This window comes from Paenibacillus sp. SZ31, from assembly GCF_012912005.1.
GTDB lineage: Bacteria > Bacillota > Bacilli > Paenibacillales > Paenibacillaceae > Paenibacillus.
In genome coordinates, this window is the sequence record NZ_JABBEA010000006.1 from 57,672 (window position 1) to 173,014 (window position 115,343).

Consider the following 115,343-nt stretch of genomic DNA (forward strand, 5'->3'; position numbering starts at 1 on the left):
CTGCGACAGTATACCTTAATTGGGAGCGAAGCTCCACCGGTAAAGACCTCCTTTAGAAGAGATCCGGATGAACGTATACGCGCTGTACAGCCTGTATGATCGTTTTTTGGACTTTTAGAGCAACATCCCAGTGCTGTACACAATAGAAGTGAAATGGGAATATGCCTTCATATATCCAATATACAAAAAAGTGATTATGCAATAAAAACAAGCAGGGGTGATCTGAGATCTCCCCCGCTCTGATGAGTGCATCATTTGGTTGCCGGACTGTCCGTCTTCTTCTGGACAGCCTGCCACATCCGCGCGGCTACACGCTCGCGGATCAGATCCAGCCCTGCGGTGGCCGGCACGCCCGGCAGCAGCGCCGTCAGCTCCGGCAACGCCGGCGGCTTGCCCGGCTGCGCAAGGCGCACCTCAACGGCGCCGAAACCTGGCCCCGGCTGGTGCATGGCGCCGTCCGCGGCTGCCTCGGCGATCCACTCGCCGACGGCTGCGCCGCCTTCGCCGCCCCGCACCTGCGGGCGGCCAGCTGTTTCCGCTGCGCGGCCGGGGCCGCTGGGATCATGGGCGAGTTCCTCCGCCCATGCCCCCAGCACGCCGGCGAGCAGCGCTTCGCGCGGCAGGCCGGCGTGCGCCAGCTGCAGCAGCGGCTCAGCCGCGAGGCGCGCGGCTACGGCGCGCGAGGCGGCTGCGGCATGCGCGCAGCCTGGGCGGCCGCAGGTGCACGCCACGGCCGCGCTGGCCGTTGCTGCGCCTGGCGAGCCCTCGGGCGCGAGCGTTGCCGGCAGTAGCCCGGCAAGCTCTTCGGGCGCCGGGCCGCCGCGCAGCAGGGCGTACAGCGTCAGCGGACGCTTCCGCAGCTGAGCCAGTACAGCCTCGCGCTGGGCTTCGCTCAGTCGCGCTGGCGTTCCCGTGACCGTGAACATGCCTGCGGCTGATCCGGTCTTGCCCTCAGCAGCGAAAGCCCGAACGGAAATTTCCTGATCCGCATCCGCTGCTGTATTTACTTCTGCTGTCCATCCACTGGGGGACATATGCAGCTCGATCTTCCATTTTTCACTCACAACAATCCCCCTTTCTCAACATCTATATTCTCCTGATCTTTCAAGGTCACAGCCACGTCTCTCCCTGAAGCGAGATCAGGCCACGCAACTCATCATCCGACATCTCGGTCAGCCAGTTCTCACCTGAACCAACAACCTGCTCAGAGAGTGCCTTCTTGCTCTCAATCAGCTCATCAATCCGTTCCTCCAGCGTTCCCTGACAGATTAGCTTGTGCACCTGCACATTGCGATTCTGCCCGATTCGGAATACACGGTCCGTCGCCTGGTTCTCAACCGCGGGATTCCACCACCGATCATAGTGAACTACGTGACTCGCGCGTGTCAGATTCAGACCTACACCACCGGCACGAAGAGATAGAACAAACATGGACGGCCCTTCTCCTTTTTGGAAAGTCTCTACCATATCGTCTCTTTGCGACTTCGATACACCGCCATGCAGGAAATACGGTTCTTCCTCGTATCGCTGTTTCAACCTCGACACCAATAGATCTCCCATGGCAACATACTGCGTGAAGATCAGGGCAGATTCCCCATTATCACGGATGGCGTCCAGCAGTTCAAGCAAACGTTCCATCTTACCAGATGCCTCAGCCTTACCGTGGTCTTTCCGATTGCTGTCCGCCAGCACCGGATGATCGCAGATCTGCTTGAGCTTGGTCAGAGATGACAGAACAATCCCCTTCCGGGCAATACCGTTTCTGCCGTCCAAACCACCCATGAGATCGTCCACCACACGTTGATACAACACCGTCTGCTCCGGCGTCAGAGAACAATAGGATTTCAGTTCAAGCTTCTCTGGCAGATCCTTGCGAATATCCGGATCACTTTTCAACCTGCGCAGCATGAATGGAGATACCAATCGATGAAGCTCACGCAAGGATGCTGCATTTTCTTCGGATGGGCCGAGTCCCGTATACCGCTGACGGAACGATGAAGCTGTGCCCAGATACCCAGGATTGAGGAACTGGAAAATGGACCAAAGTTCGCTCAGTCGGTTCTCTACTGGTGTTCCTGTCATCGCAATACGATGAAGTGTAGACAGACGCATCACACTTTGCGCTTGTTTAGTACGATAGTTCTTAATATATTGAGCCTCATCCAGCACGATGGTGGACCAGTGCAGCGAAGCCAGATCTGGCCCATCTCTGCCTGCCAGATGATAGGTCGTGAGTACAATGTCATGCGTCTGCGCTTCTGCCTGAAATTCGGTCCCGTGCAACCGTTGTCCGCCATGGTGAATGTACAGCGACAGATCCGGGGCAAACCGTTTCAGTTCACGCTGCCAGTTCCCAAGCAACGAGGTTGGACACACAATGAGCGCAGGCAGATGAACGGGTTGCACATTCGTGTGCTCAGCCGCCGTGAATGAATCATCTGCTTCGTTCAGCATGTCATTCTCACGCGCTTCCTCTTCGGCTGCCTGCCGTTCCTCATGTTTTCGGTCCAGCAAACAGGTAATTACCTGAATGGTCTTCCCAAGTCCCATATCGTCCGCGAGACATACGCCAAAGCCCAACTCACGCATAGCGGATAACCATTGGTATCCCCGTTCCTGATAAGGACGCAATTCACCATGCAATTCTGCCGGAACCTGACGAGGTTCAATGCTGCGAAGCACCTGTCCATCGAGCAGGAAAGCCAGCAGCCCATCAGATTCTGCACCAAAGACGGATAGCCCCTTCCATGCGGAATCTTCCCCTTCATCCGCGGCCAAATGCAGCCATTCGGAAAGAGGCATATATTGTTCTTCTTCTTTTTTCATATAACGCAGGACTTGGCGAATTTCTTTCGTATCCACTTCAATCCATTCACCGCGGAACATGACATACGGGACTGAGGAATCAGCCAGTGCTGCAAGTTCCTCGGCCGTGACTGGTTTACCATCCAGCATAGGCTCCGCCTTGAAAGCAACCAATTGTTCCATGCCAAGTGCCGATGTAGCTCCAGGCAACCGCTCATTTCCCCGATTCAACATCTGCAGACGCAGTCCCGCACGACGTTTACCGGCACGACTCCATTTGGAAGGCATGAGAACGGTTATCCCGGCCTTTTGCAGACGCGGAACGGCATGCGTAAGGAATTCAAAGAAACCTTGCTGCTCCAGTTTGATTCCCTCTGGACGAGCGGTGAGTAACGCCGTCTCTAGCTCAGGTGCCAGTTCTGCTGCATGCCCGAGTGCCATCAACAACTGTTCTGCAGCCGAGGTATATAACACTTTCCCCCGGTCTAGATCACGCTCTGGATGTGCCCAGACGGTGCGTACAGGCAACCTCAGGCTCGTTTCCTGCTCACTGTCTACCCAAAAGCTTATTCCCCAGATCGATTCATGTTCGCCCAGTGGCGGCTCCAAGCGGAGTACCAGCTTCAATTGGCCTTCAGCAGGAGCCATTTCTTCGGCTCCCACGATCGGCATCGTCGTTCCACCAGCTTCTTGCAACGTATGAATAAATGCTGTCATGTCGTCCGTCGGCCCTTGCACCGTTACAGGACGGAACATCGAGATCAGACTGTTCCACCAGAGCTCAGCTACTGGCGAAGATCCGCGTCGATAAGGAGTGCGGTAACGGGACAGTTCACTGTCCATACCTTCAAGTTCACTTGTCACTACAGCATGAATCATTCCACTCATGAATGAAAATAATACCGCCGCCCCTGCTTCTTCACGCGTTTCCGGTTCCAATGAAGCATAAGCTCCGGGAGCAGCCAAACCAATGGGAGGCATCGCTTCAGCAAGATCGCGGAATCGTTCGATGTCCTCCTCCTGCTCCAAGCGTGGCCGCCATACTCCCGTCAATGTCTCTTGCCCGGTCCGTCGCCTTGCGCCGGTCTTTGCTGCGAATTCAGCCGATGGAGCAATTGCTCCCCGCAACAGCAGCTCCTGTGTGAACTGCGCCGCCTTGATCCAGTAACGCATTTCTTCTCCAACCTGAATTCCAGCTGCATTTAACAAACGGTCATCCCATTGCAGCAGCAGCCTGAAGGCATCCTTAGGCGAGACTGCCAATCCTTCCAATGTGCGTCCCAGCAGCTGACGCCGCTTCGTGTTCTTGGCTTCAGCCGTGTTCCTCAGCGGATTCGGCCAGCGCAGCTCCGCAAGACGCAGAGCGGCAGGCTGAAACAGACGACCCCCGTCGCCAAAATTCAACCTTCTTACCACGTGGCTCCATGCATCCACACGTGGTTCCGATGTTTCACCGGAAAAACAAAAAAATACGTCACCAAGCCATACTCCATACAGCGATTGCATCATTAAAGTCTCCCGTCATCCCTTCGCATTGTTACTCTCCATCATATACGAAAATGACCGGATTTAAAAACCTTTACCCACAAAAAGTGGATATTTCGATGGTTAGGGCGTGTCTCAAAACTCGCTGAAGTGCATCTTTCGGAGTTTTCAGACACGCCCTAGCGGCACAAAAAAATGTCCCTTCTCCCGAAAAGCGGATGAGGAACATTTGGGTCAAACTAAGGATAATACTGAATATTCAAAGAATTACGGATCGTTATATTACTATGATCTGATCAAGCTGCCCAGCAATACATCCAGGTTCAAAATGCCTGCACGATGATCTTCGCAGAACCCGATTTTGTCAAAAACTCCAAGCATGAAACGGCGATGTTCCTCAGCAGGTTCCTCGAAACGATCGTAACTTACGACAGAATCGACCATATCTACGATCAGCGGTACAAATCCACCTTTGTAAGGCACCACAATAATACGTGTAGAAGTGGTATCCTCCTGGTCCGGCATGCCTAACAATACACGTAGACTCACAACCGAAACGACCTTACCATACAACGAAGCAAAACCTCGGATCTCCGGACTTCCAAATGGGACCGTTGTCACCTGCACCATTCTGATGATCTCATGAACTTCATCAATTCGTAGTGCAAAGATCTGGTCTCCTACCGAAAAATTAATATATTGCATGCCCTCATCCATAATTATCCCCATACCCTCTCATTCCGTATAATCAGATCACTATAAATATTAAAACAAAACCACAAGAAGAGCACTTTTTTTGGGAAAAGTGACCTGCTTGTGGTTCGCATTCACCAAGTCACCACAGGTACTTTCGTCCCATTAGATGTTACTTTGGTGTATCGGTTATTTTCAGTCAAATGTTTAGGCTTCAGATCAATTTTTCCAACTTCAACAAACGTTGCATTACAGTTGCTGTCTCCGCTCTGCTCATTTGCCCTGTCGGATTCAACAAAGTTCCATTTTCTTGGATCACGCCGGGTGAAAGAGCTACTTGTGTAGCTGCTTGTGCCCGTGAAGAAATCTGATCTTGAACCGCTCACCTCCTATTAAATGCCATATAAAATTACTGCATCAACTGCCGATATAAATAGTATATACAGGATTAGAAAAGAGGAAAATCATGACGCTCAAAACCAAAGTCATTGTCATCGTCACCACCATCTGCATTCTGCTCGCTGCGCCACTCAGCTATATCGCGCTGTACGTGATTGAGAAGCAAGCGACAGAATCCGTAGACAATGAGCTGCAAAGCACAGTTCAAAAAGCAGTAACAGAAGTCGATGGATGGGCTTTGACTCAAGCCAAAGTCATCGAAACACTGGGCAAAGTCATTGATGATACGGTACCACTCAATGAGATCAGCATGGAACATTTACAAGCATTCCAACTGGCCTCTAACAAAGAGGATATCGCCACCATTTACTTCGGCCTCGAAGACGGTACATATTTAGACGGAGCAGGCTTCATACCAGATGCCACCTTCGATGCACGCGAGCGTCCATGGTACGTAGCCATCAAAGCTTCGAACGCACTTACGTTCAGTGATGCCTATGTCACCAAAGCCGGTATACAGTCCATTTTCATCGGCGTGCCGTTACATGACGAGAACGGGAATTTCCAAGGGGCCATATCGGAAAATATATCACTCGATTCCATTAAGGATGAGATCAGTTCGATCCACACAGACAACGGATTCACCTTTTTGCTGGACCAGAAGGGTGTTGTGCTCTCACATCCGAATCAAGAGCTATTGAACACACCACTCGCCGAACAGAGTGACTATACAGAGATCGTGGGCACGATGCTTAATCAACCTAGCGGATTGTCCGAATATACGTATAATAACGATCGGCAGTTAATCTATTACGAGAAAATTCCGAATACCAACTGGATTGTAGCAACCTCCATCTCCAAAGCTGCCGCCTTGGCGGAATTCACCAAGACAAGACAGCTGTATCTGGCGTTTATCGTTATTTTCACCGTGGTGCTGGCGGCTCTGGCCTACTTCTTCGCGCTCAGAACGATCAAACCCCTGCTGAATATGAAGAACAGTGCGCAACAATTGGCCGCAGGCGATCTTACGGTGCAAGTTGACGTCAAAGGTAAAGATGAAATTGCCCAATTAGGTACTTCTTTCAATGCCATGTCCACTTCTCTGCGTCAATTGATTCAACAGGTGGATCACTCTGCACAGCAAGTACAAGCCTCTTCTCAAACGATGTACAAGGAAGCTTCCGGCAGCAATGAAATTGCAGGTCAGATCTCCACAGTCATTGAAGAGATTGCCAAGGGTGCAGGTGAACAGGCTGAATCGATCCAATCCGGTGCAGAAATGGTATCTGGCATTAATCAAGTCATTGATCAGATTACAGATGAGGCTCATCAAGCCTCGCAAACGATACTGGATGTTACTCAGGCCATGGAAAGTGGCACAAGTGCTATTAGCCGCCAGATGGATCTTTCTGAAGTTGGGCAACAATCCACGACTCGTGTTGAAACATCCAATGAACTACTACTCAGCAAAATTGGAGCAATCTCCGAAATTACGGGCAGTATTCAGAACATTGCCGCCCAAACCAACTTACTGGCCTTGAATGCATCCATTGAAGCTGCCCGCGCCGGAGAGCATGGCAGAGGATTCGCAGTGGTCGCGGGTGAAGTTCGGAAACTGGCAGAACAGTCCTCACAGTCTGTAGCGGGTATCGATCAGCTGCTGAAAGATCTGAATACTGCAGGTCAGCAAAGTGCAGCAGAGCTGGAGCAATTCAGATTGAATAGTGCAGCCCAATCCGACTCTATGGCAGAGACGTCGGCATCTTTTGAGAATATCCGTCAGTCCATTGAGGAGATTATTCTTCAGATCAATTCCATTACTTCGGGCATGAACAGTATCAAATCAGGTGCTGCTCAGGTCTCTGATGTCATTACCGGGCTCGCAGCAGTTGCCGAGCAAAGTGCAGCTTCGACCGAAGAAGCTGCGTCCTCGACCACGGAGCAATCCGAGTCCATTGGTAATATCGCAGATGCCGCCAAAGCATTATCGGATCATGCGGATCAGTTGCTGTTGGAAGTCAGTCGTTTCAATACGGAGAGTAAGTAACCTGACATCAGTCTCATTATTTTAGTTGCAAAAAAAAGACCAAAGATCGGCTTGATGCTGATCTTTGGTCTTTTTATCCCCATATTTATGGATCTGTTTCTATGTTTTCAAATACTTGGAACAAAAAAACGGAATTTCTGTGGATAACTCGTTTTATTACTCCAAAAGGACTGTTTTATCGAGTGAAAACATGAGTTATACCTGATTTGTGGATAAGTTGTGCACATATTGCACACATGCTGTGGATATGTTTAGCATTTCATGTGGATATTCATTATTTTAATGTGGACATGTTGTGTATTTGTTTGTAAATCTGACGTAAAATCTGAATTTTCGCTCCAGTTATCCATCACTGTGGACACGTTGTGGACATGCCCAATTGCCTTCAATGCAGTTATTCAGTTATTCGACCAATTCACCCTGACGCATGATCAGCTTGTCATCGATGTACACGTCCGGCTTTTGCACAACTGCATCAATATGAACACCCGCGGCAATCGTTCCACCAAATGTGTTATTGCTGCCAAAGGCCACATGAATTGTGCCGTACACCTTCTCATCTTCCAGCACCACACCCGTGATTCGTGCCTTGTTATTGGTACCGATCCCGAATTCGCCGAGAAAACGACCATCGCCCTCACCAAGCGTTTCCAGTAATTGAGCCCCATCTGGTCCCTCAGCTGACACCAACCGTCCTTCACTAACAGCTAATAACATCGGTTCACGGAGTGCCCCAATTCCAGCAACGGAACCATCTACAACAATACTGCCCTCGCCCTTGCCCTCAACGGGAGCAATATAAGCTTCTCCTGACGGCAAGTTGCCCGATTCACCAGGGTTCAAATACATACCTGTGCTTGGTACACCGTTACGATCTTCAATGGAAAAGGAAAGACTATGGCCCTGCTTCTCTATTCGCACATGGCGACCTGCGGTTAATAGAGCCGTTACCTTCTCGGTCAACGCCTTTACTTGCGAATATTCAGCTGTAATGGCTCCGTTCATAAACATATCCTCTGTCATACCAGGCATCGTTGCCACTCGGGTTCCTGATGCAGCCGCTTGTTTGCGTGCCTGGGTATGGGTTAATGAATATCGCGTTATACACACAGCTACGTCCGCCTGAATCATGGCCTTTGCAATGGGCGCAGGCGGCTCTTCTCCAGATCTGCTGCGTTCCTCCATAATTAGCAGGACCGACTCTGCTCCAAGTGCTTTTCCTGCCTCATAGATGGATTCCGCCAAATCCCGTTTCATATCGTCTGCGACAACCACCAGATTCTCTCCGCTACGCAGCCCCAGACACTCAGTTAGCACATTTTTACTGATTTCCACACGTTGCTGATTCATACATGTATCTCTCCTGTCTATGGTGTATCTCTTCACAACCCGACTTGACCCTTTCGACAATTAGCATGGGATTCCTGCATATCCGAATCTGAACTCATCTCACGGTATCGGACCATTCGGTGAGGATTGCAGCTGTTTCCTTATACTGAAACGTCGGAAAGTAATGCCCATAGGGCACATCTATGCGTTTGATCTGTGAGTTCATATCCCGGGGATAATGATATTCTCGATCTTCCTTGCCCCATATGACTAATGCATTGTTGGCGTGGTGCTGGCTTTCTAATTTCGCCCACAACGTTGATCTGGCGCCTTTTCGCTGACCAGAGTGGATCCACCGCAACAAATCCGCATGTGCTCCCGCAATTCGAGGAGATTGGAGGTTGGAGCGTATTCTCTTGGCCATCGTATGATCCCTAACACTGTTGTCTTCTCCATCGCTGTATGCACTGAACATCCGGTTCCAACTTTTTTCCGATCTGCCACGCAGCATGGAGCGCATCACACCTCTTGGCAAACGGGAAATCCATCTCAGTACATTCGGATTCGAATTGTTAGCGACTGGCTGAAGCAAACCCAGCCGAATGTCTGTCCGTCCACTACGAATCTGTGCCGCAGCTGCAATAGCTGCACCTATCGAATGACCCACCAGCTTCACAGGACCTTCGAACTCACCAAGCGCCTTAAGTAGCGCATTCACCTGACCTTCAAATGCCTCATCTCCCTGATGCACAGGGGACCGTCCGAATCCAGCAAGATCGATTAGCCACACCGGGTTCCCGGTCTGTTCCCTAAGCTGTTGTCCCAAAGGTAACATCTCATCGGCAGATTGGAGCAAACCATGTACAATAATCCAAGGCTCTCCCTCACCCTCCCAACCAAGCATAGCCATATTTCCGCTCCGCGATCGAATATAGTCTGTCGGAAAACTCTCAGGTAACGGCGTATAACGAAAACGATAATCCAGATCGGCTGTCACCAGCGGAAGCTGTTCCCGGATGTCCGGCCAGGATTGCCCCATACGTGTGAACAGAGCCTCCGTCTCTTCAACCGGGAATGACCTGTTGGTAATAAAAGCAACCGACTCCGCTGGAACACCACTGATGCGTGAACCACCTGATTTCATGATCCATTGGATCCATGGTAGTGGTACGGCCCCTTTGGGCTTGGGTACGTCCAATTGCTGCGCTAGAAGTTGCAACAGTTCCTTCATATTGGGACTGTCTTCCTTCCGCGCCAACAGTGGATAGGTTCCTCCGATTGGAGCGGTTTCCCTGGATAAGAAAACAAGCGTCCGTGCAACAATGTCATTCTCCACAAGCGGTAACCAATAGGATGAACCTCCCGGCACTACCGGCATAAGTCCTTTCTGAATCGCCTGAATGAGCAGCCCAATCCCACCCATTTGCTCGGTTTCACCGGTGGGACGCGGTCCAACCACTGTACTCGGATTCACAACGGATAAGGGATAGTGATGCTGCTCCGCATGCTCGCGAATATGCAGATCGGCATGAAACTTCATCTCTTCATACGCACTTTCATTGTTATCCACATGCTCAACCTGTAGATAATTCCCCTGTTCATTCCGGTCTCCATAAGGACTCATATAACCAACAACGTGGATAAAGTGTCTTAATCCGTGGTTACGGTGGATCTCCTGTGCAAGCTGTGTCACTTCTCTGGCCCCGTTCATAAATATCTGCTCGGCTACTTTTCGGTTCAAGGTAACGTCCATGGTTCCACCCGCATGAATGATTACATTCGCTTCAAGAGCGCGCTCTCGATCCGATGTAGTCATTCCAAGACTCGAATGAGATAAATCACCCGTAATAAATGTAATTCGGTCGAAATCCTTCACTCCATAAGCCTTCAGCACAGTTCTGGCCCGCTGCTCCGAACGAACCAACAAGAGCAATTGTGCGTCTCCCTGCGTGAGTTGCTTGACCGTTTCTTTGCCGATAAAACCTGTACTACCTGTCATGAAAATAATCGTGGCTGTAATATCGGACTTGCTTACTACCTGATTCATGTTTGTTGAATGTATATTCATTCCGTTACAGCTCCCTTTAGTACTATATAGTACTAGTTATATTCAAAAAAAGAGCTTCGATTAACGAAGCATCTGACAAAATGTACGTGCCGATTGTTCTATAATCCCAACATCACGGGCAGTTCCCGCTAGGATTAATGAACCTTCTAATGCTGCAATAAACAACAACGCAGCCGGTCCCGGTTCGATTTCTTTGCGAAATTCACCGCGATCCAAACCTTGCTGAAACAGCTTCTCCACCATAGGTCTAAGCTCACGAAAGAATCTGGATATGCTTTCCTTCACTTGGGGGGCACTGTCGGGTGTCTGCATATATAGCGTGACAAACGGACAGCTTCCTTCGTAATTCCGGCCCTCAATGCCTGCTGACAGCATAGCCATGAATGAGTAAATACGTTCCTCTACCCCTCGCTCGCGCTGACTGAGCAGCAGGTACAGCTCCGATTCATACTGGGCAATCCAGTATTGCACCACGGCCTGGAGCAGTTCCTCCTTGTTTTTAAAATGATAATAGATATTCGACTTGGATACTCCACTCACCCGCACGACCTCATCCATGCTGACGTAGCTGTACCCCTGACGCAGAAATAATTGTGCCGCCACTTCAACTGCCTTGGTCCGGTTCACCGGATTGGAACTCTTGGATTTGGCAGGTCCTGTGTTCGATTTTTGATTTGTCATATTTAGAACTATATAGTACTAGTTATATAAAAACAAGTTTTTCTGTTAACAAAAGATCCTCTCTGGCTCAAGCTTCTCCTTACTTGTCCACATTTAGGTCATTATACACACAGGATATCCACATATAGTATTAAGACCGTGTAAAATACGTCACGGGATCACTAAACTGCTTTCGGGTTATCCACAAGCCTTCCGTTTTGACACATCAAAAATAGGCCAACCAGAGCGTACCTGGCTGACCCTTCGTATAATTCATTTCCCAACCGTTACGGGTTGTATCCCTGTTTCAAACTGAAGGTTTACTATCCCCAGCAATGATCGATCCGGTACCTTGAAGTGGCAATCTGTTCTCCAATCGGATGGCGAAAAAAAGGATAACCGTCACCGTAACACCAAGTGTTCCTAGCAGCACACCCGTGTTCTCCTGCCCCATCAGCGACAGCGGAAGTGCCAGCACCAATGGGACAACAGATCTTGTAAATTGAGTAGCGAACGTTGATCTCCCTGACCATTTCATGGTCTCTTCACGGCTACGCAAGTTATCAAACATGACCGATCTTTGCATAATACGTGTCCGGTTAAACACAAACCCAAGCATGAATCCACAGATCAACGACACTGTAAACACTTGTACTGTGCCAATGATGATATCGATCACGCCAATTAAGATGAATAAATACATTGGAATTCGATGTTCCCATTTACGAATCAGTGTTGCAAGAAAGGCACCCAGACCCATCGCTGCACCCATGGCCCCATACCGGGATGAATCCCAGTTATAGATATCATGGAACAAAATCGGTACTATAAAATTAATTGCTCCCAATTGAACGGTTAATACAACTACCGCCAGTATGGTCATGTTCAGTACTTTTTTCCGAATGGCGTCGGAGTACGTAATCTGCGGAGCCTCCGCTGTTGCTTTTTGTACGTTCTGCTCCACCTGCCCGGATCGGGACAGAATAGGAATGAGCCATGGAGCCAACATACCCACTGCCAGTGTCACCATCAGTACCGTCGAGATCATTGGTAACCCACCTATACTGAGCAGGATTCCAGTTACCGCACTCCCTCCAAATGCACCAATCTGAATTGCAGTCTGCAAGTCATGCGAGGCCTTGTGTGATTTGATTTTCCCGTCCAATACCATCTGGGACATGTAGATTTCCAGGCTTTGATTGGACAAAAACAGAATCACGGAGAAAATACCACCAATCAGATATAAACCATACACATTGGTATTACCTGAAAATTGAATCAAAAACACAAGCAGAAACACAATGCCCAGAATACGGGCCAAGCCGAAAATCAGCAATGGTCGCTCTTTAAGGGCCGTTTTTAGGAAAAAGCTATATTTTTGCAGTAAAATAGGCACCAAACTCATTATCGTAATAATGATACTTAGATGAGTAATTGACCCGCCCTGTTCCAGTACAGACCAGATCAGGGTAATATTCAAGATGGTATCTCCACATAAGGTAATAGACAGGAAGAGGATGAACAGAATAGTCTGCATCATTGCAGCTGTCTCACCTCAGCAACTTGCAAATCAAGCTTTTGTTCAAGAACCCTTGCAGCCTGTTTAACCAATTCAATATCCTCAGGACCCTCATATTGAGTACGCACAGACAGCAGACCTGTGATGTCGAATCCTTTTGGAGCAGAGTGGACCACTCTTCCTTTGGTAGCCACCGGATAATAAGCCCGGTATCTGACATCTCCTGCTGCCTCACCGCTGGCATTATTCAATACTTTCCCGTCACGGTAGACAAATTTGATACAGGTTGCACACTTCGGAGCCGTTCGTTTCGCAAAATGGGCAGCAAGCGCATCCTGGCCCAGAAGACCGTAAGCATGGGCGGTCACCAGATCGGTCCCGTATACATCGCGGATATTGCGATAGACATGCCCCCCACTGATACGACAGCTGAATTCCACCACTTTGTACTCCCCGTTTGCGTTTTGTCTGGCTTCAACGTTAAACAGTCCATTTTCAAGCTTCAGACCTGTGCATATTTGCCGAGCTATCTCACAAAGATCTTTTTCCACATTGGATTCTCCCTGGAAAGGCAGGGTATATTCATCCTCTTCAAAATAAGGACCTGGCATTCTGAGTTTGTTGTGTATACCCCCCAGATAAAACCTTCCGTGGACGACCACTCCATCCAGTGTGATCTCCTCACCCGGAAGGAACTCTTCAATCAGCGCTATTGCAGGACATTCATCATCAAAATACAGTCCCGATTGCGAAACGGCAAGTTGCGATATGCTATCAAAGGCCTGCTTCAATTCGAGAAGAGAATGAACGAGCGCTACATGGCTGCTGGATGCCGCCAGTGTCGGTTTGATAATAACCGGATAACCTACACTTGCTGCTGCCGAAACGGCCTCATCCATCGTATTTACAGCATGAAATACCGGACAAGCTGTGTTCTGCTGCTGCAAAAACTGACGTTGTCTGGACTTGTCTCTGGCAATTTCAGCTGCCTGAACAGGGATATCTTGTCTTCCCAATCCTTCATTCAATCTGGCATTCAGCACAATATCCGTCTCCTGCCAGGTAACAAAAAACGAGACTCCCTTTTCTCTCGCCTGCTCGATTATTTCTTCCACATTCTCATACTTGGGAAGAAGCTGAACGGACCGAAAGCGCGGATCTTGTTCATACCCAGGAACAGAGGTCCATACATGGACCTCCTCAAAAATTCTCCCCAGAGCTTCAATATGATCCCCATGCAGGAAAAAACCTTTTCTCATGAGCAGACCAACGGAGGACCGACTCATGCCAGAACCTCTTCTTTCGGTTGCTCCACGAACTCCAAAGCAATAATATACAACGTTCCATTCTCCCCAGCCTTGGAAGAGTGCACCGTATTAGCTGGAAGCAGAATGCGATCACCAGGCGTGCAATGCAGCTCGCCTTCTTCTGTATAGAACGTAATATCGCCACTTATGATTAAAAGGGTTTCGTCTGTCGGATGGGTATGAGATTTGTGCTCCCTGAATGGTGTATCTCTTTGCACCTCAACCGAACCGGTTACAGGCAGCAATTGCATTACAGCTTCTTCAAGTGTGACGTCAGATCCTTGGATATATTGCACTGAACTCATACTATTCCTCCTCATATGGTGAAATGGGCATTGCGCTGTAGCAGAAACTTCGTTGGTATCTGGAATAAAATATTGCAACCACTCCCGATTATTCGGACTTCCGTAGATCCCAAGATGCGGGAATGGATCAATTGCATCATATTGCCGAAGCAAGCTTCGCACCAAATCCTTGGATTTATCTCCTTTTGGTGTTCCCAAGCCAATCGAATCAAAGACCCATCGGGGCTGAAAGGTAATCATGTATGTATTCGCACGTCTGCTCCTTCTGATCTCATGTGCTGGTGTGTTACAAACGACAAAAATGGGTTCCCCATGAAAACAAAATTCCCATAAAGGATCATTCTCTTCATTCGGTATGGATTCTGGCCATTCTTTCAAGTCGATGGTGTGCAGCCGGGTCAGGATGGACCAAAATGTATGCTGATATTCATGGATGGATAAATCCTTGTCAATATTAAAGAATGTAACCATGGAGGTATAGTTTCCGAAGCTCCTTGCCTGTTCCACATATTCTCTCAATGCCTTTGCAAGCTCTTCTATGGAATCATCTTCTACATCATTAAAAAAAGAGAACCGTAGCTCATTACGGTTGAGTCCCATCGAGCCGAATATGCAGGGAAACCGTGGACTCTCACTGGTCATGTCCTTTTCAAAATGCTCAAATTCCTGCTTTCTCCAATCATGACTATCCAATCTCTTCACATCAGCGTTATCTAGCAACAACCCAAAGCCCTCCTAGAATGGTTTATTGGTGAACCAGGACAAACTTGTCATGTAGTTCTAGAAGTTGTTTTCTAACGAATTCAATATCTGGGCCTTCCACAATGGCAAATCCGGATCTAGACATCGTATCGCGACCACCTGAAATGGACTGACCCGATGTATAGTTAATTCGGATATCAATAAGTCCTTCCATCGATTTGAAATCATCTGCTGATGAGATACTTTCGATCTTGCCCACAGCAGATGGGAAATTAATCGCACCAGTATACTTGCCTGAATTAACAAGGCTTGGGGCCTCATATATTCCCAGTTCCGTTTGAATGGCTGCATCAAACAGGTTAACCTGATGGGAATTCAACACCATTGGCGGAATGATGACAATGCCTCCAATACGTGCTCCAATCTCTCCAAAACAGATCTCACCATTCGGCAGAAGGAATACCTCTGCATGGAACACACTGTTACGTATTCCAAGCGTCCGTATGATCTCTTCATTGAATGACTGCATCCGTTCCACATATTCGAAGTTGGTGTTAGTGGGATAACAGATCGTGCCGGAAGGGCGATCATTCTGGACGATTTCGAGACAATTGAACAAATATTCAGAGACAGAGGAAAACACAAGCTCACCTTCTGAAACGATGGAGTCTATATGGAACTCCCTACCGGTGATAAATTCCTCAATGAGCACTGATTCCCGATTCCAGGAATGGCTGATATACCGCTCAAGCTCCTCTTGATTGCTAAGCTTGTACGTCATGATCGTCGCCCAGCCACTAATCGGTTTGATAATGATGGGAAAGCCAATACCTGCGACAATCTTTCTGATCTGTACTGCATTGGACGCAATACGTGTCTGTGACGTATGGATTCCCGCCTGCCGCAATGTCTCCTTCATGATCCACTTGTTTCGGACTGTCTCGGCCTGGTTCTTCTGAATGCCAGGGATACCAAAACGTGTTCTGAGATACCCTCCTGTTTCCACTACATTTTCAGTGGGGGCAATCACTCGTTCCACATCATACTCATCCAAAATGCGCTCAAAAACCTCTTCCACTTGATCAATCCGAGTAATATCGTTCACTTCGAACACAGCACTAAACAACCCCTCAGGTAATGAGGCAAATTGTTCATATCCTTGTTCCACCAACAAAATGTTGGTTGTATCCGATATTTTGGACAAGGCTTCGAGAAACCCGGTTTTGGTGTTAATCCGCTTGTCACACAGGAATACGATATCCTTCATAAAGAACTTCACCTCCAATTCAAATTTCTTTACTTTCTGCTATATTTTTCTATAATATGGATATTGAGTAGGGCTGTCAATACAAAAATTCCAAATATTTAAATTTTGGCTATTTGTTGCCATATCGTGTACTAACAACAGGTTTTAGACATTATACAAACACCTCCACCTTCTGTATTAGTCGATCCATTCATTCATATTTGCATTTTCTGACTGGAAATTTTCACATAAAAACAGGTGACTCCGATTAATCCGGAGTCACCTGTTTTTATGTTTTTTCATATTCCCACATTCATTAAATGAATGGGACCCTGTTATTTTTTCAGACTATCCCAGTTCTGTTGCAATGCGTCGAGCAATCCGGTTTTATCCGATTTGCCTGCAACGTAAGCTTGAATTGTGCTGCCATACTCCTGTGGAACCCCTTCAGGGAAACGGTTGAAGTTCCAGCTGAGTGTTTTGTTTTCCTGGCTATACTTCATAATCTCTGTAGCGAGGTCACCCAGATCCTCTTCGGATGCCGTGATGGAACTGAACGCCGGGATGAATTTGAATTCTTTCGTCATATATTGTTTCCCGATATCCGAAGTTACGAGCCACTCCAGAAACTCTTTCGCTTCCGGTTTCACTTGGGAATTCTTATTCACAACCCAGTAGTTCGGCACGCCGACAAACAATTTGTCATTCGGTTCATTGTTAATTGGCATTGGCAGGATACCCAGATTCAGATTTGGATCGATTCCATCAATCTGAACTTGAGTCCAGTTTCCTTGCTGCATCATCGCTGCTTCTCCAGTTGCAAACAGGGTTACCTGTGTATTGTAGTCGGTTGTCAGCGGGTTTTTGTTGCTGTATTTCAACGTTAAGTCGAGCAAGTTAATCCAGTCGGTGAACACCTGATTGCCAGGGATTTTCTCCGTACTTTCGTTGAGCCCCTGGATGAATTTCACCGGATCTGCCTGATTCGCAAATGCCACGTTTACGTTATGGTTACCCAGCACCCACCACTCCTGATATCCGTTCGAGAAAGGCGTAATGCCTGCGGCCTGAAGTTTCTGTGCAGCCTGATCCAATTGTTCCAGTGTCGTTGGAATTTCGGTAATGCCTGCTTTTTGGAAAAGGTCTTTGTTATAAATGAAACCATAACCCTCCAGCGCGAGTGGCTGTCCATAGAGCTTGCCGTCTTTGGTCATTGGCTCTTTGGCTACTTCGAGTGCATCCTTGGCCCATGATTCTCCAGACAGATCTTCCAAATATTCAAGCCATGTATCCAGTTCACGATAACCACCTACGTTGAAAATGTCTGGTTGTTCGCCTGCGGCAAACTTGGCTTTCAATGCAGCACCGTAGTCACTGCCGCCACCCACGGTTTGAATGTCCAGTTTGACCCCTGGATGGGAGGATTCATATTCCGCCTTAAGGCGATTAAGCGCTTCCGCAATTTCGACTTTGAATTGAAAGATTTTAATGGTTTTATCCCCGGCAGCAGCTTCGCCACCACCTTGAGTATCCGTGTTGACCGGACTGCCGCTTTTATCCCCGTTACCACAACCTGCAAGCATTACCGAAAAAGCAATCAGCATAAGCAACGTCAACTTCGTCATTCTTTTCATACACACACTCTCCCTATAGTAGTTTCAGTATAACAGTTCCACTAATGAATATTTACACTGGCACTCCGATGACATAATAACTTTCCCTTGAAGTGTGTTTTCATTCTAACGAACCGAGCGCACGTTATTCGCACCTATTTGCACAGGTTACAATTTTAACGAATCACAGCGACGTTATTTCGTCGATTTGGTCAATTTTTAGGGCTCTGACGCCGTTTTGTACCCGAATAACGTTGCTGAGATTCGTTACAATTTGTATTCCTTGATTATCCGCCTATTAAGATGCGGTGGATTCGTTAGCGCTTTGAAAAAGGAGCTTACCATCACTTCACTCTGCAGAAGAAGTTCCTGGCTATACAAGCTTCTTTCTTGGTCTTTTCTCTTTATTGCTCTCTTCCCTAGGAGTCATGCCCAAGCTATGCGGGCATGACTCCCCTTTGCACACCTCCGTGCGAGGTGGGAGCAAAGGGATCAGGATGCGTTGGAGGAGCGGAGCGTTCGCCTTTGAACCTCGGTGGCTTCCTTTGCCCCAATACATTCAGGCCACCGAGGAGCAACAGCGACCGAAAGCGCAACTTGATACCGGCAGCGACCTTGCCTCGCACTCCACTACAGTGACCCTTCCCTCGCACTCACCCTTTAACTGATCCAGCCGTAATCCCCTGAATGATATACTTCTGCATCAGCAAGAAGAAAATAATGATCGGCATGATACCGAGCACAAGTGCCGGCAAAGCGAGATCCCACTGCTTCGTATATTGACCAAAGAGTGCAAAGGTCGCAATGGGAATCGTACGCAGGTTAGAGCTTTGCAGGATAAGGGATGGAAGCAGATAGTCATTCCAAATCCAGAGTGTGTTCAAAATAATGACGGTTACATACATCGGTTTCATAAGTGGAAATACGATCCGGAAGAACACCCCGTAGGCAGAGCTTCCATCCACACGAGCCGCTTCCTCAATCTCCAGTGGGACGGATTTCACGAATCCGTGGAACAGGAAGACTGACATCGGTGCCCCGAAACCGAGATAACAGATGATGAGTCCGCCAAGGCTATCGATCAGCCCTAGATTACTGGTTACAGTAACGAGGGGAATCATGATAGACTGGAACGGAATCACCATGGCGGCAATGAACATGCCGAACAAAATCCGGTTGAACCGGGTATTGCTGCGGACCATTCGGTACGCGGCCATGGAACTAATCAGCACAAGCAACAGATTGCTGACCACGGTAACGATTAGCGAGTTCATCAGCGCAGACGGGAAGTTAATTTTCTCCCAAGCATTCGCATAATTGCCCCACTGGAATACTTCCGGCCATGCAGCCGAATTGGTGAGCAGATCACCGAAGGTTTTGACCGAATTCACGAACAGGAAGTAGAACGGAACCATGAATAAAAGTCCAATGAGTACCATGACAATCTCGGTTAGAATGGTACTCAAGCGGTAGTTTTTCGTCGTCTCCATTAGGCTTCTACCTCCTTGCTCTTCGTCAGACGTACCTGAATCATGGTGATGATGGCAACGATTACGAAGAACACGAGCGCTTTGGCGGTTCCGATGCCATATCTGTTATTCACAAAGGCTTCATTGTAAATATTGAGTGCAACCGACTCTGTCGATCCGAATGGCCCACCTTTGGTTAGCGACAGATTGAGATCGAACATTTTGAACGACCAGGAGATCGCCAGGAACAGACAGATCGTTACACCCGGCATAATGAGCGGAAGAATGATGCTCCGCAGTACCTGCCAGCGACTTGCGCCATCAATCTCGGCGGCTTCCAGCAGATCAGGGGATACATTCGTCAGGGATGAGATGTAGATCACCATCAGATATCCTGCGGTCTGCCATACAAACACAATCACGATTCCCCAGAAGGCGGTCGGTTCGTCTCCCAGCCAAGGAAGGTTGAAGAAGGACCAGCCTGTTACATCGCCTACTGCTGAAAACCCTTTCACAAATATGAACTGCCAGATAAAGCCGAGCAACAACCCACCGATCACGTTAGGCATAAAAAAGATCGTACGCAGAATGTTTCTCGTCTTAAGCGGTTTGGTCAGGAAATACGCCAGGAAAAATCCAATCACATTGGTCAGTACCACACCAACCACGGTGAAGCGCACCGTAAACCAAAATGCCGTTTGGAACTTGGGATCATTTGCAAAAACATGCACGAAGTTATCAAACCCTACCCAATTAATGTTCTCGGATACCCCGTTCCAATCCGTAAAGGAATACACCATGCCAAGCAGGAAAGGGACCACGATGATGAGAATAAAAAACACGATGGAGGGACCCACGAACACGAGCTGCTGTAACAGCTGTGAAGATTTGCGATGCTTCATATCGTTCTCCCCTTCTATAGATGGATGAAATTGGCCTCTTTTTCTATTAAACCCCAATATCTCCGAGGGGAACACCGACCCTTGTGAACAGTTGGGGGTAAAATATTGTCCTTTCTTAACCTGCAATCAGAAGGGGTGTTCCGATGTCCAAATACTACAGTATACGCACCAAATTGATTGCCTTTATGCTCATTGCTACCACACTTCCGCTACTCGCATCGATCAGCATGACATTTATTCAGACCAAGACGGCCCTGCGGGAACAGGCTGTTGAAGAGAACAAACGCCTGATCTACCAAGCTTCCACGAATCTCAATAACTATGTGGATAACGTGGCTAGGGCGTCGCTTGCTGTGTATAACGACCCGAACTTTCTGCGTAACTTGGCAAAAATTCCTGGTGATTATCGTGCGGTGGCCGAGGTTTACACCACTTTGCAGACGATACGTGCCGCTGTGCCGGATGTATTCCAGCTGTATTTGCACTCTTTTGCCGCTGATCAATCCACTTTAATTACGAACCCCTTCCCGAAGCGGGAGGAACGTAAACAGGCCTATTCCGACTCACTTCATGGAAAAATGGGCGGTGGCAGCTCGGATATCTGGGTGGAATCGGCTCATATGAGTCATACTTACGGATTCAAGGCTGCCTCTCCCGATGATCCTGCCAGAACGGTCATTACCTTGCATCGAGTGATCAAGGATATTCCGTCCACCGAGCGTCTGGGTGTGCTCGCTATTGATCTGAATATGAATACCATTGCAGCGATAACCGGCAGGTTGTATGATCCGGCTAAGGAACAGATCTATGTGGTGGATGGACAGAATCAGATCATTTACCAGGGACGTTCTGAGGTCAATCATACGGATTCATTACGAGATGAAACGGCTAGCGAACTGAATATTGCACGATCTAGCGCTGGTACAGCCCAGAATGTCGCAGGACATTTTGAACAGGATCGTTCCATGTATGTATACCAGCAGCTTGGCAGCACGTACGCCGATTGGACCATCGTCAAACAGATCCCGAATGAGACGTTATATGCCAGAGCGACCACACTCACGTGGAATAACGCGCTGATTGCCATTGCGGCGCTTGTATTGGTCATTGTCGCAACCCTGTTCATCTCCATCCGAATCACCGGTCCGCTCAAGCAACTCATGCGGTATATGAACCAGATTCAAGCCGGGCGTCTGCATGTGGATATCCGTCTATCCAGCCGAGATGAATTCGGGGTGCTCGCTCGTCATTTCCGAGATATGATGGATACGGTCAATAACCTGATTCTACGGGAATATCGATTGGAAATTGCCAATAAGACCAATCAGCTCAAAGCATTGCAAGCGCAGATTCATCCGCATTTTCTGTATAACACACTGCAATCGATCGGTACACTTGCCCTTCAACAGCAAGGACAGCGGGCGTATACCTTACTCTCTTCCCTGTCCAAAATGCTGCGCTACAGCATGCGGGATCAGACCTGCGTGACTTTACGCGAAGAGGCGGAGCATGCCCGATTATATCTGGAACTGCAACAGGAACGGTTCGGTGACCGCCTTGAGGTGGATTTGGATTTTGCCGAAGATACCCTGTCTGTCGAAATGCCCAGAATGACGTTACAACCTTTGATTGAGAACTATTTCAAACATGGGGCAGATATTCAGCCCGGCAAAGGACATATATCCCTATCCAGCCGCCGAATCGACGATCATTGGATTGAAATCGAACTGAATAATAACGGACCCTCCATACCTGAAGATAAATTACTGGAGATCCGGGGATGGCTGCACCAAAATCACACAGCAAACGGGTTAGTCACGCAGGAATCCGACGAGTCCGAGTCCATCGGTCTACGAAATGTGATACGCAGACTTCAATTGAACTCACATCCCGGTCACTCAGCCAGACTTGAGATCAGCAATCGGGAACCAAATGGTGTGAAGATCAAGGTTAAACTATACGCGGGAGAGTGAACAACATGAAGGCACTGCTTGTAGATGATGAAAAACATGTCCGCGATGCCATAAGGTTGCTTGGTCATTGGGAAGACTTTGGCATTAATACGTTACTTGAAGCGGCAGACGGGGATGAAGCCATAGCTTACATCACAGCACATCAGCCTCAAATCATTCTCAGTGACATGCGTATGCCGGGTAAGGACGGTATGGCATTACTTGAATGGATATCCGCTCATGCCCCACACAGCAAGGTGCTGGTTATTAGTGGATATGATGATTTTGAACTCGTGAGGCATGCAATCAGGCATGGTGGTATGGACTACCTCCTGAAACCCGTGGAAGCAGACGAGCTGAATGCCTCTCTATTGAAGGCCGTTACAGCCTGGGAAGAAGAGGACGCCATTCGGATACAATCCACCCGACAATCCATTGTCGTTAATCGAATGCGCCCCCATTATCAGGATCGTCTTCTTACCGAACTTGCAGTCGGAAGAGGCAGCAGTCCATCACACATGCAGCGATTGCAGGATGAGTTGAATCTCCCCTGTCTAATCCCTGTCTGTCATGTCGCTGTCACCAGCCTGTCCCATCTGGATGCAGATTGTCTGGCAAAATACCGCAGTCAACCAGATCTGCTTGTGTTCTCGGTACTCAATATCTGTGCCGAGATGTTATCCACACCAGAGGAAGGCGTAATGTTTCGCCAGTTGGATCAACCGGACGAGATTGTCTTGCTGCATTGGGGTCCATCTACTTCATTGGATCATATTCTGGACAAGGTCAATCATGGATTGGAGCAAACGATTCAGCGTCAACTTCATTTTGGCATCTTCACCTGTGAGTCTTACCCCGGCGGAATAGCAGCAGCCTATCTGGAAGCAAGTTCAAGGTTGTGGCGACGCAATGCTTTGCAGACCAAGCAGCGAATCCATGCTGCAGTGGAATCATCAAACGGGAATAAAATCAGGCGTTTAACCGCCCATGAAGAACCGCTGCGTATGGCAGCCATGAGTTGCCGGGCTTCCAGTGTATCTGCTGCGGTCGCCGAGTGGCTTGACCCGATTACTGACCTTGAGGTTGTCAGTGCCGAGCAGATCCAGCAATGGATCGATGAGCTGGAATGGATGCTGAGCCGCTGGCTTGATGATACGGCAGGTTTACCATCCAAAGAGGAGGAAGTAACGGAGGAGCAGTCTATTCCCTTTGCCGAGTTACCTTTGGACGCTGAAGGACTGTTATCTTTCCCCCTGCTTCGTTCATTGTTGGAACAACGGCTGCTTGCAGCCGGAAAGGCGCTCACTGCCCATCACCCCGCCAATCCTGATCCCATGAGTGAGATTGCACGTTATATGGACGCCCACTATCAGGAAGACCTGTCCTTGCAGCAGATGGCTGCACGTTTCTACCTGAGCCGGGAGTATATTTCACGTAAATTCAAACAACAATTTGGTCTGAATTGGTCAGAATATCTGGGTAAACTGCGAATCAACAACGCCAAGCTGCTACTGCAAAATCCTTCCCTGCGAGTCGCCAAAATTTCGGAGATGGTTGGATTCCAGGATGAAAAGTATTTCAGCAAAGTGTTCAAAAAAATGGAGGGCATCACGCCAGTGGAATATCGTAAAACTGTATTTCAGGCTTGAATGTAATACCTTGAACTAAACTAAAAGGACTCCTCACGGGAGTCCTTATTTCTACTTACTAAACCTGAATAGCAGCATCGCTCAAGATGATTTTTTAGCTCTTTCTTTTCTAAGATAAGATACAATCCGAAAGATTATTCCAAGTAAGAATATAGCCATAATTACGTAAGGGAAGTTGCTCTCCGTCTTCTGAGCTTGTATAGGGAAAATAATGAGGATGAACAGTAATAAAGCAATATCCAAGTAGAACATCACTTTCCTATAAATAGCGATATCCACACCCCCTTTGATTTACCAAAAATGGTTTTATTAATTATATTAGATCATAACATAGACACGTCCTAGTCCGCTCATCAATCGCGCAAAATCACCGCAGGTACAAGTCGAATGTAAATTAGCTCCCCTGCAAGCTCCACCATCGTCTGAGTAACGATAACAGCCGCAGCTATGGTTGCCCATTCTGGCGGGAGTGCCAGCGCCAACGGCAGAACAACCAGCGAATTCCGTGTGGCTGAACTGAAGATCAACGCCCGCCCCGCACCTGTATTCAATCGAAACTGCCTGGCAATGATCCGAGATATCCAAGGCATAATAATCATAAAAGCAACATAGATCGGGATCACGTTCACGATGATCGCTATATCATTGTAGACTTTCCCAATCTGGGAGGCGACAACCACGAGCAGTGCGAGTGCCATCATCGGAACCGGGAGCCATGCCGTTGCGTTCATGACACGCTCCCCGCTCGCTTTACCTTTTGAGAAGACTTGTGTAACGACAGCGAGCAGCAGTGGAATAACGATCAGGAACAGAAAAGCCTCCACGAACGGCCCAACCTGCATGACCTGCGCTACCTCAGCACCCATCAATAGCCATAAATAAACCGGCAACAGAATCATTTGTATAACAAACAGAAGAGGTGTAGCGGCGAGCATCAGTTTCTCATTGCCCCTGCCGAGCTGCGTGAACACAATGACGTAATCAATACAGGGCGTTAGCAGTACCAGATAGACTCCGATCAGAACGCCAGGTGATTGTGGAAAGACCAGTGTAAGCAACCATACGACTACAGGTACAACGACAAAATTAGCTACCAGTAACGCGCCCATAAATCGCAGGTTGGACCAGGATTCTTTTAACTGTAAAAAGGGAATCTGTACGAACATGCTATATAACAAAATGGCAAGTACCAGAGACACGGTGTAGTGCAAAATATTCCCCCATGCCGAACTACTTAGTCCTATCGCTGCTCCTACGAATAGTGCAACTACATAGAACCAAGTCTGCTGTTTCTCCATCGTCTCTCTTGAAAGCATTCTTATCCTCCTCCGTTGGACATTTGGGGCATAATATCATGTGGACATATTCCCACTTCGTTTCGCGTACATTGGGACAGAGTACCATTCCAACGTAGCCGCAGCACACAAGAGTTTGAAAGATCATCTTGTGAATTTTTTGCGGCTGTTATTAGAATGTGCAAGAACTGGGTATATTCATTGTAGACTGACCCGTGGTTCATTCATTTCGTTAAACCAAGGAGGAAACTCAATGTCACGTAACAATCCGTACAAGTGGTTAAACGCCATTGGTTTTATCGCTGTAATTGTCGTGAACTACCTTTCCAACGCTCTGCCAATCGGAGGCAAGACCAACAAAGAAGTATCGGATATGTACCCTGTGCTGCTCACACCTTCAGGCTATGCCTTCTCTATATGGGGTCTGATCTACCTGCTGTTAGCAGGGTTCGTGATCTATCAGTTCGTACCCGCTTCCTGGAAAAGGGATTCGATTACCCGCCTCGGATATTGGTTTCTGGCAAGCTGTGCCTTCAATGTAGCGTGGATTTTTGCTTTTCAAAATCTGCAGACCGGACTCGCTTTACTAATCATTGTACTGCTTCTGTTGTGCCTGATCATGCTGTATGTAAAAACACGTACCATTACTGTTCCGACCACTGCTGAGATCTGGCTTGTGAAGCTGCCATTCAGCATCTATCTCGGATGGATTAGCGTGGCAACGATTGTCAATGCAGCGGTGCTGTTATATAAAATAGGCTGGGATGGTTTTGGTATCAGCGAACCGACCTGGACGATCATCATGCTGATTGTCGGTATGGTGCTGGCTGTTCTCGTTAGCTTCCGTTATCGGGACAGCGTGTACCCACTTGTATTCACATGGGCGTATATCGCCATTGCACTCAAACAAAAGGATGTCACTTCCGTATATTATACGGCAATCATCATTGCGATCGTACTGGCCATCTACGCGGTATGGTTGTTCTTCGCCCGTAATCAGGATCGTGATTGAGTAGTTTCCATCATATATAACGCTTAAATATAACGCAAAAATGCAAAAAGCCGATTCTGGTCATTCGACCTGAAATCGGCTTTTTATGTATACCGGAGCGAATGAAGGTTGTCCTATTTCAGGGCAATAACTTCAATCTCCACCAGTGCATCTTTTGGCAAACGAGCAACTTCCACTGCACTGCGTGCAGGATAAGGCTGTTCGAAGAACGTGCTATACACTTCATTCACAGGAACGAAGTCGTTCATGTCCTTCAGGAACACCGTCGTTTTCACGATTTTATCCATGCTTGTGCCTGCTGCCTCAAGAATAGCCTTCACATTACTCAAGGACAGACGCGTCTGCTCCTGTACATCTGCACCGAATTCTCCCGTTTGGGGATTCAGGCCGAGTTGTCCGGAAGTGTAGATGAAATCGCCTGCATCAACGGCTTGACTGTATGGACCAATGGCGCCTGGCGCCTGATCGGTAGAGATTGGTTTTTTCATGGACGAGTTCTCCTTCATGTTCGTTATCCTGCTACCTTAAGGAGTCAGGGTTCGAACTCATTTTTGTTGCCTATTATACCACGATCTACCTCAAGCGAGAAACGCTCCTCCCTAGCCACATGCAGCAAACAGCTCGTTCAAAGGTTCTTAACCCTCGTCCGCACCAAGAACATGAATGACATCATTCGGGTAAACATGCTTTCCCTTGGCTTGCACCAGCGCAATATTCGTCATAGCTTGTGCAATGGTTGCGGCGTGAACCGCCCGGTATTTGTCCGCTCTGCCTTTCATCCAGCGATCCAGAAACTTCATGGCATGGGCAGCCATCTGCTCACCGAACCGCTTCTCGTTTCGATCTCCCAGGATTAAAGAAGGGCGGAAGATATGCAATGACTGAAAACCGATATTGGACAGCGCATCCTCCATTTCCCCCTTGGTCCGACTGTAAAAGACACGGGAACCTGCGCTCGCTCCCATAGAGGAGATCACAAGCATCTGTGGTACTTCATGCTGCTTCGCAAGTGTAGCTGCACGAACCGGGTAATGGTAATCCACCTGGCGGAAATTTTCCTGACTGCCTGCTTTTTTGATCGTTGTACCCAAACAACAGTACAGGTCATCGATTCCGTCAAATAAATGGTCTTGGCTCTCCAGCTGTTCCCAATCCAACACATGCTGTTCCAGTTTGGGATGTTGCAGCTTAAGCGGACGTCTAACTAGAACGCGAACCAGGCTGTATGCCGAGTGCTCCAGCAGATTATGAACCAGTAATTCGCCTACAAGCCCGGTGGCTCCAATCACCATGGCTTTCCGTTCGAGACGATTCAAGTACATCCCTCCACTTCGCCATCTTTTTATGATCAACCTAATCATTTACACGATAACGGAGAGGACAGAAATAACCTGAAGAAGCGAAGCGTTCGTCTTTATCCCCGGATTTTTCCTTTTCTAAAAGGAATCAAAAAAATCTGGGGATAACAGCGATCGGAAGGTTGTTCTGTCATCGAAGTGCTCGTGTAAATATTCAATATCTATTTTAACAGCACACGACGTCCAAGGGTAAATGTAAGAATCAGCATCACGACACCAACGCCCACCTGAAATCCGTAGGCAGAGATCCAGGCCAGTGCATCGGACCAGGTTTCCATCTTTTCATACAACCAGCCACCCATCAGCGGCCCGGCAAAAGAGGTTACTCCGGTCAGCGCCGAATACACGGCAACAAACATCGGTCTTTCACTTTTGGGTGTATCTCCGATCGTAAAGTTAAATGCCAGCTGATTGAATCCACCTACACCGATCCCAAGGAAGATATGAGATAGAAAGAGCGCGATCAATACGGGCATGAACGACATTAACCCCCACGACAGACAGGATAGTGCAATAACAGGCAATGTCCAAAATAACAAGGTTTTGTTGCTGAATCTGGCATTCAGATTACCCCAGACATAGAAACCGACCATCATAACCAGTGTCTGGACTACCGTGATCAGGGATACGGTCTGATAATTGATGTTCAATAGATCCAACATCACATAGGAATAAAGCGGAACAATCAAGGTCTGGATCAATAACCAGGAAGCCAGGAACAGCGTTGCTTTCAGGAAAGAACGATCCTGGAACGGCTTGATAAACATCCGCCAGAAAACCTTTTCGGTTGAACGTTCAAAGGGTACGTCTGGATAGAAGAAATAGATGACTGTATTGGCAATGGCACAGATCCAAACTGGAATAAACAGAATCAAAAAGCCCATTTCTCCGGGGTAACGGTCCAAAACAATACCGCCTGCGAATAAGCATACGCTTCCAAGTGCATTCAGAATCGTATTTCGAATTCCGAAATAACGCCCTCTCACCTTGGCAGGTACGATATCGCCAATCAGTGAAGTCCAGATCATGCCGCCGATGGTATTCGATATAAAAGCAACCGTATATACGCCAATATATACGCTTACCCACCACTCTTTGGCAAATATAAACGGGATCAGTCCCGTCGCACTCCATAAGATACGATGTGTGCCCACAAACAGCAGCAGCATGCGTTTTCGGCTGCGAATACGCTGCATCCAGTAAGCTGCTCCGATCTGGGCAATATTCACGAACGTGGTAATCGCGAGCACAAAGCCGATATGTTTCGACCCGGCCCCAAGATACAGCAGAAACCCGGTTAAAAACGGGCCTCCCAGCAATGTCTGTAAAATAATTGCCGGTACACCCTCCCATGTTGCAATCGATAAATTCATGCGTTGTGTCGAACCCTTGCGCCGTGGCTTGCTTGCTAACGGGGGAGGGTTAACGTTGACCGTCTTCTGTATGGGGATACACTCCTTAGACCGGGTCTCGAAAGCCGGTCGATGCTAGTTGTCACCCCAAATTCTACTCACGGCGCGAAGGTTGTCAACTCATTTTTTCACGGTTCAACGGAAGATAGAGATGGAAGGTGCTTCCCTTGCCTTCAACGCTCTCAAGTTCAATCGATCCTCCCAGTAATCTGGCCAGATCCCGACTGATCGAAAGACCCAGTCCGGTTCCGCCAAACTTGCGGCTAATCGATCCATCTGCCTGTTGAAATGCTTCAAATATGGAATGATGCTTGTCCTCAGAAATACCAATGCCTGTGTCCTGAACAGAGAAAACGAGCCATCGATTCTGAATACCTGCATTCTTAATCTGCTTGGTGTTTACGGTCAGCGTAACCTTCCCCCGGTGAGTGAACTTGATGGCATTCGACATCAGATTCCGCAAAATCTGTTGAACCCGCTGAGGATCAGACCAGAGTGTCTCGGGCAGTCCCGGTTTCTTATTCATATGCAATTGAATACCTTTTTTCTCGGCAACCAGCTGAAAGTGATTCATTGCATCTTCTGTAAGTTGTGCCACACTGATATCTTCCAGTACAATATCCAGCCGTCCCGCTTCCACTTTGGACAGATCCAGAATATCGTTAATGAGCGTGAGCAGTTCCTGTCCGGAGTGATCAATCATGGTGGAAAAACGTACAATCTCTTCCTGATCCATCGTATCCGCGTTCTCGCTGATCATCTGGGCGAAGTTAATGACACTGTTCAGTGGTGTACGCAGCTCATGTGACATATTCGCCAGAAATTCGGATTTGTACTGTGAGGCAATCATTAATTGCTTCGCTCGATCCTCCAGTACAATCTGGGCTTTCTGCAATTCTTCCTTTTGCACAGACAATAGACGATTCGTACTCTGGATAAGCAAAATTCGATTTTGTTCATTCTGAAAATCACGTAAAATGAAAGCAAACATCAAACTGAGCGCAATACCTGTAGGAAGCGTATACGGCATAATATGCGAGAAAAAATATGTAGCCGGGATTACCCCAAAAATAGCTATCCCTATACTATTAGATACGTTGACGATGAGTATCACTAATATGCCTTTACTGATTAATCTAAAGTTGCTGCGTCTCATCCATATATTCAAACCCGCACATATCAGGCCAAGAAGAGACATATTAATCACCGCTGCTACGGTAGCATCCGTGATGCCAAAAGTCAGCCTCGACAGTCCAATCCCGACACCCACGATGATCACACTATAGGGTTGTCTATACGTTAGAACGGCTACAATTAAAGGGACATAACGAAGATCAAAGACCACTTCATCGGTGAGTTGAAAGCCAAAAACCGTACTGATCCAACCTGCAAATACAAGGACAAATACGGAACTGATCTGCTTCATTCGGGAAGAGATACGTATTACGATATATTTATAGAACACACTAGCAAGATAGGCAATCGTTATAAGCATCCCCATATTCAATACGAACATTTTTGAAAATTGCATTCACTCACTCCTGTTGTCCCGACTTTACTGACCAAATTACCTTCGTCCGTATGTGTTTCTATCATATCATGCCCATTGAAACTTCGGCATTCCTTCTTCGGCAAAAAAATACACAAAAATACACAAATCAGGATTCAATTTGTGCGCTGGACGTAGTAGAATATATTGTTGTTTAAATTTGAATTAGTTATTTGCTGGGGTCATGTTCGTCTGGAGCATGAATGAAAGGAGAAAAGGTGTTGTGCAATTGTTAAAAAGCAAATCCTATTGGCTGTCACTAAGTTTAATGCTGTCTTTGGCCGTCATGGGGCTGTTCTATGATATTCTTAATAGTCCGGAACGTGGGTTCGTAGTGCTTGATTCCTCGCTTGACCGAATCATTCCCTATGTACCTGCCATGTCCATTCCATATTTGGGCTGGTACCCATTTGTATTCGGTGTGCTCGCTTACCTGTGTGCCAAGGATCGCCTGACGTATTACCGCGTCTTGTTATCCATGAATATCTGCGTCTGGATCTGTTATCTGATCTACTTCAACTTTCAGACCATGGTACCGCGCCCGGAACTAACGGGTACAGGCCTTGGAGCATCTGTTCTCGGATGGCTCTATAGCCAGGATCGCCCTTTTAATTGTTTTCCAAGTATTCATTCTCTTCACTCTTATCTCGTTATGCGTGCCGTTCTCTCGGTTCCAAGCATCCGTAAACCCATCAAGATTTTGGTGGTCGCCGGGGCAGCAACCATTATAGTATCCACGCTAATGATCAAACAACATGTGATCTACGATGCTCTGGGCGCAGTCATACTCGGCGAATGCGTTCTCACCATCATAACAGGCCTCGCTCTATACCGTAGACGCAGAAAAGAATCGAAGTGGACAGAGGGGATCAGCTGATCCCTCACTTCGACGGTTTCTGCATATGCTGTTGTCGTCTCCATTCATCAATAAACAAACCTGCAAAATAGGGGTCCCATTGGGTCCCTTTTCCTTCTTCCAAAATCGTTAACGCTTTCTCGTGACTCATCCCATTCCGGTATGGTCGATCAGACGTCATGGCATCAAAAGCATCCGCTACCGCAATGATGCGGCCAAATAGTGGAATTTCATCACCTGCCATTCCATCCGGATACCCTTTGCCATCATATCTTTCATGGTGAGATCGTACACCAGGCAAAAAGTCAGCCATGGCATCAATGGGTTCTATCTGGAGCAGAATGCTCTCTCCCTGCACGGGATGTGTCCGAATAATTGCGAATTCTTCATCGCTTAGTTTTCCATCCTTCAGCAGCACCTCATCAGGTATGCCGATTTTCCCGATATCGTGGAGTAAGGCTGATTTGTACAATAAATCCGCCTGTTCCTCATCCATTCCGCTCAGCTTGCCGATCATCAGCGAATACTCTGCCACACGCATGGAATGCCCTGCCGTATATTTATCTCGGGCGTCCAATGCAGCCGCCAGTGTAGAAAAATAACTTTGCAGTAGCTGCCGATTACGTTCCTGTCTCATCTCAAGCCGATTAATCATCATATTGAAGCCGGAGATCAACGCCGAAAACTCATCCGCATACAGATCCGGAGCTCTTCTGCCAAGGTCACCCTCCTGAATACGGTTCATCTCGTGCGTCAGTTCAGCAACCGGATCACGAACATCCCGGATCAAGAGCCAACTGCCAACCAGTGCAAATCCGGCACCCAGAATGACGATAAGCACTCCCCACAGGATATACTCTTTTGCAAACTCACTATCCATATATTGAAGCCGGATATATGTAGCCAGGAAAAACAAAAACAAAGGAAATAAGCCGATCAGTGCTGTACTTAGCTGAAATTTACGTTGAATGGATACCAGGACACGCCCTCCGAGTGAAGGCTCCATCCCATACTGGACTTTGCCTCGATGACGAATCTCCAGCAGCAAGGGTCTAACTGCCCGTACCGTCAGGTAATACTCAATTAGCGCATGCATGACGGCAATCAGAATTGCACACGCAGCTGCCACCACAACATACCCGTAAGGGAACTCAAGCCAGCCCGTGGATATCATCCATATTGTTAATCCCGCTGCTGGAAGTGAAAAACCAAGCATGTGCGGACCCATAATACGATATATAGTCTGTCCGGGGAATCGATGAACACTCTCATACATGCGATTCAGTTCATCTTTCTCATGATGCTCGGAAGTGAAAAATTGCCTTATGGGTCCAAGCTGCGCCCACAGCGTAATTAATTCTGCAACAAGCATGAACAAGAGTGATATCAACACAATGAAGATGAGTCGAACAAATTGAATATTGGGTATTTGCAAGGTAGATACCATAACCATTGTACCGACAACAAAAACAGCTGCCAGTGAACCGATCAGATAATTGCGTAGCAGACGAAAAATAAATGAACGGTATACTTCCAACTGAACCCCTCGCTCTCTATGTGCAACCAGTTCTCCCTTGATGTCACGGGGAGATTAAGGGTATAGCCTCCTATTTGTTTATCGGTTATTCAAACCAAAAAAATTAATAAAATCTGCTGATTGGAAACCAGGACTTCACATGTCGAATCGTTTCAAAACATTTGACCCTTTCCGCGGTAACTTGGTGGCACTTCGGACAACAAGAAAAGGCCGCTCCACGAAGGAGCAGCCTTTTGTGATATATCCTATATTTATCCTTTGATCTTGGCAGCCAAAATCATCGTACCGCGCGGCTCATCTCCCATGGCATCCGGTTCAAGCGTGATCGCAACCGTATCATAGTCGTTCGCCGAATCCAATGTATAGTAAACCGCTCCCGTACCGTCACGACTAAGGAAAGTACCCGCATTTTGAGGGGTATCTCCCTTGATCAACCAGACCTGAAATGCCTCGTTGCCTTCCAGGTTCGGCAAGTTCTCAGCCTGCACAACCAAGTGAGTGCCCTTGCTGTCAATAACGATGGTTGCGAGACCCTGAGCTACAATATCCTGCGTTGCAGGATTAAGCTTCACTGCCTCGCCAGTCTGCATGCCCTGTGCAGGCTCCAGAGCTGAGGCCAGTTGCTCTTGCAGCTGCGCATTCTGCGCCTGTGCCTGCACCAGTTGCTCTTGCGTAGCCGACGAGCCCGCCGCTTGCTGCGTCAGCGAGTCGATCTGGCTCTGCAGCTGCGCCGTGTACACGCCCAGCACCAGCGCCGCTGCCGCAAGGCCGGCGCTAGCCACGCGCCAGGCGCGGCTGCTGCGCGCACGCGCGCGCCCTTGTGGCTGCCCAGGCTGTGCCTGGGCAGCCTCTTCCACCCGGGCCGCAGGCACCGCCGTTACCGGCGGCAGGCCTGGCCCGGGCTGCGCCGCACGTTCGTGCTGCGGCGCAAGGTCCTCCTGAAGCACCACAGGTGCTTCAGGCTGTGCAGGAGCCGCCGGCTTCGCCTCGGCGCTCTCCTGCACATGTCCGAGCACGTTGCCCAGCACACGTGCTCGCATGCCTGGCGGCGGCGCTACAGGTTCCGCCGCAAGTGGCAGGAAGCCAGTCACTTCCTGCAATTCCCTCACCTCCTGGCGACAAGGTTCACAATTCGCCATATGCGCTTCAAACGCCGCCACTTCCTCTGCTTCCAGTCCGCCCAGCACATACATCGGTGCCAGATCAGACCACTCCTCATGTCGTTCTATCATGGATGTATGCCCTCCCTTCCCGCGTCCGGATGCAATTCAGCATCGGCCAGCAACTTTTGGAGCTGCCGCATGGCAAGCCTGACACGACTCTTTACTGTACCCAGCGGAATCCCGAATCGACTGGATACTTCCTGCTGAGTTAATCCCGCATAATAAATCGATTCGATAACTTGTTGTTGATCACCGTTCAACTGGGACAACGCCTCTTTAATCCGGGTGCCTTCCCATTTACGTTGTACTTCTTCTTCCGTATTCGTATCTTCATCGGCATAGGCCGCCAGTGTCTCGTGTTCAACTGAAGTAGCCGCTGCCCCTTTTGATTTCCGCCTCAGCATGTCCACTGCAATGTTACGCGTAATCGCAAACATCCATGTGGTCAGCTTCCCCTGTGAGGCATCATATCGTTCAGCATTATTCCAGACCCGCAGGAAAAGTTCCTGAACGGTCTCCTCTGCTGTCATGGGATCACCAACGATCCGGTAGGCAAAAGAGTATACCGCTCGCTCATAACGGTCATATAAAAGCTCCAGTGCGGAAGCATCGCGTTCCGCAATCTGCCGCATTAACCTGCTGTCCTCCATCGATTCAGTCATGCGAGGGCCCCTTTCTGTTTCTTCCCTCTTATTATAACCTACGCAGAAACTTTTGAAGAGGATTACCTCTGTGGAGAAATATTTTGAAAAATTTTCTGTATCTTTTCAAACTAACCTTTCAACTTCTAACTAAAAAACAGTCCGAAAACATGTTGCTCTGTTCGCACTTTCCTTTTTATTGCAAAAAATTACAAGCTGTGGTATAGTATAAGAGTTGTATCAAACAACCTCATATGATTTCTGTCTTCTTTAAACCCCGGAATATTTTCTTCATGCTGCGACCGCAGCGAATAAGTACAATCAACCTATGAAGATTGAAGAACCTGCATAACAATAACCCGGTAGTACAGAGTTGCACAAGATGTTCCCATTCACACTGGCGCGGTCATCGGAGCCGCAAGGACAAAAGAGAGGTAGGGCTTTTGTTGTTTTGGATATCACTTATTCTTGAGAAGATTGAAAACATACACAAGCACCCGGAATTGGGTTCCGGGTGTTTATCCATGTCTACATAACCATTTCAGCATCATCTACAGACGATTCGTTGAATTTTCGAAACGACAGAAATTCATGGAATAGAGTCTGTGGAGTTCGTTAATTCGAGCAGACCTCCCCTTTTCCCATTCTAATCCCCACGCTCCTTCACTTAATTCTTATAAAAAAAGGGACACCGCAGGATAATCCTCCGCTGTCCCACTCTGAATCATAGGTACGTTATGGCCTCAACATGGAACTCAAACTCGGAGTTTATTTAGAGCCCCTATTGTAACGCTCCACATTCAGCAAAACCGTCTTGCACTCACAACTACTTAGATGAACATGGTTTTGGAGATAATGACCAGCAGGATGAACAGTACAAGGATCGTACCCATGGAACCCCAGCTTGAGCCACCATGACCATAGGATACTCCACAGCCCTGTTGATAACCATGCATCATTGGAGCCTGGTTAGGCTGGTGTCCGTAACCATAGCCCATTGGCATTGTGCCGCAACCATACCCGTGCATAGTGTGACCTGTGTATTGATATCCATACATGTGTTCATTTCCTCCCATATGTCCGTATACATGCCCCTGTCCGTTCGGTGAGTTTGGTTTTACTTCGCTCATTGTTCATTCCTCCTTAACATTTGCCTACACCCCTAACCTATGTATTTAGCCTACCTCTGGACCGGGCTATTGCCCTCATTTTGACAAAATGGGCGTTTAACCGATGGGTATTCTTCCCATGCTTGTCCGCTACAAAAAAAACCCCACCGGTTGCCCGGCAGAGCTCGCCATATTATACCCAGAAAGATTTAGTGATGATTACGAGAAGAATGAACAGAACCAGGATTGCTCCAGTCGATGTCCAGCCGCCGTATCCTGCGCCTTCAACTACTTTGCTCATGCAGAACCCTCCTTTACCAATATATTAGGGTCCAAATGGTTTATTAGATCAAGAATGCTTTAGAGATGATGACCAACAAGATAAAGAGAACCAAGATCGCGCCAGTCGATGTCCATGCGCCGCCGTATCCACCTACTACTCCACTCATGTAAACCCCTCCTTCGATTTGAGGTACAGTTCACTATATGCACCAATCACACATGGGACCGGGCTCAGGTCGAAAATGGGCAGTTCTTTTCCACAGATCATTCTCTAATTGCACATACATACAAGGTTAGTTCTTTAGTCTGACTGTGATATTCAAATGGGGCTAACGCATAAATAAATCTCACAGTTACATTCGTAAAATTAATGTATTATCATTCAATAAAGATACCAAAACGGTATATTATTAGATTAAAACTTGTTAAATACAGACAAATTACCTTTTTGGTAATTATGAATACTGAAATCTTTATTAATGTTATTATTTTACTAATAAAGTAGAAAGGAGTGTCTATGCCCACTCTTGGTGAACGTATTAAACACTTACGGGAAATAAAGGGGTTATCACAGAAAGAATGTTCATTACAAACCAATCTTACAGTAGTCCAATTGTCCCGGTATGAAACCAACCACAGGAAACCCGATCCTGATGCTTTAGGTCGCCTGGTGAGTGTTTTAGGGACAACCGCTGATTACCTTATTGGACTTACCAAAAAACCTTTTCCGATGTCACCCCAGATCCGGATGAACATTTTTATTCTTACCTGCAACATCCTGTACATGGAGCCTTCTTCCGAGAATATCTTCATGCTCCGGGTCAGCTCAAGGATGAAACCAGGCAGTTCTTTAAGTTTATTAGCGAGCAATCACGGGCAACTAAGCTTGATTATCCCAAACAAAATGATGACCTTAGAAAAAATCCCAACCGATGGGAAGCACATTAGGAGAAATTAGACATAATGAAGAAACTTATTACGATTTTGGCACTAGCCGCATTGCTTAGCGCTTGTGGTAATTCAGAAACAAACACAACAGCCGATACTCAAACTTCAGAAGCAACCACAGCGACTGAAACAGTCTCAGCAGATGCTAAAGCTACGAAATACACTACATATAGTGGAGAAGGATTTTCTTTTGCATATCCTGAATCCTGGAAAAGCGTAGATACAAGTCAAATGAATGTTCCAGCAATTAAGGCTGCTTTTTCGGACCAATCTTCATCAGCCACATTTGCAGATAACGTTAACTTGACGATTGAGGCTAGCCCATCAGGTTCAATTAACCCTGAAGAATACGCCAATAATGTAGTTGATTATTACACACAAAACGGTTCAAGTATCGGCATTTCCGATTATAAAAAAACCAGCTACACGAACAAGCCTTATAAAGAATATAGCGCTGGTGTCTTGGAAGGATCCTATAAGCATTCCTCGGGTACAGATGTTGTCCTTGTTCAGTATCTGATTCCGACCAATACAGAACTCTATAGCATGACGTTAACCTACGCCAAGGATACTTATAATCAGGATGAGATCAAAGATATCCTTGATTCCCTGAGTATTACTGCTCCTCTGGAGCAAACAGCACCAACTGCAACGACTGTTAATTCATCTGTTACGGCATCAGCTGCCGATTTCTTTAATGAGTTAACTCCGTACATTACAGAAGACACGGCCTTTATGGAGCAGGCATCTTACGATTTCTTTGGTAAACATAACGATGTATTCCCGGCCATTACGGCAGAACTAAGCAAAAAGGTACAAGGTCTCGTTGACTCCAATGTAACGACCCGTCATCTGAATAAAAATGTGACCAACTATTACAATACTTTCGTACAAGTTAACGGGGAAGTCATTTCCGTTGAAGAAGATAGCTCTCTCGGAGCAACTTTCTCTGTCGTTCATGTCATGGATGAGAACGGAAACGATATTATAGCGTTGTACCCTGCAACGACTGGAGATCTGCTTGACGGCGATTACGCTACTGTGATCGGTGCGCCAATTACCAACTTCTCTTTTGAAAATGTTGGTGGTGGTTATACCAACGCAACGTTGATTGGTGCCTCATTGGTAATTGCAGATTAAAATGTTATATGCATATACAAAAAGACCAGCTTAATGAACGTTAAGCTGGTCTTTTTTGTCTTTCAGTTTATAGATATGTCAGAAATTCACGTTAACTACACAGACAGACACAATCTAACCTTTAATTAATGACTTATAACATACCGAATAACCGTATATACGGATGTTTATACTAAATCATTAATTCGGACGCGCCTGAAGTGATGTCAATTTGTCCTGAACCGATTGTAACTTCTGTATGCTTGAGGCATCCGGTTTATCACGACGGTCATCGATCTTGACGGATGTGGATACACGCTGAGCTCCTGACAAAAACGGCGCTTCATGCAGAGCCGCAATTGCTGTAAAGACCTCGTTAAGCGGCCCCTCAATAATGGTGCTCATGGAAGTTAACTGATATGTAATGCCCCGTTGATGTTCCAATACCTTCTGCATGTCTGCCACATAACTGCTCAGACTGGTCGTACCCGTTCCAATTGGAATGACAGTCACTTCTGCTATTGCCATTTTGCTCCGCCTCCTCTGGGCCCCGTGAACAACCGCTGCCACTTATTTTTAGTCGGTTTTTGACTGTTTTTATTCTACCAGTTGAATACGTTACAATTCAAACTGACGTGAAGACGTCATTCAAATTGGTCAAAATTTTTTTTTGATAAATCTTCAAATCTTCCAGTCCTTTTCCTTTGCGGATTCCTGGCTTAAATGGTATACTCGGAATTACGTTTTACTGTATCGGCCCACTTTACAAACACAATATGTTGGGTTACAGTATGTTGACAGCTACAAAATGTAGTAACACTAGATTTCTCCGCTTCTATTAGTCACCTTCTGCATTCTCGCGAAAAACAGGATGAAATCACCTCCAAAGGCACGTCCCTGTAGGTGTAAATCGCTTTCTCGAAACAGAGTTGACACGGAGGTTAACGGGGCTGTTTGGACTGCATCCGGTATCCTCAAACTACAGGCACATCTGCAATAGACCAAAGCTTACATAAGCACCCTTTTCTGTCGATATCCTGAACCTCTAAGACAGTAAGGAAGCCAGAGCATCCATGGGCATTTTCAGCCGCTAGGCGGGGAGAATGCTTTTTATATGAGCATGTTCTGCATTGTGCTGTTTTGTGCTCCTCAAGTTGAGCGATTTAAGACATAACCTGTCACCGCCGTTTCAGTCCGCCAAACGCAACCTTTACCTTTTTCTCACCGTAAGAAGACACTCAATTCTTTATATAAAGAATTTCTCCAATTTATCTCTTAAACATGCGAAAGCGAGGAATATTCATGCCACAAGTTGTGACCAAGCCGAACAACCGCCAGCTTGCCTTTGATGATATGCGCATCTCGGTATATGCCGACCGTACTCTGGAAGGACTGGATATGCTGGACAAGGAACGTCTGGTACGTGGGGTAAACAGCAAGCTCCGCCGTGATGAAGTTACCGGAGACGAAATCAGCAACGCTTTTATCATGAGCGCACTGGAACTGGTAACCAAAGAGGAGCCTAACTGGAAATTTGCAGCGGCACGCTCCCTGCTCACTTCCCTGTACAAAAAAGCGGCTACCAACCGCAGATACAAGTCTTACCCGGACGAGCCTTATGGCGCATTCCATCCTCTTCTTGTAGATCTCGTGAAGAAAGGCATCTACCGCGAAGAATTGCTGGAATGTTACACCAAAGAACAGATCGACGAACTTGCTGAGTGCATTGACTACCGCAACGATCTGCTCTTCGATTACATCGGCTTGCTCACACTGGCAGAACGTTACCTCGCTCACGATTTTGATGGAAAAGTAATGGAATTGCCGCAAGAGCGTTATATGGTTATCGCCATGTTCCTAATGCACCAAGAGCCTGCCGAGAGACGTATGGATCTCGTCAAGGAAGCATACTGGGCAATGAGCAACATGTACATGACCGCAGCTACTCCTACGATGTCCAATGCAGGTAAAAAAGTAGCCGGACAACTCTCCAGCTGCTTCATTGATACGGTAGACGACTCACTCGAAGGTATCTTCGATTCCAACACGGATGTAGCTCGTCTGAGCAAAATGGGTGGCGGCATCGGCGTTTACCTCGGCAAAGTCAGAGCTCGTGGTTCGGATATCCGTGGTCACCAAAATACAAGTTCCGGTGTAATCCCTTGGATTCGCCAACTGAACAATACAGCGGTCAGCGTAGACCAGCTCGGTACGCGTAAAGGTGCCATTGCCGTGTACCTGGACGTTTTCCACAAAGACATTCTGGCCTTCCTCGATCTGAAGCTGAACAACGGTGACGAGCGTATGCGTGCGCATGACGTATTCCACGGCATCTGTCTGCCTGACTTGTTCATGGAGCGGGTATCCTCCCGTGGGGAATGGAGCCTGTTCTGTCCGCACGAAACGAAGAAAGTGATGGGTTGGAAGGACGAGAATGGTCGTGCACTTGGACTGGAAGATTTCTATGATGAGTCCTTTGGCGAAGGTGCGTTCCGTGATAAATACGAAGAAGCGGTGAATCACCCATTGCTGTCCCGGATTACAGTACAGGCGATTGACATCATGAAGCGTGTATTGAAATCCCAACTGGAGACAGGTACGCCATACATGTTCTACCGGGATACGGTTAACCGCTCGAATCCTAACCGTGCACATGGTATGGTATACTCCTCCAACCTGTGTACCGAAATTATGCAGAACCAGTCTGCCACTGTAATTGAAAAAGAAGAACTCGTAACCAAGGATGGACAAACTCGCATCGTGATTTCTAAAGTGCCTGGCGACTTTGTTGTCTGCAACCTGAACTCCATCCATCTGGCACGTGCTATACCTCATAATGTATTGGAGCGTCTCGTTCCAATTCAGGTGCGCATGCTGGACAACGTTATCGACATTAACAACATTGAAGTGTTGCAAGCCCAATATACCAACAGCCAGTATCGCGCAGTCGGTCTGGGAACGTTTGGACTTCACCACCTGCTTGCTCTCGAAGGCATTCATTGGGAGTCTGACGAAGCGGTAACATATAACGATAATCTGTATGAAAAAATTAACTACCTGCTCGTGAAATCCAGTATGGAGCTGTCCAAAGAAAAAGGACATTATCCGAAGTTCAAAGGTTCCGATTGGGAAAGTGGTCATTACTTCGACCAACGCGAGTACACATCTGGTGAGCGCGTAGGTGAATTCGTGACAACCGAACAGTGGAAAGAACTGCAAGCCGAAGTACAGAAAAACGGTGTACGTAATGCTTGGTTGTTCGCCATTGCACCTAATGGTTCCACGTCCATCATTGCCGGTTCAACGGCTAGTATTGATCCGCTCTATGAGCTGTTATCTTATGAAGAGAAAACAACTTACAAAATTGCCAACCCGGCTCCGGATCTGTCTGAAAAAACAAGCCCTTATTACCAAACGGCGTTCCAGGTGGATCAACATGCTTCCATTAATATGGCGGCTGCCCGCCAGCGCCACGTCGATCAGGGACAAAGCTTCAACTTCTACGTTCGACCGGATATTAAAGCAACAGAATTCCTGGAATTGCATCTGCACGCCTGGAGAGCCGGCATGAAATCAACTTATTATGTTCGTAGCCGGGCATTAACGATTGAAGAATCTTGATTTTTGCGCAAGATCCGTTTTATCCATGATAGAGAAGATTTACTAGATTCGAGGTGACCACCAGGGCATCCTGTTTTGATTGCAAAATGGCGTTGCCCTGGTTCTTTTTTGCCTAAAACACGATCACAGCATCGCAAGATGTTGATATAGATGATTTCCCAAAGTTCTGTCGGCAGAACATTATGAAATTTCAAGGAGTGAACGGAACAATGCAAGTACAGAAAATTTTCAACACCGAAGCGCCTAACCAATCGACCCGTATTATTGAAGGTGAATGCTCCGGTATCCTGAACTGGAACGACATTCGCATGCCTCATATGTACAAATTGTACAAAGTACTGCTGCTCAACCACTGGATCGCAGACGAGATTCCAATGTCCAAAGATGCTTCACAATTTGCTCAACTGGACGAGGAAGAACAACGTACGTTCAAAATCAACATCTCCCTGCTCGCGGTACTTGATTCCATGCAGACGATGTTTGTTGGTGACGTAAAACGTTACTTTACCGATTCTTCACTCGAAGCAATCTCGGCCATTATTGGACAACAGGAAGTCGTTCATAACCAATCGTACTCCTACGTTCTGTCTTCGATCGTATCTGATCGGGAGCAGAAGGAAATTTTTGAATACTGGAAACATGATCCGGTACTGCTTGACCGTAACCGTTTCATCGCAGACATTTACCAAACGTTCCGGGATGAGCCGTCTCCACAGACGTTCTTCCAGGCTATGGTAGCCGATCTGGTACTCGAAGGTATCTTCTTCTATAGTACGTTTGCCTTCTTCTACAATCTGGCCCGTGACCAGAAAATGATGGCAACCAGCCAGATGATCTCGTATATCCAGCGTGACGAAAACCAACACTGTTACTTCTTCGCTGAAGTGTACAAACAGTTGCTGGTAGACTTCCCTGAACTGAACACACCTGAGAACATGGACTACGTATACAAAACCATCAATCGTGCTGTTGAGCTCGAAACCAACTGGGCACACTACACGCTCAGTAACGTCCGCGGCATCGATCTGAACGAGTTGGAAGACTATATCAAGTACATCGCCAACAAACGTCTGCGTCTGATGGGAATGGAAAAAGCGTATGAAGGTGTGGATGTAAACTGCATGCCTTGGATCAAACCATTCTCTGATGAAGCACTGAATGCAACCAAAACCGACTTCTTCGAAGCCAAATCCCGTAACTACGGTAAAGTTGGCGACGATAACGGATTTGACGATTTGTAATAAAGAATAGACTATAAATAAAAACAACACTCCCTGAATGGTGGCTATAATGCCTAAGTTCAGGGAGTGTTGTTTAATTCGTATGTACAAACATCATATCAGCGTTGAACTATTATAATTTAATAGAGATATTTCTTAATCTAATAAATTCAAGAATCGTATATAATTCTTGAAATTTCTCATTTTTTAATCTTGTTTCATTTGTCGTATGAATATGAAACGGGTCATACATCGTGATATTAGCGGGTGTTTCATCAGGATGATAATGAGCATGGAATTTCATAACCAACTCTTTCTGATCATCGTACCAATCATACCAATATAACTCGATGAATCCCTCGTTTCGATCTATCTCCTCTACACAGTACATCTTCGATAAATCATTAAAGACAATTGTTTTACGAATAGTTCTAGCACTGCTTGGAAGACCCTGAGCCCCATCTCGAATCTCCATAATAATATCTGAAAAATCATTCTCAATAAAACGAAAATTACTTTTCGGTATCTTTAAAGCCAAGATGCTGCCTCCCCAAATGGTGTTTCCAAACTTGTGCATCGGTTTCTTCTTCAGGTGTCAAATTCAATTTAGTTCCGAGTGTACGTTCGAATTCCCCTTTGTATTTATCTTCATATAAGGCAATTTGCCCCGTGTGGTAATCAAGGTCACTGACTCCTAATGTGGATTGGTGTTCTGCCTCTTCCTTTTTCCACATATTCACAATGTCTTTAATCGTTGTTCTCTTACCAGATCCATACACATATGTAGTGTCATCTGGAATGAGATTATGTTTGTTGGACCCGGCTCTTTGAATACCCATGAAACGGCCTTGATCAATCCAATTGAAGATCGTCGTGATACTTACTCCAAAAAATGTAGATAACTCTTTGGGAGTATAAGACTTTATAGCTACAGTAGAAGGAGCATCACTGTTTATATTACCTGTCGGTACATCCACTGCTTGACTTAACGCATGTTTGAGAAGAGTAACATACTTTTCTCTAAAAATATCAGCATCTTCAAAGATAGATTCATCCAGGCTACGAACAAATTCAGCATTATTTTTGACTGCAAGTGCCAGCACTTTGAACAGTAAAATGCTATTATCCGAATTACTCAAGCTCTGAACTAACTCAGAAGCAATCTCATCCGTGTTCTGACTAAATATATTCTTTTCGACTCTCGTGATTCCCATATCCATCTCACCTCACACTCCTAGTATAGGATAGTAAAGTTTAACTTTCAACAAAATACTTAAACAAAGTTAAACTAAATTTAAACTTTACAGACTAAACTTAAAGTATACTTAAACAGTATGCTACGAAGATGTTGATTTATACATTCTCCAACCAACACACACTTATTATATAATGGAAGAGATTCACATCCCTCTTACGGAAATGAGGCCTATTCATGGAAAGAGAACTGCTGGAACAAATCAATTTGTGGCATGAGCAGGACGAATTCAGTCTCATTATCGAACGTATTGAACGTATACCTGAATCTGAGCGAGATTATGATCTGATCGGTCAACTCGCCAGAGCCTATAACAATGACGCACGGTACCGCGAAGCCATTCAACAATTGTTGTCGATCCATGAGCAAGGAGCAAACGATCCCCTCTGGCAGTACCGTTTGGGTTACGCATACTGTTACATCGCGAGCTATGAGCAGGCACTACTCGCTTTTGAGAGAGCTGATGAACTTCTGCCTCATGATGAATCTACGCTTGAATTCCTTCGCCAGATTCGTCCCCAAGCGGAGAAAATGCGGCTTGATCGACAACACCATGAAGAGAATATTGCAGCATTGGAACAGAGCGGTACACAGAACCATCTAAGAGCCGCTTCAGGGACTTATGATCCCGCAACGTTCTGGGTACACAGCGATTATGCGCAGGAAAATCATGTATCGGAACCTTTTGACGAAGAAGAGATTGTGTCTATAGAGAAGGAACTGGGTTACAAGCTGCCCGCTTCCTATATTCATTTAATGAATACCCAGAACGGCGGTATCCCCGCGCTCACTGTATTTCCCACCAAAGAAGCGACTTCCTGGGCTGAGGATCACATTGCTATTTCAAGCATTATGGGGATCGGACACGATAAAATATACGCACTCGGTGGTGAGCTGGGAAGTCGGTTCATGATCGAAGATTGGGGATATCCCGATCTGGGGATTGTGATCTGTGATTGTCCGTCCGCTGGTCATGATGTCGTTATGCTGGATTATCGATTCTGCGGTCCAGAAGGCGAGCCGTGTGTGGTTCACGTGGATCAGGAAAATGATTATGAGATTACATATCTTGCGCCGAATTTTGAAGCTTTCATCCGTGGCTTGCTGGATGAGGATACGTATGACCTGTCTGACGAAGAGGATGAGGACTAAATCCAGGAGGGTCCGGCCATATGACAACCCGTATATATTTTGGTTCCAATCAGCTCGGCGAAGTGGCCGCAGCTTCATTGCAAGAAGCGCTGAATGAATTTGATCTGGGAACCCTTGAAGATTATCAACGAACGGATAAAGGCGTTATGGGCCAGACACTGCTCATCCGCTCTTCCCGTGGAGAGTATATTTTGAAAGGAAATCCGTTATATTCAGGACAGTTACAGGAAGAAAAGTTCTTTGTAGAACAACTGGCAAAGCATACGTCCATTCCTGTTCCTGAACCCTATTTATTACATGAAGATACCAATCATATGGGTTGGAGTTATGCCATCATGCCGCGCATGCCGGGTAATCACCTGTATGATCCAGCATTCCAGGCCTCACTGTCACAGCAAGATCAGGAAGAGATCGCCTGTATGTTTGCCCATACTTTGGCTGAACTGCACCGCTGGAAGGTGCCTGATGCTGGGGAATATGATCCTGTAGCGAAGCAGATTGTTTCCTTTGCAGGCGATTATCTGGACTGGTTGTACGGAACCATCCGCCACTGGTTACATGATGCTGAACAGTACTCGGTGATTACGGATGAAGATGTTCAGTGGGTGGACGAGCAGTTCAAGCATGCTGAACCGGCATTTCGGTCCAAAGCTGTTCCGGGATTTGTCATGGGAGACTTCAAGGTCGAGAATGTGCTAGTTCAAAAAAAGGATGACCGTTCCTCAGAGTGGCAGATTAGCGGTCTGTTCGATTTTACAACCGCCTATTTCGGAGACGGCACAGCCGACTTAACCAAAATGTCCACCAGGTATGTCCGTGAGGGTCAGCCGGAGCTGGCCGCACAGTTCCTTCGCTGCTACCGGGATCTGGTCTGTGCATCAGACGTGGAGAAATGTCAGCACTTCCGTGCACGTCTCAGCGTGCATCTGCTCTATCAACGTATCTTGTGGTGGGGTGAAGCCAAAGCGACAGGACAAGTGACGTGGGCATCCGACCTGCCTTTTGCACAGTGGGCGGAGCAGTACATCGATTCGATTCTCGCACTACTGGATGAGTAGATTTGGACAGGTTACTCAATCGATATCAGCCTTGCAAACTAACATATGTATCGTTCCATATATGTCGCCCAACATCCGGGCGTACGCATAAAACCGCCAAAGATCAATAATGATCTCTGACGGTTTTCGTCATACCACGATATATTTCGACCAGCAATGGAACCTCGCTCAACTTAAGCCTGTGCGACGGGTGACTCCTGATGTTTCTGCAAAAACTCCAGCATCCGGCGATACACGAGAATCTCGTTGGTCTTTCTGGAGAAGCCGTGGCCCTCATCATCCAGAACGATGTACTCCACATCCAGTCCCTTCGACTGAAGCGCAGCCACGATCTGATCGGATTCGGCCTTCACGACTCTTGGATCATTAGCCCCTTGAATAACCAGCATTGGGTTCACCATCTGATCCAGATACGTAATCGGTGAATCTTTCGTTAGGCGTTCGCGATCACGGATCGGATCACCAAGCCAGTTATCCATCATCGGCTTCCAGTCTTCCGGCACGGATTCCAGGAATGTGAACAGATTGCTCGGCCCAAAAATATCAACCGCAGCCCGGAACAGCTCCGGATGACGCCCTGCTAGTAGCAGGGTCATGTATCCACCGTAACTACCACCCACCACAAACAACCGCTCAGGCGAGGTAATTCCCTGATCAAATAGCCAGTTGATCCCGGCAACACAGTCCAGCCTCGGGCCTTCGCCCCAATCCCGCTCAACCAATTTGACGAATTCCGCGCCATATCCGGTACTGCCACGGAAGTTCGGTGCAAAAATATGATAGCCCTGAGCGAGCATCATCTGGAACATCGGCCGGAAAAACTTCGCTTCCGATGCCTGCGGCCCACCATGCGGCCAAAATACCGTGTAGCCATTGGCCTGCTCCGGCTTTGCTTTGAACAAAAGCGCTTCGATCTCCAGTCCGTCGTAGGAGTTATACCGAATGACGTCAGGGTACACGAGATCACTGGGGTCCAGTCCGGTTACCCGATTGGCAGTCAGCGGCTCCCAGGATTCAGCACCTGCCACTTTGCGATAAATGTTATGCGGCTGGATTGCTCCACGCCCCAGAATATAGACATTACCTGCTTTCGTAACAGTGACCTGCTCAATTGTATCCAGCGGCATATCTACACGCCAAGGTTGTTCTGCATTTTTGTCCAATACGTACATGCGATTCTCCGGCCCTATAAGTGTCCATAAATATAAGGTTTCGGAAGCTTGATGCCAGCGGATGAACTCCACATCTTCCCCTTCAATTCTACACAATGGACGGAACTCTCCGGAATCGATACGATACTCAGCCACATACGAGTATGGTGAGTTATCATTCGTGATCAGCAGAAGGCGATTGTCATCTGCGAAAATCACATCCGGGATCTGACTCTGCCGCTCTGAGGCTGGAAGGATCTCCTGTTCTTCACCGTCACGATAAAGATATGCCTTCTGGTAGGTATTCGAATATATTTTCAAGATGACGTAGGCCTGTTCATCCGAGCTTACAGCAACCAGATTGCTTGTGGCCTCTTCCCCTTGATGCAGGAGCTCGTCCTCTCCCGTCTCCAGATGAAGCCGGCGCGAATTGAGGTAATTCGGGTTACCTGCGCTGGTTATATAATACAAACGCTGTCCATCTTCAGATAAGTGGGCGTAATAACAGCGGTCATTCGGCTCTGCCGGAACAACAGGCAGTGGAACACCGCCCTCTGGCTTAAGTGCGTATAGATGATAGTTCTCGTCACCATCCCGATCAAAGGCGGTAAGAAGATGACGTCCTTGCGGGTCTGCTTTGATAAATTGACTGCTCTGATTCAAGTACGTTAAAGGATACGGGTATCCTCCAGGCAAATCCATCGCCCAAATATTCGGCTGACCGTTCAGATTGCTGTCCATGAACAAACGTTTCTCGTCTGCCGATACGGCAAAATGCGAAATACGGTACGTCTGAAAATATTGCTCGACATCCGGTTTAGGGAACTGAATCATGACAAACCTCCTTGGAATTGAACCAACGAATTTAACATTGGTAAATTAAGGTACCATTTGTCCATATTATAGGTAATGCCAATGTTTAGACAATAGATATGTAAGATTTAATTTCCTATCTCCCTTTAGCATTGTATATGATCCGCCACATTCATCCGGCGTACGAGTGATCTCTCCGTCCCCGTCACGCATAATGATGCGGAATAGCCCTTGCCCATATTCAGGGAATGCAATACATAATTCTGACCGGCCCATTCCAGCACATGTTCATGATTACGTATAGCCTGTACTGTATTCAGATTTCTCCACTGCCCACATAAAGATTGACCTGAAGCCTTGATCCAGGCCTCCTTGCCTGTGAGGACTTTCCACAGCAGGGAAGAAGAATCCTCTCCGGAACATATGGCTTCCAGCACATGATCCCGCTCCTCTGACGTCAGGAAACGTTGGATGATGGCTTTCTCTCGAAGTAGTGGACGTACCCATTCCACATCCACGCCAAGCTCGTTGTTAGTGGATGTAACCGCCAGTACACACAGCCCATTCGTATGCGAAAGGCTGAATTGCGGACCTCCCACGAGATAAGGCTTTCCGGAAGTGCCATATTCAAATCGAATATCCCTTGCCTGAAGCTGCATGTACTGTGCCAGTACTCTTCGCAAGAAAACCCTTGAAATCATCCAGCAATGAGCCTTTAGACGTGAGGTTTTGCTGATTCTGACCATACGTTCATGTTCTTCTGAAGTCATTGCATCGGAGTCCATGGCAGCCGCTGTCTGCAGTTGATCCTCCCTTATGGGCAAAGTCTGTGTCCAAATATGGACCTCCGGTTCTCCTGAAAATGGCGTGAACGTATTATTCCCTTGTTCCCTCATTGCCAGAAGGCTGCTGATTGTTCCGGTTCTGGAATCCATAAGGCCCTCCTCCCTATCCGGGGTTACGTACATGCTATCGTATAACAACCATCTTCAGACGAGCAGACGTTGCAATAGTTCTGAGACCACTCCTAACCTCTTCTTCTGTCAATTCAAGTGCATACGTGCCAAGCTGCATATAATCCAGTCCGATCACCTCATATTCGGAGACGTGCATGCATCGCTGTTTTAATGAATCCTTGTCTGCATAATACTTGCTTAACCACTTCATCCGCGCATGGTTCAAGTTGGATAGGGACAGCGTTCCGTTCTGAATATGCTCACACGTCTCCTCAACCCGGTTATATAAAGAAACGGGATCTGCTGAATACCCACAAGCATTCGAAAAGGCAAATTCCTTACGATAATAGTGGTCCCATTCTGCACCCTTATGAAGCAGACCCAACTCCATACATTCCGCGTGGAAATCGGAAGTTTCACCCAGTAAGGCTTCAATGCCGATCATGCAAGCAATTTGCTCTTTTAACTGCATCCCATCTTCGGCACGGAACCCATACCTTACAAGCGGCAAGGACAATCCGCATTCAATCTCCCGATATTGATTATTGGAATCCTCACCTAAATAGTGGAGTGTAACTTCTGGCAGGTAGGAAGCATTCAGTGGTTCCATTACAGGGAATTGTTCCAGCATATCCACAATGAACTCTGCTTCAACCGGACCGGCAACCGCTACCGCCATTCTCCCTGTGGCATAGCGAGTGTTGTAGGCATGATTCAGCTCATCCGTTGTCATTTGGTATATACTGTCCAGTGTGCCTGCAACATCCATCGTGATGGGGTGATTGTTGCCATACATCATCTGAGTTAACTGCTGCAACGCTCGCCAGGAGGGTCGGTCTGCATACATGGAAAGCTCCTGATGAATGGCGGACCGTTCCTGCTCCAGATGCATCGGGGTGAAATATGGAGCAGCTAACATGCCGGTGAACAACTCCAGACTTCGTTTCAAATCGCCTGTGCAGGCCATTTGATAAGTCGTTACATCGTAACGCGTCAATGCAGATGTCGAAGCTCCCAGAGTATGAAATAGCGGCTTGACAGGCCGTTGATCCGGATTGTAGAACATCATATGCTCAAGGAAATGTGCTCTGCCAGGCAGGGCTGCATCATGGATTGAGCCATAGGACACGGACCACGAAACAAAAGTATGATGGAACTGGGGTTCGGGGAAAATGTGGACCGACAGACCATTGGACAAGCGCCTGCGGACAGGTGCGATATTCACAATACTATTCATGAGTCACCTCCTGCACTGGTGCGGAATATTCATTCTCAGGATACAAAATCCAGGTGACAGCCTTTTTCATGCCAGAGGCTACCTCGGCCACTTGTTCCCCAGTAATGCAGGTTATGGCTTCCAGGAATTGCGGAGTTGTCATCTGGACCCGGTTGAGCAATCGATCGATATGAAGGTTGACCACCTGCTCAGGCAGATCGTATCCCACTTGCACATAATGCATCACATTTTGAATAGCTCTATTCAGCTCTACTTCCTGAATGTCTCCGCTGCATATCCTCAGCCATTCAGCATCTATCGCTTCAAGCACCTCTGTCACATATCCACTGCTTGTTCCCGTTGTCACATGAAGCGTCCCCCGATAATCATCCAGTGTGCTGTAGATCTGATACACCCATTGCTTTCGTTCACGAAGCTCGGATTGAAGCCTGGACGCAGGCGTAGCGCCAAAAAGGGAATGAAACAGAAACAGGGCAGCGTAGTCCGACGATCCATACGTCACCCCGGTGGTGAAGGTCACATTAATCTTGCATTGCTGAACATCCATCAGTTCAAGCATCATCTCGCCTTCCTCCCTGCGCTCAGTAGGCTCATCATGCCCAATCACATATGGAGTTTCTCCCCCCTCAGCTGCGACAACCGAAGGCAAAAAGGCCTCCATGACCTGAGCTATCATCACATCCGACTGGAAATCACCGATCACATGAATATGTAGTGGGCTGCAAAGCACCTCCCGGTACCATTGCTGCAATTCACCATCATGCACACAATGTTGCAGTTGCTCCACGTCGGCATCCCTGCTTCGTTCCGTATACCCAAGCCATTCCAGACTGCGCCCCTGTACCACCTTGTCCCAATTGGACACATCATAGCCAGCATGATGTTCTGCCCAAGCAAGTTCCTCCTGGATCTGCGCTTCATCAAAATCAAATTCGCCCTTAAGGCTCGGTTCGAACATCATGTCTGCGAGCAGCTTCAGCGCATCGAGCGTCCGTGCATCGGTCCCGGGCAGCAACCCTGCAGGGATACGCAACCGGATGGATGCGAGCTGAGTCTCCCCCTTCTGCTCCAATTCGCATCTTAGCTCGTCGGCATACATAGACCATAGTTGCTGCTGTAGCTTTCTTTTGCCGAGAGAATCCTGCCTGAAAAGTAACCGCACAATGACTGCAAACACCGCTGATGGAATCCTTCCCTGTTCGTTAACGATACCCAGATGGAGATAACAGTTGGCGTATTGGCTTGTTGGCATCACATGGACCGATAGACGATTGTATTGCTCCGTAATGAAAGACTGCATCCTTGCCTCCCCCTTATCTGACGGTTAACCCAAATTGTAGATCATGCCACTCGCGGTGTTCAGTCCAAGCTGACCGAATCCCTCCAGCGGCTTGGAGAACCAGTCCACCTGACTCTCAGCTTCCGCTGAATGAAGGTTAGTCTCATCCTCTTTCCAGTGAATCACTTGCTGATGGTGACGGTCCCAGAATCTCCATAATGCAGGCTGCTTCAGCAGTTGATTGCGAAACGGCTCATATACACGCCCTGCTGATTCCTGAATATCCCCTTCTAAGATGAAGGGCGGCAAGAAAACAATTTTGGAACGAAAATCTTCAGTCAATGTCATGAAATAGGGGCATACAGGCTTGCGTGTCTTGGCTAAAATACGAAAAATACCACTCCTCGTCCGGATGCGTGAACTCAGGAAAGGAAGCTCCACTGCGCGATTATCCGCGTTGAACCCGGTCTGCCCATCTACGAAAAGGTTGAATGAACCTCCCTTCCGCAAATGAGAATATAATCGTATGCCAATCATCTCATCCTCGGCATTCAGCAGATCAGCACCTGCAAACTGCCGTAGGGTGTTCCAGGACGACAGCTTCTGTTCCTGCTCTACGGTACCTTGTTCAGCGACCAGATAGAAGGGTAATCCGGACTTCATGTGGCCTGCGCGAATCTCCTGTCCGATGGTGATCATGTTATGTCTGACAAATCCATAATGCCAGGTCAACAAGGCGCCACCTTCCTGCAACGTCGCTTGCAGATGCTCAAGCCCCTCGACTTCATCCCAATCCATAAAGGAGTACGGACTTTTTTTGTGTTCGTCAACCGTCCGCAAAAAAGCCAGATAATCCATCCAGATCGATTCCGGTGACGATTCCGGTTGAAGAGGTGCAAGCTCCTTAACAATATTCATTAGCGCATAGAAGAATCCCAGTTGAATTCCGTCTGTCTTTTCCCTATACAACTCCTCCCTGACCTGTTCCTTATGTAACGTATATAATGTATGAAAATCCTCCATCCTTACACCTCCTGTATGCCCTGATTCATGGATACTCCCGCTCCCGACAGCATTCCTTCCCTGGCTGCGCTAGTTCTGGAAGACGATTCAAACCGCCGACGATTCCGGTCGATACCATCCATCATATAGACCAACATCCGAAGCGCCAGCTCATATTGTCCAGGTATTTGCCGATCCGACTGCACACCCTGTCCTTCAACCATATCCATCCCTTCATAAGATAACGGGACTTCCAGCGCTGCAATAACGCAGTCTCGAATATTCTGCCACGTCGGTCCTGCAGCAATCGGAAAATCAACAAATGGGAAGATTCCCGGATCAAGGGAATCCAAGTCAAACGTTAAATAAGCCGAGTCGACATCGTACTTCTGCCTTACCTCGTTCAGAACATGGCTCACCCTCTCGGGTGTCATATGCTCTGCCGATATCTGAATCAAGCCAGGATGGCTATACATCTGATCTGCTGAGCGAAGACCACGCAGGCCGATCTGTACAACAGCAGCAACCGTACCCTGCTCTAGCAAATGTCTCACAAAATTGGAGTGACTGGGATGCTCCTGATGGATGGCATCGATACCGCAATCATGATGAGCATCGAACTGGACCAGCACTCTTCGACTGCCCTGGGCCTTTGCCATCATCTGAAGCACAGCATGCGTAATAGAATGGTCTCCGCCAATGCAGCACAATAGCGCCTGTTGATCCAGCGCATGATCCAGTGCGGCCGCAAGACCTTTTTTATAAGGAACAGCTGTATCCGCCTCCGCTTCATTCATAAGACAAGTACCCCAATCTTGCATCGCTACGCTCTCAAGCAATCGTCTCCCACTTCCAATATCGTACAAGCTCGAATTCCCGGACTCTTGCAACGATGGATAGATGACCTTTTTCCACGATTCTACGCGTAACGCATGCGCAAGTCCGGCAACGGAGGAGTTTAACATGCTTGTCCCACCGGAATGGGGAATACCCAAGATCCCCAGTTGAGGAGCCCGATGACCGATGAGAGGCTCATACAAAAAAAAAGGCGCTTCCGCAGGTTCCACCCCCGGCAAATCCGGGGGGAGTTGTGGTTCCAGCTCTTTCGCAGGTTCCAGCTCATAAAACTGGCTGAACGTTTCATCCGCAGCAATCCACGCATCTGCAATGCGACGTACCAGATAAGCAGGTTCTGATGTTTTCATGCAAAAGCCTCCTGTACGTAGTTAGAGTCAAGTCTGTGTGGAATAGCTTTTATTCGGCAACGTCGCTTCACCTTCTGTACTGATATCCTTATCCGCAGAAGGTTCGACGTATTCCCGCTTCAGCATTCGCATGAAAGGCAGGAAGAACGACGACATGCCGACCACATTCATGCCAGCAATCACCGCATAGAAGTAAGTAACCTCATTGAAAGCCCGAGTTAGTCCCCAGCCAAGTGCGATAATAATCAGAAAATACACCGCATTCAGGAGTATGGCCTGGTATCCGCGCCCACTCTGCTCCATCGTCAGCAAGGTTGTCATCATGGGACCCATGCCAATATAGGAAAGAGCCACGATGGACAGATACCTTGCCGCTTCGGCTCGGGTTGCTGCGTCTTCGATCAGAAATGCGATAAGCGGATCTCGCCAGATCCAGACGGCAACGGCAATGATCACATACAGAACAAAGGATTGCAGCAGACCTTGGCGATAACTTGCATAGGCCCTTGGCCGGTGTGGTGATTGCAAATTATGATTGATGATAATGCCAATGGCCGATCCAATGACGATACCCGGTAGGATCGCCATCGTCTGAATTCGATAACCAACGCCAAAGCCAGCAACCGCCCCTTCTCCAAAGTGACTGACAATTTTATTGAAAAAAAATGTACTCAGAAAAATCATGCAGTACGAGATGAACACAGGAATACCGACATGCCTGAGGGCCTTCAGATGTTTTTGTGCAAAAGCAAAGCGTTCAAAGATCATTTCCCGACGAATGAACAGAATAAGCAGAGAAATAGCCAAGGATAAGACGGAAGTGATCAGGTTAGCATAGATGATGCCCTTCAGATCCAACCCGAAGACCGACACAAATGTATACACGAGAGCAATGTTTAGCATCGCCATCCCAACCGCGTTCCACGACGCTGCCTGTGCCCGGCCCAGTCCTCGTAACGCCGCACTGGTCACTGCAGCCAGGACAGCCGGGATGCTCACTGCCATCATGCCCCCTACGTACAGCGTAAACATGGGCCCAATGTCGGCAGGCACATGGTAAAACCATGAGAGCACAGGGGTCAGTAACATCACAATTCCCCCGGTCAGAATGGCAAGCAGCATTGCACTGCCCATCATGTGCACGAATAGCTGGGTAAATGCACGAGAGCCCCCGGCACGACTGCGCGCCACCGCGACCTGAACAGACAGCTGCATCGCTTCGATGATGGCAATCATGACGAAGGAGACAGGAATATACAATGAGAGCACATATAATACACTTTGACTCGTATGACCCAGGAAAAATACATTGGCCAGTTGTGTAATCACGTTAACCAGAGAAGCGAGCAGCATCGGAACGGCCGTACGGAATAACAAACGATGGATCGAGCCGGCCGTATAATCGATCCCCTGCATGGGGTTCACCTCCACAATTCATGAAGTCATAATTTCTTGATTCATCGCAAGCCTGCTGAGGATCGGCAGACGTATCACATGCACGCAACAAGCGGATATCATCCGATCATCATCCCATGAGACCAGCATGACCCGATCATCTGGCCTGATAATCCCCCGCTCTAGCTTATCTGCCAGCTGTATCCATACATCTCCGCTCTGATAATCGGTTCGTGGTACGCAGATGGTCTTGGAAGGGGAAATATGCAAAACAGCACTGCTATTGAGACGTAATCCCAGTCTCGACTGAAGAATGACGTGCTCGGCTGCATGGCTATCCATCCAATCGCGGATCATGCCGAGTGCCTCGGATGCAAAAGCCATGGCTTCATCCGATCTGATGATCCGTTTTCCCGCATAGTGTACCTGCAACGCTCCTTGACCTAGGCCTGCCTCAAGTGCAACCGCCATGTCGCCCAGATCGCCCTTAGGTTCAGATGGTTGACCATATCCAATCTGTCCGTCATCATGGAGAATCCGCTGCTCCACCAGCACAATCGCAGTCCGTTCGTTAGGAAGCATGCTCCAAAGAGCAACCTGAATGGCCTCGGTGCCTGCGAGCGCACCCATATGGGTAATACCAATGGGATGATCAACTCGCCACGGAGCCGTTTCAAGCATTCGGGCAAGTGGAGCATTCAATGCATGTCGTTCGGGACAGGTCTGGGCAAGGATCAACCAATCCCAATGCGGCTTTGTGGACAACTGCTCCAGCACCATAAGCGCAAGATCACCGGCCGTCACCCGTCTCCCATCTGCCATAAGGGAGCGAGTCAGCGTTCCCACGCGACCATAATAGTGATCCTCCATGTATATGTGCGGCGATACATAAACATAATCATCCGGTGTTGGCCAATCCAGCGTGTACAGATGATCCTCCGCAGTAAGCCAGCAAATATGATCCACATAGATTGGCGCGCCAATATCACCATGAAGTGAATCAGACATGCTGCATCTTCCCGTTGGCATACGCCTGAAAAACGTTAATCTTCTGAATGGACGTTGTGCCTTCCATGAACTCAAAGGCCCTTGCATCGCGATACCATTTGTTCAGCAGAGGATGCTCCAGCATGGAACCTGGCCCCATCATCTCCAGTGCCCATTCCGTCGCTTCCTCGGCAACTGACGCAGCCCGTATTTTACTAAGGGAAGCCAGATATCCCTTATTCGCATCATGGTCAATCTCTGCTGCTGCATTCCGAATCATGCTGCGCAGCGCGTGCAGACGCATCTCCAGTCGCTCCAATTCTGTCTTTTCACGTTCTGTAAAGATCGTTCTGTGCTCCACAACATAATCATAAGCAGCCTGTGCAACACCAAGCGCCAATGCCGCCACACTAGGGCGCATCCGGTGGAATGTACGCAGTGCTCCCCACAGTCCACGCTTGGTTGGGCTTAAATGACGACCCAGAATATCTTTCTCTTCCAGTGGGAAAGCCTCGAATTGCAGATGGCTGAGTTGCAGACCGCGAAGCCCCATCGTGTCCAGCGGGGTTGCTGTGAAACCCGGCAGAGAAGGATCAACTATAGCGACCTGAATGCCCAGAGGCGTACGATTGGTCTGGGCGAATACCAGTCCAATACTCGCCCGGTGTCCGTTCCCAATGTAGAATTTATGTCCGGTTAGTTCCATTCCCCCATCCGGATGTCGCGTAATTCGCGTGCTGATCTCGGTTGCATCTGAACCCTTCTCCGGCTCTGACAAGGCAAAAATAGCCCAAGCCGGACCTTTCAGAAAGTGGCTATAAAATCGCTCCTTCTGTTCCTCATCGCCCAAGTCAATCATGACGATGCTGGACATGGAAGGACCAGGTCCTCCTAGAAAAACACCCGCATCTCCTGCGGACAACTGCTCGATCGTAATGACTCTTTCCAGCGAAGAGAGTCCATAATATCGATCCTGACCTATGGTTACAATTGGCTGGCCGCCATACTCCGGGGGAATCATCATATGATTGATGGCCTGCAGGGCAGACGTGTGCAAGAACTCGGTGAGCCGGTCTGGCTCCCGGTCAATCGTCAGGCCGATCTGACGAAGCTCCGCAGCATACTGCTTCATCACATGCTCGAAAATCGCAATCGTTGATGGAGTAATCATCAATATTCCTCCTTAGCTGGCAACAGCATGTTCTTCACCAGTTGGCCTGCATATGTATATGCAGATACGCCATGTCTCAAAAAACCGAAACCGCCGCCAAGACGTTGAATCTGTCTGAAGGCTTCGTCCAATTCCTGATGTATCCACGCATGAACCCGGACCGATGGAAGACCTGGATTTACTGAGAGGAAGCGGTCTTCAGGCAATGTTTCCGCCATGTAGAGCGTTGTCAGGATGTCAGCGACCATGCCTTTGACGAGCTGGTGCTGAAACGTGGATTGTCCGCCCGATATTCGCACCGACAAATGCCTGCGAACCTGCTCCAAGCCAGCCTTGCACAGCTCTACGCGGAACTCAAGCAGGCGTGTTCTCAGCTCATTCGAGGTCACTTTCTCGCCTGATATCTCAGCCTTCTCACCCTCATTCGGCTGTACCTTGTATAACAGTAGTCCGGAGGGCTCCAGCATCCGATCCTGTACATGAACAGCATGTAGTTGGTTCCAACGATACAGCCCCGCTGATTCTTCATGCCAAAGTAAAGCATCTTGTTCCATGAGATGAGCGGTCGCGAGCACGTAGGGACCTGTTGCCAAAAGCACTGGACGATTGTTAACCAGTAAGGTTTTTGCCTCCAACATTTCCGATATCGGAGCAACGGGGCTGCCTGCTGCCTTTGATCCGACGGGCTTTGCATCCGGGCCCTGGAATTCAATAACGTGCATTGTCATTCCTCCTGTTCATTCTTCTTCGCATCCTCCATGCTCCACCAGTGCAAAACCAAAAAAACTGCCGAGCCCGATACTGACCATGATGGAGCGTCCCTTCCTGCACACCCAGTCCTGCTCCAATCCCGAACTCAGGTTAATAAACGGATCAGTGGAAAAGGTATGTCCGATTCGCTGAATGTTATCCAGATATATCCGTTCAAGTCCAACTCCCGTGCGTCGCGAGAATTCCTTCCAGGTAGTCCAGTTCACATTATGGGGAAAAATATGATCCACATCTTCGAAACTCAGGCCTTGCGTTGACAGCAGCTCTTCCATCCCTTGAATGATATGGTCCACATACAATCGGTTAAATGCCGAGATCTCATCGGCGGTTGCATGATAACCAGTATGGAACCGGGTATCTCGCAGCACATGCGCCGCCTGAACGACATGCTGACAGCTCTCTCTGCTCAATAGAACGGCTACAGCAGAATCACCCAGAATGGCTGATTTGCGCAGATAGCGCCATTCGGGAGGCAAAAAATTGAATTGATCCGCACAGATCAACAACACATTCCGAATGTGAGGCTGCGTTTGCGAGATTCGCTCAAGCCATTGAAGAGCGGCTATCGACGATGCACAGTTCATTTGGGATATGCCATAGAACGGTACATGTTCCAGCCCGAAGCGCTGGAGGACACGCTGCACAAGCCTGTAATCGCTCGGTGTCTGCACCTGGAAGGAATGGACATAGAGAACAAGGTCGATTCCGGAAAGAGCAGGTTTGGTCTGGAGCCGTTCCACAGCCTGTGCGATCGTATCGTCAAGCATCTGGCCCGATTCCGTTACAGGCACACCTTCCAGGCGGTGGTACTTGCGCAGAAACTGAAGCTCGCCTTTCCCAAGCTCCAGGGCAGCCAGCACCTCTTCCGGCTGCTGAATCTGTTCAGGCAGATAGACGCCAATATCCACAATACCGAACCCCAATGTTCTCCCTCCTTCTGCGATTAGTGTCCATCCATACTCCATTCACAAGTTCGGATCAGCAAGGCGTGAATAAACGAATCCGTCTGCTCCAGATGCATAAGACATATGTACTCGCCTCCGTCCTTCTCTTCCAGTAACTCCTGTAATGCGAAGAATGGCGCTGCACTCCAGCGCGATGGATCATAATAACTCTTCGATCCACATTCGCTGTACCAGGCAGCCTGATTGCACAGCTGCTCCAGATCAGGATGGATGAGCAGGTTAATCTGATTCCGGTGAATGGATGCCTGGGCACATAATCGATCCAGTACCATCTCCGCAGTATCGGCTATGGAATGCTCGGCATGTCGCATCTCTACACCAAGCAGGGAAGGCCCTACGCCTGTCATCCGATCAAGGTATATTGCTGCAGCCGTGTCCGGCCCAGGTGGTGATTCAAGTTCCTTCGTTTCATAGGGAAGAGCCGTCTGATCCATGACCAGCAGCATGCCTTTCATGTAACCTTCTCTGCCCAGATAATGCTGAAGCATGTGGAGCGCCGCAAAAGGAGCACCAAAACCAAGATCATTTACAGCAAAACTGATAAAACGGGCCTGATAACGATCCATCAAATAATTCACAATCGATATATCCGGGCGGGTATTCGGAAAATTGTATGCCAGCAGCAGCACATCCACATCCTTCATGACCCGATCAAGTCCCGTCTCCTCCAGCAGTTCCACACTCATCTCGTGATAGGCATTGTTGTTACGCCCCTGCAAAAGTTGTACGTCGTACTTGATCGGAGTACCTGCGAGCATATCCTGATGAAATCGCAGCAGTTCCGGATGATCGAACGGAGGCTTCTTCTCCGAGAACAGCCTGACTCCCATCTCCCGTATGGCAACAGGCGAAGCCATCAGGCCGCAATGAGCTGCTTCTCAATATAAGCAGCCAGGGAACCTACCGTATCAAATACATCGGGCTCCAGATCATCCGGGTCAATCTCCAGACCTTCAATTCGGTCTTCCAGCGTCATCAGCAGTTCCAGAACCGAGGTCGAATCCAGATAGAGTTCGTCAAATAAAGATGTGCTTAATTGAATATCCTGCCTTGCTTCCGTATTTAACACTTCAGCAAGGGCACCCTTGATCTCTTCAAGCAATACTGCAGTCGTCATGATCATCATCTCTCCTCATCAATTGGTTATTGCCGTGTGGGACACTTGAATCAAACGTTGCTTGGACAGTAGGTCCTGCGGAGTATCTCGCTCACGGATCAAGTGAGCCTCCCCAGCGATAATCAGCACTTCCGCCGGACTTCCATGACTCAAAAAGTGTGTGGGAGAAGCCGTTGGTCCGTACGCTCCCGAATGAAAAACACCGATTAGATCGCCCCGTTCAACAGGAGGAAGCAATACCCGTTTCCCAACGACATCATTGGGCGTACATAAGGGACCCGTAATATTGTATTCGGCTACAGGGGACTCACCATAACGCGTCAGGGAGGCAATCGGAAAGTTACGCTTCACGTAAGAACCTGTGCCCACCGCCGCCATATGGCAGTTCGTTCCACCATCGGTTACGACGAAGTGCTCTCCATACGATTGCTTGACGTATAGGGCTCGACTGACTAACATACCGCAGGTGCCTACCAGATATCGCCCAAGCTCCATGAACAGCCGGGTGTTGGCATGACTATTCCGAAACGATTCGAACATTGGATTCAACTGTTCTGTCAGTGTGGCTATGGATAGGAACTGCTCACCTTCATGGTAGGGCACGCCCAATCCCCCGCCTACATCGACCATACGCAGCGTGATATCCAGCTCGTTCTCGATTCGATCAGCCAATTCCAGAATATGACGGGTATTCTGAACGATCGGCTCTACATCCAACATACGGGTTCCCATGTACACGTGAAGTCCCATGATCTCCACATGGGAGAAGCTCTCGAACTGCTCTTTTCCCTGGAGCACACTTTGTTCATCCATACCAAACTGACGTGGTTTGCCACCCATGGTCAGCCTGGAGCCTTTGACAGAAAAGGAAGGATTCACTCGCAGGGCCACCGGCACGATTCGCCCCTCACTTGCAGCGATGATCTCTATGCGCTCCAGCTCCTGGAACGATTCACATACAATCGCATATATCCCCAGACGTATGCATGCCGTAATCTCGTCATCGCTTTTTCCGGGTCCCAGGAAAATAATTCTTTCTGGCGCTACTCCAGCCTGTACGGCCGTATGTAATTCTGCCAGGGAACACACCTCTGCCTGCGCGCCCATCTCCTGCAACATGTGCACGATCGAAATATTCGGATTGGCCTTCAATGAATAGAACAGCTCCACTTGAGGCGTAAGCAATCCCCGAAGCTCCTGATACACCTGCTGCAACACATCTCCGTCATATATATACAGCGGAGTTCCGAATTTCTCAGCGATGTCCGAGACACGCAACTGCTGAATCTGATATTCCGTAGACACTCACATCACCTCGTTAATGGAAGATAGGACGGCTTCTATCGCTTCGTCGATCACTCCCAGCCGTTCAGGGGAGGACGCAATAATCACGCCATACAGACGTCCGGAGAACAAGGTCCCCTCACTTCTGAATGCCGCATTGACTGTGGCAAAATTATTGATTAATAATCCTTCGCCGCGTTCCGGTTCGAACATCAACGCACCCAACCGGGAACGAAGCACTCCGTATTCCAGCAGGTGATTGAGCCGGAGCGTATATTTTTTTGCCAATCCACATTGATCTTCGGGCAGCCATTGCTGCTGAATGTTGGTCTGATAGGTGGACATATTAAATCTGGCATTAATCTCAAGATTGGGCCAGATTGTACCGTCCTCGTCCAGAATGGCGTCCATGCCGGCAATGCCGTAATATCCATCTCGATACAAGGCTGCTCCAATTCGCATGGCCGCTTCGCGAATGACCTCAAGTTGAACATCGTTGAGCCGCGAAGGCATGAGATGCCCCTGATGTACGCCTTGCTCTACCAACGATTCCTTTACGCCAAGAAACTCAACTCCGCCGGATCGATCGATGAGAATCTGGTAATTCAGGTCACAGATTTTATCAATCCATTGTTCAAGCACGTAGTTGATTTGTCGAATTCCTTTTTTGCTAGCCTGTTTCTCCAGCATGCTCATGCATTTGTGGAACCTGGCTTCATCGGCAATGACGGTAATTCCCTTACCTGACACACCCATGGAATCCTTCAGCACAAGCCGTCCACCCTGCTCTAGAACGGCCTTTAGCTGATCGAAACCAGACACCAGTTCATCCAAAGACGTGCATTCAACGCCTGGAATTTGGCGAATGCCCAGCTCCGCGTTGAGACGGCGGGAATACCCCTTGTCATTCACCTTGCGGAAGATATCTGAAGATGGAACAGCCAGCGGAATGCCGGTCCGTCGGGAGAACTCCTCTTCCTGATCCGAGGTTCCAAAGGGAACCAGATAAACATTCGTTCCAGCAGCCTGTGACAGCTCTCTCAGCTTGTCCATTGTCCTTGGACAATTCAGAAGATTCGCGGTAATGTTCAGTGCCGGATCATTGTGCTCCACCGTTATGCATCGGGAGCGACCAAACCCAAGCGCCTGTGCATCTGCCATGAATCCCTGATTCGGCGGCCCCTTGAGCAGGATAATATCGTTCTCTCCGGCGAGGAAAACACCCAGTTCCTCCATCCGATTAACGACATCCGCAGCCGAGCCTATGCTTAATGAGGGCAGCTTGAGAATGCCCGTTTCACTCCAGTACTCCTCTACCTCAAAATTGTTCAGATACACAAAAGTAACGTCATGCTGGCCCGTTAACGCCCACTTGAGCTTGCTCGAAAAATCCGTCAATACGGTGGTCACGGCCATCTCCTCCTATTCCTGCATATTGCATCACTGCTACGCTGAATGTAACCCCAAGTCCGACCGTAACAAGCAGATAATACTCCTCTGGTTGCAACAGCTTCTGCTCTAGAATAGCTTGCAGATTAATAAATGGGTCCGAACAGAAGCAGTGTCCGATCTCCTGTACGTTGGACGTATATATGCGTTCAAGGGGATAGGATAGACGGATAGCCACCTTCTTCCACGAGGATAGATTCACATTGTGTGGGACGATGTATCGAATATCCTGCAGCGTCAGACCCGCCTGCTCCACGGCTGCAACAATGGCTTCACATAAACGGGGCGTGTAGATTTCCTGAAACTCCCTAAGAATCTGTGGGGTTCCCGTTAGTACATTACAGAATTGGCCCAAGGTAACACTCGTAAGTCCAACGACACGACTTCCGTTGCCCTTGTTGCCCACCAGCACGGCGGCTGATGCCTCTCCCATCACGGTGGTATTGGGGATCAATTGCACAACGGGACTAAATGTTTTTTCACCTGTCAAAATTAAAATATGATCATCCGCTTCCAATGAAGGCAGCAATGTCTCGGCAACATTCAGGGCAATTAAGCCCGATGCACAGTTCTGCTGCGTAAGCGAAAACGCGATGGCATGCTGCAACCCGTAAGCCCGTTTCAGGACTTGCAAAACTTTCATAGGAAAGGGGAAATTTTCCTGAATTGTGTGGCAATAAATGATATACTTAATCGAGTTAGGAGCGATCTCCGGGTTATTTACCACCTGGGTTAATACACGCCCAAGCAACGAAGCCAGATCTCCATCCCTGTCTTGCCGAACCTGTTTCAAACCATGAATTTTTTCCAGTACCTTCGTCTGGGCATTATTGAGTCCCAGCACCTCGTTCAGTTCCCTGATCGGCACAATGTGCTCCGGAATGTAAGACCATATTTGCTTGATATGCATCGGCTTCAGACACCTCGTTATCACTAACGTACGAATCTCACTGAAATATAGGGAGATAAAGAGCTTCCGCAGAAGCTCCCATCTATGAATCTAGCGTAATACGATAAGTAAGTAGGAAAAATCAGGCACGAGCCGCCGCTGCACGAGCTGCTACAGCACGAGCCGCTACAGCACGGGCTTCAACTGCGCGAGCGGAAGCCGCGCGTGCACTGACTTCACGTGCCTCGCCCAGTCCACTCGTTTCCAATTGTGCTGCTTCAACTTCTTTACGCTTCAGTTGCTCCAGTGTAATGGGAGTCGCTTTAATGACCATTCATATCTCCTCCTTTCATCTTGGATACTCTGATTCTATAATCTCCCAAATTGGATTTAAACTGTAAATGGAGGTAAATGAACCTCTCGCTCTCCTTACCCCTGCTTCTGGACACACACGATAGACCCAACATACCAATCAGATCTCCATTCCAATCAAACTATATCAAGGGACGGTGAACGATCATGCTCGGACTCAAAATCCGGCAAATCCGGGAGCAGCTTGGACTGTCTCAGAAGCAACTGGCAGGTGAGGATATGACGCGTTCTTACATCAGCCTTATCGAAAAAGGCAGGGCCGTTCCCTCGCAGCGTATGTTGAAAATTATTGCCAGAAGGCTCAATACACCCATGGAGTTTTTTTTGGGAGGAAGTGCATCGACAGATTCGGATATTGGTGAGGCTGTATTGGACAAGGCCAAAGCCTGTTATGCCGAGCAGAATGATTCTGCCTGCATCCGTATTGCCCATAAAGTGCTGACGTTGACGGAGGATACATCGGATCAGTCTGAAGCCTACCTGCTCATTTTGCGAAGTCACAACAGACTTGGGGATTATCGACAAGCCTTGGATGAAGGGGAAACTGCAGCATTTACGGTCATTCGAACGGGTGACAGGCAACGTATTGTTGAATATTATCTGGAAATGGGGAGAGCGGCTTTTCATGCAGAGCTGTTTCATGCTGCCCGGAAACATTATGAACAGGCGTATACGTACAGCAGCAGACTCAAACATCTACAGGAAGAACACATCCATTCGCTGACCTTTCTTGGCACAACCCATTTAAGGCTGGGCAATGTGAATGAGGGGTTGAACTACTATCTCAAAGCGGAGAAGGAAGCCCAAATGGCGGGGCAACCGGAGCTGTATGGCGAGATTACGCTAGGTTTGGGCAAAGCCTATTATATGTCCGAACAGGACGGACACATGCTGTTAAGTTATGACTGGACCAAGAGATCCGTACAGGCCTACAAACAGGCGAACAGCGAATCCTACGTTCTGGCGCTTCACAACCTCGCCGTGATCCAGCTTCATATGGGGCAAAAAAAAGAAGCCCTCCCCTTGCTGGATGAATGCGCACGAATTTACGATAAACGCAATCTTCCCCACAAGAAGGCTTCCATATTAGAGGAAATCAGTAAAGTTTATTTGGAGCAGCGTGAGCCAGAACAGGCAGAAGCCATCATCAAAGAAGCCCTCCAACTGCTGGATCAGCAAGATGAAGGGATGCTTCGTGCCAAACTGTATCGCTTGCTGGGTATTGTTTTTCATGAGAAAAACAACAGCAATGAAGGTTATTATTTTCTAAGAATGAGTCACGATCTGCTTAAACGCATCTCTGCAAACCGCGAGGCTGACATCAGCCATCAACTCCTTATGTTAAGCATGCAGGAGCATAAAATGAAATACGAAGATTATAAGTCATTTATCAAATAAAGCGAATTCCTTCTTCATCTAACAACTGAGGATACAGGGAAAAGAAATCATGGAGTTTGGGGTCTCTGTAACAGAGGCCTTAATTCCGGGAATCCCTAGTGACAGGGCATAGGATCATCTTAACCCCCTCATCGAGTAGGAACAGGATCATTCAGATCCAGCAGCGTTTCCGTCGATATGGCATATTCTTGTCCCTGCTGGCCATTAACTATAGCCGATCCTGCATGTGCTCCCGAAACATGAAGCTGTCCTGCAATAAAAGGTAGAAGCATGATGGTAACCATGCAGAGTTCACTTGCGGTTGTAACGAATTTGGTTCCTTTACGCTCCATGCTCATCTCTCCTCATGTTTATAATTGGGTAGCATAATCCACCATCGATTCCTGGCAACCTAAGACGTATTTTACGGATAATCGCAATGACTTTAAACACGTTAATCCCCATTTACCTCCACTTGCACAACCATTTCACGGATAAAAGGTCATATGAGCCTTGTCTTCGCGATAATAATCCAGCCTTTGCTTCATCGTACCTGTATGCAGTTCAAACAGATGACCATCCGGATCAGTAAAATAAACAGATAATGCATCCCGCGGATCCCTTGGCCTTCCCGAAAGAATGTCCGCCCCGGCTGCTCGCAGCTGCTGCACAGACGCTTCGAACTCCTCTTCTGTAACGGTAAATGCAATATGGGTATAGGTTCGTTCCGTATAGTTGCGAATTACATCCTCCTGATTCAGAGCGATCCACAGACCGGCAAGCTCAAAATACGCCAGTTTGCGTCCTTTCACCTGAATCTGGGCACCGAGAGCCTGCTCATAAAAGGTAATGGCCCGCTCCAGATTGGATACGGAAAAGCACAAATGATTAATTCCCTGAATATTCATGTGGCTCCTGACACCTCCATCAATTTAAGGACCTATCCTTATTATGGTATATTTTGCGCAAAAAACAACAGCTCTGCTGCCTCCTCTCGCACCTTCTTCTGGGCGAATGCATAGTTTATCCGTATCAATGAACGCTTGAGGAGGATGTAAAGCGAATGAATCCTGTCTATCCTTTTTATGGTGAGAAAACGGTGTGTAAAGAGCAAAAGCTGGCATTCCCACCCCAGCATCAGGACCAGCAACCCGGTCTGGAAACCCTGATGGTGCCTGAACCAATCAGTGAAGATCCTGCCTATATCGGTAGCTGCAAACTCCAAGACAAAGTTGCCATTATTACGGGTGGTGACAGTGGAATCGGCCGGGCGGCCGCCATCGCTTTTGCCAAGGAAGGTGCAGATATCGTCATTGCTTATCTATATGAACGGACAGATGCCGAAAGGACGCGCGAGCGGATTGAGGAACTGGGACAGCGCTGTCTGTTAATCGAGATTGATCTCCGCCTAAAGAAAAACTGTGAGGCTGTCATTCGCTCGACGATGGAAACCTATGGAAAGATCGACATTCTGGTCAACAACCATGGCGTACAGTATGTGCAGCCAAGCATTGTTGATATTACGGAAGAGCAGCTGTACCATACCTTTCAGACGAATGTGTTCGCCTATTTCTTTCTGATCCAGGCCGCGCTCCCGCATCTGTGCAAAGGTGCCTCCATCATCAATACGGCTTCCATCACGGCATACAAAGGCGATACCCAACTGATCGACTACTCTTCCACCAAGGGAGCCGTGATCTCCCTGACTCGTGTACTCGCCCAATCGCTCGCTGCACAGGGAATCCGCGTGAATTCCGTTGCCCCCGGCCCCATCTGGACACCCCTCATTCCTGCCAGCTTTTCGGCTGAGGATGTGCAGGTATTTGGAACGGGTACGCCCATGGGTCGGGCTGGCCAGCCTTACGAACTGGCGGCAGCTTACGTCTATCTCGCTTCCCGCGATTCATCCTACGTCACCGGTGAATGCATTCATGTGAATGGCGGCGATATGGTAACGACTTAGGGTAATGTGGGTGATATCGTTAACTGATGTCAGGTTGGATTTGGCAGGTGTGGCAGGATATCGGTGGTCCGGTTACGAAGAGGGTTAGGAGTATGATCCGGTTATACCGGAACCTGACATCTTGCGACAAGGAGCTGAACAACCTGATGAACTTCGATCCACTCTACCAACCGTATCCCTCTTACCGCGTGCCTGTGTATGCGAAACAAGGCATGGTCGCCACGTCACAGCCACTGGCTGCACAAGCTGGTCTCGATATTTTGAAAAAAGGCGGCAACGCCATTGATGCCGCCATTGCAACTGCGGCAGCACTCACCGTGCTGGAGCCTACGTCCAATGGCATTGGCGGCGATGCTTTTGCCCTCGTCTGGACCGAGGGCAAACTGCATGGCCTGAATGCCAGCGGCCCTGCGCCTCAGGGCATATCCATTGAGGCGCTTCAAGCGGCAGGCCATACGGAGATGCCGAAGCTTGGGGTTGTTCCGGTGACGGTACCTGGCGCACCGGCGGGTTGGGCTGAGCTGAGCCGCCGTTTCGGGCGGCTCACACTGGCGGAAGCGCTGGAACCGGCCATCCGCTATGCGGAGGAAGGTTACCCGCTTGCGCCTGGGCTGGCCCGCCACTGGGCAAGGGCAGCCGAGATCTATGCACGCCAGGGTGATGCGGAGGCAGGGCGTGCGTGGTTTGAGACATTTGCTCCAGGCGGGCGTATTCCCGCAGCTGGAGAGATGTGGCGCTCGCCGGATCACGCGGCGACTTTGCGCCAGATTGGCGAGAGCGAAGCGCGAGACTTTTACGAAGGGGAACTGGCGGAACGCATTCATTCCTTTATGGCAGAGCACGGTGGTTATCTGACCAAAGATGACCTGGCGGCATTCCAGCCCGAGTGGGTTGATCCCATCTCCGTCTCCTATCGCGGATACGATGTGTGGGAGATTCCGCCGAATGGACAAGGGCTGATTGCTCTCGCGGCGCTTAATCTGTTGAAAGGTTACGAGTTCGACGAGAAAGAATCCGTTCAGGCGTATCATCAGCAGCTCGAAGCCATGAAGCTGGCATTTGCCGATGGGGAGAAATATATTACCGAAGAACGCAAAATGGGTGTGACGGTGGAGGAACTGCTATCCGAGGCATACGCGGAAGAACGGCGCAAACTCATTGGTGATATCGCACGTGCACCTGAGGCAGGTGATCCACGTGCAAGTGGAACAGTCTATCTGGCTACGGCGGACGGTGAAGGTAACATGGTTTCCTTTATCCAGAGTAACTATATGGGCTTCGGGTCTGGATTGGTTGTTCCGGGGACAGGCATTGCTTTGCAGAATCGCGGACATAATTTCTCACTGGACCCGAATCATGCAAATGCCTTGGAGCCAGGCAAACGAACGTATCACACGATCATTCCGGGGTTTCTCACCCGCGGCAGTGAAGCGGTTGGGCCATTCGGTGTCATGGGCGGTTTCATGCAGCCGCAGGGTCATGTGCAGGTGGTCATGAATACGATCGATTATCACCTGAACCCACAGGCCGCACTGGATTCTCCACGCTGGCAGTGGACGAAGGGCAAAACCATTCTTGTGGAACCGTGTTTCCCGCAGCACATTGCACAGGCACTCGCCCGCAAAGGACATGATATTCAAGTGGCGCTCGATCCATCCCAGTTTGGACGCGGTCAGATCATCTGGCGCAACCCGGACAATGGCGTATTATGCGGGGGTACGGAAACCCGAGCGGATGGCTCGATTGCGGCTTGGTAAACTCATGTCATTTCAATATAGGGACAAACCAGCTATGAACCATATATGATGTTATTCAAAGGCACAACAGAGATGATTCATGTCATCTCTGTTGTGTCTTTTTGGGGCTTTAAACGTCAGTAAACAACAGACTGTAGTTCATTAGGTACCCTTTTAACCAGAGAAATGTAAAACTAATGTATAATTCATGAAACATATTTAGATTTTCGTAAATTTTCACTACATACCATAAAACACAGTACCTCTCTGTCCGATATAGATAAAGGGAAATCCTCACCACACGTGTCATCCATGTATACGTACTTCCCTACACCTGAAGAACAATTCAGATCAGAAAAATGCGACTACAGAAATGAGGGTACCACACATGAAAACAAACAAGAACAGACGCGCAGGTCTAGGTCTCACATTAATGATGATCCTGACGGTACTGATCCTGGGGGCATGTTCCGCCAATAATACAACAACGGCAACAGACACAAGAACAAAGGTTGGAATCGTGCTGACGGAAGTAGGTCTGGGAGACCGTTCTTTTAATGATGCTGCTTTTGATGGACTGGTTCAGGCCAGAGACGAGAAAAGCATTGTCTTTGACTATCGTGAACCGGGCGGGAATTTAACTGCCGAAGCTGCTTTTGAGGAGTTTGCGGAATCCAAATTCGATCTGATTATCGGTCTGAGTGATACGGTCCAAGCAGATATGGAGAAGGTTGCAGCCAAATATCCCGACCAGCAGTTCCTTCTAATTGACAGCCAGTCCGAACTGCCTAACATTGCCTCTATTTCATTCCGGGCGGAAGAGGGAAGTTATCTGGCGGGTGTTATTGCCGCTATGGCTTCAACAGAGGATCATGTCGGTTTCATTGGTGGCATGGAGATACCGGTCCTTCATAATTTCGAGCAGGGTTTTGAACAAGGTGTTCTGGCAGTCAAGCCGGATGCAACCGTTGATGTCGTCTACGCAGGGGACTTCGGTAATGCCGATCTGGGTGAGCAACTCGCTGCACAGATGATTCAAGAAAAGGGCGCTGACGTGATCTATGTAGCTGCTGGCCTCACAGGCGTGGGTGCACTGACGGAGATTCAGAAATTAGGGAAATATGCCATCGGCGTAGATACCGATCAATTCTTTTTGGCGGAAAAAGCCATTCTTACGTCCATGCTGAAAAATGTGGATGTATCCATCTATAATGCCGTTAACTCGTTTATTCAAAACAATCATGCCTTCCCTCAAAAGGAAATCGTGGAGGGGCTGGCGGAGAACGCCGTGGGTCTGACCGCTCTACATAATATCACGCTCAGTGATGAACAGCAGAAAACCTTCGAAGATCTGAAAACACAGATCTCTTCCGGTCAAATCAAAATTACGCTTGATCAATAACCCATCGGATTCGAGGAGGTACGCACATGAAACTACAGGGAAAACTGATACTTAATGCTCTGATCTCGCTACTTCTATGCCTTGCGCTGGTAGCTTATATCATTATGGAATTGCTCGGTATGAATGCCAAAAATCAAAATTTGGTACCTGCCATGCTCAAGGTTAGTGAACTGAACGCCAATCAGATCCAGACCCAGCAAGCGCTGGATGTCTATTCGTTCTCCATGACAGCAGGCAGCCAGGACGCAGTGCTTCGCTTGCTGGATGAAGGCCAAACGATGATTCAAGAGCTTACGGACGGATTACTTGAAACGGATCAACAGTTGCAGCTTATTCAGTCCATCCAGATGAAACTCACTGCTCTGAGTCAGGGAGCCACCGAAGCCATGACAGCGATGGACGGGGCGGAAGCGAAACGGTATAGCACTCGGGTTCGGGGCATACAGAATGATATCTATTCGTTGGATGAAATAACTCAGGATCGATATGATCAATATACCGTTGATTTGGAGCGTGATATCCAGCAAACGTGGCAAGTCGCTCTCGGTGGAGCCATCGTATTGCTCGTCGCCGTGATGCTGTTTAATATGTATACTTCACGTCAGATCGCCAAGCGTATTCGTACGCTCAAAGATGCGGCAGGACAAATTGCGGACGGTGACCTTACCGGACAATTACCGGAAGCTCGGGGCAAGGATGAACTTGATGACCTTAGTCGCTCCTTCGGTATCATGACCCATAATATCCGAGGTATTATTCAATCCATCGGTGCAGCGGGTCACCGTGTCGATCTGATGGCGCAAGACATTGATCGTGGCAACGATACAGCCCAAGCGATTGTGCAGCAGGTATCCCGTACCACGGAGGAACTATCGATTGGTAGTCAAAAGATTGCTGAGGATCTGAGTGAAACGGTGATGGTCGTGGACAAAATGCAGTCTACCTTCAACAGTAATCTGGAGGCCACTTCCCAATCGGTGATCGATGGTCGTGAAGTATTAACTACCGTTGAGGAAGGCCATAAGGCTGTAGCGGAACAACTCCGTCTGGCAGAAGTGAATCGTCTGGCGATGTCCGAGGTGGAACAGACGGTGCGAGAACTGGAAGACAGCGCGGTTCGAATCACCACGATGACTGCATATGTATCAGAGATTGCCAAGCAGACGACCATGCTCTCGTTAAATGCCTCTATTGAGGCTGCTCGCGCCGGAGAAGCCGGACGTGGCTTTGCTGTCGTTGCAGGTGAGGTGAATAAACTTGCCGAACAATCTGCGCAATCGGTCAAGCATATCTACGCGGCTGTTGGCGAGATCACAACCTCCATGGACAAGGTGAAGAACTCGGTAGCGCAAAGCATGCAGCTATTCGGGGAACAGGAACAAGCCACCGGTCAGACCCGGGAATCCTTTTCTGCCATTCGGGGAAGTGTGGAGCGTATTAGTACCGGCATCCATCAGCTTGCTGAGGACATGCAGCACTCCAATGAACTCAGTACGCAGGTGCAACAGGCCATTGAAAATATCAGTGCCATCACTGAGCAGTCGGCTGCCAGCAGTGAAGAGATCACCGCCTCCACGTCGGAACAACAACGTTCCTTCGCCGAAGCGAGTATCAAGGTGAAGTCACTGCGTGATATCAGTGCAGAGATGCATCAGGAGTTGTTGCGTTTCCGGCTGTAGGCAGGCGTGATTCGCTGAATACAGTAAGGATGAAAAGGCTGGAATAGCAGAAAACCTCCAGTTTCTCTTGTAATGAGAGAAGCTGGAGGTTTTTTATTCGTTGGTTTATTTATTTGGCCGGTTTACGCTTAATAACCTACCGTAAACCGTGCTTGAACAAACTGCGGATCGTCCAGTTCATCCACCAAAGCCGCTGCAAAATCACCAACCGAAATCGAGCTTTCCCCGATATCATCCGTAATCACCCGGTTCATGCCAACCCGGAACTGGCCGGTTCGACGTCCTGTTGTGATTGTCGCGGCAGGACTCATATACGTCCAGTGAATACCTGATGCTTCAATCAGGTCGTATGCTTCTGCATGTGCTTTTGCCAGGGGTTTCACTTCTTCCGGGAAACCCGGCGTGTCCATTAGCATCTCACCGGAATCGGTCATCAAACTTCCTGCTCCACCAACTACAACCAGACGTCCTGCTTTTGCCCGGCGCACACCCTCGATCAACGAACGTGTCACTTCCAGCATCTCTTCTTCTCCACCGAACTTCGGTCCATATGCACTCACAACCACTTCTTGACCCGCTGCAAAATCAGCCACCTGATCCGGGTTAAGCAGATCGCCCTGTTCCACACGCAAGCGTTCATGTACCATCTCGACTTTCGACGGGTCACGCACCACCGCTGTCACTTCATGCCCACGATCCATCAGCTCCCACAGTATCGTCTTGCCAATCGCTCCGGTCGCTCCAAAAATAGCTACTTTCATATGAATTTCCTCTTTTCTGTAGATATCATCTTGTCAACTTACCGTTATTTTAATACTTAATCCTATTGTTATATACCTTAAACGGCTCACGCCATCTTAAACCGGATGTGAACACTTGTAAACCTATCTCTTACAGCTTATATGTAGAAAACCAATCTTCACTTCTCTAACGGAAGAAACGCCGCCACTCAGAAGTATCCCCTCTCCCCACCATCAAGCAACATGGATCATGAAAAAAAGCCGCTAATGCGGCTATACTGAGATGATTTCATCATGATATGAAGTTTAATCTCACACCAAAATTCAGTTTCCGTTCCGTTAGGTAGTCGGCCCTTCTTCTCCCTGCCTCCACCACATGCCCTCCGATTTCGGGCTGGTGTATTCAAATCCAAATTGAGCATACAGACGATCAGCCGGAACATCCGCCAGAAGACTGACCAAACCGCGAGCAGGCACAACGGCACGCAGATAATTCATAATCTCGCTCATGATCAGTTTTCCATAACCCATGCCCTGAACATCCGGGTGTACAGCAATATCGACGACCTGAAAAAAACAACCGCCATCTCCAATTACTCGCCCCATACCTACCAGCATATCTTCTTCACGTAGACTTACAGCAAACAAGCTATTCGGTAGTCCAATCTCCGCCCCTTCCCTGCTCATTGCACTAAGGCCGGCAATCTGCCGCAGGGCAAGGTACTCCACTGCTGCGGGTGGTGTGTGTTCAATTTTCACTTGATCCATGAATTGTACCCCTCTCCAACAAAATAAATTATTCTTTTATTCTGTCAACCACATGCCACGACTTTAACAGTAACACAGGAGGGATATATAGAGGTATCAGCCACTGGTAAGACAAATCTTTAAGCAACTGACCCAGCCATAACTGTCCCTGATCATCCAATCGCATCCTCCACGGACCGCTAGTCATGGTTCCTCCCTGATCTAGAAGTTCACGGGCATCATCATAGCAATACTCTTCTCCTTTATTTCGTTCAATTTCTTCAAGAGCTGCATCATATACCCGTTGCTGCTCTTCTTCCATTTCCTTTGTAAAGTCAGAATCATATATCACGGAAAAGTTAAGCCCTTTGAGCTTACGCTCTTCAATCCATTCTTTAAACTTTTCTGTAACAAAGACCTGCACACCAGGAGTTTCCTTAATCTTGAACATACACGTTCCTTCCGGTATTTTGGCAGGATCGAATACAAGCTTGTTAAACCGTGCCCAAGACCCATCTTTGAATCTACCAATATCAGAACGATGATAATCAACACAATCCAATATATTAGTAACATTTAGTATGAACAATTCCATATTATCATTCGTTATGGGCAAAAATTCTACTTCGCTCGTTAATAAACTCTCTTTCTCCATCATCTCTTTAACTCTTTTTGAGAACACAGGTTTACCGATATGGTAATTCAGAAAATCCTTGTATGATTTTTTATAAAGGGTTTCTAAACTTATTGTTGTCCATCCTTTTATTTTAGATTGACCGTGGAAATCACTATTAATTGGATGATGATCATCTTCCACTGAAGCTAGGACCTTCGTTTTCGTATCATGATTAAACCTATAAAATTTCATTTCTCCCCACCTTAAAATCTTTCTATTATAATTACATCTGTGTCACTGAGCTACTCTATGTATCATGACTTTAACATATGAATTCTGCTTGAATTCATCTACTTCCTGTGTAATAGTGAGAGAAAGCTTACGTGAAGCGTGTTTCTTGATACGTGAAGTTGCTGCAAAGGAGGAACAATTGTGTTTCAACGTTGGATTGAAGATCTAACATCGCGCCCAGGCGCTGTGGCTGTGCTGCTTGGAGTCATGGCAGTGCTTCTAGGGATATACATATGGTCTGCCACTGAAGTTCGCCGCAGCCACGAAAGGCGAATGAGAAGGATACGAGATACATTATACATAAGTACAGCCCTCTTGGGACAGCTTACCATCCAGGAAAATCGGAAATATGAACGGTCGGAACACGAACATAACGATTTGATAACGGCAATGTTAGCCTGCAAAGCTGCATCTTACCTATCCCCTCAGCTACAGGACCAGATCCGGGACTGTATTAAGGAACATGATCCTGCCCGACTCGGATTGATGCACAGAGCACTGGAAAGAGAATGCACCGTATTATCAGATGAACTCAGTCGGGATACGCATGCAGATCATTGGGGCACAGCGGTCTGGACCATCCTTCGGCCCGTAGCCGAACCAGCCGCACTGGCGGCCACAGGATTTCTGGTTACAGATCTGGTATTTCGTCAGCGGATGTTGGACGTCCCTGTGGACTCATGGGACAGCATCTTGCCTTGGATTCGCGCGGTTTCCCTGATGATCACCATTATGTATGGATATCTGCTCTGGGCAAGCCCACGCCGGGATACGCCGGGTACAGTAACCAAAACGCTCTCTTTGCTGATCGCGCTATGCTCCTTACTCCATCTGATTGGACCTGTTGCTGCTCCCTATGCTCTGGGATTACAGCTGATTATATTCACTTCGGGTTTCGGGTTGACTGGGACACGCTCTCGCAGTGACCGCCCCTATGCAGGACATACGGAGCTGGAACCAGCGAAGAAAGTCTCTACGGAGATTGAAGGGAATACAAGTCGTACATCTGGTACCAACACCGACGAATAACTTACCCATTCAGTATGCTGCGCAGTTGCCTACTCTGGACCTGTTCAGGGTGCCTCGGCTTTAAGTAGGTTTTGAAAGAACACTCTAAATTCTTCAAGTCTGTACGCAAAAAGGGCTGAAACTACAATGTAGTTTCAGCTCTTTTCTATAATCTTTCTTGCGAAGAATATCGGAAGGTTATTCTGTCATCGAAGTGGCATGTGTAACGTTTTTTAGTTCACTTTATATCATGCATTATTACTTCACTTATTTCGCTACAACATGTGCAATGACACGGCCATTTTCGTACGTGACAGTCACGTCATAACCATCTGCCGTTACACTGTCGAATTCACCTGTAATTCCATTAGCCGTGATTAACGTAATATCTTTGGAACCTTCGATCTTATAGTTGGACAAGTCCAGTTTGAGAATTCCTCCATCAATATAGAGCTTTCTGCCGACATTCAGTTGACTGTTGCCGTCAGCCACAACCAATTCTAACGTACCGTTATCCATGGTGAAGTTCTTATTCAAGTTTAATGCTCCATCGACATTCACAACAACTGTTCCATTTTCTACATACAGATCACCTGTACCAAAAGCAGTTGCTGATTCGGCTACCAGTGTTCCTGCTTGCAGCAACGTTCCGCCTGTATAGCTATTTTTCCCTGTCAATGTAAGGGTGCCTGTTCCCTTTTTCGTAAGCATTCCACTACCAGTGATATCATTTCTCCACCAGTCTTCTGCATTGAAGCGCCCTTTGGAAGCGTCCATATCCACAGTTACATTGTTCAAGAATGCGCCGTAGCCATCCGCTGCGGATACCAGATCCAATCTACCCCAACCTTTGGATTCGTCCAGGACAGGATATCCGGAATCGATGGATGTCGTATACAATACTTCTCTGCGTTGCTCATCTGTTAAATAAGGTTGACGCGTCTCTAACAATGCTTCTGCTCCTTGTGGAACAACAGGGGCCAAACCTTTCGTTCCTGTTTGTGGCAGACCGGAAGTCATCTTTTCTCTATAGAAGGCTTTATTAGCGTCGTGATCTTCCCATTTATTCTCATCGTATGCACTTTTGAAAGTGTACTCCTCTGTTACGGTGTGTGCATATTCGTACAAACTCATATTTTTTTCCTTGGCTTCTGCTCCAAATACCTCGCCTGCATTTTCATAGGCTTTCTCTAACAAGTCTTTATTCTCCGCCTGATTGAAGGCATATGCAGTCATAGCTGTTGCTTGTATTCTCGCCCCTACAACATCAAGCGGTGAGTGCATTCCCGTGACAATTCGATTCTCACCCATCTGAGCTGCTCTCGTTAAGAATTCAGAGAATCGTTCTGGGGTAGCGTAGGCAAACGGAAGTACGGACAAATACGAAGCACTTGTATGACCACTTGGAAATCCTCCGTCTTTTCCTCTTCCATCCTCAGCAATTCGTTTGACATAGCTTAATGCAGGGATAAGCACAACGTTCGTTTCATATTGCTGGTAATGCTTTTCTCCTGTTGATTTCTTTCCGCCTGAAGCCAGTGGTACTTCTGTCGCTTCACCTTCACCAATTGTTTGCCATACGGGTAACCCTTTGCTATCGACGACCTCTTTCACTTCTCCGTTTGAATTCATTCTCCACGGTCTAGGCGTAGAGTAGAAGTATTTCGCAGGGTTTGATGAGGCAGGAATTTTGAATCGCACCAGATCAACTAAAGCGACCATGTCTGCAAGCTCCGTATCCGCCCAATCACTTCCGATACCTTGGCTTTCATCTTCCACCGTTTCTTCTGTCAATAACACATTCATCTCGTCCACACTTCGTTCAACGCTTGTCTTTGGCTTGATAACATCTACATACGTATTAGCCAGCGGCCCAAAAGCTTCCATCATACTATAGATCTTATCTCTTTGGTCATCATAATAAGCTGCCAAAGTCTCTTCAGCCGTGCGATTTTTCGTAGCATCTTCTACATATTTGATATTCGCTTCCCACGCCGCTTTATTTCGGATCTCTGCATTCGCAAATGTCTTCTGATCAGCGACAGCTACGGTTGGATCGTTTTTAAAACCGTCATAGTATAAGGTCGGTCCATCTCCATACTTTGCATTCTTGCCATCAGCACCTAGTTTGGTTGCCGCTGTTCCATCTCTCCAATCCGCTTGGTTCAAGGACCATACTTGATCAAAACCGTCCAAAATATCAATAAACGGATTGGTTTCTGCAATATTTTTCAATGTGCCGTCAGCCGCATTGCCTCCATGCTCCACGGCGGACAAACGAGCTTCAGCTGCTGGAGGATTAACACTCAGTACGGTTGCTGTTCCTTTTGGCTTAGCTGGTTTGGCAGCTGTAGTCGCATCCGTTTCCACAGCCTTAACGAGTGCAGAGACTGCCTCGGCCCGAGTAATGGAATTAAGCGGCTTGAAGCTTCCATCTGTATATCCAGCGATAATTTTCGCTGCTGCCGCTCCACCTACAGCTCCTTTGCTCCACGCTGCAATAGACGACGAATCACTAAAGACATTCGCAGCTGTTTCATTTAACTCCAAATTAAGAATACCAGCGATCACTTTAGCTGCTTCCTGACGTGTGATCGGATCTTGCGGCTTCATAGTGCCATCAGTGTATCCATCTATATATCCATTCGCATTTGCAATAGAAATTGCTTCATAATACCATGCACTTTCAGACACATCGTTAAAGGTAATTTTAGCTTGTCCGGAATATCCAAATGCACCGTTTACCAAATTCATAAATTCTGCTCTGGTAATATACGTGTTCGGTTTGAATGAACGATCCAGGTAGCCTCTAATTAATCCTTCATCACCCCATGCTTGAATATTTGCTTCCGCCCAGTGTCCCTTAATATCAGAGAACTGAATTTTCTGATCGGCTGCAAAACTCTTCTCTGCAAACGTTGGACCTACCATAGACAACATCAGAAGTAGTGCCAGTGACTTTTTAAGTGGTTTTCTCATGGCTTGCAAATACACGCTCCCATTATAGAAATAATTTTTTTTGCTTCTGCGTCAGCATATGAGTAAGAAATTCTCTATCCAGATGTCTGATCTGCCGTTACTGTAGCATTAGGGGACGTTTGGTATCTATAGAACAAATTCCGTTTTATATCAAAATCGTACGTTCTGACACTTTTCACCCTAAAAAAATGGAGTGCATACTACTTTCGTTAATTATGATATCTTTTTATGTAAACGCTTTATTAAATGTGTGTAAAATGAGAGGGGGAAGTTTGTTAAATTTCGGTCAACATGATTTCTCGTCCTCGGCCTACTATATAATGATGAAGTTGTTTAGAAACGAGAAATGAAGGGGGAAAAAGAATGCGTAAGCCATTTCAGTCTGTGAGATCCAAAATGGTTCTTTCCTACCTCGCTGTCGTTCTTGTCATTGCGCTTCTTTTCGGCTCCATTTTTTATCTCTTCTTCTCCCATCAATACAGCAAAGAAATCCGCATCAATAATCAACTCTCACTGAAAAGCACTGTCAATTATATAGAGAGCTCCGTGATCCAGAAGGTGAATCAGGTCTATCTGTCCCTGGCACTGGGTAACGCTGCAAGTATCGATTTAGATAGCTTAAAAGGAAACCATAGCAAAATTCTGGACATCGAACAGTCCCTCAAAAATATGGTGCAAAATTATTCTGATCTCATTGAAGCTATTCATGTGTACGATGCGAAGAACCACTTTATCGTTTCATCTGTATATGGGCTGATGCTCTATGAGGACACGCCTGCGAGTGTGTATCATACGACGGATTGGATTGCTGCGATGAAAGAAACCAAAGAAAGCTCCTTATGGATGCAGACTCGCATGGTTCCTCAGGATGCTTATATCGAATCACGGGAACAGAGCAACATGAGTCCTCTGATTTCTTATGTCCACAGTTACCCGTTTCAATCGTCTGGACAAGACCATAAGGCCATAATTGCGATTGATATCAAAGAATCAGCGATCAGTCAGATCATTAAAAATATGCTCCCTGCTGACTATGCAAATACATTAATCATAGATCAGGATGGAACCGTCATATCTGCCGCGGACAAAACGTTGATAGGCAGCTCCACGGAGGAAAATCTAACAGATTCGCTGCTCTCCTTTCATTCTTCAGATGAGAGCTTCGCACCTGTATTTAACTATGACTCATATGTCGTTACCCAAGATCAATTTAAAGGAAATGCATGGCGGATTTACACGACCACACCTAATGAAAGTTTCTATTACAAATTGGATAGCTTGAAGGAAATTTCAGTTCTTCTTGGCTTGTTGGCTGTCGCAGTTGGGATCGTGATGTCGTCCATCTTTACCACTGCCAACTATAGTCCTCTTAAGCGAATCCTAAATAATATCAAGAGCCGGATGGATAGCCCAACCAGCTTAAAGCAGGACGAGTACCGGTTCATCGATACAACGATTAACAGTCTGTCCAACAAAGTCGATAGTCTTGAGGAAACACTACAAGCCAATCATAAGATGATCAAACATAGTATCATGCTCAATATGTTAAATAATCGATTTACACCCGAGGAACTTACGGAGCAACTGCAGTCTATTCACATTTCGATGGCTTACTCCCGCTTCCGTTGCATCGTCATTGACCCGGTCAATGAGAAGTGGAAGGATCTGCAGCCACGACAGTTGCAGCATACGTTGTACACGATGATTCAGCAACTGGAGATCGCAGATATGGACGAGACTCAACTGCTCGCAGAGGAGTTGCAGGATCACAAAATCGCGGTCATCATCTGTACCAATCAACCCGAGGAACCTCTCTCTGATCACATTGTATACTTTATTCACGCTGAGGCTAAGAGCAGATTCGGTCTAGAATTTGTACTATCACTGGGCGGCTGGGTTGATCATTTCACGAAGATTCATACAAGCTATCATCAGGCGAATACCTTGATCCGATACAGCTACTTCTTTCCCGAGCAGTCTGCCATTCAGGATCTTGATCTTCTGAACAGGGAATCCAGCAGCTTGGAAATTTCAGAATCATACCTCGTAAACTTTGAAAAGAAATTGCAGGCTCGGGATGTGCAGGGTACGGTTCAGGCCATTCAGGAAGTGGTAGCGACAATAAAGGAAGGCCCCTATTCAGCCGAATACAGTCGTATCATACTATTAAAAACAGTATCGATTTACGCTGAATGTATCCAGCAGGTACGCCTGCAACCCGCCGAGGCAAGCTCGATGAATTTGTACAAGCAATTTTCATTGTTCTACAATATCAACCGCTATTCGGAGTGGATGATTCATCTCGTGACCGAATTTGTGATGCATATGGAGAAGCGAAGCGAAGTACGGAGTGTGGATACCATCTCGGCTGTCAAAGCCTATGTTCATGAGCATCTTTCGGGTGATCTCACACTGGATCATGTCTCAGAACAAGTATTCATCAGCCCTAAATATCTCAGTAAACTTTTCAAGGAAGAAACCGGGATTGTCTATTCCGAATATGTTACGAATCAGAGAATGCAACGCGCACGGGAACTCATGACACAGCGTGAAATTACAGTTGAGCAGGTCGCAAATACGGTCGGTTACCGTACTCCTGCTTATTTCATTAAGAAGTTCAAAGAAATTCACGGCTGTACACCAAAAAACTTCATGCGCAGTCTAATGGAACAGGGATCTATATAGGTTCAATTTAAAATCAGGAAAGGAGCTGCTATGAACATCAACCATTTAAGAACGCTATGTCTATTGATTGCTACATCTATTCTTATAGGATTGATGAGCGGTTGTACCTTTCTAAACAGAGAAACAGCACAAGTGCAGCAGCAGGAACACTCGGCAAGTGCTGAGAAGGATACAGCACCGCAGTATACGATATCCTGGACCATGCATCAAAATATCCCTGTTCCTGCGGACGCTGAGATGATTGCATATATAGAGGATCGGTTTGATGTCGATCTGGAGGTGTGGAACCTTGAGAACAAACGATACGAGGAACTGCTGGATATGGAGCTGGCTCAAGGGAAAATACCGGATCTGTTCCGGATCAGGCAGCCGCATGATCTGCTTAAGTATCAAATGCAAGGGGTTTTAGCGGAAATCCCCCCAGAGGTCCTTGAACAATATGCGCCAAATATTGTACAGCGAATTCGCGATTATGACTCACGTTACTTAGAGTTTGGAAAAATAAACGGCAGCTTATATGGAATACCGGCCATCAATGAGACCAACATCTATCGAACTCCTGTCGTATATCGAGAGGACTGGCTTAAGCGGCTTGGTCTGGACGTACCGAAGACATTAGATGAATTTGAAACGGTCATGTATGCCTTTGCCAAAGGTGACCCGGACGGAAATGGTAAACAAGATACGTATGGCCTATCCAGAGAGGGCTTAAATGTTGTGTTTGGCGCTTTTGGACAGTCCGTTTTCACAGAGCAGCTGTATTTTAATGAAGAAAACAACCAACTCGTGATCGGTGCTCTGGAGCCTGAGATGAAAAAAGCATTGGCTTATATGCAAAAGTGGTATCAGGACGGGATTATCGACCCTGAGTTTATAACCGGCGAAAATAAAGGCGGCTATAAGCATCTATCCCATGCTTTTATTAATGGAAAAATTGGGATGACCTCGATGGGAAACTACTATCATTGGAATCAAGAGGGAGATTACAGCGTTCTCAATGAACATGGCGAGGAAACGCCGGTGGAACCCTCGTTCAATGTCAATGAGCTAATACAGAAGAATGCAGCTGCAGAGGTTGTATTTGGTTCTCCTGTTATTGGTCCGGATGGACATAGCGGTTCTAAAGGGAATAATCTGCTGATGAATTTTATTGCTATAGGGGCTGAGGCTGCGAACGAGCCCGGAAAACTGGAGAAAATCTTGGAGATACTCGATTATGTAAGTGCCAACCCCGATCCGGTCGAGCGGATCAAAATGGAGTATGGCCTTCCAGGAAAGCACTGGGATTGGAGCGCTGAAGATTCAAAATCGTTCCACTTGCTTCGCCCATACAACCGAATGGAGAATTACACCAATATGATCGGCTCAAGTATCGGCATGACAGTTCCAGGTACAACAACGGACAAACGTGAACAGTGGGCTGCATCTGCAGGGCTAACGGAGAATGGGATCTATAATCGCCTGGAGGTTGCAACCCCTGCCCTGATTCAATATTCATCTGAGCTGATTCGCATGAGAGACAGAGCATATATCTCCATCATCACTGGCGATCAGCCTGTGGAGTATTTCGATACCTTTGTGGAAGAATTCATGGATGCAGGTGGGCAGCAAGTGCTGCTTGAAGCGAATCATTGGTATAACGAGCATAAGGAGACAATTCACACGCAATAGGTGGGACGGTATGGAACATACATTTCCCATGAGTTTCTGGAAAGTATACATGTGTGTTCCTATGCACCTATCCTCGCTTCCCTCACGCTAGTCACTCTCTATCCCTTCGCACTCGCATTTGATCCGCGTAGTGAACGGGCTGAACTGCTTCGTGCCGTGCTTCCGGATTTGGAGGCGCTGCCTGAGGGCGTGTTTTCAAAACGCTTGCGTTCGGTCCGCTCCATCTGCACAATCTGACCTTCGTGCACCACGATGTGCAAAGAACCAAACTCCATGTCATTCAGCTGTCCGGCAATTCGGTCCAACCATACCTCATCCACTTTTAACGGCTTAGCCATAGAGCCGCCTCCTCTTCTCGGGCTACTGCCCGCCATATTCCTAAGTGCGCTGTCATCCAACGGATTTATAAATCATTCTTATCCAACCTATATACTTGGTTTATACATTAGCAGGGCTTCCAGTAGCTGTCAATCTGTATTTTCTTCTTCTCATAATCACTTTTCTGAAACGGCTTTGTGTCCAAGCCAGCTCTTGAGCAGCAACGTGGCGAGAGCCAGAATCAGGAGCAGGGAAGCTACGGCAAATGAAGCTGAGAATTGATATTCGTTATACAAAATCTCGACATGCAGCGGTAGCGTATTCGTCTCCCCGCGGATATGTCCGGACACCACAGATACCGCTCCGAACTCGCCCATGGCACGGGCATTACACAGAATAATACCGTACAGCAGTCCCCATTTGATGTTGGGCAAAGTTACACTCCAGAAGATTCGCCATCCTGAAGCACCCAGCGTAACGGCCGCTTCTTCTTCCCGGGTTCCCTGGTCCTCCATCAGCGGAATCAGTTCTCTCGCTACAAAAGGAAAGGTAATAAACAACGTTGCAATGACAATGCCTGGCAGCGCAAAAATGATTTTGATATCATGTTCGGACAGCCACGGCCCAAACCACCCATTTGAACCAAAGACTAATACAAAGATCAACCCGCCCACCACAGGCGAGATTGAAAAGGGAAGATCAATCAGGGTGATCATGAGTCCTTTGCCCTTAAACTGGAACTTGGTAATGACCCATGCAGCGGCCACACCAAATATCGTATTCAGCGGCACTGTAATCCCCGCAACCAATAACGTTAGTTTCAGTGCAGACATGGCATCCGGCTCGGTAAGAGCAGCGATGTACACACCCCAGCCCTGCTTCAACGCCTCCATGAGCACAATGACCAGTGGCAAAATAAGCAGCCATATGAGTACCAGGCTCGCCAGTCCAATCAACAACCATTTGACCCAGGGAGCTTCCGTTGTTGCACGGTTAGTTCCACGGCTGGTCTTAACGGGTGGAACAGGGCTCAGTGGAACGGAACCCGCCATATGCTGCACCTCCTTTGGTTTGGGTGAGTGACATCTGTTCGTATCCATATTCCATCATGCTTCATCGTCATGCTCTGCCCGCCTTCCGGCTCCAACGCTGCAAGGAATTAATGATCAGCAGCAGGATGAAAGAAACCAGAAGCAGCAGCAAAGCTACAGCTGTAGCGCCTGCATAATCGAACTGCTCCAGCTTGGCCATGATCAGCAAGGGGGCAATCTCCGTTTTCATCGGCATATTGCCTGAGATAAACACAACGGAGCCATATTCACCGATGCCCCGGGCAAAGGCCAGAGCAAACCCCGTCAGCAGCGGTGGGATCAGATCCCGCAGCAGAATGGTACGAAATATCCGCCATCTCCCTGCTCCCAGTGTGGCAGCCGCCTCTTCCACTTCTGCCTCCAGCTCTTCCAACACCGGTTGCACCGTACGAACCACGAACGGAATTCCGATAAACATCAGCGCCAGCGTAATCCCGGCCTGTGAATAGGCCAGCTTAATGCCCAAAGGCTCTACGAACTGTCCAATCCAGCCATTGCCGGCATAGATCGCTGTAAGGGCAACCCCTGCTACTGCCGTCGGCAAGGCAAAAGGCAGATCAATGACCGCATCAAACAGCCTTTTGCCAGGAAACTCATACCGAACAAGCACCCATGCCAGGAGTAACCCCAGCACGAGATCAATCAGGGCCGCTGCACCTGCGGTCAGGAAGCTGACCTGGAAAGAAGCCAGCACCCTGGGATTGGTCGCAACCTCAATCATGGTTGCCCACGTCAGCCCTGTTGAGTTAAACAACAGGGCAGCCAATGGAATAAGTACAACCAGGCTTAGGTAGAACACACTGTAACCCATCGTTAATCCGAATCCCGGCAATGTGCGTCTCCGCGCCACCATCACCTTGCTCATGTACGTTCATCCTCTCTGCCTTCAGCCGGTAAGGCTGGTTGGCCGCTCACAGCGCGATTGATCGGGTGTTCATTGAACAGAGCAACCTTAGCTGCCTGGAACATAGATCTGGTCGAAGATACCACCGTCATTGAAATGTTTGGCCTGAGTATCCCGCCATGTACCGAATATGTCTTTCAATGTGAACAGTTCAAGCGCCGGGAACTGATCCTTGAATTTTTCCTCCACGCTGTCCAGCGTTGGACGGTAATAATTTTCAGCAGCAATCGTCTGTCCTTCTTCACTGTACAAATATTTCAGATAGGCATCCGCTACATCGCGAGTTCCCTTTTTGTCTGCATTTTTGTCCACAATCGCAACGGGTGGTTCAGCCAAGATACTAACCGAAGGCACGACAATATCGAATTTGTCCGGACCCAGCTCTTTTACCGATAAGAAAGCTTCATTCTCCCAGGCAAGCAGCACATCACCAATGCCACGTTCAACAAACGTCGTCGTAGATCCGCGAGCACCCGAATCCAGCACAGGCGCATGCTTGAACAATTCTCCAACGAATTCCTTCGCTTTCTCTTCATCATTGTTGTTATGCTTCAATGCATATCCCCATGCCGCCAAATAGTTCCAACGTGCTCCGCCTGACGTTTTGGGGTTCGGGGTGATGACCTCGATATCTCCTTTAATCAGATCATCCCAGTCTTTGATGCCTTTTGGATTGCCTTTACGTACAAGGAATACAATCGTAGAGGTATACGGAGAGCTGTTATGCTCGTATTTATCTTGCCAGCCTTCGTTAATTAGACCTCTATCTTCAATCGCATCAATGTCATATCCCAATGCCAGCGTCACCACGTCCGCATCCAATCCGTCAATGACAGAACGGCTCTGTTTGCCCGATCCCCCGTGGGATTGTTTGATGGTCACTTCCTGGCCTTTCTCTTTCAACCAATGCGCCGCAAACGCTTTGTTATATTGCTCATAGAGTTCCCGTGTTGGATCATAGGAAACATTCAGCAGTTCGATGGCCTTGGCCCCTTCTGTACCGCCTTCCGCTCCCCCTGATGTTCCTGCTGCACTGGACCCACCGCTATCCGATCCGCATGCTGCCAGTACCCCTGTTAACACCAGTGCCAGACCAACCAGAATACCCTTGTGAATTCTCTTTTTCATTAATAACACTCCCCCGATATAGATCTGCATGACTACCTCAGGCCGGCTGAACAGGATGGAACGCCCCATTAAAAACAAGAAGACGGAGGAACCCCCGCGCACTTCTCCCCATAAAGTCATGCCGGCTTAAGGCCGTGCATGCTCCATCTGGAAAGGATGCGCTGCGGTGTTCCTCCGTCTATACGGTGAGAACGTTATTCTGTTCAGGTTGCATTGTTGCATGTGTCTGTAAAATGACCGCTTTCACATTGAAAACAGATTCATTTTTATTATTCCTACCTGTTTAGTAAGTTATATACGTATAATAAAGGCAGTCTATATACCTGTCAAACGTTTTTTCCGATTTTTACCGTATTTCTGCGCTATTGGCAAAAAAAGAGGAACAACGAACCATCGTCCGTTGTTCCCTTCAGCGAATTCCATACTTCGCTGTCTATTGTAAATATGAACGGAATTGGACCGCCATGCCTGGTCCATTCCTCATCTGCCTGCATACCGGATGTTGGGTACCGGTGGTGTGCTCATGCCTTCTCCCAGATAGAAGCCAGTGTGCGGTGGTTGATTGTAGGCTACATTTTGCCAAGCGACGCCAAGACGGTACACCGGATCATGCATCAGCGTATAGATGCGTTTGTCCGTAACTGCTGTTGTCGTATAGATCCTCAGCGCCGAACTGTCATTCGTCCGCCACACCACTTCCTCTCTCCAGTCCCCGAACAGGTCAGCCTGCAGATTCGGTGTAGACTTGGTTCCGTTATTGGAAGAAACGCCGGATGCAGTGAGCAGGTTCACTGTTGTGCTATTGGCATAATTCCACTTGTCGATTCGGTTGCTGTCCAGCAGTTCACGGAGCAGGTCACCATCCCACCAGATCCCAAAATTCGTGGAGGAAGGCAGGGTTGTCCCGATTTTCTGCCCTTTGGCTGTATACAGACTGCCGTCTGCCCACACTTCAGCACCTTTATATCTTGGATCAATATCTGCCGCCATGCCGCGTCCAATATCCTTCGTTGTTTTGACACCCCAGATTAACTGGCCTGTACCTGCATCACGGAACTCTACTCCCGCATTAGATGGTGTCTCATGAACCTGAAACACCTCAAGTCCAGGGCGGTCCGGGTCCAGGTCACTCAGATGCATGGCATCGCCATGATGAAGTCCTGTCGTGTACAATCCTTGCCCGTTATCATCTACCGCCATGGCGCCATAGACGATCTCATCCTTCCCGTCCCCATCCACGTCCGCCACGCTCAGATTATGATTGCCCTGCCCGGCATAGCCCGAGTTACCGGAGGTATTGGAATCAAACGTCCATTGCTTGGTCAGCTGTCCGTTACGCCAGTTATAAGCCACGAGCACTGTGCGGGTATAGTACCCACGCGCCATGACCAGACTTGGCCGCTCCCCATCCAGATAAGCAATGGCAGCAAGGAATCGGTCCACCCGGTTGCCGTAGTTATCCCCCCAACTGGATACATTGCCACGCGCCGGTTCGTAGTTCACTGTGGAGAGTGCTTTGCCAGTCTGTCCATTGAAGACCGTCAGGAATTCGGGACCAGACAACACATAACCGCTGGAATTGCGGTAATCCTTGCTTGCATCCCCGATGACCACGCCAGTGCCATCCTTGGTGCCATCGGCTGTTTTCATCGCGACCTCGGCTTTGCCGTCACCGTCGAGATCGTACACCATGAACTGGGTGTAGTGAGCACCCGCACGGATATTTTTGCCCAGACTAATCCGCCAGAGGCGTGTTCCGTTTAATTTGTAGGCATCGATAAACACTTCCCCGGTATAACCGCTCTGAGAGTTATCTTTGGAGTTGGAAGGGTCCCACTTCACAATCAATTCATACTCACCATCACCATCCAGGTCACCTGCACTGGCATCGTTGGCACTGTAGGTGTAGGCTACTCCATCGGGCGTTGTCCCACCTGCGGGTACACTGAGCGGTACAGATAGATAGTTATTACCCCATACGCTTGCTACCGCTGAAGCAGCCTGCTCCGTTCCACTCACGACAGCGCGAACCGTATATTTGGAACTGCTTGTCCCGCTTGCATCCTGAAGGTTGGTGCTGTTTGTTATGGGCGTAGCGTTCACCTTGGTTCCATCCCGATAGACGTTAAACGATACATTCGATCCTTCCGTTCCCAGAAGCCGCCAACTGACAAACACACCTGCCCCGGTCTTCACAGCCACCACACCGCGATCCAGATATTCCATCTGCCTTGCTCCCGCTGCATGTGTTACTGACGGGTTGCCCAATCCAAGCGAAGTGACCAGTAACGCGGAACTCAGCAGCGATACTCCGGCTGTACGTAATGTGCGCTTCCACAATGATGATCGATTTCCCATAAACAATTGCCTCCCCAATTGTATTGGTAAGCCCGATGCCCTTGTAGCGCCATCTTATATGTAAGCGCTTTAATATATTCATTTTAAATTAAACATATAATTCCATCTATAGGTCTAATTTAGTAATTAAATGGTTCGTACATAAAAAAGCCGAAGGATTTCTCCTCCGACTTCGTTCTCTTTTGAATGAATTCATAATTTACACTCCGCCTGCTCCGTGGCCCATTAAGGCATAAATGATTGGGCAGATTGTAACTGTAACACTAAAAATGGTTAGCAACAAAGACGTTTTTTTTCGCATTGAGCCGTTGCACCTCACTTGATAAGGATTTGAATTTCTGTTTTGCTTCTGAATCAGCTTGATCTCTGTACTGCTCAAATAATGTCATACATGTAATAATATTTCGATCACTATTTATTTTAACTGACATTTGCAATCCTTCAAGAATAAGATTCATTGCATCATTACGATCTCTCTTAAGTTGGTACATCCCCAGATCACTTAAAAACCGCGCATAACTTTCATTAATGATACGTTTATTATAATCGCCAAACTCAGTCTTGTAGGTACGTAGAGGCGTATGTTCGGAGAAGCGATTCAAAATGTCATCAATGTTCCAATCAAACTGATTGGCTGCCTGAATCATGTAACGTAAAGCTAAAAAAATCTCATCTGGATACTTCGAAATATAGTCCGCGTATTCGTGAACGATCTCCTTTTCTCCGGATAACATTCGATAAAGATAGGTATTAGCTGTAGCCCATTCCCCAAATTGTTGCTGTATGCGCTCCGATTCTTCATCCTGTTCCTGTAACCAGCCCTGTCCATATGCATACAACGATACAAACTCCAAAGCTTTTTTATAATCTCCATACTCCTCATACACTGTGGATCGAATCAACCAAGCATATAAAATATAAGTATAGAGTGGACGTTCGGTGTGATTTTCATGGTGTTCCTTTCGTCTAGAAAGGTGCTTAGACTCATAAAAAATCTTCGCCAACTTGTACATCTCTTGCGCTAAACCATCCACTTTATCCCATTTATGAACTGCCATAAACACATGAATCAAATGTTTCAGCGCATCCAATTGGTAGCCCTCATCCAACCGGTCTACATAGGGCTCGAACAAGATAGCCGTCCTTAGATTGTCCTCCAAGTTTTCTCCTTGTCCAATTAAAAACAACCGATACTGACACATCGCAAGTCGTTCGGAATGCTGATATTTCTCGACTTCACTCACACTCTTATATAACAATGCCGCCGCAGATCGCTGATTTCGTTCAAATAACTGTTCTGCCATCTCAAATAGTTCTGTCGCATAATCCAGGTCGTCCAGTAGCCGATGAAGAATCTGCTCAATGCAGTCCAGCCGATTCAGCTCCGCACTCAGGAGAATAAACGGTCTGATTCGCCGCATGGATACGGAATAAGCGAAACACTCTTCCACATAGTCGGCAAAAAAATGATCCGCTGCCACGCCCATTCCTGATGAGATCGCAATCAATTGACTCACGGATATCGGACGATTCCCATGTAAAATACGACTAATTGTGCCTGTATTAATGCCAGATCCTTCCGAGAATCGGGAGAGCGTCATGCTGTTCTTATCAATAAACTGGGTTAATTGCTCCCGAATTGAATTTGCAGGTTCCAAGGAAAGCACCACCCTTCGTGCAACATCCAGATTTTAGGTTTTATCACCATATATTCTGATCATAATGAACGTTCGAACGATGGTCAATAAAAAAATGTGATAATTGCCACTATTTTCAAGTTAATCATATAAAAAGACTAAAAAAAGCTGTAAAACCATGTGTTTCTCCATGATTTCACAGCTTCTGGAACACTTTTCAGATGTAATATTCCACGTTAACTTCACCGTATTACAACTTATACCACAGGTGCAATACATACCGGACGAGGTAGTTCCAGCTTGAACCCGTTATGCGTCAGACGTCCGTCTTCTTCACTGATCTGGAAACTTACGAGGTTATTGCTGTCCTGATTCGCCACCAATAGAATCCCCCCAGGCAAAATATTGAAGTTACGCGGTGTCTGCCCAATCGTAGACGTCCACTCTACGGCTTCCAACTCACCGCTCTCCTGATCAATATGATAGAGCACGATGCTGTCATCTCCCCGATTGGATGCATACAGGAAACGACCACATGGAGATACACGGATGTCCGCAGCCGTACCCTCTCCTTTATGCCCTTCTGGAAGTGTCGAGATGTGCTGCACCGTAGTAAACTCCCCTCTACGCTCATCGTACAGGAATGCTGTAACCGTGTTGTCCAATTCATTGATTACATAAGCCCACTTCGAGTTGGGATGAAATACAAGATGTCTTGGCCCTGCGCCTGCTGGCTGATCCGTTTCACGATGGGTAACCAGACGTCCTTCTTCCAAGCGATACACAATGATCTGATCCAGACCGAGGTCACATACGACAGCATACTGTCCGGACGGATCTGGCTGAATGGAGTGTGCATGCGGCCCTTCCTGACGTTCTTCGTGAATTCCACTTCCCGTGTGTTCCACCCATGCACTCATCTCACCGAGCGTACCCTGATCGCCTACCGGGAATACATTGACACTGCCACTGCTATAATTGGATGTGAATACCCACTGACCATCCTTGGAGACAGACACATAACATGGAGAAGCCCCTCTGGTCTGCTTTCGATCCATTAAGTGCAGTTCACTCGTTGCTGCATCTCTGCGATAGACCAGCACCTCTCCCTCGTCCGTCTCACTCGCCACATACAGACAGTTTCCATCCGGGCATAACGCCAGATAAGAAGGATTACTTACACCCTCCATGTGATTGACGATTCGCATCTCTCCTGTATCCGCATTCAATGCACATAGGAATATTCCTGGTTCATCTGCTGAAGCATACGTACCTGTATAGAAAAGCGTTTCCTGGGTTGTGACTGTTTCCATATCTAATCTCTCCCTTGTCCTATATATTCATTGGTCAGATTCTTCCCACTGGTATGTACTTACCCAATTCACGGGCAACTGCTTCACTTCCTGTAACGTGGCTTTCTAAATCGAGTACAACCTCGGTGAGCGCTCTCATATCTGTCATTGACTCTCTTATCCCCTCTCACCATAATACAAAGTATGAGACCTAACAACAGACCTCCCCTACAGCGTAAATCTGACGGATTTCGTATGCAAAAACTCATTGTACTTCCGGACCCGCTGCTGCAAGAAGCTGCAGCTTATCCGGTCACGTCCGGATTATATGTTACCGATATCGGTTACTTTCACGAAGCAGAGCATCATTACCGTGACCGTCCCGAAGGTTGTGAATCACACATTCTCATGTACTGTGCCGAAGGCACAGGCTGGTATACGATGGATGGCGGCAAGACATATGATGTCCGCCCGGGAAACCTCATCATATTGCCTGCACATGTTCCTCATGTGTACGGAGCCAACGCAGCCGAACCATGGAGCATCTTCTGGATTCATCTGCGCGGGGAACATGCTTTGTCCTACATAGAACCCTTGTTAACCCATCATATTTCTACCATGCCACCGGCTAAGGCTCAAAAATGGCTTGAGCTTTTCCATGAATGTTACGGCGCGCTAGAGACGGGTTACTCCATGCAGACGATGACATACGCCTCCCAGATTATCGGTTATATGCTTGGTATGCTCGCTTATGGGCCGGAGACGTCAGGAACAGATGGCGGGGTCATTAGTAGCAAACGTGCGGCTGAACAATCCGTTCAATATATGCTGAAGCATCTGGAGAACGGAATCACTCTCAAGGAACTGGCGGCACACGCCCGGCTCTCTGTCCCCCATTACTCTCAGTTGTTCAAACAAGCTACAGGACATTCGCCCATCGATTATTTCCTGCGGCTTAAGATCCAGCATTCGTGCCGCTATCTGGATTTTACCGATTGGACCGTGAAGCAGATCAGTTCCGAGCTTGGATTCAAGGACCCGTACTACTTCTCTCGTCTGTTTAGCAAAATGATGGGCCGTTCCCCCACGGATTATCGAAATAAATCCAAAGGTTAGAGGCAGTACCTTCACAGTGCTTCACTTCCCTCTTTCAGAATTGTTGTCGTCCATTCTATTGGGAAATTACAGCAACCTTTTGAACAGTAGGGTCGTCTATAGGGGCAAATAACTTTTATATAAAGGGATCATTCCTGGAAAAGTGAGGCGAATTCGAAATGAAGAAAAATATTCTTGCTACATTAACTGCGGGAGCTCTGCTCACGCTTTCTCTAAGAGCAGGTCCAATCCACGCTGCGCAGGCCCAATTCACGGATATTCAAGGTATTGCAGGAGCAGACAAAATTGAATCTCTCCATCAGGATGGATTCATCAAAGGTGTGAGTGACAGCTTGTTCAAACCTGAACTGGAGTTAAATACCGCTCAAGGCATTCAACTGATTGCGGACGGACTGAATCTGAATCTGGACACGATTCGTTTTATCAAAATGCCGGTACCAAGTGACTACTTCTCTGCTGTAAAAGATGGCGTATGGTACAGTGATGCATTTATCCGCGCGCAATATAATGGCATTCAGATCTCACAGGATATCGATCCGTCCAAACCGCTTACTCGTGAACAATTCACGTTGTTCCTGATGCAAGGCATCGAGGCCAAAGGCGGTCTGCCGATGATCAATATCAAACCTGTGGACATTACCGACGAAAAGGAACTTACCCCAGAGTATCAAGGTGCCATTCAGCGTTCACTCGTTCTCAAAATCAATGAACTGGATGCCGACGGAAACTTCAATCCCAAACAAACGATTACTCGCGCCGAAGCAGCAGTGATGATGTATAACGCAATCGAGTACATGGAATCGTTCCATGCACCACAAATCCCGGAAACACCTGAGAAGTAATCATTTCATGGTAGAAGCTAAGAACTCACTTGAGTGGTAATCCGATCGATTGGAGTCACCGTGAGTGGGCTTTTCTATACAACCCCAATATGCCAAACAGCCGCACCTTCCCTCAACAGGAAAGTGCGGCTGTTTGTATACCTATATCGCTGATGCAAGCATCAGATGTACTTTTAACTTAGAAAGAACCTTTAACAACAACCTCGGACAATGAGAAACGTCCTGACGGGTGAGCTGGCTGTGCAGCTTTACCTACAGTGATCAACAACGTTGGCACGAAACGTGCAGGAATGTTGAATGTTTCGATCAGTTGTTGTGGATTGTATCCACCGATTGGGCAAGTGTCGTAACCCAGGGAACGTGCAGCAAGCATAATGTTCTGGGAAGCAAAGGATGCGTTACGGATCGCTTCATCGCGAGCTGTTTGCGCGCTTTGGTAAGCACCGTTGATCTGTCCAACCAATGCGTCACGAATCTCAGCAGTCAATGCACCTGCTTCAACAGCTTGATCGTAGATTACCGTGTTACGGTTCGCTTCCAGATCACCAAGAACAGCAATCGTAACTGAACTATCTGTGATTTGACTTTGGCCGTAAGCAACTGGCAACAATTTCGCTTTGTCTGCTTCGGATTCAATCACGAGGAATCTCCAGTGTTGCAGGTTCCATGAAGATGGTGCTTCAGAAGCCGCTGTCAAGATCGCATTCAGATCAGCCTCAGGCAATACAAAACCTTTTTCGTACTTTTTGACAGCATGGCGTTCGCTAATGACGCGAAGTGTTTCATTTTTTTCAATGCCTGACATGTGTTCCACTCCCCAAACTCTTTTTTTGTTTGTTCTTCTTTTACGTTCGCAAGGCAATCTTGAAGTTAACTCCACCAAGTACTTACCTTCCGAAAATAACATCAGCGCAGACGATCTCTCCCCATCTGTGTTCACGTTATGCCCGGAATCGCCTGGAACCATCAATTGATCTTTCACCGGAGCATACGCCCATGCCATAACCTGTCCACCCTGCCTGACTAAACCAAGGCCATATCATGAAGGACCATTGGTTGTGGAATCGTCAGGACTTCTCATTCGTAGGCAATCCATTCAACGACAAAGTGCATTCTTCCCCATGACCTATACGCTGCTTCACATCCTGTATAGATATACGATCAAAATAAGCGCTGAGCGCCTCTTCGCCTCCGTTATAAATGTTCCCCATCACATCCTGCATATTGGAAGATACCACGCACGATGAACCAGACTCCCCTGAGCACCAGTTCGGACCGAGCGAACCACCAGCTACCAGTCTGTACAATTCTCCAAGCTTGATCTCTTCACTTGGACGGCTAAGCAAGTACCCACCATGAGCACCTTCCTTGGTTGTCAGGTAACCATGCTTGCGCAGAACACTAAGTACCTTACGGACTCTGGCCGGGTGCGTACCCACACTTTGGGACAAATCCTCACTATTGGCCATACACTCATCTCTCATCGATAAAAAAACAAGACAATGCACCGCTATGGTAAATTCGCTGTTCATAACTTACTCCCTTCCCGGTATACAACACCGATGAACTTCAACCCAAGGTAAGTATAACTGTCATTATATGAATAACAGTTATGTTTGTCAACTTTCACCCAAGCTGGAGACCAAACGTGATTTTTCCTGTTATACCAATACTTACAGCTCTATATACAATCTGACCAGGATTCACATTCCATCTGCATTTTAATCTAAAAAGAACAAAAAAGTGAGCCTTTCGCTAGGCGAAGGGCTCCAATAAGATAGACATATGAAAGGGCTTACGTGATTATTATAATCGGTAATCTTCATTTTGAAAACGCTTTTTTTGTAAAGTGCATCATTATTTAAAATTTTTTTTATTGAAACAAAATAAACCATAGGTATTGCTAAAACTAATGCCATTAGTTATTATACTAATATCATTAGTTTTAAGGAGGATTTATCGATGCGTATTACCCGAGAGTTTGATGTCGTTCAAGTTACATTCCTTCCCAAGCTCTTCCCTGTGAACGTGTATCTTGTTGAAGAGGAAGATGGATTAACCCTGATTGATGCCGGAATGCCGTTCAGTCTTAAGGGGATTTTGGCAACTGCCCTTTCCCTTGGCAAACCCATTACCAAAATGATTCTGACTCACGCGCATAGCGACCATATTGGTGCACTGGATAGCCTCAAGGAGGCGTTGCCCCAAGCGGAGTTCTTCATCTCCAGACGGGATGCCCGGCTATTGGCGGGAGATACCTCTCTGCTTCCAAGTGAGCCACAGACCCCGGTACGCGGCGGCGTGCCCAAACCCAAAGCGGTGCGTACCCAGCCGGACCACTTGCTGGATGACGGTGACCAGATTGGATCACTGGTCGCCATTGCCTCACCAGGCCATACGCCAGGGCACATGGCCTTCATGGATACGCGCAGCCGCGTGCTTATCGCTGGCGATGCGTACCAGCTGCAAGGCGGCCTCGCTGTATCCGGCCGCGTGCGCCCGCTCTTCCCGTTCCCCGCGCTGGCGACGTGGAACCGCGAAGCGGCTCTGGCCAGCGCGAAGCGCCTGGCGGAGCTGGAACCGTCCGTGCTGGCTGTAGGCCACGGACGGATGCTGCGCCAGCCCGCGGCCGCCATGCGCGCGGCAGCCGCTGATGCACAGCAGCGGCTTGGTCTTGCCGGGGGGCAACGATGAGCCCCCGGCAAGGGCTGGATCGCGGCGCTCTGCTTAGCGCCGCCACCCAGCTTGCTGACAGCGACGGCTTTCAGGCGCTGACACTGGCCGCGTTGGCCCAGCGGCTGGATGTGCGCTCACCGTCGCTCTATAACCACATCAGCGGACTGCCCGGGCTTCGCCAGGATATGGCGCTGATGTCCGTACAACAGCTTAGCCACGCATTAACTGCGGCTATCGCTGACCGCACTGGCGATGATGCCATTCAGGCCATCGCCGCGGCATACATTGGCTTCGTCCGCGAGCACCCCGGGCTCTACGAAGCCTCATTTCATGCCCCGGACCGCGAAGAGCCACAGCTCGCCGCGGCCAGCACAGCCACGCTGGAGTTGCTGCTGCACAGCTTGCAGCCCTACCCACTAACCGAAGCGGAAGCATTGCATGCCGTTCGTGGTTTGCGCAGCCTCTGCCATGGATTTGCCTCTATAGAGGCACAAGGCGGCTTCGGCATGGACTTTGATCCGGACGAAAGTCTACGTCTGACCGTATCCGCATTCCTGCACGGACTCCGGCATCTTCACGGAAACTAGTAACCATGCATTACATCACGAAAAAGGACTGCAGATCCGCTGCAGTCCTTTTTACGTTGTCGTGTAATGGTACATCCCATCTACGCGCTTCTCTACTATGTACATCTCCCGTTCCTCACTCCAGTAGAACGGACTTTCGCTGTCTACTCTCCAGCCGAACGTTTTTATAACCATTCTACGGCCATTGCTGCCGACTTTCCTGCACTTCCTCTAAAATATGCTTCATCACTGGCACGTACACCTTCCAGTAGAACATGTCAGGAATCTCTTTCTGATCCGGCGTAAGCTTGGAGCGGACGACTTCCCATCCCCTAATTCGGCGCCAAAATGAATAATGCTTCATCTCTCCGAATGATCCTGCCATGTAATACGACCGGTTATAGTCGTCGTACTGGACCAATGCAGCAAATTCCGCGGGAATTCCTGCATCCACCAGCTTCTGTTCACCTGTCTCCGTCAGATCCGTCCTATACCAGGCCAGTATGGAACTCTTCTGTTGCGGCACAATGATATCGAACCAGCCACTGTAATGAATATCCTGGGTTATGCCGCACCACTCCTTGCCTTCCTGTGTGAAAGCAACCTGTATCTTGCCTGTCTTCACATCCGAACCTTTCTCCAGCACCATGACCTGTCCATCCATATGTACCAGCAGCATACCAGCGCCGCGATAAGGCCATTTCTTCTTCTCCCGCTGCTCATAGTTCGTGCGAACCCAACGGGGTACTTCTTCTATACTTTGCAGATTAGATACCGATTTCCCCTGCCATCCACTGCTATTCACGCCCAAGATGGGGTATAGCTGCTCCCTTGTCATCTTGGAAGCCGTATTCGCCAATGCACTGTATTCGGCAACAATCGTTACGCCTTTATAAGCAGCCTCGCGAATTTTCTGCACATCATAGATCGTTAAGCCTTCATAGATTCCATCTTGTCTACGTTCATTCTTGGATGTAGACAGACTACTCCGATTCGCTGTCAGATAGATCAGATCCGTGTCCGTCACCTCATCAGGCATTAATCGTTTCATCTGAGGAAGGCCGTCCTGAAGATCATAGCCGTAATAATCCTCTTCATAGGAATAGTGTTCCCCGGTTTGCTGTACGATCTTTTGCTGATTCAGCAGCCAGACCAATCCCTTGTGTCCCTGGTAGGACTCGTCCGGTCTGCTCTTGTCAATAATCATGATGTTAAGCGGAACCGGGGCCTGAGATTGCCACATAATCCAGGGGACAACCAGCACCACCGATACCACTGTAAAACAAGCCAGCGTCCACATCGTAGCTGGCCTGTAACTTTTTTTCATGAAACGTATTCCTCCTTGCTCTGTTCCAAGGCATTGCCAGGATTGATCGGTAGATTACCCTAATCCATGTCTGCTGTCCTTTTCCTCTGCCTTCCTCAATCCCATCGCCTGCAACATTCCATATATACGGGATATATTATTCAGCGGTCTGAACCAGAACGTCTCCGTACATGCATACAACAGCAGACGTGTTACCTCTCGGGACGTATATGCCTTGCGTGAGCACCATATTTCGAACATCACCGCACCCGCGGACAACAGGGAACCATAAAGTATCAGCAGCAACGCGAGAATGATGCATAGATTAATATCCACCAGCTGTAGCCCTATGCCTGCAATGAACAGCACGATCGCTCCCAGTTCTAACACCGGCCCCAACAATTCGATCAAAATAAAATAAGGGATGGATACCATCCCCATCCAACCATAGGCCGGATTGAAGATCATGCTCCGCTGAGTCCATAGACTGCTTGCAAGCTGCATATGCCAACCGGTACGCTGTCTGCACAGCTGACGCCATGTGCCGGGTACCTCTATCCTGCAGATCGGATCAGGAATATATATAATACGCCCCCGTTGCCGGATCTGCTTCATATGTTTTTGTAACCGCATCACCAGTTCCATGTGAGCGACCTGGTCATCTCGCTTGTATCCTCCAACTTCCAACACCCGGTTCTTTTTGAATACACCGAATACTTCGGATGTAAATAAAAGCACATTAATATTGTACCGAACAAGTCCCACGCCGCTAATCAGAAAAGCACGCACGTATTCAATGGTCTGCATTACAAACAACGTACTGCCCGTCCGTCTTGTGCTGTTGTCGGCTGAGTTCGTCAGATTCGTATTTCCGGGGGCCATGAGATCCACTCGTCCACTGCAAGCCATGACCTCTTCTCCCGGAAGAGCATCCATAACGGGTTTCATGATCTTCACCAATGCATCCCGTTCCAGAATTGTACGGGGGCCAACGGAGGCGATGTAGGGATACTGCGAGATATTCAATCCTACATTCAGGGAGTCCATTCGTCCTCCATACGCCTTGTCGATCACAATCAGACGATGATGCAACCTGGATTGGTAGACACCATTAATCTGACCTGTCTCCTGACCAAGTCCCGAATAATGAACTTTACTTTGAATGGGCATCAGATCATAGGTTTCCTTTAGACGCCGCATGGTCCCATCCTCTGACCCATCATTAATGATAATGACTTCATAGCGTGCATACTGAATATCCAGCAGACAGCTAATTCGCTGTACGATCGTATCCTCGCTATTCCGCACGGGAACAAGCAGGGAGACCGCCGGAGCCAGTTCCTCATCTAACATCTCATGATATTGCAGCGGGTCCAGATCCCTCCTGCGGATCAATGTCCGAGCGGCGGCGGCAACCAGTACACTGCACATCACAATCGCCAGCACTAGATAAATAAACATCCCCTCATAACACGCCAAAACAAACCCCCGCAGCATCTCAATCCATCTCTCGTCCATACTGCATCCTTTCCAGCGTTTCTTCCGCTATCTGCCTTGCATATTTATCCGGATGATTAACAGCCGTATCCCGAAGTTCTTCAAGTCCCTGTTCGTACCGGGCAAGGGAGTTCGCCGCTTCCTGCCTGATCTGAAAGGAAGGATCACCCATCATCATCTTCAGACGAGGGATAAAAGCATCCGCATGAACAGTTCCCATGAGCTGGGTCACGGTTAGTCGTTCAGCACGTTGCCTTTCCTCACCATGTTCGTTCCATACCAACAATAGCCCCTTCAACAAATCTTCACGACGCCTACCCACATACGCCAGTGCCTGATAAGAGCAAGTACGTAGTTTCCCATCGTCTCCTAGAATGAGCTTCTCCAGTAGAGCAACAGCGCCCTCCGTCTGATCATCCCGAATACGAATGGCATGGATGATATTAGACTGGACCTGGTAAGGTACATCTTTGAAATGATCCTTTAGACGAGTCCAGGATGAATCGGTAAGCAACAGTAAGATCTGAAGATACTGTGAATCGGACAATACATATTGCTCACGCATTAATTCCTTCACGATTCTGAAATAACCGGTTCTGGCATATATGCGCAAAATGATAAAGCGTTCAAGTAGCGTACATGATCTAACCCGCAGCATATCCTCTAATCTGGGCAGAAGCTCCATCATATGAAACTGTTCAATATATAATAGTGTGTTAACCCGTTCGCTCCACTTTCCCGTCTTCAGTACCGACCGATATGAACCTCCAAAGACTTGCCAGGATAACAGGCGAATCCGTAAGATCTCGTGCTCTTCCGGGCCTTGAGCGAGCCGTTGCAATAATAACTGCTGCAACACGCTTTGTTGATCTCCACTCATATTCGATAATTCTACGCTAATTTCCCCTTGGTCAAGGTACCGCTGTAAAACCGAGCCTTCTGCAAGTAAATCCTGAACCAGCGCTGTCTTAACCTTTTCCCTACGTCTGCTGCTATATTTCGTCCATAAGATATAACCGTAGATAACTAGCAAAAGAAACAGTACACTTGCACAGATCAGGCTGACCACATGTACTAACCAATCGGTATTACTGGCAAGCCAACCTGTACGATGTGAGCCGATGAGCTTAATGTACATCCATTTTTGTCCAATCATTGCATGATTTCCCCTTAATCGAATAAACGGCCTTACAACGGGCACAATAATACAAAATTTTCAAATACACCCTGTGAATACATATCGGGTATATGATACACTAAGCTTTCTATCGGCTATATGCGTTTGTGATATAATAGGAACTGAAAATTCCGGCAATTCGTACTGGGTTCCGGATCTCCGGATAACATATTATTCCAGAAAGAGGGAGTTCTACGTGGCTCAAATCAGTCCGTACTACCTGCAAATCGGAGCAACCGTGGGTATGCTCGTCATGGCCCTGCTTGCCATCTTCATCCGCATGAAAGCCAGTCACAGACCGGTGACCATTCGCAAAATCCTTATTCCTCCGCTCGGCATGAGCACAGGATTTCTCATGTTTGTTGTACCGGAGACACATGTTCCTCTACTCTGGGCATTCATTGCGTTGCTGGTGGGCTGGTTTCTCTTCTCGTATCCCCTCATTCGCAGTACACGGTTCGAACGAGTAGGTGAAGAGATTTTTGCCACACGTTCCCGCAGCTTTGCTTTCATTCTGCTCGGATTGCTGGCCGTACGCCTGATCCTGCATGAAATCATTCAGCGATATGTAAGCATTCCGCAAACAGGTGGATTATTCTTCTTGCTCGCATTCGGCATGATTGTACGCTGGCGTGTATATATGTACAAACACTACAAAGAAGTGCTGGTTGCTGAAAACTAGCCGTCATACACAAACCGCGCACGGATTCACAGACAAAAAGACACGTTCTCTTGCACCATTGGTGTGCAGAACGTGTCTCTTTTCATTTTCAACCTATTTATAAATGTAAAAACATTCGATATCTATTCAGGATCCGCAACTTTAACCAACTGCTTGCCCAGATTATCTCCCGAGAAAAGACCCATAAATGCTTCCGGTGTCTGTTCGAACCCGTCCACAATGTTCTCTTCATACTGGATGTGACCTTCCTTAATCCATTTCGCCAATTTGGCGCGGCCTTCCTTGAAGGATTTCGTATAGTCACCCAGCAGAAAACCTTTCATTAATGCTGTATTCGTTAACAGCAGCGTCTGTGGGCGCATCCCGATATCCGGCTTCTCCAGATTATAGGACGAGATCTGACCGCATAACGGAATACGTGCATTTCGATTGATGTGGCGTAGGACGGCATCCGAGATGTCACCACCCACATTGTCGAAGTAGACGTCTACGCCATCCGGGCAAGCCCGTTCAATGGCCGCTGACATATCCTGCTCCTTCTTATAGTTCAACACCACGTCGAAGCCCAGTTTTTCTTTCAGATACTCACATTTCTCGTCAGAGCCTGCAATGCCGACCACGCGTGCTCCTACAATTTTACCAATCTGACCTGCAATCATACCTACCGCTCCGGCTGCTCCCGATACAACTACCGTTTCGCCGTCCTTGGGTTTGCCGATGTCCTCCATACCAAAATAAGCCGTCAGACCCGTCAGGCCCAGCGCACCCAGGTAAGCCGTGATTGGTGCTTCTTCGGTATCAATCAGCGAAAGGTCCGCCGTATTCACTGCGGCATATTGCTGCCAGCCCCACATGCCGGATACGAGATCACCTTTGCGCAGGTTCGGTTCCGAGGATTCCACAACCTGTCCAATGGCTCCACCCTTAATCACTTCATTCAATGCGTACGGTGCAGCATATGATTTTGTATCTTTCATGCGGCCCCGCATGTACGGATCGACCGACAAATATAATGTACGTACCAGGACTTGCCCGGCTTCCGGTTCAGGAAGAGGTGCATCAATGAAGTTGAAATTCTCTCTGGATGGTGCACCTTCAGGACGAGACGCAAGTACGATCTGTTTATTTACAGACACCAAAATTACCTCCTTGTTGCCAAGTGGACGCAAGGTTAACCCTTGTCAGCTGAGATCACTCACCACTGGCTCTATGTTATCACTTCTTATTAGTTTAAACCGAAACAGGCGGATCACAAACGTGGGCCGCCTTGAAATATGCAAATATCGTCACATTGTAGCTGCTTTTAGCTATTATTGTGCTGTCAAAATCACAGGACCGTCTGCTGTAATCGCAATCGTATGTTCATACTGGGCAGACAGACTTCCATCCATAGTACGCGCAGTCCATCCATCCGAATCCAGCTTGCTGCGGTACGTACCGATGTTCAGCATCGGTTCAATGGTAATAACCATGCCTTCCTTGAGACGTGGGCCCCGATGTGGTGGACCATAATGAGGGACTTGTGGTTCCTCATGCATCTTCTCGCCAATGCCGTGTCCAATAAACTCACGTACAACCGACAGACCTTCACCCTCTGCATACACTTGAATGGCATGGGAGATATCTCCGATCCGGTTGCCAACCACGGCAAGTTCAATTCCTTTGTACAAGGAGGTTTTGGTTACATCCAGCAGATGTTGTGCTTCCGGAGTCACTTCACCTACGGCATAAGACCAGGCCGAATCGGCCAGCCAGCCATTCAGATTAACAACCATGTCGATTGTGACGATATCGCCGTCTTTCAGTGCATATTTTCCCGGGAACCCGTGACAGATCACATCATTAACCGACGCACATGTCGCATATTGGTATCCGTTGTATCCCTTTTGTTCCGGCATAGCGCCATTTTTCTTCATAAAAGCCTCTGCAAACTGATCGATCTCCTGTGTCGTGATGCCCGGACGAATCATTTTTGCAATTTCTCTATGGCACGCGGCGAGAATTTCTCCGGCTTTTTGCATATATTCAATCTGTTCTTTGGTCTTCAACGTAATCATAACAACTACTCCTTGTCCGTTAAAATCTTATCCTGTCCTCTATTGTAACGCTAAACGCTCAAAATAAAAAATTCCGTATAATCAGCAACATCCTATTATACGCCAAGCTCCTGTCCAATGAATATAATTTTCCATGAAAAACTCGAAACCCCTTCATATCGGGCCACGTATATGGTTAAAACAGTTGAAGTCGAAAGGGTGAAAGCTCATGTTCAAAAAGATTATTGGCAAACTGATTGATTCGAAATCTTCATCTCACCGCAAACGTCATAGCTCCTCGGACAGGCGCTCCTATAAACGTCACAGCAGTTCCTCAGGCAAGCGTTCCTACAAGCGCTATTCTTCTTCAGATGTGAAATACCGGGATAGCCGCAGTGGCTCCGGGTATTACAAAAGCAGAAAATACAGCTCTAGCTAAGCTGCTCTCACTACTGCTTTTAAAGAGCAATGCTCGTGCCGGCATAGTGGACGCTACAATATATAAATATGTAACAAAGGGGTGTTCGACAGCCGTACACACGGCCTGCAGAACACCTCGTTATTTTTTCTATACCAGCAACAAGGAAAAAGACCCCTGCAGATATCATACGAAGAGGTCACGGATAACAAATATAGGTCCGCCTATAGAGCTTATTTCATTGTAATTTCAGCAATACTTTCTCAATCTCTGCCTGTAACTCCGTCGCCCCACCCTCATAACCTGGACGGAGTCCAAGGAGTCGCTCCAGCATCTGGTGCAATTCCGGTGTAAGCTTGAGTTCCTCCTGCCAGCTCGCTGGTTCTCGGCCCTTCTCTGGCTCATAGGCGGAATACAGCATAAATAGAAGAAAGTGACCGATGTCCTGCAGATCATGATCCGGTGTAGCCGGTTCATCTTCAGGCTCAGGTACTTCACGCATACGTCGCTTCAGTTCCGGCAACAACGGCTCCCCCAAGCGTCTTGCCAGGCCAAAGTCAATCAGATGCACCGTCCCTTCACGTAAAATAACATTGGGAATCCGCACATCTCCATGAATATATCCCTGCTCATGCACATGAGCTACCGGGGCCAGCAGTTGACCTGCCAGTTCCAGGCATTCCCGCTCCGTATATTGAAGACCTTGCTCAAATATGCAATCTTCCAGCGTCTGTCCACGAATATACTGGGTAACGATATAACTTCGTCTCCCGGATGTGAACACGTCCAATAGATCAGGGATCGCCGGATGGTGCAGACGTTTCATCACGTCCGCCTCCCGCTCCAACAGATGCGCAGAGAGTCTGCCTTTGCTGGGCTTGGACTCCTTCAATGCCACTTCATTGCCGGTCCGGTCATCTGTACACAGATACGTTAGCCCATAGCTCCCCATACCCAGCAATTCCTGTATTGTATAACGCTCAGCAATGGCCGTCCCCTCACGCCGAGAACGGTCAGTCCATAGTCCAAGCAATCTTTGCCAACTTCGTCGCAGCTCCACAGATCCTCCCACGCCAGCTTCCCGATCCTCCCGGCCTAATTCTATACCGAGCAATCCGTTGCCAGTCTTCATGTTGTATGGAGCTTATTATATCAGGCCGATACTGTAAAATCACGATAGGTAAATGCCTGTTGCTCAAGCTTCCTTATGCTTCTTGGGCAGCAACCCGAACAACATACGCAGGGATACTCCTTTGGGTTTGGGTTTTCTTCCCTGGAAGCTACGCAGATTGGTTACGAGTTCACGATCCCGCTCCTCTTCCAGCTTCTCGTTCATCCATAGACGCTGTTTTTCCATCTGTTCCTGAAGAGCCATATGTGTATCGGCCAGATGCTGAAGGGTCAACTCCAGTTCATCGACCCGCTGTTGTAGTAGCTGTACCCGATCGTCCTGTTGTTGTTCCACAGCACCATAAGTGACCTCACTTACCAGCTGTCCCAGACCCTCATAGGATCTGAGATTACCCGTTAATTCAGGTTCTTCAGGAAATACGGATGACATCGATGTTGCTGCACATTCCGGCTCTGACAGACCTTCGATTCTCACCGCAGGTACATCCACATTTACTTCTACTACAGGCATATCAGGGGCCAATACAGTCACCACAGCATCAGCAAGGGGTAGATTATGCTCTCTGAGTTCGGTCATCAAGCGTTCAATGCACTCGATGTCGTCTGATTTGAATAGTCTGGATTTGTTGGCGGAACGTTCGAACCGGTATCCCTGTTCTTCCAGTGCCGCCGCATATTTACGAAGAGTACTGGCGCCTATGCCCAGGCTCTTGGCCGTTTCCGTCGTTGCTCCTGCTTCTTCAATCATCATTAATTCCCTCCCGGAATGAAGTCTTTTGGGAATCAATTTCATAATACCTTTAGTGAGTTATGAAATTGATTCTTGGATAAAAACATTATGGCTTCAGCGTTCCTTTTGGAACCGTCATCGGATCGGGGCAACCTGTCTCATGGATCAAATATGCTTATCTTTTGCTTGTCCGTATGTATTCGTCAGCTTCTCGGCAGATCCCTTTGGCGGTTTTGTTCTGTTTCTGCGGATTCCTAAGAACTTTTGTCAGGTATACGATTCGCACAAATAACCCTTGATCCGACAACGAACATGAATGCTGTCATGTCGAATGATACTGGTGCAAATGCCGTCAAATCATAGGATTGTGAATTATTCATGTCAATTTTGTTAACTCCTTTACTCCAATACGCTCCCGCGATAGCGGATATCATTGCTGCACGGCTTTTCCATGTGTTATCTTATGTAACGTAGAAGTACATTTCAGCATAAAATAAAGGACTATACTTAACATAGGACGCGTAAGTGACGGATAAATATCAATGTAATGGGGGCTGAACGGCAGTGTTAGGCAAATCAGGTAAAGTAGCGGTGATCGGGGCGGGTCTTGTCGGTTCGAGTTGTGCGTATTCCATGATTAATCAATCGATATGCAGGGAAATTATGATGGTGGACCGGACGTATGACCGTGCTGTAGCACAGGCACTGGATTTTTCCCATTGTATGGACTTCACACATAACCGCACCAAAGTATATGCAGGAACGTATGCCGATTGCGGCAATATGGATGTGATTATCTTAACCGCTGGGGCAAATCCCAAGCCAGGACAGACACGGCTGGATATTCTGGAGGAAGCGGAGTCCATTGCCAAAGACATCGTGGTTCCCATCATGAACAGTGGATTTAACGGGATTTTTGTCGTCGCTGCCAATCCGGTTGACATAGTAACTTATATGGTATGGAAATTATCCGGCCTCCCGCGCGAGCACGTCATCGGTACAGGGACGTCCATTGACTCCTCAAGACTCAAAACGCTGCTATCTGAAGTCTTCTCCATCGATCCACGCAGTGTGCATGGTTATGCTCTCGGAGAGCATGGAGAATCCCAGTTCGTGGCCTGGTCGCATGTGACCATCGGTGGTAAACCGATTATGCACATCATGGATCAGCACAAGGAGCGCTTCAAACATCTGGATCTGGACGATATCGCACGCAAAACGAAGGATGCTGGATGGGAGATCTTTACCCGTAAAGGCTCTACCCAATTCGGAATCGGCAATGCTCTGGCGCACATCACCCGTTCCATCCTCAATGACGAACATAAAATTATCGCCGTATCGGCTATCCTGGACGGAGAGTATGAGCAGCATAACGTCTGCGTCGGTGTTCCCGCAATCATCGGCGGAAATGGCATTCAGGAGATTATCGAATTAAATCTGGATGCAACGGAACGTGAAAAATTCAACAATTCCTGTGAAATCCTATCAGGTAACATCAATCGTCTGACACTGGCATAAGCCACTCGTATAAGCTCCACTTTGTATGCTTCAGCTCAACTTCAAAAGCCTTGCCAACGCAAACATGCCAATAACACTCCATGCGAGGAGTCTTATTGGCATGTTTGCGTTTATTATTTTTCACAATCGGTAGTTGTTCAATTCGGTGCAAGCTGAGGTTCGTCCCTTGGTCCCCATTGCTGTAACACTCGCTTCAACTCACTCAGCATAACCGGTTTGCTAATGAAATCACGCATACCCATCTCCAGACAAGCTTCCTTGTCTTCACGTTTGGCATTGCCTGTAACTGCAATGATGGGCGGTATGCGATCCTGTGGAATTAGGCGGTGTAAAAGGTCTGTCGCCTTCAGTCCATCCATCACAGGCATATGAATGTCCATCAGGACAATATCATAAGCATTCTGAGAGATGGCATCGATTGCTTCCACACCATTGGTACATACATCTGCCTGGTATCCGAGCTTCTCCAGATATTCTCGCAGAATCTTCCGGTTCACCGGATGATCCTCCGCCACCAGAATACGCATGGCGACCTTGTCACTTTGACGTGTGCGATCATGATGGAACTGACTTGCCGTCTGTTCCGCTGAAGCATCTACACTCGTCGCAGGAACAGCAAACCGGAAGGTCGAACCTTCCCCTTCTATACTCTCGACACTAATACTGCCTCCCATAATCTCCACGAGTCGCTTGGAGATGACCAGGCCCAGGCCAGTACCACCATACTTCCGGTTAATCACCGGATGCAGCTGAGAGAAGGACTGGAACAACTGATCCAGCTTGTCAGCCGGGATGCCGATTCCCGTATCCTGTACCGCAAAATCAAGAACGCTGTCTTCAGGCTTTCTGCCCTTGATGATATCTACGGTGACATCAATGCTTCCCCGGTCTGTGAACTTGAGCGCATTGCCAACCAGGTTCACCAGAATCTGCCGGATACGTATGGAGTCGCCTACCATGAACTCAGGGATACTTGGATTGAGACGATATCTGATCTCCAGATGCTTCTCATCTGCACGAGGTTTAAACAGTTCGGCAACCTGTTCCAGCATCTTGCGTAATGCGAACGGCTCATAGGCTAGCGCCATTTTCCCGGATTCCAGCTTACTGAAGTCCAAAATATCATTAAGGATGTTCAGCAGAGCATCGCCGCTATCTTGAATAATCTCGGCATATTCTCGCTGTTCCTCCGACAAATCGGTACCGATCAACAACTCGGTCATGCCCACGATCCCGTTCATTGGTGTACGGATCTCATGGCTGACCATCGACAGAAACTCTGACTTGGCCTGAGCTGCCAGCTCAGCTGTCTCTTTGGCACGTACAATCTCACGTTCGCCAGTCACATCATTGAACACGACCACTGCGCCCTGAATCTGTCCCTGTTCAATAATCGGCGTCACTTGATACTGCACCAGGAAGCTGCTGCCATCTTTACGCCAAAACACATCTTCCTTGATTGAGCGTCTCTGTCCATCCAACACGGTCATGTGGATCGGGCACTCTTCTTTTGGAAAATGACTTCCGTCTGCACGGGTATGATGGATAATGGGATGTGAGTTTTTGCCGATGAATTCTTTCGCTTCATAACCGAACATCGAAGCTGCTGCAGGATTCATAAACATGGTGATTCCATCCGCATCCAATCCATATATCCCTTCCGTAACGGTGTTAAGAATCAGCTCATGTTGCTTGCTAAGCTCCTGAATTCGCTCCGTATATTCCTTACGCTCGGTAATATCGGACACGATTCCATAGACACCTACCACTTCTTTATCCACAATAATAGGCACATTCGTAACAGATACTTCGATCTTCCGACCACTTGAATTGACGATCCGGGTCTCATAATATTGCGGTTCGCCCTGCTTCACCATTTCAAAACTCGTTTGGCCGTATTGCACTTCGCGTTTATCCAGATTGGATAAAAACGATTTGCCAATAAGCTTATTGCGTGGAACATCCAGCATCTGCATCAGCTTGCTGTTCACCGCACTATATTGGCCCTGCATATTCAATGAATACACGGCTGCCGGATTATGTTCGAACAGCGATCTGTATCGCTGACGACTTTCTCGAAGACGTCTGTCCGCATCCTTATGCTGAGTAATATCCCTGCTGATGCTAACAATCTGGGTTGTCTTGCCCCGCTCTCCAGCCACAGGCTTCGCCAATGTCTCCATCCAGATATAATGTCCTTTTTTGTGTAACACACGCATCTTGCAGCCATTACCAATCTCGGAAAGCTCCATCGGATCAGGATAATCTCCCGGATAACAATAATCCTTGAAGGACTTTCCTGTAACTTCTTCCGGCTTATAACCCAGCAAGGTGTACACGGAAGGTGAAACGTATAACAACTCACCATCTGTAGCACAGGTCGTAATTAGATCTTGCGCATGGTCAGCAAGTACCTGATATTTCTCCTGCGCCTCCCGAAGCTCGCGTTCCACTTTCAAGATATCGGTAACATCTTTGGCAATGCCGTAGATACCTACAACTTCTTCCCCCTCTGTGATGGGCACATACGTTATCTGTGCCTGTTTCAGGGAACCATCTTTATGATAAAAAGTAATGGAATTACTGACTGAACGTCCAGCCAGTACCTCTTTAATATATTCTTTGCGTGAATTTTCACTGTCTGGAGGACAGATCTGATTTCGACTCATACGAATCAAGTCATCCAGTGTATGCCCTGACATCCGCTCTACTGAGGGATTAGCATCAATATAGTTTCCATGGATGTCCATTACATATATGGCATCCGGATGGTTAAAAAACAGTGATTGGTAAGAACTTCCCTCAGAAATAATGCGCTTCAGGGTTTCCGTTTTATTAATATCCAAGGCTTACCCCTCTTTTCTTAGCCAATATCTTCATCTAACAACAGGAATTGATTAATCCCGTAGAAATGGGCCTACCCTCGAATAACCATGTAAGCCTGCCTAGAAACAGCTTTTTTTATTTTACCAGATTCTCGTCTCATTTTGCTTACAATCTATGATTCAATTCACATGATGTGTGATGTAATAGTTGGAATTTATATTTTCACTTTATTATACTTCAGAAATTTAACGATACAAATTGTATCGTTAAAGCTATAATCGTTAAAAAGCGTTATTTGAGCACGGAGAGGACGGATGAATCATGCTACCCAACAGAGTTAAAATTGTTTACGGCAAACTAAGAGGCTTGGCCATCTTTGGTAAAATCCAGCCCTCTATGGGCCTGCTGCCACGAATCAGGGGTAAGGTTTATCTCAATAAATTGGGTGACTTGCAGGTGGGAAAACGGCTTAACATTATAGGCAAACCTTGGGGAACCCAGTTAACGGTGGTCAAGGGCGCGCGATTAACGATTGGCGATGACGTTATGATTAATGCAGGTGTAGGGATTGCGGCTAACGTTGAAGTGATCATCGGAAATAACGTCATGATTGGTCCTCGAACAAGCATATTCGACAGTGCCTATCACCGGATTGATTCGCTGGATGACGGGAGCCAGACTGCCAAGCGAATTGTGATCCAAGATAATGCCTGGATTGGTACAGGCGCGCTTATTTTGCCCGGAGTGACCATTGGCAGAAATGCAGTTGTGGCAGCAGGAAGCACGGTAACCAAAGATGTACCCGAGAATACACTTGTAGCCGGGGCACCAGCCAAAATCATTCGGGAGTTGACCATTCATGATGGATGGGTCAGACATTAGAAAAAATCCTCCTCAAGCCTACATACAATAGAGCTTTGCATGTTTTGCTTAAAGAGGATTTTGATCTACGATAACCAAGAACGTAACGGATTATTCAAATTTCTTTTTTTGCAAAATACATCATACCTATGCCAATGAAAATAACAGCACTTCCTCCGACGACTGCGAGCATCGTCATCAGTGGCACGTTGTAGGCTCCGAAACCTGCGCCGTCCACGGGTGTCATCAGAATCATTGGTTGTGCCCATGGATAATACGGCCCGTATGTCGCCGAGTTTATAATGAGAATATTCGGTATGGTCAGTGCAAAATTTAGTGCGAGCGGCGCGGCAAAGCTGCTCCAAACCAATGAAACGAACATCTGCAGGGCAGCCAGTGGTACACAGGCCAGCAACCCAAGCAGTAGTTTGCCTACCAAAAATCCCCAAGGGATGGGACCCGTGATACCATGAATCAACCCTGCCAGCAGAATGGACATCAGCAATAATACTTGCGTACCCGCCAGAAGCATGAGCACAATCGTCAGTTTACCTGCATATACGCCTGAACGTGTGAGCGGTAGAACCAACATCTGCTTCCACCCTCCTCCTGCATGTTCAAAACGGCAGACAAAAGACGTAAACACGCCTGTCAGCATCGGCAAGAGGAGTAATCCATGCAGGAAGACCATGGTGCTCATTAATACCTGCCAATTCCCCGATGGCGTGGACATTAGTCCGATGAGCAGCGCAATGAGTGGACTTAGCAGAATCAGGATCCATATGGGCGATTTACCCATTTTCAATCGTTCAACGGACAGAATTCGGAAATACGTTGTCGCAAAGCTCATATCAGGCCACATCCTTCCGGCTAAAGTGCACCATGCCCAGCAACAGGATCAAGATCCCCATACCTGTACCCATGCCTGCATACAGATATGGATTGGGTCCATTCCAGGCCATCTGCGCCCAAGCGAGCGGAAAATTCGGTGAGATACTGAGTGCGAACATGCCCGTTATCGCAAGCACGATACCCAGGGTTACCGGAAGCGCCTGATTCTTGTTTACCATCGTGAGCCATAACTCCAGTGATAACACGGGAAGCGCTCCAGCCAAAGGTAGCAACCCCAGCTTGATCGCCTGCGTCCAAGGGATCTCACTAGCATGGAACCCGAGTATCAGACCCAGACTCACAATTCCAGCGGTTAGTAGCAGGCAGGAGATCACCAGCAGCAGACAGGCAAGCAGGAACTTAGCCAGATACACAGCCGGTCTGGGGATCGGCATGGCGAGCAACTGTTTCCACGATCCCTGTTCATGCTCAACATTGGCGATCATGGAGCTGAGAATGGTTGCTCCCAGCATCAGAGACAAGGGCACAAAGATAACCACATTGCCCAATAGCCCGCCCCACAGGTTATCGGCGTACTGTTCTTTCAGATAATCCAGCCGTAGCCCGAAATTAAGCGCCTGCATGGCTATCAATCCAATCGGAGCCAGGAAGACGAGAAACCAGATGCCTTTCCCGCGAATCTTGAGCCAATCCGATGATAATGCACGCCCGGTCATATGGATGCCCCCTCGCCGATGACCCGCATGAACAGATCTTCCAGAGACTGACGCTGTTCCTCCACACGATACACATCATGATCCTGCTCAATTAATCGGCGCACAAGCAGTGCCACCGAAGGGTTATCCATATAAGGGAACGTTAACGCAGAACCCTGCCGCTGACCGAATTGCCCCTGTTCTCTGGCCAGCTTCATGGCCTCTTCCGGCTCCGAAACCGTTAACCGGATAGAGCTGCCCGTCTGACTATGCAGACTCGCAATGGTATCCTGAAGCACCATCTTGCCTTCACGGATAATACCAACGCGACTTGCCATCTGTTCGACTTCACTCAGCAAGTGGCTGGACACCAGAACAGTAATGCCATGTTCCAGAGGCATGCGTTTGATCAATTCCCGAATCTCCTGAATACCGGCAGGATCAAGTCCATTCGTTGGTTCGTCCAGAATCAATAGCTCCGGCTCACCCAGCAAAGCGCTGGCAATACCCAGACGCTGCTTCATGCCAAGGGAGTATCCCTTCACCGAACGCTTGGCATCCTTGGTCAGATCTACAATGGACAGCACTTCAGCAATTCTTGATTTCGGTACATTGATGATGCGACGCAAGGTTTCCAGATTCTCTACCGCATTCAGATGTCCGTAATGCGACGGATATTCGACCAGAGAGCCTACACGGCGTAGAATATCCATGCGATCCTTGCGAATATCCTTGTCGAAGACCCGGATCACGCCTTTGGTTGGTTTAATTAAGCCGAGAAGCATGCGAATCGTTGTTGTTTTGCCAGCACCGTTGGGACCGAGGAAGCCGTAGATATCTCCTTTTTTAATATGCAGATCAAGTTCACGGACCGCTGCACGGTCCCGGTATGTTTTCCATAGATTCGCCGTCTGAATAATATTTTCACTCACTGTATGATCACCTCGGAACTATCGTAACCTTCCAAGTTTAAAGCCAAGGTAGTCTTCAGTTTAAGTTTAGTTTAAAAAAAGGTATTCAGCGGTTTGGTATTTCCCTGTTTCCCTTTCCACTGTAGATATATGTCCGAACACCTGTATCGGAACTGTCTACCCGCTTGCGCAGTCCCATTTCACGGATCAACAGGTCTACTATGGATAAGCCGAGACCAGTCCCCTTCGTGTCGGAATTCGGTTGCATTCCTGGACCACGATCCTGAATAACAACGGCAGTCTCGCCGTGAATCTCCTGAGTTGTTATGCCAATATACTTCCCACCGGCGGCATGACGGTTCACGTTTTGGAACAGATTATCGAGAATACGGCGCATGCCCTGTTCATCGATGTACCAGATCAGCGGTTCCTCCGGCAGGTCGATATCAATGTCGAATTGGTCTTTCTCCCAGACTGGATACCAGGCCGCCGCCGTTTCCCTGACGATCCGCAGCATATCTTTCTCTTCCAGCTTCAACGTATATTTTCCACTCGTGAGCAGATTGTAGGATAACATGTTGTCAATGAGCCCGCCGAGGTCCTCCATCTTCGCTTCCATGCGATGTAATGAACGGTCGCCTTGCTCGCTGAGCGCTTCCTTGTGCAAGGCATGCATATGTCCACGAATCACTGTTAGCGGGGTACGCAGATCATGGGAAAGCCCGGCAATGAGACGTTTACGCAATTGTTCTTCCTCGCGTTCACGATAGCGACTGTCGGACAATTGATGCACCATCTGATTGAAGGATTCCTCCAACTGGCCGATCTCATCTGACCGGCGAATATCCACCGGAAGCGGAATGCCTTCCTTGCCTGGGGTCATCATCGCCGTCTGCAGACGAATAAGTCGCTTGCGAATGCGTGCGAAGAAGAGAATGGACATGATGATGAATATCATGAAGATGATGATCATGACAATGCCAAGATACAAGAGTTCCATTGGAAAATTATTTTGTGTCTTTTGCAAAAGCGATCGCGGCACTTCAATGACCATGAAGCCCTGTCCTCTGTCCTGTTCATCTCCGCCTAATAGGTAACTAC

99 protein-coding genes and 1 pseudogene (1 of these 100 only partly in view) are annotated in these 115,343 nt (G+C 47.9%); 27 read left to right on the forward strand and 73 right to left on the reverse strand.

All coding sequences use genetic code 11. The features are described from left to right. Positions 1-251 precede the first annotated feature (251 nt). The 3 genes from HF638_RS14030 to HF638_RS14040 all read right to left on the reverse strand — a co-directional run bounded on the left by HF638_RS14030 (position 252) and on the right by HF638_RS14040 (position 4,995). Complete coding sequence (locus HF638_RS14030) at positions 252-1,064, reverse strand: hypothetical protein (protein ID WP_169480756.1); 813 nt, start codon at positions 1,062-1,064, stop codon at positions 252-254. 46 nt (positions 1,065-1,110) lie between these two features. After that, the gene (locus tag HF638_RS14035; RefSeq protein WP_169480757.1) at positions 1,111-4,314 is read right to left on the reverse strand and encodes a DEAD/DEAH box helicase; all 3,204 of its coding nucleotides are present in this window, start codon (positions 4,312-4,314) and stop codon (positions 1,111-1,113) included. A 261-nt stretch (positions 4,315-4,575) separates the two neighbouring features. Continuing rightward, the gene (locus tag HF638_RS14040) at positions 4,576-4,995 is read right to left on the reverse strand and encodes a chemotaxis protein CheW (protein WP_169480758.1); all 420 of its coding nucleotides are present in this window, start codon (positions 4,993-4,995) and stop codon (positions 4,576-4,578) included. Between the two features lie 454 nt (positions 4,996-5,449). Between HF638_RS14040 and HF638_RS14045 the strand changes: the two genes are divergently transcribed. Further along, complete coding sequence (locus HF638_RS14045; protein WP_169480759.1) at positions 5,450-7,429, forward strand: methyl-accepting chemotaxis protein; 1,980 nt, start codon at positions 5,450-5,452, stop codon at positions 7,427-7,429. A 402-nt stretch (positions 7,430-7,831) separates the two neighbouring features. On the opposite strand, the gene HF638_RS14050 is transcribed toward HF638_RS14045, so the two are convergent. The 10 genes from HF638_RS14050 to HF638_RS14095 all read right to left on the reverse strand — a co-directional run bounded on the left by HF638_RS14050 (position 7,832) and on the right by HF638_RS14095 (position 20,549). After that, the gene (locus tag HF638_RS14050; RefSeq protein WP_169480760.1) at positions 7,832-8,779 is read right to left on the reverse strand and encodes an aminopeptidase; all 948 of its coding nucleotides are present in this window, start codon (positions 8,777-8,779) and stop codon (positions 7,832-7,834) included. A 94-nt stretch (positions 8,780-8,873) separates the two neighbouring features. Continuing rightward, the gene (locus tag HF638_RS14055; RefSeq protein ID WP_169480761.1) at positions 8,874-10,826 is read right to left on the reverse strand and encodes an alpha/beta fold hydrolase; all 1,953 of its coding nucleotides are present in this window, start codon (positions 10,824-10,826) and stop codon (positions 8,874-8,876) included. A 60-nt stretch (positions 10,827-10,886) separates the two neighbouring features. Continuing rightward, positions 10,887-11,453: a TetR/AcrR family transcriptional regulator gene (locus tag HF638_RS14060; protein WP_062837307.1), complete on the reverse strand. Its 567-nt coding sequence runs from the start codon at positions 11,451-11,453 to the stop codon at positions 10,887-10,889. 340 nt (positions 11,454-11,793) lie between these two features. Continuing rightward, positions 11,794-13,026, reverse strand: coding sequence for an MFS transporter (locus HF638_RS14065; protein ID WP_169480762.1), 1,233 nt, complete (start codon positions 13,024-13,026; stop codon positions 11,794-11,796). After that, on the reverse strand, positions 13,023-14,291 hold the full coding sequence (locus HF638_RS14070) for an ATP-grasp domain-containing protein (protein WP_169480763.1): 1,269 nt from the start codon (positions 14,289-14,291) through the stop codon (positions 13,023-13,025). Before HF638_RS14070 ends, HF638_RS14065 begins: the two co-directional genes overlap by 4 nt. Next, positions 14,288-15,340 (reverse strand): YqcI/YcgG family protein, encoded by a 1,053-nt coding sequence (locus tag HF638_RS14075; protein ID WP_169480764.1) that lies wholly within the window; start codon positions 15,338-15,340, stop codon positions 14,288-14,290. Before HF638_RS14075 ends, HF638_RS14070 begins: the two co-directional genes overlap by 4 nt. 22 nt (positions 15,341-15,362) lie before the next feature. Then, positions 15,363-16,586, reverse strand: a complete 1,224-nt coding sequence (locus tag HF638_RS14080; protein ID WP_169480765.1) for an ATP-grasp domain-containing protein — start codon at positions 16,584-16,586, stop codon at positions 15,363-15,365. A gap of 314 nt (positions 16,587-16,900) precedes the next feature. Further along, positions 16,901-18,199 carry an ABC transporter substrate-binding protein gene (locus tag HF638_RS14085; RefSeq protein ID WP_169480766.1) on the reverse strand — a complete coding sequence of 433 codons (1,299 nt, stop codon included), beginning with the start codon at positions 18,197-18,199 and terminating at the stop codon, positions 16,901-16,903. A gap of 632 nt (positions 18,200-18,831) precedes the next feature. Further along, entirely contained in the window at positions 18,832-19,668 is an 837-nt protein-coding gene (locus HF638_RS14090) for a carbohydrate ABC transporter permease (protein ID WP_169480767.1), read from the reverse strand. Next, positions 19,668-20,549 (reverse strand): carbohydrate ABC transporter permease, encoded by an 882-nt coding sequence (locus HF638_RS14095; RefSeq protein WP_036607341.1) that lies wholly within the window; start codon positions 20,547-20,549, stop codon positions 19,668-19,670. Before HF638_RS14095 ends, HF638_RS14090 begins: the two co-directional genes overlap by 1 nt. A 143-nt stretch (positions 20,550-20,692) precedes the next feature. On the opposite strand from HF638_RS14095, the gene HF638_RS14100 reads away from it, so the two are divergent. Continuing rightward, on the forward strand, positions 20,693-22,522 hold the full coding sequence (locus tag HF638_RS14100; RefSeq protein WP_169480768.1) for a sensor histidine kinase: 1,830 nt from the start codon (positions 20,693-20,695) through the stop codon (positions 22,520-22,522). A gap of 5 nt (positions 22,523-22,527) precedes the next feature. Next, positions 22,528-24,150, forward strand: a complete 1,623-nt coding sequence (locus tag HF638_RS14105; RefSeq protein WP_169480769.1) for a response regulator transcription factor — start codon at positions 22,528-22,530, stop codon at positions 24,148-24,150. Positions 24,151-24,503: 353 nt separating this feature from the next. Here HF638_RS14105 and HF638_RS14110 read toward each other — a convergent pair whose 3' ends face one another. After that, positions 24,504-25,466: an arsenic resistance protein gene (locus HF638_RS14110; RefSeq protein ID WP_169480770.1), complete on the reverse strand. Its 963-nt coding sequence runs from the start codon at positions 25,464-25,466 to the stop codon at positions 24,504-24,506. A 232-nt stretch (positions 25,467-25,698) separates the two neighbouring features. Between HF638_RS14110 and HF638_RS14115 the strand changes: the two genes are divergently transcribed. Then, positions 25,699-26,457: a tryptophan-rich sensory protein gene (locus tag HF638_RS14115; protein WP_169480771.1), complete on the forward strand. Its 759-nt coding sequence runs from the start codon at positions 25,699-25,701 to the stop codon at positions 26,455-26,457. A gap of 113 nt (positions 26,458-26,570) precedes the next feature. Here the strand turns inward: HF638_RS14115 and HF638_RS14120 are convergent, their stop codons facing one another. The 4 genes from HF638_RS14120 to HF638_RS14135 form a co-directional block, all read right to left on the reverse strand. After that, positions 26,571-26,945, reverse strand: coding sequence for a RidA family protein (locus HF638_RS14120; RefSeq protein WP_017690870.1), 375 nt, complete (start codon positions 26,943-26,945; stop codon positions 26,571-26,573). A gap of 147 nt (positions 26,946-27,092) precedes the next feature. Further along, the gene (locus HF638_RS14125) at positions 27,093-27,749 is read right to left on the reverse strand and encodes an oxidoreductase (RefSeq protein ID WP_248278153.1); all 657 of its coding nucleotides are present in this window, start codon (positions 27,747-27,749) and stop codon (positions 27,093-27,095) included. A gap of 227 nt (positions 27,750-27,976) precedes the next feature. Beyond that, positions 27,977-29,188 carry an MFS transporter gene (locus HF638_RS14130; RefSeq protein ID WP_211175652.1) on the reverse strand — a complete coding sequence of 404 codons (1,212 nt, stop codon included), beginning with the start codon at positions 29,186-29,188 and terminating at the stop codon, positions 27,977-27,979. Between the two features lie 154 nt (positions 29,189-29,342). Next, positions 29,343-30,758 carry a sensor histidine kinase gene (locus tag HF638_RS14135; RefSeq protein ID WP_169480773.1) on the reverse strand — a complete coding sequence of 472 codons (1,416 nt, stop codon included), beginning with the start codon at positions 30,756-30,758 and terminating at the stop codon, positions 29,343-29,345. Between the two features lie 241 nt (positions 30,759-30,999). On the opposite strand from HF638_RS14135, the gene HF638_RS14140 reads away from it, so the two are divergent. Then, positions 31,000-31,653: a phosphatase PAP2 family protein gene (locus tag HF638_RS14140; RefSeq protein WP_169480774.1), complete on the forward strand. Its 654-nt coding sequence runs from the start codon at positions 31,000-31,002 to the stop codon at positions 31,651-31,653. 4 nt (positions 31,654-31,657) lie between these two features. Here HF638_RS14140 and HF638_RS14145 read toward each other — a convergent pair whose 3' ends face one another. The 7 genes and pseudogenes from HF638_RS14145 to HF638_RS28430 form a co-directional block, all read right to left on the reverse strand. Beyond that, the gene (locus HF638_RS14145) at positions 31,658-33,169 is read right to left on the reverse strand and encodes an HD domain-containing phosphohydrolase (RefSeq protein WP_169480775.1); all 1,512 of its coding nucleotides are present in this window, start codon (positions 33,167-33,169) and stop codon (positions 31,658-31,660) included. A 251-nt stretch (positions 33,170-33,420) separates the two neighbouring features. Next, complete coding sequence (locus HF638_RS29025; RefSeq protein ID WP_169480708.1) at positions 33,421-33,951, reverse strand: anti-sigma factor; 531 nt, start codon at positions 33,949-33,951, stop codon at positions 33,421-33,423. A gap of 345 nt (positions 33,952-34,296) precedes the next feature. Next, a pseudogene (locus HF638_RS29030) lies at positions 34,297-34,401 on the reverse strand (zf-HC2 domain-containing protein); the annotation flags it as partial. Next, positions 34,398-34,994 (reverse strand): RNA polymerase sigma factor, encoded by a 597-nt coding sequence (locus HF638_RS14160; protein WP_062837286.1) that lies wholly within the window; start codon positions 34,992-34,994, stop codon positions 34,398-34,400. The pseudogene HF638_RS29030 and the gene HF638_RS14160, both read right to left, overlap by 4 nt. Before the next feature lie 809 nt (positions 34,995-35,803). Continuing rightward, positions 35,804-36,103 carry a hypothetical protein gene (locus tag HF638_RS29035; protein WP_440131310.1) on the reverse strand — a complete coding sequence of 100 codons (300 nt, stop codon included), beginning with the start codon at positions 36,101-36,103 and terminating at the stop codon, positions 35,804-35,806. 172 nt (positions 36,104-36,275) lie between these two features. Further along, complete coding sequence (locus HF638_RS28425) at positions 36,276-36,383, reverse strand: YjcZ family sporulation protein (RefSeq protein WP_211175653.1); 108 nt, start codon at positions 36,381-36,383, stop codon at positions 36,276-36,278. 43 nt (positions 36,384-36,426) lie between these two features. Then, positions 36,427-36,531 carry a hypothetical protein gene (locus HF638_RS28430; RefSeq protein WP_017690880.1) on the reverse strand — a complete coding sequence of 35 codons (105 nt, stop codon included), beginning with the start codon at positions 36,529-36,531 and terminating at the stop codon, positions 36,427-36,429. Positions 36,532-36,881: 350 nt separating this feature from the next. Between HF638_RS28430 and HF638_RS29040 the strand changes: the two genes are divergently transcribed. Together HF638_RS29040 and HF638_RS14175 are read left to right on the forward strand one after the other, a co-directional pair. Continuing rightward, positions 36,882-37,322 (forward strand): helix-turn-helix domain-containing protein, encoded by a 441-nt coding sequence (locus tag HF638_RS29040; RefSeq protein WP_169480776.1) that lies wholly within the window; start codon positions 36,882-36,884, stop codon positions 37,320-37,322. 5 nt (positions 37,323-37,327) lie between these two features. Continuing rightward, positions 37,328-38,452, forward strand: coding sequence for a PsbP-related protein (locus HF638_RS14175; protein WP_169480777.1), 1,125 nt, complete (start codon positions 37,328-37,330; stop codon positions 38,450-38,452). 180 nt (positions 38,453-38,632) lie between these two features. Here the strand turns inward: HF638_RS14175 and HF638_RS14180 are convergent, their stop codons facing one another. Then, the gene (locus HF638_RS14180) at positions 38,633-38,959 is read right to left on the reverse strand and encodes an MTH1187 family thiamine-binding protein (RefSeq protein ID WP_169480778.1); all 327 of its coding nucleotides are present in this window, start codon (positions 38,957-38,959) and stop codon (positions 38,633-38,635) included. Between the two features lie 774 nt (positions 38,960-39,733). Here HF638_RS14180 and HF638_RS14185 point away from each other — a divergent pair. Both HF638_RS14185 and HF638_RS14190 read left to right on the forward strand, forming a co-directional pair. Continuing rightward, entirely contained in the window at positions 39,734-42,052 is a 2,319-nt protein-coding gene (locus HF638_RS14185) for a ribonucleoside-diphosphate reductase subunit alpha (protein WP_169480779.1), read from the forward strand. 209 nt (positions 42,053-42,261) lie between these two features. Beyond that, positions 42,262-43,293 carry a ribonucleotide-diphosphate reductase subunit beta gene (locus tag HF638_RS14190; protein ID WP_169480780.1) on the forward strand — a complete coding sequence of 344 codons (1,032 nt, stop codon included), beginning with the start codon at positions 42,262-42,264 and terminating at the stop codon, positions 43,291-43,293. A 112-nt stretch (positions 43,294-43,405) separates the two neighbouring features. Here the strand turns inward: HF638_RS14190 and HF638_RS14195 are convergent, their stop codons facing one another. Next, positions 43,406-43,810 carry a toxin-antitoxin system TumE family protein gene (locus tag HF638_RS14195; RefSeq protein WP_169480781.1) on the reverse strand — a complete coding sequence of 135 codons (405 nt, stop codon included), beginning with the start codon at positions 43,808-43,810 and terminating at the stop codon, positions 43,406-43,408. Further along, a complete protein-coding gene (locus tag HF638_RS14200) occupies positions 43,785-44,492 on the reverse strand; it encodes a MerR family transcriptional regulator (protein WP_169480782.1) in 708 nt (235 codons plus the stop codon). Before HF638_RS14200 ends, HF638_RS14195 begins: the two co-directional genes overlap by 26 nt. A gap of 212 nt (positions 44,493-44,704) precedes the next feature. On the opposite strand from HF638_RS14200, the gene HF638_RS14205 reads away from it, so the two are divergent. Together HF638_RS14205 and HF638_RS14210 are read left to right on the forward strand one after the other, a co-directional pair. After that, positions 44,705-45,679: an SMI1/KNR4 family protein gene (locus HF638_RS14205; RefSeq protein WP_169480783.1), complete on the forward strand. Its 975-nt coding sequence runs from the start codon at positions 44,705-44,707 to the stop codon at positions 45,677-45,679. Between the two features lie 20 nt (positions 45,680-45,699). Continuing rightward, a complete protein-coding gene (locus tag HF638_RS14210; RefSeq protein ID WP_169480784.1) occupies positions 45,700-46,737 on the forward strand; it encodes a phosphotransferase family protein in 1,038 nt (345 codons plus the stop codon). Positions 46,738-46,910: 173 nt separating this feature from the next. Here the strand turns inward: HF638_RS14210 and HF638_RS14215 are convergent, their stop codons facing one another. The 17 genes from HF638_RS14215 to HF638_RS14295 all read right to left on the reverse strand — a co-directional run bounded on the left by HF638_RS14215 (position 46,911) and on the right by HF638_RS14295 (position 64,742). Further along, complete coding sequence (locus tag HF638_RS14215) at positions 46,911-48,722, reverse strand: S9 family peptidase (RefSeq protein ID WP_169480785.1); 1,812 nt, start codon at positions 48,720-48,722, stop codon at positions 46,911-46,913. 125 nt (positions 48,723-48,847) lie between these two features. Further along, a complete protein-coding gene (locus tag HF638_RS14220) occupies positions 48,848-49,636 on the reverse strand; it encodes a 4'-phosphopantetheinyl transferase family protein (RefSeq protein WP_169480786.1) in 789 nt (262 codons plus the stop codon). Positions 49,637-49,670: 34 nt separating this feature from the next. Further along, complete coding sequence (locus HF638_RS14225) at positions 49,671-50,894, reverse strand: M16 family metallopeptidase (RefSeq protein WP_169480787.1); 1,224 nt, start codon at positions 50,892-50,894, stop codon at positions 49,671-49,673. Next, entirely contained in the window at positions 50,887-52,194 is a 1,308-nt protein-coding gene (locus tag HF638_RS14230; protein ID WP_169480788.1) for a M16 family metallopeptidase, read from the reverse strand. The genes HF638_RS14225 and HF638_RS14230 overlap by 8 nt, the downstream gene beginning before the upstream one ends. A gap of 24 nt (positions 52,195-52,218) precedes the next feature. Next, entirely contained in the window at positions 52,219-53,196 is a 978-nt protein-coding gene (locus tag HF638_RS14235; RefSeq protein WP_169480789.1) for an LpxL/LpxP family acyltransferase, read from the reverse strand. A 2-nt stretch (positions 53,197-53,198) separates the two neighbouring features. Then, entirely contained in the window at positions 53,199-54,380 is a 1,182-nt protein-coding gene (locus HF638_RS14240) for an arginase family protein (RefSeq protein ID WP_169480790.1), read from the reverse strand. Between the two features lie 27 nt (positions 54,381-54,407). Continuing rightward, positions 54,408-55,796 carry an MATE family efflux transporter gene (locus tag HF638_RS14245; protein ID WP_169480791.1) on the reverse strand — a complete coding sequence of 463 codons (1,389 nt, stop codon included), beginning with the start codon at positions 55,794-55,796 and terminating at the stop codon, positions 54,408-54,410. Positions 55,797-55,814: 18 nt separating this feature from the next. Continuing rightward, positions 55,815-56,783 (reverse strand): hypothetical protein, encoded by a 969-nt coding sequence (locus tag HF638_RS14250; protein WP_169480792.1) that lies wholly within the window; start codon positions 56,781-56,783, stop codon positions 55,815-55,817. After that, a complete protein-coding gene (locus HF638_RS14255) occupies positions 56,776-57,933 on the reverse strand; it encodes an acyl-CoA dehydrogenase family protein (protein WP_169480793.1) in 1,158 nt (385 codons plus the stop codon). The genes HF638_RS14250 and HF638_RS14255 overlap by 8 nt, the downstream gene beginning before the upstream one ends. Beyond that, on the reverse strand, positions 57,933-58,655 hold the full coding sequence (locus tag HF638_RS14260) for a hypothetical protein (RefSeq protein ID WP_169480794.1): 723 nt from the start codon (positions 58,653-58,655) through the stop codon (positions 57,933-57,935). The genes HF638_RS14255 and HF638_RS14260 overlap by 1 nt, the downstream gene beginning before the upstream one ends. A gap of 15 nt (positions 58,656-58,670) precedes the next feature. Continuing rightward, positions 58,671-59,627 carry a 3-oxoacyl-[acyl-carrier-protein] synthase III C-terminal domain-containing protein gene (locus tag HF638_RS14265; protein WP_169480795.1) on the reverse strand — a complete coding sequence of 319 codons (957 nt, stop codon included), beginning with the start codon at positions 59,625-59,627 and terminating at the stop codon, positions 58,671-58,673. A gap of 20 nt (positions 59,628-59,647) precedes the next feature. Further along, positions 59,648-60,526 carry a hypothetical protein gene (locus HF638_RS14270; RefSeq protein ID WP_169480796.1) on the reverse strand — a complete coding sequence of 293 codons (879 nt, stop codon included), beginning with the start codon at positions 60,524-60,526 and terminating at the stop codon, positions 59,648-59,650. Continuing rightward, complete coding sequence (locus HF638_RS14275; RefSeq protein WP_017690901.1) at positions 60,526-60,786, reverse strand: acyl carrier protein; 261 nt, start codon at positions 60,784-60,786, stop codon at positions 60,526-60,528. The genes HF638_RS14270 and HF638_RS14275 overlap by 1 nt, the downstream gene beginning before the upstream one ends. An 18-nt stretch (positions 60,787-60,804) precedes the next feature. Beyond that, positions 60,805-62,091, reverse strand: a complete 1,287-nt coding sequence (lysA, locus tag HF638_RS14280; protein WP_169480797.1) for a diaminopimelate decarboxylase — start codon at positions 62,089-62,091, stop codon at positions 60,805-60,807. Further along, positions 62,092-63,480, reverse strand: a complete 1,389-nt coding sequence (locus HF638_RS14285) for a preATP grasp domain-containing protein (RefSeq protein WP_169480798.1) — start codon at positions 63,478-63,480, stop codon at positions 62,092-62,094. Continuing rightward, positions 63,419-64,429, reverse strand: coding sequence for a 3-oxoacyl-[acyl-carrier-protein] synthase III C-terminal domain-containing protein (locus HF638_RS14290; protein ID WP_091018552.1), 1,011 nt, complete (start codon positions 64,427-64,429; stop codon positions 63,419-63,421). The genes HF638_RS14285 and HF638_RS14290 overlap by 62 nt, the downstream gene beginning before the upstream one ends. 121 nt (positions 64,430-64,550) lie before the next feature. Next, the gene (locus tag HF638_RS14295) at positions 64,551-64,742 is read right to left on the reverse strand and encodes a hypothetical protein (RefSeq protein ID WP_169480799.1); all 192 of its coding nucleotides are present in this window, start codon (positions 64,740-64,742) and stop codon (positions 64,551-64,553) included. A 185-nt stretch (positions 64,743-64,927) separates the two neighbouring features. Between HF638_RS14295 and HF638_RS14300 the strand changes: the two genes are divergently transcribed. Next, positions 64,928-66,178, forward strand: coding sequence for a helix-turn-helix domain-containing protein (locus HF638_RS14300; protein ID WP_169480800.1), 1,251 nt, complete (start codon positions 64,928-64,930; stop codon positions 66,176-66,178). Between the two features lie 128 nt (positions 66,179-66,306). On the opposite strand, the gene HF638_RS14305 is transcribed toward HF638_RS14300, so the two are convergent. Further along, positions 66,307-66,510: a hypothetical protein gene (locus HF638_RS14305; protein ID WP_169480801.1), complete on the reverse strand. Its 204-nt coding sequence runs from the start codon at positions 66,508-66,510 to the stop codon at positions 66,307-66,309. 135 nt (positions 66,511-66,645) lie between these two features. Continuing rightward, positions 66,646-67,065 (reverse strand): metallothiol transferase FosB, encoded by a 420-nt coding sequence (gene fosB, locus HF638_RS14310; RefSeq protein ID WP_169480802.1) that lies wholly within the window; start codon positions 67,063-67,065, stop codon positions 66,646-66,648. 155 nt (positions 67,066-67,220) lie between these two features. Here fosB and HF638_RS14315 point away from each other — a divergent pair, with 155 nt between their 5' ends. The 4 genes from HF638_RS14315 to HF638_RS14330 all read left to right on the forward strand — a co-directional run bounded on the left by HF638_RS14315 (position 67,221) and on the right by HF638_RS14330 (position 72,937). Beyond that, a complete protein-coding gene (locus tag HF638_RS14315; RefSeq protein WP_169480803.1) occupies positions 67,221-68,120 on the forward strand; it encodes a glucose 1-dehydrogenase in 900 nt (299 codons plus the stop codon). A gap of 146 nt (positions 68,121-68,266) precedes the next feature. Next, positions 68,267-69,877: a gamma-glutamyltransferase family protein gene (locus HF638_RS14320; RefSeq protein WP_169480933.1), complete on the forward strand. Its 1,611-nt coding sequence runs from the start codon at positions 68,267-68,269 to the stop codon at positions 69,875-69,877. A gap of 367 nt (positions 69,878-70,244) precedes the next feature. Next, positions 70,245-71,258, forward strand: a complete 1,014-nt coding sequence (locus HF638_RS14325) for a BMP family lipoprotein (protein ID WP_211175654.1) — start codon at positions 70,245-70,247, stop codon at positions 71,256-71,258. 26 nt (positions 71,259-71,284) lie between these two features. Then, on the forward strand, positions 71,285-72,937 hold the full coding sequence (locus tag HF638_RS14330) for a methyl-accepting chemotaxis protein (protein ID WP_169480804.1): 1,653 nt from the start codon (positions 71,285-71,287) through the stop codon (positions 72,935-72,937). 128 nt (positions 72,938-73,065) lie between these two features. Here HF638_RS14330 and HF638_RS14335 read toward each other — a convergent pair whose 3' ends face one another. The 3 genes from HF638_RS14335 to HF638_RS14345 form a co-directional block, all read right to left on the reverse strand. Then, complete coding sequence (locus tag HF638_RS14335) at positions 73,066-73,698, reverse strand: NAD(P)-dependent oxidoreductase (RefSeq protein WP_169480805.1); 633 nt, start codon at positions 73,696-73,698, stop codon at positions 73,066-73,068. 318 nt (positions 73,699-74,016) lie between these two features. Continuing rightward, positions 74,017-74,445, reverse strand: coding sequence for a GNAT family N-acetyltransferase (locus HF638_RS14340; RefSeq protein WP_169480806.1), 429 nt, complete (start codon positions 74,443-74,445; stop codon positions 74,017-74,019). 28 nt (positions 74,446-74,473) lie between these two features. Beyond that, positions 74,474-75,292: an imm11 family protein gene (locus HF638_RS14345; RefSeq protein WP_169480807.1), complete on the reverse strand. Its 819-nt coding sequence runs from the start codon at positions 75,290-75,292 to the stop codon at positions 74,474-74,476. Positions 75,293-75,472: 180 nt separating this feature from the next. Between HF638_RS14345 and HF638_RS14350 the strand changes: the two genes are divergently transcribed. Next, entirely contained in the window at positions 75,473-76,360 is an 888-nt protein-coding gene (locus tag HF638_RS14350; protein ID WP_169480808.1) for a hypothetical protein, read from the forward strand. A gap of 246 nt (positions 76,361-76,606) precedes the next feature. Here HF638_RS14350 and HF638_RS28820 read toward each other — a convergent pair whose 3' ends face one another. Next, positions 76,607-79,318, reverse strand: a complete 2,712-nt coding sequence (locus tag HF638_RS28820) for an S-layer homology domain-containing protein (protein WP_169480935.1) — start codon at positions 79,316-79,318, stop codon at positions 76,607-76,609. A 363-nt stretch (positions 79,319-79,681) separates the two neighbouring features. Between HF638_RS28820 and HF638_RS14360 the strand changes: the two genes are divergently transcribed. Beyond that, positions 79,682-82,003, forward strand: coding sequence for an AraC family transcriptional regulator (locus HF638_RS14360; RefSeq protein WP_169480809.1), 2,322 nt, complete (start codon positions 79,682-79,684; stop codon positions 82,001-82,003). Positions 82,004-82,033: 30 nt separating this feature from the next. Then, entirely contained in the window at positions 82,034-83,674 is a 1,641-nt protein-coding gene (locus HF638_RS14365; RefSeq protein ID WP_169480810.1) for an extracellular solute-binding protein, read from the forward strand. A 98-nt stretch (positions 83,675-83,772) separates the two neighbouring features. Here HF638_RS14365 and HF638_RS14370 read toward each other — a convergent pair whose 3' ends face one another. The 7 genes from HF638_RS14370 to HF638_RS14400 form a co-directional block, all read right to left on the reverse strand. Further along, the gene (locus HF638_RS14370; protein WP_036607453.1) at positions 83,773-84,012 is read right to left on the reverse strand and encodes a YezD family protein; all 240 of its coding nucleotides are present in this window, start codon (positions 84,010-84,012) and stop codon (positions 83,773-83,775) included. 156 nt (positions 84,013-84,168) lie between these two features. Further along, the gene (gene cysW / locus HF638_RS14375) at positions 84,169-85,044 is read right to left on the reverse strand and encodes a sulfate ABC transporter permease subunit CysW (protein WP_169480811.1); all 876 of its coding nucleotides are present in this window, start codon (positions 85,042-85,044) and stop codon (positions 84,169-84,171) included. Between the two features lie 67 nt (positions 85,045-85,111). Then, positions 85,112-85,948 carry a sulfate ABC transporter permease subunit CysT gene (gene cysT / locus HF638_RS14380; protein WP_169480812.1) on the reverse strand — a complete coding sequence of 279 codons (837 nt, stop codon included), beginning with the start codon at positions 85,946-85,948 and terminating at the stop codon, positions 85,112-85,114. Positions 85,949-86,035: 87 nt separating this feature from the next. Continuing rightward, a complete protein-coding gene (locus tag HF638_RS14385; RefSeq protein ID WP_169480813.1) occupies positions 86,036-87,115 on the reverse strand; it encodes a sulfate ABC transporter substrate-binding protein in 1,080 nt (359 codons plus the stop codon). Between the two features lie 480 nt (positions 87,116-87,595). Beyond that, a complete protein-coding gene (locus HF638_RS14390; protein ID WP_169480814.1) occupies positions 87,596-89,473 on the reverse strand; it encodes a rhamnogalacturonan lyase in 1,878 nt (625 codons plus the stop codon). A gap of 263 nt (positions 89,474-89,736) precedes the next feature. Continuing rightward, complete coding sequence (locus HF638_RS14395; protein ID WP_248278141.1) at positions 89,737-91,131, reverse strand: helix-turn-helix domain-containing protein; 1,395 nt, start codon at positions 91,129-91,131, stop codon at positions 89,737-89,739. 236 nt (positions 91,132-91,367) lie between these two features. Further along, positions 91,368-92,423 carry a lactonase family protein gene (locus HF638_RS14400; RefSeq protein ID WP_169480815.1) on the reverse strand — a complete coding sequence of 352 codons (1,056 nt, stop codon included), beginning with the start codon at positions 92,421-92,423 and terminating at the stop codon, positions 91,368-91,370. Positions 92,424-92,657: 234 nt separating this feature from the next. Between HF638_RS14400 and HF638_RS14405 the strand changes: the two genes are divergently transcribed. Both HF638_RS14405 and HF638_RS14410 read left to right on the forward strand, forming a co-directional pair. After that, positions 92,658-93,518: an AraC family transcriptional regulator gene (locus HF638_RS14405; RefSeq protein WP_169480816.1), complete on the forward strand. Its 861-nt coding sequence runs from the start codon at positions 92,658-92,660 to the stop codon at positions 93,516-93,518. 158 nt (positions 93,519-93,676) lie between these two features. Then, positions 93,677-94,360, forward strand: a complete 684-nt coding sequence (locus HF638_RS14410; protein ID WP_169480817.1) for an S-layer homology domain-containing protein — start codon at positions 93,677-93,679, stop codon at positions 94,358-94,360. A 178-nt stretch (positions 94,361-94,538) separates the two neighbouring features. Here HF638_RS14410 and HF638_RS14415 read toward each other — a convergent pair whose 3' ends face one another. Further along, complete coding sequence (locus tag HF638_RS14415) at positions 94,539-95,165, reverse strand: nitroreductase family protein (protein ID WP_169480937.1); 627 nt, start codon at positions 95,163-95,165, stop codon at positions 94,539-94,541. A 262-nt stretch (positions 95,166-95,427) separates the two neighbouring features. After that, on the reverse strand, positions 95,428-95,892 hold the full coding sequence (locus HF638_RS14420) for an RrF2 family transcriptional regulator (protein ID WP_169480818.1): 465 nt from the start codon (positions 95,890-95,892) through the stop codon (positions 95,428-95,430). A gap of 430 nt (positions 95,893-96,322) precedes the next feature. Between HF638_RS14420 and HF638_RS14425 the strand changes: the two genes are divergently transcribed. After that, entirely contained in the window at positions 96,323-97,054 is a 732-nt protein-coding gene (locus tag HF638_RS14425; RefSeq protein WP_169480819.1) for an MBL fold metallo-hydrolase, read from the forward strand. Beyond that, positions 97,051-97,623 (forward strand): TetR/AcrR family transcriptional regulator, encoded by a 573-nt coding sequence (locus HF638_RS14430; RefSeq protein ID WP_169480820.1) that lies wholly within the window; start codon positions 97,051-97,053, stop codon positions 97,621-97,623. The genes HF638_RS14425 and HF638_RS14430 overlap by 4 nt, the downstream gene beginning before the upstream one ends. A 175-nt stretch (positions 97,624-97,798) precedes the next feature. Here HF638_RS14430 and HF638_RS14435 read toward each other — a convergent pair whose 3' ends face one another. From HF638_RS14435 to HF638_RS14445, 3 genes are read right to left on the reverse strand one after another with little or no spacing between them, the layout of a single operon-like run. Further along, a complete protein-coding gene (locus tag HF638_RS14435) occupies positions 97,799-98,929 on the reverse strand; it encodes a hypothetical protein (RefSeq protein ID WP_169480821.1) in 1,131 nt (376 codons plus the stop codon). Between the two features lie 54 nt (positions 98,930-98,983). Continuing rightward, on the reverse strand, positions 98,984-100,426 hold the full coding sequence (locus HF638_RS14440) for a glycosyltransferase family 2 protein (protein ID WP_169480822.1): 1,443 nt from the start codon (positions 100,424-100,426) through the stop codon (positions 98,984-98,986). After that, the gene (locus tag HF638_RS14445; protein WP_169480823.1) at positions 100,407-101,561 is read right to left on the reverse strand and encodes a HEAT repeat domain-containing protein; all 1,155 of its coding nucleotides are present in this window, start codon (positions 101,559-101,561) and stop codon (positions 100,407-100,409) included. The genes HF638_RS14440 and HF638_RS14445 overlap by 20 nt, the downstream gene beginning before the upstream one ends. 217 nt (positions 101,562-101,778) lie before the next feature. On the opposite strand from HF638_RS14445, the gene HF638_RS14450 reads away from it, so the two are divergent. Then, the gene (locus HF638_RS14450; protein WP_340400278.1) at positions 101,779-102,264 is read left to right on the forward strand and encodes a CcdC family protein; all 486 of its coding nucleotides are present in this window, start codon (positions 101,779-101,781) and stop codon (positions 102,262-102,264) included. Between the two features lie 122 nt (positions 102,265-102,386). On the opposite strand, the gene HF638_RS14455 is transcribed toward HF638_RS14450, so the two are convergent. Further along, a complete protein-coding gene (locus tag HF638_RS14455; protein ID WP_169480824.1) occupies positions 102,387-103,400 on the reverse strand; it encodes a zinc-binding dehydrogenase in 1,014 nt (337 codons plus the stop codon). A 174-nt stretch (positions 103,401-103,574) separates the two neighbouring features. Further along, complete coding sequence (map, locus tag HF638_RS14460) at positions 103,575-104,321, reverse strand: type I methionyl aminopeptidase (protein ID WP_169480825.1); 747 nt, start codon at positions 104,319-104,321, stop codon at positions 103,575-103,577. A gap of 208 nt (positions 104,322-104,529) precedes the next feature. Here map and HF638_RS14465 point away from each other — a divergent pair, with 208 nt between their 5' ends. After that, the gene (locus tag HF638_RS14465) at positions 104,530-104,739 is read left to right on the forward strand and encodes a hypothetical protein (RefSeq protein WP_074093270.1); all 210 of its coding nucleotides are present in this window, start codon (positions 104,530-104,532) and stop codon (positions 104,737-104,739) included. Positions 104,740-104,956: 217 nt separating this feature from the next. On the opposite strand, the gene HF638_RS14470 is transcribed toward HF638_RS14465, so the two are convergent. Further along, positions 104,957-105,850, reverse strand: a complete 894-nt coding sequence (locus HF638_RS14470) for a serine/threonine protein kinase (protein WP_169480826.1) — start codon at positions 105,848-105,850, stop codon at positions 104,957-104,959. A 63-nt stretch (positions 105,851-105,913) separates the two neighbouring features. Further along, positions 105,914-106,600, reverse strand: coding sequence for a MerR family transcriptional regulator (locus HF638_RS14475; RefSeq protein WP_169480827.1), 687 nt, complete (start codon positions 106,598-106,600; stop codon positions 105,914-105,916). 543 nt (positions 106,601-107,143) lie between these two features. Here HF638_RS14475 and HF638_RS14480 point away from each other — a divergent pair. Then, positions 107,144-108,097, forward strand: coding sequence for an L-lactate dehydrogenase (locus tag HF638_RS14480; RefSeq protein WP_145325640.1), 954 nt, complete (start codon positions 107,144-107,146; stop codon positions 108,095-108,097). A 137-nt stretch (positions 108,098-108,234) separates the two neighbouring features. Here the strand turns inward: HF638_RS14480 and HF638_RS14485 are convergent, their stop codons facing one another. After that, positions 108,235-110,943: a PAS domain-containing hybrid sensor histidine kinase/response regulator gene (locus tag HF638_RS14485; RefSeq protein WP_169480828.1), complete on the reverse strand. Its 2,709-nt coding sequence runs from the start codon at positions 110,941-110,943 to the stop codon at positions 108,235-108,237. Between the two features lie 301 nt (positions 110,944-111,244). Here HF638_RS14485 and HF638_RS14490 point away from each other — a divergent pair, with 301 nt between their 5' ends. After that, positions 111,245-111,805: an acyltransferase gene (locus HF638_RS14490; RefSeq protein WP_169480829.1), complete on the forward strand. Its 561-nt coding sequence runs from the start codon at positions 111,245-111,247 to the stop codon at positions 111,803-111,805. Between the two features lie 94 nt (positions 111,806-111,899). Here the strand turns inward: HF638_RS14490 and HF638_RS14495 are convergent, their stop codons facing one another. From HF638_RS14495 to HF638_RS14515, 5 genes are all read right to left on the reverse strand, one after another. Continuing rightward, positions 111,900-112,634: an ABC transporter permease gene (locus HF638_RS14495; protein ID WP_169480830.1), complete on the reverse strand. Its 735-nt coding sequence runs from the start codon at positions 112,632-112,634 to the stop codon at positions 111,900-111,902. A 1-nt stretch (position 112,635) separates the two neighbouring features. Then, on the reverse strand, positions 112,636-113,352 hold the full coding sequence (locus tag HF638_RS14500) for an ABC transporter permease (protein WP_169480831.1): 717 nt from the start codon (positions 113,350-113,352) through the stop codon (positions 112,636-112,638). After that, the gene (locus HF638_RS14505) at positions 113,349-114,263 is read right to left on the reverse strand and encodes an ATP-binding cassette domain-containing protein (protein WP_169480832.1); all 915 of its coding nucleotides are present in this window, start codon (positions 114,261-114,263) and stop codon (positions 113,349-113,351) included. The genes HF638_RS14500 and HF638_RS14505 overlap by 4 nt, the downstream gene beginning before the upstream one ends. Before the next feature lie 85 nt (positions 114,264-114,348). Next, entirely contained in the window at positions 114,349-115,296 is a 948-nt protein-coding gene (locus tag HF638_RS14510; protein ID WP_169480833.1) for a HAMP domain-containing sensor histidine kinase, read from the reverse strand. 32 nt (positions 115,297-115,328) lie between these two features. After that, positions 115,329-115,343, reverse strand: the 3' portion of a protein-coding gene (locus tag HF638_RS14515; protein WP_169480834.1) for a hypothetical protein. Its footprint extends 510 nt past the window's final position; only the last 15 of its 525 coding nucleotides appear in the window; its start codon lies beyond the right edge, outside the window; it ends in the stop codon at positions 115,329-115,331.

Coding starts and splice junctions, on each gene's coding strand:
- HF638_RS14035 (WP_169480757.1), bottom strand. CDS start 4,314: ATGATGCAATCGCTGTATGGAGTATGGCTTGGTGACGTATTTTTTTGT.
- HF638_RS14040 (WP_169480758.1), bottom strand. CDS start 4,995: ATGCAATATATTAATTTTTCGGTAGGAGACCAGATCTTTGCACTACGA.
- HF638_RS14045 (WP_169480759.1), top strand. CDS start 5,450: ATGACGCTCAAAACCAAAGTCATTGTCATCGTCACCACCATCTGCATT.
- HF638_RS14050 (WP_169480760.1), bottom strand. CDS start 8,779: ATGAATCAGCAACGTGTGGAAATCAGTAAAAATGTGCTAACTGAGTGT.
- HF638_RS14055 (WP_169480761.1), bottom strand. CDS start 10,826: ATGAATATACATTCAACAAACATGAATCAGGTAGTAAGCAAGTCCGAT.
- HF638_RS14065 (WP_169480762.1), bottom strand. CDS start 13,026: ATGATGCAGACTATTCTGTTCATCCTCTTCCTGTCTATTACCTTATGT.
- HF638_RS14070 (WP_169480763.1), bottom strand. CDS start 14,291: ATGAGTCGGTCCTCCGTTGGTCTGCTCATGAGAAAAGGTTTTTTCCTG.
- HF638_RS14080 (WP_169480765.1), bottom strand. CDS start 16,586: ATGAAGGATATCGTATTCCTGTGTGACAAGCGGATTAACACCAAAACC.
- HF638_RS14085 (WP_169480766.1), bottom strand. CDS start 18,199: ATGAAAAGAATGACGAAGTTGACGTTGCTTATGCTGATTGCTTTTTCG.
- HF638_RS14090 (WP_169480767.1), bottom strand. CDS start 19,668: ATGGAGACGACGAAAAACTACCGCTTGAGTACCATTCTAACCGAGATT.
- HF638_RS14095 (WP_036607341.1), bottom strand. CDS start 20,549: ATGAAGCATCGCAAATCTTCACAGCTGTTACAGCAGCTCGTGTTCGTG.
- HF638_RS14100 (WP_169480768.1), top strand. CDS start 20,693: ATGTCCAAATACTACAGTATACGCACCAAATTGATTGCCTTTATGCTC.
- HF638_RS14105 (WP_169480769.1), top strand. CDS start 22,528: ATGAAGGCACTGCTTGTAGATGATGAAAAACATGTCCGCGATGCCATA.
- HF638_RS14110 (WP_169480770.1), bottom strand. CDS start 25,466: ATGCTTTCAAGAGAGACGATGGAGAAACAGCAGACTTGGTTCTATGTA.
- HF638_RS14115 (WP_169480771.1), top strand. CDS start 25,699: ATGTCACGTAACAATCCGTACAAGTGGTTAAACGCCATTGGTTTTATC.
- HF638_RS14120 (WP_017690870.1), bottom strand. CDS start 26,945: ATGAAAAAACCAATCTCTACCGATCAGGCGCCAGGCGCCATTGGTCCA.
- HF638_RS14125 (WP_248278153.1), bottom strand. CDS start 27,749: ATGGTGATTGGAGCCACCGGGCTTGTAGGCGAATTACTGGTTCATAAT.
- HF638_RS14130 (WP_211175652.1), bottom strand. CDS start 29,188: ATGAATTTATCGATTGCAACATGGGAGGGTGTACCGGCAATTATTTTA.
- HF638_RS14135 (WP_169480773.1), bottom strand. CDS start 30,758: ATGCAATTTTCAAAAATGTTCGTATTGAATATGGGGATGCTTATAACG.
- HF638_RS14160 (WP_062837286.1), bottom strand. CDS start 34,994: ATGACTGAATCGATGGAGGACAGCAGGTTAATGCGGCAGATTGCGGAA.
- HF638_RS29035 (WP_440131310.1), bottom strand. CDS start 36,103: ATGAGCGAAGTAAAACCAAACTCACCGAACGGACAGGGGCATGTATAC.
- HF638_RS28425 (WP_211175653.1), bottom strand. CDS start 36,383: ATGAGCAAAGTAGTTGAAGGCGCAGGATACGGCGGCTGGACATCGACT.
- HF638_RS28430 (WP_017690880.1), bottom strand. CDS start 36,531: ATGAGTGGAGTAGTAGGTGGATACGGCGGCGCATGGACATCGACTGGC.
- HF638_RS29040 (WP_169480776.1), top strand. CDS start 36,882: ATGCCCACTCTTGGTGAACGTATTAAACACTTACGGGAAATAAAGGGG.
- HF638_RS14175 (WP_169480777.1), top strand. CDS start 37,328: ATGAAGAAACTTATTACGATTTTGGCACTAGCCGCATTGCTTAGCGCT.
- HF638_RS14180 (WP_169480778.1), bottom strand. CDS start 38,959: ATGGCAATAGCAGAAGTGACTGTCATTCCAATTGGAACGGGTACGACC.
- HF638_RS14185 (WP_169480779.1), top strand. CDS start 39,734: ATGCCACAAGTTGTGACCAAGCCGAACAACCGCCAGCTTGCCTTTGAT.
- HF638_RS14190 (WP_169480780.1), top strand. CDS start 42,262: ATGCAAGTACAGAAAATTTTCAACACCGAAGCGCCTAACCAATCGACC.
- HF638_RS14200 (WP_169480782.1), bottom strand. CDS start 44,492: ATGGATATGGGAATCACGAGAGTCGAAAAGAATATATTTAGTCAGAAC.
- HF638_RS14205 (WP_169480783.1), top strand. CDS start 44,705: ATGGAAAGAGAACTGCTGGAACAAATCAATTTGTGGCATGAGCAGGAC.
- HF638_RS14210 (WP_169480784.1), top strand. CDS start 45,700: ATGACAACCCGTATATATTTTGGTTCCAATCAGCTCGGCGAAGTGGCC.
- HF638_RS14215 (WP_169480785.1), bottom strand. CDS start 48,722: ATGATTCAGTTCCCTAAACCGGATGTCGAGCAATATTTTCAGACGTAC.
- HF638_RS14220 (WP_169480786.1), bottom strand. CDS start 49,636: ATGGATTCCAGAACCGGAACAATCAGCAGCCTTCTGGCAATGAGGGAA.
- HF638_RS14225 (WP_169480787.1), bottom strand. CDS start 50,894: ATGAATAGTATTGTGAATATCGCACCTGTCCGCAGGCGCTTGTCCAAT.
- HF638_RS14230 (WP_169480788.1), bottom strand. CDS start 52,194: ATGCAGTCTTTCATTACGGAGCAATACAATCGTCTATCGGTCCATGTG.
- HF638_RS14235 (WP_169480789.1), bottom strand. CDS start 53,196: ATGGAGGATTTTCATACATTATATACGTTACATAAGGAACAGGTCAGG.
- HF638_RS14240 (WP_169480790.1), bottom strand. CDS start 54,380: ATGAAAACATCAGAACCTGCTTATCTGGTACGTCGCATTGCAGATGCG.
- HF638_RS14245 (WP_169480791.1), bottom strand. CDS start 55,796: ATGCAGGGGATCGATTATACGGCCGGCTCGATCCATCGTTTGTTATTC.
- HF638_RS14250 (WP_169480792.1), bottom strand. CDS start 56,783: ATGTCTGATTCACTTCATGGTGATATTGGCGCGCCAATCTATGTGGAT.
- HF638_RS14255 (WP_169480793.1), bottom strand. CDS start 57,933: ATGATTACTCCATCAACGATTGCGATTTTCGAGCATGTGATGAAGCAG.
- HF638_RS14260 (WP_169480794.1), bottom strand. CDS start 58,655: ATGCACGTTATTGAATTCCAGGGCCCGGATGCAAAGCCCGTCGGATCA.
- HF638_RS14270 (WP_169480796.1), bottom strand. CDS start 60,526: ATGGCTTCGCCTGTTGCCATACGGGAGATGGGAGTCAGGCTGTTCTCG.
- HF638_RS14275 (WP_017690901.1), bottom strand. CDS start 60,786: ATGACGACTGCAGTATTGCTTGAAGAGATCAAGGGTGCCCTTGCTGAA.
- HF638_RS14290 (WP_091018552.1), bottom strand. CDS start 64,429: ATGCATATCAAGCAAATATGGTCTTACATTCCGGAGCACATTGTGCCG.
- HF638_RS14295 (WP_169480799.1), bottom strand. CDS start 64,742: ATGGTCATTAAAGCGACTCCCATTACACTGGAGCAACTGAAGCGTAAA.
- HF638_RS14300 (WP_169480800.1), top strand. CDS start 64,928: ATGCTCGGACTCAAAATCCGGCAAATCCGGGAGCAGCTTGGACTGTCT.
- HF638_RS14305 (WP_169480801.1), bottom strand. CDS start 66,510: ATGGAGCGTAAAGGAACCAAATTCGTTACAACCGCAAGTGAACTCTGC.
- fosB (WP_169480802.1), bottom strand. CDS start 67,065: ATGAATATTCAGGGAATTAATCATTTGTGCTTTTCCGTATCCAATCTG.
- HF638_RS14315 (WP_169480803.1), top strand. CDS start 67,221: ATGAATCCTGTCTATCCTTTTTATGGTGAGAAAACGGTGTGTAAAGAG.
- HF638_RS14320 (WP_169480933.1), top strand. CDS start 68,267: ATGAACTTCGATCCACTCTACCAACCGTATCCCTCTTACCGCGTGCCT.
- HF638_RS14325 (WP_211175654.1), top strand. CDS start 70,245: ATGAAAACAAACAAGAACAGACGCGCAGGTCTAGGTCTCACATTAATG.
- HF638_RS14330 (WP_169480804.1), top strand. CDS start 71,285: ATGAAACTACAGGGAAAACTGATACTTAATGCTCTGATCTCGCTACTT.
- HF638_RS14335 (WP_169480805.1), bottom strand. CDS start 73,698: ATGAAAGTAGCTATTTTTGGAGCGACCGGAGCGATTGGCAAGACGATA.
- HF638_RS14340 (WP_169480806.1), bottom strand. CDS start 74,445: ATGGATCAAGTGAAAATTGAACACACACCACCCGCAGCAGTGGAGTAC.
- HF638_RS14345 (WP_169480807.1), bottom strand. CDS start 75,292: ATGAAATTTTATAGGTTTAATCATGATACGAAAACGAAGGTCCTAGCT.
- HF638_RS28820 (WP_169480935.1), bottom strand. CDS start 79,318: ATGAGAAAACCACTTAAAAAGTCACTGGCACTACTTCTGATGTTGTCT.
- HF638_RS14360 (WP_169480809.1), top strand. CDS start 79,682: ATGCGTAAGCCATTTCAGTCTGTGAGATCCAAAATGGTTCTTTCCTAC.
- HF638_RS14365 (WP_169480810.1), top strand. CDS start 82,034: ATGAACATCAACCATTTAAGAACGCTATGTCTATTGATTGCTACATCT.
- HF638_RS14370 (WP_036607453.1), bottom strand. CDS start 84,012: ATGGCTAAGCCGTTAAAAGTGGATGAGGTATGGTTGGACCGAATTGCC.
- cysW (WP_169480811.1), bottom strand. CDS start 85,044: ATGGCGGGTTCCGTTCCACTGAGCCCTGTTCCACCCGTTAAGACCAGC.
- cysT (WP_169480812.1), bottom strand. CDS start 85,948: ATGAGCAAGGTGATGGTGGCGCGGAGACGCACATTGCCGGGATTCGGA.
- HF638_RS14385 (WP_169480813.1), bottom strand. CDS start 87,115: ATGAAAAAGAGAATTCACAAGGGTATTCTGGTTGGTCTGGCACTGGTG.
- HF638_RS14390 (WP_169480814.1), bottom strand. CDS start 89,473: ATGGGAAATCGATCATCATTGTGGAAGCGCACATTACGTACAGCCGGA.
- HF638_RS14400 (WP_169480815.1), bottom strand. CDS start 92,423: ATGGAAACAGTCACAACCCAGGAAACGCTTTTCTATACAGGTACGTAT.
- HF638_RS14405 (WP_169480816.1), top strand. CDS start 92,658: ATGCAAAAACTCATTGTACTTCCGGACCCGCTGCTGCAAGAAGCTGCA.
- HF638_RS14410 (WP_169480817.1), top strand. CDS start 93,677: ATGAAGAAAAATATTCTTGCTACATTAACTGCGGGAGCTCTGCTCACG.
- HF638_RS14415 (WP_169480937.1), bottom strand. CDS start 95,165: ATGTCAGGCATTGAAAAAAATGAAACACTTCGCGTCATTAGCGAACGC.
- HF638_RS14420 (WP_169480818.1), bottom strand. CDS start 95,892: ATGAACAGCGAATTTACCATAGCGGTGCATTGTCTTGTTTTTTTATCG.
- HF638_RS14425 (WP_169480819.1), top strand. CDS start 96,323: ATGCGTATTACCCGAGAGTTTGATGTCGTTCAAGTTACATTCCTTCCC.
- HF638_RS14430 (WP_169480820.1), top strand. CDS start 97,051: ATGAGCCCCCGGCAAGGGCTGGATCGCGGCGCTCTGCTTAGCGCCGCC.
- HF638_RS14435 (WP_169480821.1), bottom strand. CDS start 98,929: ATGAAAAAAAGTTACAGGCCAGCTACGATGTGGACGCTGGCTTGTTTT.
- HF638_RS14440 (WP_169480822.1), bottom strand. CDS start 100,426: ATGGACGAGAGATGGATTGAGATGCTGCGGGGGTTTGTTTTGGCGTGT.
- HF638_RS14445 (WP_169480823.1), bottom strand. CDS start 101,561: ATGATTGGACAAAAATGGATGTACATTAAGCTCATCGGCTCACATCGT.
- map (WP_169480825.1), bottom strand. CDS start 104,321: ATGATTACGTTGAAGACCAAAGAACAGATTGAATATATGCAAAAAGCC.
- HF638_RS14465 (WP_074093270.1), top strand. CDS start 104,530: ATGTTCAAAAAGATTATTGGCAAACTGATTGATTCGAAATCTTCATCT.
- HF638_RS14470 (WP_169480826.1), bottom strand. CDS start 105,850: ATGAAGACTGGCAACGGATTGCTCGGTATAGAATTAGGCCGGGAGGAT.
- HF638_RS14475 (WP_169480827.1), bottom strand. CDS start 106,600: ATGATGATTGAAGAAGCAGGAGCAACGACGGAAACGGCCAAGAGCCTG.
- HF638_RS14490 (WP_169480829.1), top strand. CDS start 111,245: ATGCTACCCAACAGAGTTAAAATTGTTTACGGCAAACTAAGAGGCTTG.
- HF638_RS14495 (WP_169480830.1), bottom strand. CDS start 112,634: ATGAGCTTTGCGACAACGTATTTCCGAATTCTGTCCGTTGAACGATTG.
- HF638_RS14500 (WP_169480831.1), bottom strand. CDS start 113,352: ATGACCGGGCGTGCATTATCATCGGATTGGCTCAAGATTCGCGGGAAA.
- HF638_RS14510 (WP_169480833.1), bottom strand. CDS start 115,296: ATGGTCATTGAAGTGCCGCGATCGCTTTTGCAAAAGACACAAAATAAT.